A 115,343-nucleotide genomic window follows, 5' to 3' on the forward strand; every position below is an offset into this window, starting at 1 on the left:
CGTTTTGTGTGATAGTGAAACAAGCGAAGAAGTTAATATAACTAAAGTAGATTACTGAAGACATTTTATTATCAGAAATTCCAAATTTTAGTTAGTGCGTAGCGATACGGACTGACATCAAATTTGCTTGGTGACAATAGCGTTTTGGACCCACCTGACCCCATGCCGAACTCAGTAGTGAAACGAAACAGCGCCGATGATAGTGTAGCATTTGCTATGTGAAAGTAGGACATTACCAGGCTTCAAATAAGCGAAACCCGTTACAGAAATGTGACGGGTTTTTTGCTGTGTGGGTTTAGTAAATAGCCAAGAGGCCATGCCGAACTCAATAGCGAAACAAAACAGCTCGAAGGCGAGCCCCGCACAAGGCCGCCCAGCCCAACGATAGTATCCCATTTGCTATGTGAAAGTTAGGACATTCTAATGCGTAGCGCACCGACTTCAAATACAAGAAAGCCCGATTCGAAAGAGTCGGGCTTTTTACGTTTATAGAAAAGTAATATCCAGCATTTCTTCTCTAAAGCACAGCGTCTCCAAAGCGAAGCGCCTCTTTGTGAACAAAGCATGTTTAATCACACTAAAATCACTCAATATTTTAGCCGGCTAATACAGTAACATTCGTTTAAGTTAGATCAATTAGTCGAGAGATATGGTTTATCTATTATCAATTTTTTTTATAAAGTCTTTTAACTTTATTGCTAATTATCAAATGCTCTTTAAGCAATTAAACTAACTCCATCTTGTATTTAAATACTTACATTAAGACGGAGAAAAGCATGTCTCACCAAATCATTAAAGACTTACATAATAGATACACTGCAAAGCAATATGATGCATCAAAACGTATTTCTACAGAAGATCTGGAAGTAATTAAAGAAGCTATTCGTCTGTCGGCTTCTTCAATCAATTCTCAACCTTGGAAATTTGTTCTAGTAGAAAGTGAAGAAGGTAAGAACCGTTTACACGATACATTCGCTAACAAGCACCAGTTTAATCAACACCATGCTAAAGAGGCATCGCACACGCTTTTACTTGCTTATGACCCTAAGTTTACTAAAGAGAAGTTTTCGAAGCGTGTTGGCGTAGAGGTAAGCTCAGGCCACCTACCAGCAGATATGCGTGATAACTTTATGGGTGCATATGCATTTGCTGAAATGAACACAGATGAAAATGGCTACAACGGTAGTTGGACTAAAGCACAAGTTTATTTAGCACTAGGTAATATAATGCATACTCTAGCGCGTTTAAACATAGCTTCTACACCTATGGAGGGTGTAGACCCAGACTTAATTGGTGAAAAGTTTAGCGCTGAGCTTGATGGACACATTTGTGAAGTTGCGCTAGCTATGGGTTACCCTAATACCGATGAAGACTGGAACCATGGTTTACCAAAAGCGCGTCTAGCGTTAGAAGACATTATTACAACTGTTTAGCATAGTAAACCTTATTTAAAAGCCGAGGCTCTCTCGGCTTTTTTGTGTTTAAAATAAGCCATATGCTTCTGTTTTTTCGGTTTCTTCTTGCAGCGTAGCAGGTTTAAATATGACACTAGGATCGATAAGCACACTATGGTTTTCGGCCATTTTTATTAGGCCTCGCATCATACCTTTAGTTTGTGGGTCTATATCAAAGCCTATATCAGTTAGCTTATCTAAGGGTTTGATGTCTTCTTTTTTATAATCTAGGCTGTCTTCCACTTTATCGACGAGTAGCCCCACATGTGGGTTTATACCGTCTTTTGTTGTGAATACAATTATTGGTTTGTAATCTAAAGTAATTTGCTCTTTTGCAGATTCAAACAGTCTCTCTAGCTGAGCAATACTGCTACTTTTTATTTTACTAAGTAAGTTGTTTACCTGCTTATGTTCACCTTGCTTGTGAGCGGTGACGGCTTGCTTAGCTTGTGCGAGTAATGATTCGAAAGGTTCATTAAAGCGAGACATAGTAAGCTTTAAATCAGGGTTGTCGGTATTGAACTCTTGGTAAAAAATAATAAAGTCTTGAAGCTCAGTTTCATTAATAGTTAATGTTTCTGATTGAGTTAAGAGGTTTCTCTCTAGTGTATTGAACCAGCTAGTTTGTTTGTCTTGCCATGATCTTAGCTGTTTTAAAATATGCTTGTTGCTTTGCTCCGTTGATATATTATTTAAAATAATTCCTAAATCGAAAACTGGAGTAGGGATATCCATATAATCTTTAACACCAATAAAGCTTTTGTTGTTGTTTGGTAGTGTTGTGAGGTTATTATCAAAGCGCTCGGTTAATAAGATATCAAGTATTTTTAGTGAAATGGTTTTGCAGCCCACTTTAAAGTTTATTAATTCCATGCCTTTATCTTAATTTACCCATCAATGTATTAAGAATAGAACAAATCCACCAAATAGCTTAAGTAACTATGTTAATTAATCACTGTATTAAGGAGGCTGATTATTTAATAGCTTTAGTAAGTTTTAACACTGCTTGTTTAAAGTGTGTTTCAAGCTCTTTTTTACCTTGGATATTTAATTGCTCAATAAGGTTTTTATCGCTTTCATTTTGCAAAATTAACTTAATTAATAATTGCTTATCGCTTTGTGTTAAGTAATTAATGATTGAGGGCGTCTCAGTGATAACTTGCCAAATAGTGGCCGAAATACTAAATCGAGAAAAATGACTATTAAGTTGTCGTGCTATACGTTTTTGCGTATCTGTACTTATAGGCTTATTTGTAAACGGGGCAATAAGTACACTTACAAGCTGCCAGTCAAGGTGCTTAAAGTGTGTGAGTAAGGCATAAAATATATCGTTTTGAAAATCAGCTTTTAATTGTTTCAGCGTACTTGTATTGTTGTTTAAATACTTCACAACGAGTGCTGAGTGTTCGCCAGTGCTTTTATCTTTTTGATAACCAAGTTTTATGGTACTAAATCCTTGGCTTTGCCAAAATTTTAATAGTTCATAGGTGGCGCCAAAACTAGCTCCAAACCAATAACACTCATTACTTACTTTTGATTCGCAGTAACTCAGTAGCGCTTTACCTAGCCCTTGACTGTGAAGGTTAGGAGCAACAGCAATTCTTACTACGCGGGCAGAGAATTGAGTAAGGCACTGGGGATCATTGCTTAGCTGCGAGAGAGTCTGTGCCATTAAATGCCCTTGAGGGCGGCGTTCACCTTTTAGTACTTGCTCAGTAAGCTCTGTGGTTAATCCGCCCTCTATAGAGATTAAACACACTCCCACTAATTGGTTATTTATCTGGGTTATGAATAATCGTTGCGCAGGCGCATCAAGTAGCTGGCGTAAATCATTAACGCTACTTTGATAATGTGCTAAGGAAAGTAATGCGATAACCTGCTCAAGTAACGGCTCGTTGTTTGTGAGTTGGTGTTGAGTAATTTCACTGTGGACTAGGTTATTTAAGCCATTGCGTTGAGTTTCTTCGTACTGTGCTTCGAGTGCGAGCAAAGTGCGTATATGGCGTTCTAAAGGATCGGCTTTTGCAAACCTTAACGGTGCATCAAGTGTGACAATATTAGCGGCTTTGTACTTTGCTTTAACATACTGACTAAACCTAATTATATAACCCCTACCATTGCCCTCATAGCCTACTAAAGTGCTTGCAAATACAATACGCGGATAATGCTTAAGCATTTTGAACAACAGAGGAACAGGTATTGCAGCTGCCTCGTCAACAAGTAATAAATCACACTCTGGCAACGAGCTTAATAATGAATCTGGAGCAATATACTGTAAATTGGCAAGTTGCTTACTTTGACTTTCGAAGGGGATGTTTAACTCATTGCTTAAATGTTTAAAGCTACTATGAGTGGCTTTAAATTGTGTGCTGCAAAGTAGTATTTTTTTATCTATAAGTTTTGCAGCAGCAAGTCCAAGCGCTGCAGATTTACCACGGCCTCTATCGGCATTAATAAGTAAAGGGCGATTAGCGCGACCATGAGCCACTTTAATTATATTTTCTACACAATGCTGTTGCGGTTCAGAATCTATTTTATTGGTAGAGCTTTCGCTAGTGATATTACGTGTACAGCCATGTAATTCACTGAAATGAAAAGCGGGTAACGATTGTATAACGCGGGCAATGCGTTCATTAAAGAAGCTATAGCTTACTTTATACCCGTGAGACTGCACTGTGCTTAGCGCAGGATCTGGCCAAGTTGAAAGCTCGCTTAATTCTGGTAGCAGTAAATATAATATACCGCCTGCTTTTACCGTACCTGCAATGGCAGCCAATATATCAGGGTGTAAGCCACTAAAGCCATCGTATACGGCGTGTGAATATTCTTGCCCTAAAATTTGATGGGTACGATTAGGCCACTGCGCGTTATTTAATGAGGTATTTTTAGAAACGACGAGTGTATTTTCAGTTTGAAGTAATTCACCTAATAGCTTGTAGCACCAAGCGGTACTGCCAGTAATGAGCACAAGTTGGCGATGATAAGCGCCAACCAGTGTTTTTTCTAACGTGTTTACGTGAGCTTTATACAGCTTGTAATCGTGCATAAGCCGTTACTAACCATTTGCTGCCTAAGTCATCAAAGTTTACCTGTACACGCGATTGCGCGCCGCTGCCTTCATAGTTAAGAACCGTGCCAATACCAAACTTAGCATGCAGTACACGTTGGCCTAAATTAAAGCCGCTGTCTTCAAAGGCGGCATGGCTGACTGATGCACTAAAGCGTCCTGCTGCCGGTGGTCGCGAAACTTGCGTTTTGATACGAATTTCTTCAACGCAGTCCTCAGGAATTTCGCGTAAAAAACGTGAAGGGCTATGGTATTTCTCTTGTCCGTATAGGCGGCGGCTTTCGGCGTGGCTAATGTATAATTTATCCATAGCGCGGGTCATACCTACGTAACATAGGCGACGCTCTTCTTCCAAACGACCAGACTCTTCATTACTTTGTTGCGATGGAAACATACCTTCTTCCACGCCTACCATAAATACAAGCGGGAACTCTAGGCCCTTAGCTGAATGCAGAGTCATCATTTGCACGGCATCTTCGTGCTCGTCGGCTTGCCCTTCACCAGACTCAAGCGAGGTATAAGCTAAAAAGCCTTGTAGTGGTGAGCTAAACTCTTCTTCTTCAGGGAGTTCGTACTGATCGCACGCGCTTATAAGCTCTTCTAAGTTTTCTACACGAGCACGACCTTTTTCGCCCTTTTCTGCCTGATACATAGCCATAAGGCCAGACGTTTGAATTGCATACTTAGCTTGCTCTTGTAATGTAAGGTCGCTAATTTTGTCTTCAATGTGCTCAACCAGCTCAACAAATTTGCTAACAGCGCCGGCTGCTCTGCCCGATAAGTGCTGTTGTTCAACAATAGCTTTCGCTGCGTACCATAACGGAAGTGACTCAGCACGGGCGCAGTCGCGTATATGACTTAAAGTTTTGTCGCCAATACCACGTGCAGGGGTATTAATTACTCGTTCAAATGCGGCGTCGTCCTGGCGATTACCGACTAAGCGTAAGTACGATAGCGCATCTTTAATTTCTTGACGCTCGAAGAATCGCATACCACCGTAAATACGGTACTTTAATCCTTCTTGTAGCATGGCTTCTTCAAGTACACGAGATTGCGCATTACTACGGTATAAAATGGCGGCGTCTTGTAACGCGTTACCGGCATTTAACCAGCTACGTAATTTACTGCTTACAAAGCGTGCTTCATCTAGCTCGTTAAAGGCGGCGTAAATTGATATAGGCTCGCCCTCGTTGCCATCGGTCCACAAGCTTTTACCCATGCGCTCTGAGTTATTTTTTATAAGCGCATTAGATGCTTTAAGAATAGTTGCAGTTGAGCGGTAATTTTGTTCAAGGCGAATAGTTTCGGCGTCAAAGTCAGTTAAAAAACGTTTTATATTTTCTATTTTAGCGCCGCGCCAACCATAAATACTTTGGTCGTCATCGCCCACAATCATAATACTTTGCGTATCGCCTGCGAGCAGCTTTAACCATGCGTACTGAATGGTATTGGTATCTTGAAATTCGTCTACCAGCATATGCGCAAAGCGCTGTTGGTAGTGACGAAGTAACGTCGGGTTATTTTTTAATACTTCATAGCTGCGTAGCAGTATTTCAGCAAAATCGACCAAACCAGCGCGGTCACACGCTTCTTGATAGGCGGCATATACACGCAGCATCATTTGCTCGTTTATATCGTAGGCTTGAATATCTTTAGGACGAAGTGCTTCGTCTTTTTTAGCGCTTATGTACCAGCCAAACTGTTTAGCTGGCCACTTTTTATCATCAATATTCATTGATTTTAATAAGCGCTTGATCATACGGAGTTGGTCGTCAGAGTCTAAAATTTGAAAGGCTTCTGGTAAGTTAGCTTCACGGTGATGAGCGCGTAAAATTCGATGTGATAAACCGTGGAAAGTACCAATCCACATGCCACCGACCGGTGCTTTTAAGGTTTCTTCAACACGAGTGCGCATTTCTTTAGCTGCTTTATTGGTAAAGGTTACCGCAAAAATACTATAAGCAGAGGCTTGTTCAACCTGCATAAGCCACGCAATACGATGAACTAACACTCGTGTTTTACCAGACCCAGCACCCGCCAATACCAGCATGTTTTGTAATGGGGCTGCAACGGCATCGCGTTGTTTGTCATTTAAGCCATCGAGTAATTCTGAAACGTCCATCGTTACGCCTTTTTAATCAATATTGAGGGCAGTATAACAGGTGTTTTTGTTAGGCTAAATAAAATACTGTTTTTATGAACAGCTATTCTAAAAATAACCTCTAAAACCAATCAGCTGGCTAGTTTTAGTATCGATAAGTGACTAAAATTAATAATAAAAATAATCAAATTGACCTATATTTAGTAAAAAATACCAAAGCAATTAGAGGGTCGTAATTTAACTAACTGATTTTTAAGCTTTAATAAATTGGCATAAAGTGTGATAGTAAGTAAATAACTAAAATTTAAAATTAATTAACTACAGAGGTGAGTATGGCTGATCAAGGGTCTGGCGGTAATGTAATTGCTGCGTTGTGTAATATATTTTTTCCTGGTTTAGGGCAATTAGTACAAGGGCGTATTTTAGCTGCTATATTTTTTGCGCTAGCTATTGTCATAAGTTACGCACTTATATATGTACTCGTTGGTTTTGTATTAGTGCCTATTATTTACTTATGGTCAATTATTGACGCCGCGCGTTATAGATCGCGAAGTTAACGGCTTTAGAGCTGAATAAAATGGCGCCCGTGTGGCGCTATTTTGCTTTATATGTCCTGTGGTTTGCGGGCGTTTACGTATATAATTACGCAATTAAAGATTTACAGGCAAACCCTATGGAATATCAATTTATTCGCGACCCTATTAGTGGGCTGCGCATTAAAATAAGCAGCGAGCATGCAATCATTGGCCGTTGGTTAAACGAAGAAATTGGCAAAGACAAAGTGGCTATGGTGCAAGCACTTATTGCGTCGGTAAAAACGAGCTTTGAGCCTGTGACTTTAAAAGGCCAAGAAATAGATTTAATTTTATCTAAAGATGAAGCCTTATTTGAAGCGCATGCACTGCACCAAGACAGCGAAGACTTAATTGCCTATCAAGATGACGATTTAATGCTTGAAGAAAACGACTTAAGCAGTGGATGTGGTTTTGAAGACTTTATTGATTTAATCGAGTCGTGGTATGAGTTTACCAGTAATCGATAAAATAACTAAAACAGACATAGCAAATGCAAAAACAGCGTTTTCTCTGTATTATTAAAACAACTAAAAACGACAGGAATTGATATGTCTGCCAATTTAAATAAGCTAGTAGTCATGCTAGAAATGCAAAACGCCATGAATACAAAAGTGCATGAGCAATGGTTTACACAAGGGTTTGAATGGTATCGCGCTATTTGGGTTGAGTGTGCCGAAATGCTAGATCACCATGGCTGGAAGTGGTGGAAAAAACAAACACCCGATACCGAGCAAGTTATTTTAGAATTAGTTGATATTTTTCACTTTGGTTTGTCGCTACGTATTGACGGTAAAACAAGCTATCAAGACTTAGCAAAGCAATTAGAAAGTGAGTTGAGCCAAGTACAGCAAGCGGACGACTTCAAACAAACGTTAGAAATACTTGCGGCATCTGCAGTTGCAGATAAAGCGTTTAATGCAGCAGCCTTTGCCGGTTGTATGGCACAAATGGGCATGGGTATTGACGATTTATACCGTGGTTACGTCGGTAAAAACACCTTAAATTTTTTCCGCCAAGACCATGGTTATAAAGATGGTAGCTACATTAAAGTATGGAACGGCCAAGAAGATAACGAACACTTGGTTGAAGTGGTTAAAAGCCTTGATACCGAACATGCAGACTTTGCAAAGTTAGTTTACCAAGGCCTTGAGGCACGTTACCCAAAAAGCTAAATAATAGTACGATAGTCGGTTACATTTAAGTAATCGGCTATTTCGTTGTGTGGTTGCTGGCTGTCGGGGTTAGCAACCGCAAGTAAGTGTCCAATGCCGTATTCTTTTGCGGCATTTAATACAGCTACGCTGTCGTCAACAAACAAAGTACGTGTTTTGTTAAACCCTAAATCGTTTTGTACTTGGTGCCATAAACTTTGCTGCTCTTTGCTTACGCCATATTCATGCGTCGACACAACACCATCTAAATAATTATCGATTGCGGTGTGTTCAAATTTCATCATGACGTTTTCAGGATGCGCGTTGGTAAGCAATATAAGTTCTTTTCCTGCTTTTTTAAGCTCCGTCAAAAAATAGGGCACGTCATCACGTACTTTTATAAGGTGCTGTGTTTCTCGTTTTAGATCCATAATTGGTAATTTAAGCTGATCTTCCCAATAATCTAAGCAGTACCACTCAATTTGGCCACTTACAGCTTGGTAGCGTTTAAAAATATCTTCTTTTGCTTCGCTCAAGCTTATATTTTTGGCTAAGGCATGTTGTTGTGGAAGAACAGTTAACCAAAAATGGCTGTCATAATGTAAATCGAGAAGTGTTCCGTCCATATCAAGTAAAACGGTATCGATTTTTGACCAATTTAGCATGGGCTTTTCCCTGTGAAAAGTTTATGATTAAGCACAACTGCCATGATAGCAAATTAACGCCAATGACACAGAAAAAGCATCCAACACCTCCTCAAATCCTAAGTAATAATGTTGTCGCTAAAAGTCGCCTATTTACTGTGGAATCTTTAGAGCTAAAATTCTCGAATGACGAAGAGCGTCAGTATGAACGTATTCGAGGTGGTGGCAGGGGTGCTGTAATGATTGTGCCTATAACGGCCGATAACGAAATGCTGCTAGTGCGTGAGTATTGCGCTGGCACCAATGACTACCAGCTAGGTTTTCCCAAAGGACTTATCGACCCAGGCGAAACGCCAGAGCAAGCTGCTAATAGAGAACTAAAAGAAGAAGTAGGTTTTGGCGCAAACTTTTTTAAACCATTAAAAACAGTGACCATGGCACCCAGTTATTTTAATGCCACTATGCACATTTTATTTGCTAAGCAATTATATCCGCAAACGCTCCTTGGCGATGAGCCTGAGCCTTTAGTTGTTGTTAAGTGGCCATTAACGCAATGGCAGTCATTATTAGAGCAAGATGATTTTACCGAAGCACGAAGTGTTGCCGCTTTGCTATTATTAGATAAGTACTTAGCATCTGGAGCTGCCGATGAATAAATTATTAGAACCTTGTATTGAATTAGCCGAACGTGCAGGCGATGCCATTATGGCTATATACAAAAAAGATGATATTGGCCAACAAGAAAAATCAGACCACACACCAGTAACTAAGGCCGATTTAGCTGCAAATGATGTGCTTGTTGCAGGCTTAAAGGCGCTTGCGCCTGATATTCCAATCATGTCGGAAGAAACGCCTATCCCTGCATTAGCCGACAGGCAAGATTGGCAGCGTTATTGGTTACTTGACCCCATGGATGGCACTGGTGAGTTTATTTTAGAAAGTGGTGATTTTGCTGTAAACATTGCGCTTATTGAAAATAACCACCCTGTACTGGGTGTTATTCATTGGCCGTCAAAAGGTATTACGTATTTTGCGAGTGCAAAAAATGGTGCTTTTAAGCGTGAAGAAAAGAGCGACACACAAATATACGTAGCTCCGCCTGAAAGTTTAACGCTAGCGGTAAGTCGCCGTCAGAAAATTGAGTCGGTGAGCCAATACTTAAATAGCCAATTTACAACCATTGCGGTTGGTTCGTGCTCGTTAAAAGCATGTATTGTTGCTGAAGGTAAAGCGGACTGCTTTTTAAGAATAGGCCCAACGGGTGAGTGGGATACAGGGGCTTCACAAGTTATTGTAGAAGAAGCGGGCGGTTGCATTACCGATGCAGAGTTTAACCCTTTAACGTATAACCAACGCGAGAGCACTGAAAACCCAGATTTTATTGTAATGGGCCATCCTGATTGGGAGTTTCAAAAAATGATTACTCCTCACCAACGAGCGAGTATAGAATAGGTTTTGATTGCTTTTTGTTCACTTGAACAGTTTTAAGTAGTTAAAGCCTTGCATTATAAGTTTATTCCTATATAGTAGCGCTCTCTTCAAGGCAGGCTCGTAAATATTACGAAAATGTTTTAAAGAAATTACAGGCGCGGGATGGAGCAGCCTGGTAGCTCGTCGGGCTCATAACCCGAAGGTCGTCGGTTCAAATCCGGCTCCCGCAACCAATTTTTATAAAACTTGGTTACTGTAAACTCTAACTTAAGAGATAAAATTAAGTAGTCGATAGACTTTAAATATACAGGCGCGGGATGGAGCAGCCTGGTAGCTCGTCGGGCTCATAACCCGAAGGTCGTCGGTTCAAATCCGGCTCCCGCAACCAATTTCCTGTAGAGGATTGAGGTTACTGTAGAATGTTAGTTAAGGAAAAGCTTGTCGGTCTCAGCTCTTCATTAGCCAACAAAGGTCGTCGGTTCAAATCCGGCTCCCGCAACCAATTTTTAAATTGGACGCCACGTTGTAATGTAAGCAACGTTAAATAAGTATGCATATTTCAGGCGCGGGATGGAGCAGCCTGGTAGCTCGTCGGGCTCATAACCCGAAGGTCGTCGGTTCAAATCCGGCTCCCGCAACCACTGAAATAAAAAGTTATAGTAAAGCAACACGCCTAAAGCGTGTTTTTTTATGCCTGAAATTTAGTGAAATGGGTAGCTCGTCGGTCTCAACTCTTCATTAGCCAGCAAAGGTCGTCTTCACTGCGTGAGGCATTCACCCTCTATAAGCTCAGGCTCCCGCAACCACTGAAATAAATAGCTATAATAAAGCAACACGGCTAAAGCGTGTTTTTTTATGCCTGAAATTCAGTGAAATGGGTAGCTCGCGGGACTCAACTCTTCATTAGCCAGCAAAGGTCGTCTTCACTGCGTGAGGCATTCACCCTCTATCAGCTCAGGCTCCCGCAACCAATGAAATAAAAAGCACTATTAAAGCAACACGCCTAAAGCGTATTTTTTTATGCCTGAAATTCAGTGACTCCTAATAAGATGCCTAATAACAAAGCTGTGATTACATTTACCCCATTTACTTATACTAATCATTTTAAGTTTTTTATTACTTAACACCCCGTGCTGGGTATGTTAAAACGGCTGAAATATTTTTAAGCGCACTTTTACATGACAGAACTTTACCACTGGTTTGATTTAATCGGTATCGCCGTGTTTGCTATTTCAGGCACATTAGTGGCCTACGAGAAAAAAATGGATGGCTTTGGGGTTGTAGTATTAGCAACAGTAACCGCTATTGGTGGGGGAACGGTGCGTGATGTTATTTTAGATGTGCCGGTATTTTGGTTGCATGACCAGAGTTATTTTTTCGCTATTTTAGCTGCTGTGCTTATTACGTCTCGGCTTATTAATAAGCAAAAATCAATTCCGTACTACACATTGCAAATAGCAGATGCATTCGGTTTGGCGTTTTTTGCTGTAATGGGCACGCAAAAAGCATTGCTTGCAGGTATGCCAGAAATGACAGCAATTATTATGGGGGTAATAACCGCCTGCTTTGGAGGCTTAATACGCGATGTTCTTGCCCGAGAAATTCCTATGTTATTAAAAGGCGAGCTATATGCTATTACCTGTATTGCGGGTGGTATTGTATATACGCTCAGTGTGTATTTTTCATTTGTGACCGAGCTGGCGATGGTATTGGCGATGTTGATGACATTACTCCTGCGTTTTTCAGCAATAAAGTGGAAAATCACATTACACGTTTTTAAATATCCTGACTAAACTTATCTAATCATAGGACTGATTAGGATAAGGAATGTCATTAGCTCGTATATATTCTCGTGCACAGGTGGGTATTAATGCCCCTGAGGTTATTGTTGAGGTTCATTTAGGAACGGGTCTACCTGCATTTCATATTGTGGGCCTTCCTGAGGCCTCAGTAAAAGAGTCAAAAGACAGGGTGCGCAGTGCACTTGAAAACTCTCAATTTGGTTTCCCTGATCAACGCATTACTGTTAATTTAGCGCCCGCCGACTTACCCAAAGATGGTGGTCGGTTTGACCTTGCTATTGCCGTAGGTATTTTAGTGGCATCAGGGCAAATAGTGTGCCCTGATATTCATAAATATGAGTTTTACGGTGAACTTGCACTCAACGGTGAGGTACGTGGAGTAAATGCTATTTTACCTTCTGTGCTTGCTGCTAAGGAACAAAACCGCTGCTGCTTTTTACCCGTAGCTAATGATAGCTTGGCAAGTCTTGTAAATGGTGTAAAACGTAAAGCGGTAAGCTCTATCCAAGAGGTATGGGGGGATTTACTAAACCAGCAGCCGTTGCCGTTAAATATAGAATACCCAGATTGCACGCAGGCACCTGACTTTTTACTTGATTTGAGCGATGTAAAAGGCCAGCCCGGCGCTAAACGTGTATTAGAAATAGCCGCTGCAGGTGGGCACAACCTGCTAACATAGTCATTAGTTACACACAATAAAGATAAGAGAAAAACTAATATACTTATTAATTACATTTTACTTTAAATATAAAAACCTGATCACTAAAACGAAAATCAATCGCTCACTCTGGTTTTGTAATAATATAATTTTTGTAATGTATCCATATTCTACTAGTTAATGAAGTCTTGTACCTTGGTATAGCTCCCTGTTGGATCTTCTTTTACAAACCACCACAGCTTTAATTTTGCTCTTGTAAGGCCTACATATGCTAATCTCATAGCTTCTTCTTTTTGAGCATCATCATAAGATATATTAAAGCCTGCGAGTTGGTATAAATAGTTTCTCAAAACATTGTTGGAATCGTATGTACAATCTTCAACAAGAAAACAGTAGTCAGCTTCTAACCCCTTACTTCTATGAAAAGTTTCAAATTGAATCCAATCAGGTATTTTTTTTAGTTTGAGCTGAGCTTTGGTTTCATCAAGAATTTTATTTGTTTTAGCTAAAATTAATAACCCTTTCTTATTTTTATCCCACTCCTTCAAGGCCAGCTCAGGAATTATAGAATTTAGTTCATTTTTAACTTCAGTTATAAGTCTCGCATCAGGTAACTCTTTTAAAGCCAATCTATTTTCTTTATCGTTTTTGGTACATATTCCTGTCTTATAATTAATTCTGTTATATGAAAGTGCCGACTCTGCTGCTGAAACAATCTGTTGGTATGAACGATAGTTTTTAACCATTTCAATGGTTTTAATATTTTTAGACGGGAAATGTTCCTTATAATTATTAATAAATTCAGGAGAGCTTCCTCGCCATCCATAAATGGATTGATAATCATCACCAACACACATCAAAGAAGTATTAAACTGCTCTCCTTTAAGTCTACGTAGAGTTGCTTTTATCCAACGCGATACTTCAGGTGATATATCTTGAAATTCATCAATAAAGATATTGGATAGGCTCTTCTTTGTTTGATTTGTAAGTTTGTCAAAACAAGTATTATTAGGGTTAGAGAAGTTTATAAACATGTCATGAAATCTTATAACCTTATGGTGAGGCAAAAATTTTTCTGTGAAAAATGGCCAAAAAATAGATAGAGCTTCTGCAAATAATTTATCGCATCCATTTACAAAAGTTTGCTCTAAATGATTCGCTATTTCTTTTGTTGGAACACCTAAACTCTCGCTAAAAGAACCTAAATTATAGAAAGCATCCTGTAATTCTGAAAATCCCAAATCACCAGAAAGTTTCACTTCAAATCTAGGACAGTTTCTAGGTGTTTTATTATTTTTTATTTTATTGTCTATAAGATGCTTTAAAATCAGCAAATCAGTCTGATTACGAATAGCATAGACTGTTTCATTAGACTTATGCCTTAAAAGGTATGCTTTTCGTTTGATTAATGCATAAGTGTTATGCTTAAAACCACAACTGAGAGTGATATTTTTTTGAAGTGATGATTTAGTAAATTCTTTATAATGAGGGTAAAAAACTAGATGTAGGTTTAACTCAGGAATGTATGCATCACTCTTAAGTCGTAATGTTGGAAAATCAGTATTTTCAAATGTAATATCCTGTCCAGTATAATCTCCTATTGAAAAATAGTTCTCCATCATCGGGGAAAGAATATCATCAAAATCTTTTGTTTTTGATATAATCCCCCTCTTAGTGTTAGGGGGCGAGTCATAATCCATTGCCCCTTTTAGTTTTTCGATAAATAAGATATCTATTAACCGTCTAAACTCTTTATGCTTGGAATAGCAATAATCCATTGCTTTTAATAACAATTCGTTTTGGCCATCAGATAATTCAGAAATACTTACGAATTGTTCATTAGCAGTAGCAATTGCTCTATCTAAAGCTCCTTGATTATCATCATTTGAATCTTTAATGAACTCAAAAATTTTCTCATTGCCACTTAAAAAAGACGATTTAGCCATTTCTAAAGCTTTAGAGTGGAAAGTTCTTATTATTTTTTCACTTTTTTCTTTAGATATTTCAATACTATATTCACCAAAAACTTCAATCAATTTTTCCCTAAAATCATTGACTGAAGCTCTAGTAAATGAAAAAACGGTTATTTCATCAAGACTCACATGACATTGTGTATGAAGAAATAACAGTCTATATATGAGAGAAGTAGACTTTCCTGATCCTGCACCAGCAATAGCTAATGTGTTTCGAGAGTTTGAAAAAATTAGCTTTCTTTGTTCTTCATCTGGTGGATATTCAAGTCTATTGGATACTTTACTGTCAAAATCGTTAATTTGTTTGATATTAAAATTAAGATTTGAACTAGAGACAATATTTTCATTGAGCAATTCGAGTTCAGGAATTGGTTCATGAGTATGCACAATTTTGGAAGTAAGATCTAATTGTGCTCTGTTATAGCCTTGATCATAAGCTTTTTTGAGAAAGTTTCTATGTTTTCTTTGAAGCTTTGTTATAGACGTATAATAGTGTTTTCTTCTTGCTAGTTGGAGAGTTCTTAGAACTTTATTTATCCAGCTCATACATAAATCCGATTCTTTTAGCTTTTATAAAATCTTTATAGGTCATCCTTAAGTAAGCTAACTTCAGACTTGGCATGACAATGTAATAATACTAACAATAATATTAAAGCAATGATATCTTTTAACTTACTGAAAATTGGTGTTTTATAATGTTTTTAAAAATAGTTATTATTCCTATCATTTTATTAAATATCAATATGAGTTTTGGTAAAGAAATGACTTCATTCTCTAGCGCTAAGAAATTTTTAATACAAGAAATTAATATAGATAGTAAGTCAATTTACTGTGGATGTAGAATAAAAAAACAAGGGAAAAGTCTTATTCCTGATACTGAGACCTGTGGTTATAAACCTCGTTTGAAACTAACAAGAAAAGGTAAAGTTAACCAAAGAGCAAAACGGATCGAGTGGGAGCATATAGTACCAGCTTGGGAGTTTGGACACCAATTGCAGTGCTGGCAAAATGGTGGAAGGAAAAACTGTAAAAAAATAAGTGCCAAATATAGAAAGATGGAAGCTGATATCAATAATTTAGCACCTGCAATTGGTGAAATAAACGGTGATAGATCAAACTTTCGGTTTGGTATGATTGATGGCGAGCCTAGGAATTATGGTAGTTGTGATGTTGAAATTGATTTTAAACAAAGGGTGATTGAACCACCGCTTGAAGCTCGCAGGCGTATCGCAGAGGCATATTTTTACATGCACCGTGAATACGGACTAAAGATTTCTAAAAGGCAAAAGAACCTTTTTCAAACTTGGCTTAAATATTAATTTAAATTATCTATTCCTATTGGATTGTCAGAATACCGCTTCAGGTAACTATTTATACTTATGCATTATTATCTCTTAAAGTTTTTGAAGCTCATGGTGCTACTTTTTTGAGGCTTATAAGCATAAATAAGAATCCATATAGTTTTGCTGTTAATATTTTTTGTTCAAGTATTTTAGGAAAGCTTAAATTAACATCATATCTTTTCTATATATTTTTCTGTAAAATTAAAATACCTGCCTTAAATTTACTGTACAAAAAGACAGTGTTATTCTACAGTTTAAACATGAAAGGCATTCCGATAAATAATAATAGGTTGTAGTTACATGGAAAACTTGGAAGTCCTTGAATATTCGTTACATAGAGTTGATGTTAAAACAGATGCGCCAGTACCAATGGCATTAGATGGTACTGCTGAAGGTTTAAAAGTATATACTCAACTAGTGTTAACAGAGCTGTTAGAAAGCCCGCGTAGTCGTTATTTTCAGTTTAAGGATATGGACGAACTTGTACCATCATCGCTTGTTGCAATATCAAATGGTGAAGATTGGACTACTAAATCAACTCAAATAGCCCAGAAATTGTATGATGTTGAACTTGTAGTTCAGGATAAAATCAAACAGTTAACCGATGTTCGAATGGGTGGATTGTTACAATTAAAGATCAAACATGATGAATGTTTAAAGTTTGTTATTATCAAAATTGATAATAGTGAATATCTTGATGAAGATAATTTAGATTTAAAGTCTGGTTTACCTACATCAAAAAGTCGTTTACAAAAAGCGGCTGTAATTACTTTTACTCCAGAACACACTGTAGATGAAGTTATTGTATCTGATAGTAAATCAACAATTACTGAATATTGGTATTTATCCTTTCTGATCGCAGAGCAGTTGCAAGACTCAGAAACCAATACAAAGAATGCATTTAATGCAATCGACAATTTGCTTACAAAAGAAGTAAAAAAGGTTTCACCCGTTGATTATTGGTTTTTAAGAAATGATATTGTTAATCACTTCAGAAATGAAGATTCTCTAGCTTATGATGAACTTGTTGATAAAGTTAAGGCCCATAGGCCTGAAACCGCAGAATTCCAAGAAAAGTTTGATTCTTTTGTTGAAAAGTTTGAAGAGCTTCCTACAAAAGCACCTAAGCCATTTGATACCCAGTTTGATCTAGTATCTAGTTCAATCAAAGCCCGAATTGTTAGGAAAGTTATGTTGGATACAAACTTTGAATTACGTATAAATGGTGAAGTTGATGATTTAAAGTCGCGAATTTTTGCCAATCATGATGATAAAGGTAAATTCATTAAAATATATTCTGACAAAGGATATGATGAATTTAAAACTACTGAGGACAACTAATGTCAATTGCCAAGGAAATTTTAAAGCTTTTTGGTGAACTTAAGGAAATTAGTATCGTAGAAAACTTTAGTCTATACGAATCTAAGCATACCTTTAATTCATCAGCGGCTTTAAATGGGCTAAATGAAAAGTTAAATAAGTACCTATCAGCCTTAAATGTGCTTGGGGTTGATTTAACTTTGACTATTGAAGTACAAGAACCAGTAAGGTTTCTTACTGCTAACCTTGATACTGTAGCTGAAAAAGTTGAGTCCCTTACTGAACAGTTAATATATCTTGATGATGATATTAAGATTGAACTTAGGATTGATAAAGAACAATCCAAAAATTTTGACGTTTTTAACTTTTCAATTTTTTGCGAGCATATTGAATCATTAACATTACAACAAAGCTTTGAAGCTTGGAATAAGTTTAATTATTCGTCTCTACTCAAAATTAATGTGTGGGAAGATATAGCTCCCTTTTCAACAGAATCTATAGTTTTTCAATCGGTATACCCTGTTGATACATCCTCGGTAAATCAATCATTAATAGCCGTTTCTGAGGATGAAAGAGCTAGTCGTATTGAAAAACGTGATAAATGTGGTCACTTTGCGAATGCGGCTCAGTTTAACTTTATTCCTAGTGATTTTAAGCCAGGCATGACTAAGAATTTAGAGCTTGAGAGCTACTTTAATGGCCTGTTTAATACATTATTAATTGTTTTTCTTTCTGATTTTTCTTCTGTTGAATCAAATATTATTAAATACCGACTTAAAGGTTATAAGTTACTCTCTGAAAATATTAGTTTTGATAAATTAAAAGCTTATGATCCAAGTGAATTAAAAAACATTTATGAATGGACTTATCTAGAGGGAAACTATACCGACAAAATAGGTCTTGCAAGAAATATAATATCAATCCATTTAGAAAATGAAACTTTGCTCTCAATTGAAACAGGAACATCTGCTTCTGTTGAATCTGGCTATGACCTCTACCTTAAAGAAAATGTAAAACAGTACATTGAAATAAAAAATAAAATTTCTGAGTTTATTCAAGGTCAATCTGATAAAGCTTTAGAAATGACTAAAAGTATGTTTTCCATGTTTAAAACTGGATTGTGGACTTTTACTACGTTTTTTATAACAGTCTTTTTACTTAGAGTAGTAAATAAGGGGACTTTCTCGGGTGCATTTAGCTTTGAAGTCTTAATGATAAGTATATTGCTTATAGCTGTTTCGTTTATATATTTAGGTATATCAATTTTTGAAATAAACTCAGATAGAGATCGTTTACTAGGTAAATATTCTGAAATAAGAAGTCGCTACAAAGAACTTTTAAATAAAAAAGATCTCGATAAAATTTTGAATGAAAGCGAAATAACTCACAAAGAAAGAACTTATATTAATACAAAAAGAAATCGTTATATTTGGGTGTGGGTAATAACAAATATTTTGCTTCTGAGTGTAGTAAGCATTCTTTATTGCTCATCGGTTGAAGAAACTAAATCAGTCCCAGATGCAGAAGCAGAGAAGGCCATTGAAGTTGATAAGGCTATTGAAGAAGCTAAGGCTATTGAAGAAGCTAAGGGCATTGAAGAAGCTAAGGGTATTGAAGAAGCTAAGGGTATTGAAGAAGCTAAGGGTATTGAAGAAGCTAAGGGTATTGAAGAAGCTAAGGGTATTAAAGAAGCTAAGGGTATTGAAGAAGCTAAGGGTATTGAAGAAGCTAAGGGTATTGAAGAAGCTAAGGGTATTGAAGAAGCTAAGGGTATTGAAGAAGCTAAGACTATTGAAGAAGCTAAGACGATTGAAGAAGCTAAGACTATTGAAAAAAAGCTAAAACCTTAACAGGCTAATCTTTTTTCGGTTTTCTTCATAGAAAAACAAAACATCAAGGTTATTTTAATTCGTTAGCAAAGCTAATGGTACATCGAATACTTTATTTTTCAAATTCCCTTTTTGAAACCTGTTGATTAGAAGCTTGTTATAGATCATCAAGAATTTCTAAAGAATTATCGTTTCTTATTATTCTTCCTTATTAGTAATAAAAGTAAACTTGTAAAATAATAACTTCACTATAAAATTTTATTATTAACAGTGATAACTAAATTTATTTAAAAAAATGTTCTAGTTCAGCGTCCTTTGCTTCCTTTTCCTCTATTTTTTTAAATTCAGCTCTAGCTTCAGCCATAAAATTCGGGTTTCTAGCTATCATAATAACTGGTTCAAATGTATCTTTTGATTTATCAGGATAATATTTCTTTAAATAACCAACTCTTACTAATTCTTCTAATGATGCAGTTAATGCACGATTTTTCTCTCTATTGGTTTTTACATTCATTGCTATACGATTAATTAAGCTTACTTTTACATGTCTAACATATTCTTGTTCGCTGAATTTCTTAGTTTCAAGATATAAGAAAAGAGATTTAGCATACCCAGTATTAATTAAGTTATATACTCTTAAGTCAATGAATTCTCTATCAATATATACTGAATTTTTATTTTTAGGCAGAAAATTGTAATCCATTGTAAAGTGAATTATTTTATTTTCTTTTTTCCAATCATATTTTAACAGTAAGCTTGTTTTGATTTTTCTAATACACACTTGCTCATCATTAAATATTTTTATGCAAATCTCACTAGCCATAAACTTATCAAGTCTCTTTTCAAAAAGATCTATATTAGATTTTCTGATTTGAACTCCTAAAGTTTTAAAAACCTCAATTTCTGTCATTTTAAACTCCATTATTCTAGGAGCATCATCAGAAAGATTTTGATTTATTTTTTGAAGTTTACTAACAAGTAAAGAAAAGAGTGGGAAATCTTTTTTAGTATCTAGCAAACGACCTTTGTAATGAATAGTTTCAGTTTTAGTACGTCTAAGATTGAGTTCGACTTCCTTTTCTTCATCATATTTTGGGGGTCTAGCTAAAAAAATAGGTGCAAATAGCAGGCTTGTTAATTGAATTGAGTCAGTTAATTTATTAACGAATAGTTTTTTATTTTCTGTTATTACCATGAATATTCCTTTTAATATTTACTAAAAGTACATCTAATAAATTAAAGGTCAATAGCAATTTGGCAAAATAAATACTAGAGTTATTTGTTAAGTGGGGTTTGGACTACACGATTTAAGGTTTTTAACCACACTGTTCGGTGTTTAGTAATACACGTATTGATGTTTTTAACTACACGTTCGTGGTTTTTAACTACACTCACCTAGTTTGTAGGTATTATTAACTAAGGGATTAGCTGTCCTCTAACATTATTTTTATCTATATTAACAATTATAAACCTATAAACTTTAAACATATTTTTCTGTGATGATGCTTTGCAACAATATTGGTTGTATTAAATTTTTTAAATAAATGCTTAGTTTTATTATTTTAGTTTCTTATCTTTTAGTTTTTGTGTTGGTTCTTTTTTAAATAACTTTTTAATCTCTTCGTTATATTCAAAATCATCAATAGTGGACTGAATAACATTATTAGGCACTTTAACATTTTCTATTAGCTCATATAGTTCCCTAGCATTACAGTCCATAGTTTGTTTAGGCATAGGTTCATTGTAATGAACATTACAAGTTACCCCCTCAAAATTTGATTCTACTTCTAATATATCGCCTGTTTTTTTCTGGTTATTAGACATACGCCTAAACATATTAAAAAACGAAAAACCTAGTACCATCAGGAAAATCAATGTTTCCATTGTTCTAAACTCAGGGTGTGCTCTTACAAAATTAATAATTACCGCTTTGTTTAACTTCCTTTTGCTATTAATGTTTTTAAAGTATTTTTCAATCTTGTCTAATATTTGACTAATGCTCATTTCATCAATGTTAATCAAATCTTTTAAGACTGGATGTTTTTTCAACAACTTGAGTATTTCATCAATAAGCCAATCATTTTCAATGTACTTTAGCTTATCATTGGCTGGTAGTATTTCTGCCCTAAACTTCTCTTCAATTAATGTTGCTAACGTAATATCGTTCATTTCTTTACTCCTTTTTTATTATTATTTTTCATAATGCCGATGATTGAATTTTCATCAGATAATTTTTCACTATTGGATCTTTCAAATTCACTTTCTGTATTTGAGATGGTTTTAGTTATAGACCGTTTAATTTCTTTATCATTGATATCCATAACCATTTCAGCCGTTAAATTGGCATAAATATCAGCTTTGTCTTTATTAAATATCGCTGTTAACCATTTTTTGAAGTAATTCAAAAATTGAGATTTTTTATTCTCAATATCTTCGACCAGTTTTTGATACTGCTTATGCTTCATTTTTAGCTGTTTAAGCAGGTATTTATTTTTTGGGAGGTATTTATCCATCGTGATGAGTTTGGATACGCCACGCCTAAATTTGAGCCTTTTAAAGGCTTCTGCGGCAATATCTTGCATATCAACGAAATTTTTATTGAGTTCATGTGTTTTGCCTGAGGCAGGATCTATATCTTTTTTGAAAAGGTTTCTTAAATTTGATTTTTTGTTCTTAAAGTCATAATTAAAAAACATCACATGTGCATGAACATTTCGGATAAATTTATTATCATCATCAAAATATCCTTCATCAGCATAGTGAAGTGAAAAACCTAATTTAGTAAAACCATACTTTTCTGCGTAAGTGTTGGCATAATCCTCTAAACATTTAACAATTGCTTTTTTAGCACGCTCATTTCCAAGCTTTTTTTCTAAATTCAAGCAATGTGAATTTGAGAGCACTACAATATGCTCGAAGAGAGTGTTCATATCAGAGCGACATTTTTTACCTGTAGTTTTTTTATATCTATCTAGGCACTTATAATACGCATCTAGCGGGGATGCTGAACCTTTTGGACTTACAGTTACATTTTGATTTGAATATTGAGGAAATACATTAACGGAATTTGTCTTGCCTGTTCTAAGTACATGCTCAAACTCAGCTAGTGCTGATTTATAGCTTCTATCTCTGATTTCAGTTTTAACAACTGGCTTAGTTGTACCATCTTTGTTCTTTTCAAGAATATTATTATTATATTTAACCTGTTTACTGATTTTATGATGTTTATAGTAAGCTGATCTGACTGCTACAAAGTTTTTTTTCATTCTCTTCTTTTTTATTGGTTATTTACAATAGAACATAAATTTATTTTTTTTCAAGTAATGAGAGATATCCGATATTTGGTAAAAAGATTTAACTCACTAAAGCCTATGTGCCATAGGCGCGAGTTTTCTGGAGACAGAAAAGGGAATAAACGATAACTAATTAAAGACGAAGACAATAAAAATAACAGCCTCACTAAAATAAACTCATTTTTTTGTCATTAATTTAAAATAATTATTAAGTGTCAGATTTTATTGAAAATATTTTTCAGCTAAAAAATTTAAATATAAGATAGTACTAATATAGTACAACAAAACATATATTATCTTATATAAATCCCATATTATAATATAATTTTTTCCTTAGTTATCAATGGGGTACTTGATTTTTGTGCGGTTTCCGCTTATTATTTACTCATTAATTAATAGTCCTTTAAGGGAGGAACTATTACAAAAGAGGAATAAAACATGAGTACAGAATTATCACCAGTATTAACCGTAAACCAACATGAATTGTCAGATATCGAGTCAAAAATTTTTCATATATCAGAAAATCAAAAAAAGTGCTGGATTAAAATTGCACAATACCTGTGGTTAGTGGAAAAATTTCAATTATTTAAACAAGATGAAAAATATAGTAGCTATTCGAACTGGCTAAAATCACTTGCAAAAAGGCTTGAGTTAAAGCCATCCACACTTTGGAAATATCGAAAGATAATTACAATGATTAATGAACTTGAAGTTCCGCACAAAGATATCAATTCTAAAAATGTGACAGGATTGGAGCAGATATCCAGAATCTTTGATTATAATAAAAATCCTGAGCAGGCTATTGAGTTTATTGCATTATTGAATGATAAACAGATTAAAATATCTGAGCTTAAAGAATACTATAAAGAATGCACTGCTGTTAAACGTGTAGAGAGTAATATAACTTTAACCCAGAAAAACTTTATGACGAAAATTACGGGTAAGTTGTACAATTATTTAATATCCTCATTTATATTAAAAACAGCATGTGTAATAGTTGGGATTATGACTATTGCCCCAATAAATTAACAAAAACGGAGTAGATTTACTCCGTTTTATGGAGTAAACGGCTATTAATTACGCTTAACTTCTTTTTCAAAAACAACTTTGCCACTGGATAAAACTGCTAGTCTAGTTTCTCCAATAAAAATATCGTAGTACCAGCTTCTAGGGTTTGAATGAAAAGGTCTTAGTGATACCGATTTTACTTTATAGTAGTTATTTCTGTTTTTCTTTAAATAGGCAACCTCTGCTTTATGTAAAGCTTTTTCTAATGGCATTGAAATGTTATTTAGTGGATCAAAATCTGGTTGTGATTTTGCTAATGAATCTGGAATTACAAGGTTATACATAATTGATGTTTTTATACCTTGCTTAGTGGTTGTGATACTTCTGCCTCCCATTGTTTCAGCATTAGACTCAGTAGAAATTACAGTAAATAATATAATTAAAATCGCTATTCTCATTTATTAACTTCCTTATTTTTGATTAATTAACATTTCATTAAGTTTTTTCTGTAAATCAGCATCTTTTATAGCACTCTCTTTAATTTTTTCTTGGCTGTCTGGTGTTACTTTTGTGATGATTAATTCAGATAATTTACTAACGTATTTCATCTCTGGATTTTGTGGAAACCCTTTTTCAAACAATAACCCATTATTTGAAAATTTAGAGATATCTAATTGTTTTGGTACATCTATCAAATAATCCTCACCATCAATAACCGACTGTTTAATTTCAGATGCAACCTCGGTGATCACATCAAGAAAAGTAATGTAATCATTGCCTATTTTGCTATGCGAGTTTTCGTCTATTTTGCTTATTTGACTTGCAAATAGAAGTTTTTCTAAACGGTGTACTTTTAACTCTTCTCTCAATTCAGCTAATGAAGCATCATCAAGTTTTTCAATGTTATAAAAATATTCTTTATTGGTTGGTATGTAAAACGATAAGTCATAGCCTAATTTTTCAACATCAGCAGAAAACACTAGCCGATTCTTTTTTATTTGGAATAGTTGATAAAGGCTGTTTTTAACCTCTTCTTTATTAAAGAAGGCAATTGCAACTTTTCCAATTCCATCAAATACAATATTTGAAAAATGTTTTTTCAAAATATCATTGATAGCTATGCGCTTTCTTATATCGTTATTTTTGCTGATTTCAGCGTATAAATCAGCCATGTTTTTAATGAAAATTTCATTATCTGGCTTTCTAGAAATAAATATTTTCTTTTGTTTAATTTCTTCATTTAGTTGTTTTTTCTTATCACCAAGAGCATTTAACTGATCAATCAGCGATGATGGATCTTTGATCTTACCAATTATGTTAGATATTTTTTTTCGCTCTTTTTCAACATCATCTAACTTAATTTTAAGCCTATTAATATCTTTCGTTACCGCAATTTGTGATTTTGAAAATGTTTCAGAATTAAATACTTCCGAAAAATCAATTTTGTCAATTATGTAGAAAAATGATTTTATGAAAAATTCATAACGGATTGATTGATTACTACATTTATCTGAGCGAGAAGCAACACTACATATTAAGTATGATTCTCCCGCTGAATTGTTCTTAAAATGCATATTGGAGCCACAATAAGCACATTTTGATACATCTCTAAACAAATTAGAAAATGCTCCATTTCTACCACCAGTGGCTTTACCTGTTTTGGCTGAAACTCTTCTTTTTCTGGCTTCATCAATATCATTAAAAACTTTTTCATCAATCACAGGAGGATAGTAATCTGGAATCTCATCACCAATAGGAAGCCGTTCCTCTTGGCCTGATTTTTTTTGATATGGCTGATAATAACCTAGTAATCTTCGATCTCTTATTAATCTATTTATATATGAAGCGCCCCATAATTTACCTGTAAAACTAGGGACTTTAAGTTCTGTATTGAGGTATTTTATTAGTTTTCCAACACCGTAATTTTCATAGGCAGTTTTTTCAAAAATAATTCTGATAATTTCAGCTCTATCTTCAATAATTGCATAATATTTGTCGCAATTTTTGCTATTTTTACTTATTTTAAGTGCTCCTCCTTCTTTTACTTCTAGCCATTTAGGACAGTTACTCGTCATTACCATTTTTGTCGCAGCAGCATCTTCTCTTTTATATCCGTATGCTGTAGATAACCTAATAGATTTTTTCTCGCTTTCATCCCAAGCTTGTTGAAAATACACAAGTGCTTTCATAATATCTATTTGATCAGAATTAGGTTTATAAACAGCCTCATCAAATAACGTAACTATGCTGATGTTGAAATCTAGAATTTCAAGAAATAGGGCTAAAGCTTTGTTAATAGTTTGTCTTGATAACCTATCAAACGCTTCAATAACTAAATAATAATGATGCTTTTCCGTGTCATATTCTCCATTTTTAGCATTTTCAATAATCGTATGTAATTTACCGCCTTTTTCGTTGTTTTCGCCTGATTTTGCGCTTTTACCTATATCTATAAAGTCACCTGCTTTTTTTAGACTATGCTTGTCTAAAAATGATTTTAATAACTTTTCTTGGCGGTTCTTACTCGTACCCTCAAGCTGAATTTTTGTAGACATTCGCTTGTAGCTAATATAATAACCTTTTAATTTTTCAGACATAATTCCCCCTAGGCTCAATATTTTATAACACAATATTATTTGTGTGTAACTAATGGGTATATGCTATTTTTAGGTCCACCGGGAACCGGTAAATCAATGCTTGCTCAACGAATGGCCACAATAATGCCGGCTATGTCTGATGATGAAGCGCTTTCAACTGCCGCACTTTATTCAATTATTGGTCATTCAATCGATTTAACAAACTGGCGACAACGCCCTTTTCGTAATCCTCATCATACCTGCTCGGCGGTTGCATTAGTGGGAGGCTCATCAAATCCTAAGCCGGGTGAAATTTCGCTAGCGCATAATGGGGTATTATTTTTAGATGAACTTCCAGAGTTTGAGCGCAAAGTGCTCGACTCCCTGCGTGAGCCAATGGAAACCGGTACGGTAACTATTTCGCGTGCGGCGCGGCAAATGGAGTTCCCTGCACAGTTTCAGCTCATTACAGCGTTAAACCCAAGTCCTACGGGAAGCCACACCGATAAACGAGCAACACCCGATCAAGTTATACGTTATTTATCTCGTGTATCAGGCCCATTTGTTGACCGTATTGATTTGCAAATAGAACTACCACGGTTAACAAGCGTAGAACTGCAAAGCACTAAACAAGAAGAAACCAGTGCACAGGTGCGTGCGCGGGTAGAAGCAGCTTATTACATACAGTTAAAACGCCAAGGCAAAGTAAATGCGCGGCTTAACAATAAAGAAATGAGTATTCACTGTGAGCTTGCTTCAGCAGAGCTGCAGTTTTTGGCTAAGGCCAGTGAAAAGCTGTCTTTATCGCCGCGCTCTTACCATAGGGTCATTAAAGTAGCGCGTACGATTAGTGATTTAAAAGGGAATGAAAAAATTAGCTTAGACGACTTAAAAGAGGCATTAAATTACAGAGCCTTTGAACGCTTAATTGCTCAACTCACCAAGTAACCAGAGTTGAGTATAAATAGCTTAAACCGCTTTTTAACAACTATATAGAGAGCATGTAGCCTTTGCCACGCACTGTGACAATACGCTTTTGATCTTTTTCATCGTTTAGCTTTTTACGCAGTCGACCAATAAGAACATCGACTGTACGATCGTTAGGGCTCCAATCGGGCTGTCCTATTTCTTCAGATATTTTTTCACGTGAAGTGGCTTTACCTGCATTACTTATTAAACAAATAAGTACTTTGTGCTCTGCTTCAGTTAAACGTGATTCAACACCTGATGAGGTAATTAAGGTGCGATTATCGGGGTGTAATTTAAAGTCGGCGTATTCAATAAACTCTTCACTTTCGTCGTTATCTATATTAACAGCAACGCGTTTGTATAGAGCACGCATACGTAGTTCAAGCTCAAGTAAATCGACAGGTTTACAAATATAATCGTCTGCACCTTGGGCAAGGCCTGCTATGCGATCTGCTTGGGAATCACGGCTAGATAGCACAATAACACCAATGTCTGTTAGAGTATTGAGCTCTTTGGCAAGCTGTAGCCCATCAATTTTAGGCAAAACAATATCTATAATGGCAAGTGTAAAAGCATCGCGCAGGTTTGACCGCTGCTTTACGATGCTTAGTGCATCAGCGCCAGTTGAGTCTACTTCTATTGTAAATTCGGTTTCTGCAAAGTGATTTTGAATGCGTTTAACGAGTATTTCGTCGTCTTCAACCAATAAAACATTAATAGCCATAGTACTTTATTTTAAATGTTTGTAGCTCTGTATGGTAGCACCATTAGGTAAATGCTGAGAAGGGGTTACATGCTAGTTTTAAGTAACTTAATATTTCAAAAATATTAAAATAATTATAAAAAATTAAAAAGCGCCCTTATATTTGAGGGCGCTTTTCATAGCGTTATAAAATACCGGGTTAAATTATTTGCCTTCGTACATTGAATCCCACCACTGTGGCTCATCTTTTAGTTTTTTATCGAAATAAGCCAGCATAGTATTCCACCAGTTAAAGCGTTTATCGCGAGCAAAAATTTGATGGTCTGCGCCTTTATACTCAATAAGCTCTACGTCTTTGTTAAGCAGTTTAAGTGCGGTATACATTGTTAAACTCTCGCCTACCGGTACGTTAGTATCGCTATCACCATGAATAAGTAACAGTGGAGAGGTTACTTTATCAGCATGAAATACCGGACTATGCTGGCTATAAAGCTCAGCGTTATTCCATGGGAAGCTGTTTTTAGATGCCTCACCAGAATATAAGTAGCCCCACCATCCTTCGCCCCAATAAGAGGTTAAGTTTGAAATACCAGCATGGGAAATAGAAGCGCTAAATAAATCGGTTTTTGTAGCCAATAACATAGTCATAAAGCCACCATAAGAGGCCCCTAAATTACCAACTTTGGTATTATCTACATAGTCGTATTTTCTTAAAAATGCCTGTGTCCCTTCAATAATATCGTCGGCGGTGTAATCACCCCACGCATTTACATGTTGCGCTGAGAATTTTTGTCCAAAGCCCGTTGCGCCGGTAGGTTGTACTACATAAACCACATAGCCGTTTTCTGCCCATAAATTAAATGGGTAACGGCCGGTAAAGCCACGAGTAACAGGTGATGTACCACCGTAATAATAAACAAGAGCAGGGTACTTTTTAGTTTTATCTAGGTTACTTGGCACATAAACACGGCCGGTTATTTCAACACCACTTTTATTAGTAAAGTTAAATTCTTCAAGGGTGGGGATTGTTGTATTGGCATAAGCAATTGGTTTTGAATCCCAAATAAGATCGGTTTTGTTTTTACTAATATTAAGACGTTTTAGTTGTTGTGGCGCTAAAGCACTTGTGCCAGTGATTAATACTTGTGAATTACGCCCGTATGAAACGCTAAATTTTTCTACAATATCTACACTGGTATTTAACTTTTTGAAGCGCTGCTTACTTAGGTCAAATAAATACAGTGGTTGGGTGTCTTTTTCGGTCACTTTAAGTACCGCATCGCCGTTTTCTAATACGCTTAACTGACCAATCGATGGGTCGAATTGTTTACTAAGCGCAGTGACGTTTTTACCATTATTAGTTAACAAGTAAAGCTGTCCGTCGTAATTATTGGCAAGCATTGACTTTGGCAGCGCTCTGCCAGCGCCATTTTTAAAGTCGGGACCTGCAACAACATACACGTCTTTGTTTGCGTATTTTGCTTGGTTAAATGTTTTAAATTTACCAAGTGACAAAAGTTTGTTTGATTTTATATCCAGCTCAACGAGCTCTGTCTCAGGGTGAGTAGACGCTTGCATAGCCATAACCGAGCGGCTCATTAATACTTTTCCACGCGTACTATTTAAATCTTCAAAGCTATGAGAAAGCGGGCCTTGGCTAAGCGCTTTAGTTAAGCCACTTTTAGTATCAAGCATATAAAGTTGGCTGGTGGTGCGCGCATACGACCAACGATCTTGAAGGCCTTTATAATGCTTGGTTAAGTTGTGACTGTTTTCTGGTGATTTAGACCAGCTAAATACGATGCTAGTGTCGTTAAAAAAGGTGAAGCCACTCGCGCCGGCTAAGTCGCTTGCCAGTGTTTTAATGGCTAAGCTTTTACGATTAAGCTGTTTTAGCTCACCATTTAACAAATACACTAAGTACTGATTATCTGGGCTCCAAATAATGTTACTTGGTTGTCCATCTTCAAATCGATATACAGTCAAGTTGTCTGTATTTTTTAACTCGGTAACCAAGTTGGCTTTATTTTGATTCTTATCGTCATAAGTGCGTTTAGTAGTTATGTATTGCTCAGCGTTGGGCGCTAGAGATATATTACTTAGGGTCGGTGCATCAAATAATTGCTTTGCCGATAAGCGCTTTATGTTTGATGTATTTAGCGAAATTTTATCAGTGTCACTTTTAGGGATGAAATCGATAACCACATCATTCCAGTTTGCGACTTGTTGCGCCAAAATAATAACGCTGTGAGTGGAGTTAGTTAAGGCAAGCTTATAACTGTTTTTATCACCTTTTTGAAGCTCACTATTAATAAATAATTGCCCCTCTTCAATCCCCTTTAAAGTCAGAGTGCCTTGTGTAAAACGCGTTGTTTCTATATTAAACTTCAGCGCTTGAAGTCCGCCAAGGGTGAGTGCGCTTACTTTATTGAATGGTTGCCAGTTTTGTTTTTTACCGAAAATAGAAAAACTATCTGAGTTTGCTTGTAATTGTGGCAAAAGGTTGTTGATAATGGTTGAGCCATGAGGCGTTTGAAAAGGTTTTAATTGCATATCTTCGGCAATAGGGCCGATAAATTGAATCTTTGATTTGTCCAATGGTTCAGCAATTGTTGCAAAGCTTAAACTGCTAAACGCTAATAAGCCTAAGGCTCGTTTAAGTCGCTTGTTGCGATAACACCAAGGTGCATTAAATTTCATTATTGTGCCTGTTATTATTGGATGTTTGGTCAAATATAGCATGTATTGTTAACATGCTCATCCATCCAATATAAAGGAGAGAAAGTGACTTTACTGATTGTTTATATGGTTGTGGCCATTGTTATTTCGTTTTTGTGCTCTGTGATGGAGGCGGTGCTATTAAGTATTTCGCCAAGCTATGTTGCATCACTCAGAAAAGAGCAACCTGAGCTAGCTAAGCAACTTGAAAAACTAAAAAATAATATAGATCAGCCATTAGCAGCTATTTTAACCTTAAATACCATTGCACATACCGCAGGTGCGGCGGGTGTGGGGGCGCAAGCTGCTGTGGTTTTTTCTGATGCTGCAGTAGGAATTGCCTCAGCAATAATGACTTTACTGGTATTAGTTCTTTCTGAAATTATTCCAAAAACACTGGGTGCTAATTATTGGCGTGCCTTAACGCCAAGTGTTACCTACTCTTTACGGTTTTTGGTGATTTCGCTAAAGCCCTTTGTATGGTGTGCGCAAAAGTTAACAAACCTAATGGGGCCAAAACACGACGAGGCTTATTATATTCGCCAAGAAATAGAAGCCATGGCAGATATTGGCACTGAGTCGGGTGCTTTGCACGAAGATGAGTCTGAAATTATTCGTAATCTTTTACATTTTAGACACGCAAAATTGTCTGACTTAATGACGCCGCGCACGGTTATATTTAAAGTACATAAAGACTTAACAGTAAACCAATACTTAAATGAGCATGGTTCGTCATCGTTTTCCCGCGTATTAATTTTTGATAAAGATGCTGACGACATTGTCGGATTTGTGCATAAAAACGATATTATGTTGGCCTATCATCGCTTAGGGACCGATTATAAAATTAGTAAGCTGATCAAACCAATTTATACAGTACCCACATCTCAAAACGTATCGTCATTATTGCAAACATTATTAACGCAGCGTACGCACATATGTTTAGTCGTGGATGAATACGGAGAAGTGCGTGGCATTGTAACGCTTGAGGATATGATTGAAGCACTAATGGGCTTAGAAATAGTCGACGAGCGCGACCAATCAACCAATATGCGTGCAGTAGCAAAACAGCGCTGGCGTAAACGTTTAGCCAGCAGTGCGCATATTGTAAGTGCAGAAGATGAACACCCTAAAGAAGAAAAATAGCCCTTTACTTGCAGCGTTAGCTATTGTTAGGTACTTAAACTTAATACAATAGTTAACGCCTGCCCTCGTGTTTTTTTAGCCAAACGGTATACTAGCGCGATTATTTTAAATGGCTTTAATTATGATAAGAATAGATCTCACCTTGGCTGACCAGCCATTTTCATTAATGGTTTCTGGGCAGCAAATAGTACAAGTATTTCATAACCAGCAAGCAATTGCGTTTGATACTCCTCGAGAACATTACTATCAATTTAACTTTCAAGATAAATTAATAGGTATAGATACCAGCACAACTGCTGAGCAAAGTATTTCGTTATTTGTAGACGAGCAATTTGCTACTCAGCTCGCTTTACCAGCCCCAGTTAATGGCGAACCTAAAAGAGGTTTTTTAGGTTTTGCTGCGTTGGGTTTTAAATTATTTAAAAGTGCAAAAGTAGTAAAGGCTGCGCTGGCGGGTGCATCAGTTGCCGGGTATGCCTGGCTATTTAGCATTGAATTTGCGCTGATGCTTATAGCGTGTTTAGTAGTGCATGAGTATGGGCACGTAAGAGCAATGAAGTACTTTGGTATAAAAACCAAAGGTATTTACTTAATCCCATTTGTAGGTGGGTTAGCTGTCAGTGACGATAAAATAACAACCCGCTGGCAAGATGTGGTGATCTCGCTCATGGGCCCTGCATTTGGTTTGTTTACCTCAGTGCTAGGCGTGGTGTTTTTTTACGCCACAGAAATGGAAATATTTGCAGGCGTTGCGGTACTTAGTGCACTGCTTAACTTATTCAACTTACTGCCTATTTTACCACTTGATGGCGGACATGTTTTAAAGAGTATTAGCTTTTCAATGCGATCGTGGGTGGGGCTGAGTGTATGTTTATTGGGAGTGTTATTTGGCTTATGGCTAAGTTACACCTTTGGCTTAATGTTACTGGTGTTCTTTTTGTTTGTTGGGGCGCTGGAAATTGTATTTGAATGGCGCGGTCGACATTACTCCCATCTATTACCACTAGACAAATACGGACAAGGTTTTTCAGCGGTTATGTATGCACTGGCAGTTGCAGGCCATGTGGCAGTGATGATGCATTTTGCAGATTCTGACAATCCAATACTGAGTTTGCCGATGACAATTTTATCGAGCTAATAATTGTGCGCAGTTAACTTTTAACTGCACGCAAAGCTTCATTAATAAAAGCTCAATATCAGCGATATAAACACCCCTGTTACAAATAGCTGCACTACACAAAAACCCATAATATCTTTTGCTTTTAGGCCCGCTATAGCCAATACGGGTAGTGCCCAAAAAGGTTGAATTAAATTGGTCCACGCATCGCCCCACGCTACAGCCATAGCAACGCGTGATATATCGGCGCCCAGCTCTTGCGCTGCGGGTATAACAATAGGTGCTTGTACTGCCCATTGGCCGCCACCTGAGGGCACAAACATATTAACGAGTCCTGCACTTATAAAGCTGTAAAATGGCAAGCTATCGGCATCTGCAATGGCAATAAAGCCTTGTGATATTTGTTGTGCTAACCCTGTATCGACCATCACCGCCATAATGCCAGCATAAAACGGAAACTGAATAACAATACCCGCACCACTAGGAATTGCTTGTTGTAAGCTATTAAGCACATTGTGAGGAGTTTGATGTAGCGTAATAGCTAAAAATAAAAACAGGGCAATTACACTATTGAGGTTTAAGCCACCACCAAAAATAAAAAAGTAATAGCCTAAGTAGGCAAGCCCCATTAAGCCAATGCTCATACCTAGTAGTTTACTTTGCTCTAAATGTTGTGCAGGACGCGTTACATTACTTGCTGCAGGTGTACTGGTGTCCAATAGGTTTGGATCAATATAAATACTGTCGTTTTCACTGGGTAACATGTAGCGGTTTACTAATGGGACGATAATAAATAAACCAATCAGAATGGCAATATTAAAGCCTGCAAATAAGGTTTGATCTGTACTAACAATACCCATACTTGCCTGTGAAAAGTGTCCTGGTGTTGCAATGGTTAGCGGGATTGAGCCTGCAAGACCGCCATGCCATACAACAAAGCCAGTATATGCACTAGCTACTAATAATCGATAATCAACACGGGTATGTTTTGCAATAGCTTTGGCAAACAATGCACCAATAACAAGGCCAAATCCCCAGTTTAGCCAGCTCGCTAAAAGTGAGATCAAGGTAACCAATATAATTGCTTTAGGCGCGGTATTGGCTAAGGTTGCTAGTTTCTCTAATACTTTGCTAATGGGGGGGGTACTTGCCAGCATGTAGCCTGTAATAAGTACAAGCAGCATTTGCATGGCAAAGCTTAATAGGTTCCAAAATCCATTGCCCCATGCTTGCAGTACATTAATACTGGTGAAAGGTGTAAATATACTGGCAGCGCAAAATGTAATAAGTGTAAGCAAAATTACAAATATAAATGGGTCGGGTAGGTAACGCTCAACCAGTTTTGTAAATGGGGTGGCTATTCTATTAAGCATAAAAATACAGTTTAGTGTTTGTTTGTAGATTAATTAATCACGAAATGTGGTTATGTGCAAATCACAATTAGTATTACAGGGAACAGTTTTATACTGTCTATACCTTAAACGTTGATTAAAACTAAGGCATACAGTAACGTACTGTTTATAGATAATTTAATAACAAAGATTTTGTATTATGCCGGTGATATTTAAAAGGTTAGCGTTACTTGTGCGCGCTCATATTGATCAATTGAGCTGGCAAGCAGTGACCTTTGCAATTTTAACTCATATGCTCGTAACCTGGTCGCTACTGTATGTTGCTAATGAACAGGCGTTAACCTCTATAACCACTTTTTTTTACTATTACACAGTGACAACCTCAACAGTAGGATATGGTGATTTTAGCCCGACAACAGAGCTTGGTCGGTGGGTGGTTGCTTTAATACAAATTCCGTTTGGTTTAGCTTTATTTGGTGTTTTGCTTGGAAAAGCAGGACAAACTGTTACTTACTTAATTAGGCACGCTATGACTGGTGATAAAGATTTTGCTCACAGTAATAACCACATCATTATTTTTGGTTGGCACGATACCAGAACTAAAAAAATGATTGATTACATTTTGGCGGATACAAAACGCACTGAACGTCGTATTTTACTCGCAGTAACAGAGCAAATGGAACATCCTTTTTTAGCTAATGAGCAGGTTGATTTTGCGCGTCTTTCTAGTTTTACAGACTTAGCTGAGTTGGAGCGTGTAGCAATAAGTCACGCCGATAAAGTGATTATTGATGGACAAGACGATGACCAAACATTTACTACTGCGCTGCGTATTAGCCGCTTAGTAAAAGATGAGTGTCATATTAGTGCTCACTTTTTAGATGAAACCAAGGTCGATATGCTATTGGAGCATTGTCAAAATATAGAATGTAGCAGCGCTAAGTCGGCTGAAATATTAGTTCGTTCAATGCAAGATCCCGGTTCTAGTCGAGTACAAGAAGAGCTGCTTTCTACATTACATGGTGATACACAATTTAGCTTAAAAGTCCCCAGTGGTTGTAAGGAAATGGAATTTGGCACTTTATTTCATCATTTTAAAAAGCAGCACGACGCTATTTTATTAGGTGTAGCACATAACTTGAGTGCTCAAAATATGGACTTAAATCCACCTTTGGATTATAAAGTGAATGAAGGGGATATTCTTCACTATATTTCTGTTGAGCGCGTATTGAGCGGCGAAGTTGATTGGTCAAGCTTGGAAAAATAATGAATGAGGTTATATTTTTAATTGTTATTTTAAGTGCGTACATTTTACCTGTAGTCATTGTACTAAACAGTAAACGTACGCAAGGCCACGAAAAAAACGGTTGGCTCATCGGCATCATCTTTTTTTCGTGGTTAGGGCTCATTATGTATTTTGCAATTGTGCCCAAGCACGGGCACAAAAAGAAAAAAGCAGTAAAAAAATAAGCGCAACGCGACCCTTACTATTTGGCCATTTTTATAATTTCATTCCAATCATGCTCTGTTACGGGCATAACAGATAATCTTCCTGCTTTTTTTAGTGCTAGCTCAGTAATACTGTTGTTTGCTTTTATTGATTTTAAGCTCACAATTTTATTTAAATGTTGGTGGTAGGTTACGTCAACTACTACCCAGCGCGGGGTATCGCTGGTGGCTTTAGGGTCATAATAATCGCTATTTAGGTCAAATTGAGTAGGGTCTGGATAGGCTGAACTTGTTACCTTTGCCATACCCGCGACGCCTACGTTTTTACAGCTCGAGTGATAAATCATCACTAAATCGCCTTCTTTAACATCATCACGCAAAAAGTTTCGGGCTTGGTAATTTCTTACACCTTCCCACATTGTTGTTTGGTTAGTTGCGTGTTTTAGGTCGTCAATTGAAAAGGCATCGGGTTCCGTTTTAAACAGCCAGTAAGCCATAGTTGTATTCCTAACAAAGATTTACATAGTTGTAGTCTATAGTATCATTAAGTTATTAGGGAATTGAGGAACATATAATGAGCCAAGTTTTAGATGATTTATTATCGTTATTAACACTTGAAGAAATAGAGCAAGGGTTATACCGAGGGCAAAGCCAAGATTTGGGTTTTAGAGCTGTATTTGGTGGTCAGGTTATGGGGCAAGCGCTTTCAGCTGCAAAGGAAACCCTACCGGCTGGACGTATTGTTCACTCATTACATTCTTACTTTTTACGCCCGGGTGACGCAGCTAAACCTATCGTTTACGATGTTGAAACTATTCGCGATGGCAAAAGCTTTAGTACCCGCCGTGTAAGTGCTATTCAATACGGTAAGCCTATTTTTTACATGACGGCATCTTTTCAAGCGGTTGAAGACGGACTTTCACATCAGGCAACGATGCCAGATGTACCGCAACCGGAAGAGCTTCGTTCGTCACTTGAGTTTTATCAAGAAAATGCTGAGCATATACCCGAGGTGATTCGTAATAAATTTATTCGCGAAATGCCTATTGAAATGCGCCCTGTGACATTTCATAACCCCTTTAAACCAGAAGCAATTGAACCAGTTAAACATATTTGGTTTAGAGCGAATGGGGATATGCCCGATGATCAGCGCATTCATAATTACCTATTGGCTTATGCCTCTGATTTTGAGTTTTTACCAACTGCATTACAGCCCCATGGCGTGTCGTTTATGCAGCCAAATATGCAGGTTGCAACGATTGACCATGCAATGTGGTTTCATCGTTCGTTTCGATTAGATGACTGGATTTTATATACCATAGACAGCCCGAGTGCGAGCTCAGGCAGAGGGTTGGTAAGAGGGCAGTTTTTTGATCGCCAAGGCAACTTGGTTGCCTCAACAATTCAAGAAGGGGTTATGCGTCAGCGCTAACCCTATTTTTTATAGCGGCTAGTTACACTGGTCTTGAACAATGTCGCTAATTGATTGCCATATGCGGGCAGGTAGCAATGTTTTAAGTTGTGAATAGGTTTCGCATAATTGCGTACTGCCCACCAAGCCATTATCGCCCTCTGTAACCAGCCCTTCACCACGTAAGTTATCGATAAAACCAACAAGTACTTTTTTATCAAAAAATTCTGGTGTTTTAATGCCATGTAACGTGCCTAAACGCTGGGCTAATACTTGGCTTTCACGTTCAAGCTCTGCTTTTTCTATTCCATCACTCGTTTGTATAAAACCAATAACAATAGCATAACGTTGCAGGGTAAAGCTGAGTGCTCGTCCTAGCATTTCTAATTTTGCTAAACAATCGTTAGTGTTGGTGATATGTATATTGTCACCATCAAATTCAATTAAATTTTGGTCAGCAAAGTTCGCTAAAATACGAGTGATATAGTTTTCATCAAGGGGCTGTAAATACCACTCCTTGGCAAATAGCGGATAAAACGAATGTACTAATTGTTCGCATTGCTTAATCGTTGTTGTGTGCTGCTTGAATAAGTGCAATGCCAGTAAGCTAGGTACCGCAAATAGGTGCAAAATATTATTTCGGTAGTAGTTAAAAAGTGTTTTTTCTTTATCGCTAATGGCAATAATCTCGCCAAACTCATCGCTTATCACATCAAACTTATTAAGTTTTAAAGCGTGCGTAAGTAGTTGCTCAGGTGTTTCGTCTGGCGCGGTTACTTTGTCGCTATAACTAGCATCACGCTGCAAGCGTAAGTAAAAATCGAGCTGGGCTAATAGCTTTGGTTTACTTAATGCGTGCTTGTCGTTTACTAGCAATACCATCGCTAATAAGTTAACTGCATTTAATGCGGCTGCATTATTAATTTTAACCATAACTTGGTCTGCTAAAGCTGCGACTTGCGGCCCTAACCACTGAGGTTTTTGTACGTCAGTTGGGTGAATCGCGTCGCGCCAGTCGGGTTGGTTATCGTTTAAATATTGATTAACCGAAATAGGATCGCCGAAATTAAGGTAACCACGGCCATAGTTTTTAAGGTTTTTTATCGCTTTAAAAATACCAAATATTGACTCGCCTTTTTTATCTTTTCCAGCAAGCTCTTTAAGGTACGTATTTATTTCCATCACATGTTCGTAGCCAATATATACAGGGACTATTGATACCGGTCGATCAATACCACGTAGCATTGCTTGAAAGGTCATTGCAAGCATACCTGTTTTAGGAGGTAACAAACGCCCAGTTCGGCTACGTCCACCTTCTGTATAAAACTTAACTGAGTAACCTTTAATAAATAACTGGCTCAAATATTCTTTAAAAATAGCAGAGTACAGTTTATTACCTGCAAATGAGCGGCGAATGAAAAACGCACCAGAGCGGCGAAATATACCGCCTGCTGGGAAAAAGTTAAGGTTAACTCCTGCGGCAATATGTGGCGGCACTAAACCTAAATGGTAAATAGAGTAGGTAAGGAGCAAGTAGTCCATGTGGCTACGATGACAAGGCATGTAAATAATTTCATGTCCTTTATTTGTTAGCTCATGCAATTGCTCTGTGTGTTTTATGTGTATGCCGTTGTATAGCTTATTCCAAAGCCATGTTAAAAAGCGATCAGCAACGCGGATCATAGCTTCAGAATAGTTTGCGGCTATTTCATCAAGTAGCTTAAGCGCATTTTGACGTGCTTCGGTTTGGCTAATATTTTTAGCCTTTGCTTCATCCTGAATAGCTTTTTTAATGGTAGGAGAGGCCAATAGTGAATTAAAGAGCTGCTCGCGCGATGGCATTTTAGGGCCTGTGGCTGCCAGTTTTTGACGCTTAAAGTGAACGCGAGCAACACGTAGTAATTTTTGTGGTAGCTCATTTACATCGGCTTTTTCATTTACAATAAGTGATAAGTCGAGAGGTTGACTAAAGCGAATAAAGTTATCGCGACCAGAAAATAACACCACAAAAAATTTTCTAAACCAGCTTGGTGTAACCGAGTGCGTTATTAATGTACGTAATCCTGGTTTTTCTTTACCTGGGTCGCGCCCCCATAAAATAGTTGCCGGTATCACTTGTACATTTTTTTGGCCACTATTTATAAGGTGGTCAATTATTTGCTTACCTTGTGCCAGCGCGTTAGTAGGTTTTGCTGTATCACCAAATAAAGGTGGTGGATTTTTAATACCAATAAACCGATCTAAATGCTCATCACCTAATATTTGCTCTTCAGTTGGACTGGGCAACCCGTGTTTTTTACAAGCATGAGCAAGCGCTGCAAGATCAAAACGAGAGTTTAAACGCACTATATAAAATGTAGGGTAATCAGGATTTAAATCGTACTGTTTAATAGGGTTTACTGGGAGGACTTTGCTTTTTACAAATAAGCGACTAAATCCAGCAGATAAAACGTTTAAACAATAATTAAAAATACGCATCGACTCACCATATTGAGGGTGTTAAAAAGCAAAATTAGCGTGATAGGATATCATATTATCTAAAAAATCGCTTCTTTACGAAATGAGATTAGTTAATGCTGCTATTGACCTTCGTAGAAAAATTTAGTTCCAGTATAGTCATATAATAGAAGCAGGCACTTATTTAAACGAATTAATCACTCATAGATTGTTTTGAATTAGTTGTTGCATTTATCACCAATACCTCTATAATACGCAGGCTTTCAAAATTCCCCCGGGAACTAGGAAGGATAAATTAAGCTTGGATTTCAAGCTAATAAACAGGAGTTCCGATTTGGAACTCAACGTAGATATAATCAAACAGCCGGCATCTTAGTTATTGAGATTGTTTCGGTCGTTTTTTTATGCTCTTTTAAATGCTCTTTATATTGAGGTTAAGAATGTCAAATCAACGCATTCGTATTCGCCTAAAAGCTTTTGACCACCGTTTGATTGACCAATCAACGGCAGAAATCGTGGAAACTGCGAAACGCACTGGCGCACAAGTACGTGGTCCAATCCCACTACCTACACGCTTTGAACGTTTTACTGTACTTACATCACCGCACGTAAACAAAGATGCGCGTGATCAGTACGAAATCCGCACCCATAAACGTCTGATAGACATCGTAGAACCAACTGACAAGACTGTTGACGCTCTTATGCGTTTAGATCTTGCTGCTGGTGTTGATGTTCAAATCAGCCTGGGTTAATCGGAAGATTAGAGAGGTTTTAGGAAAATGGCATTAGGTCTAGTCGGTCGTAAAGTGGGTATGACACGAATCTTCACTGAAGATGGTGTATCTATCCCTGTGACAGTTATTGAAGCGACACCTAACCGCATTGCTCAGATCAAATCTGACGCAACAGACGGTTATAACGCGCTTCAAGTAACCGCAGGCACTAAAAAAGCAAGTCGTGTAAACAAAGCTTCAGCGGGTCACTTCGCTAAAGCTGGCGTTGAAGCGGGTCGCGGTCTGTGGGAATTCCGCCTTAACGGTGGTGAAGGCGATTTTGAAGTAGGCGCAGAGCTTACTGTTGAGTTATTCAACGAAATCAACAAGGTTGACGTAACCGGTACTTCTAAAGGTAAAGGTTTCCAAGGTGGTGTTAAGCGCTGGAATTTCAGCATGCAAGACGCTACACATGGTAACTCTCTATCTCACCGTGCTCCTGGTTCAATCGGTCAAAACCAATCACCTGGTAAGGTGTTTAAAGGTAAGAAAATGGCCGGTCATATGGGTGCTGAGCGTGTAACGACTCAAAACTTAGAACTAGTTCGCGTTGACGCTGAGCGTAACTTGCTTTTAGTGAAAGGTGCAGTACCTGGATCTATCGGCGGTGACGTTATCGTTAAACCAGCTGTTAAAGCATAAGTCCTGGAGATTTAGTGATGGAATTAGCAATCAAAGACGCTTCTGGCGCTCTTGAAGTTTCTGAAGCTACTTTTGGACGTGAGTTTAACGAAGCATTAGTACACCAAGTAGTTGTTGCTTACGCAGCAGGTGCTCGTCAAGGTACTCGTGCTCAGAAGACACGTTCTGAAGTAAGCGGTGGTGGTAAAAAACCATGGGCTCAAAAAGGTACTGGCCGTGCACGTGCTGGTACAATCCGTAGTCCAATTTGGCGTTCAGGTGGCGTTAGCTTCGCAGCTAAACCACAAGACCACAGCCAAAAAGTAAACCGTAAAATGTACCGTGGTGCGATCAAAAGCATCCTATCTGAACTAGTTCGTCAAGAGCGTTTAATCGTTGTTGAAAGTTTTGGTCTTGAAGCACCAAAAACTAAAGATCTAGTAGCTAAGCTAAAAGAGCTTGAGCTTAAAGATGTACTTATCGTGACTGAAGAAGTAGATGAAAATCTTTTCTTATCAGCACGTAACCTTTATAAGGTTGACACGCGTGATGTAGCTGGTATCGATCCTGTAAGCTTAATTGCTTTCGACAAGGTACTTATTACAGCCGCTGCTGTTAAGCAACTTGAGGAGGCGCTAGCATGATCCGTGAAGAACGTCTTTTAAAAGTGATCCTTGCTCCACACATCTCTGAAAAAAGCACAATTGCTGCTGAAGAAAACAACACGATTGTTTTCAAAGTAGTAAATGACGCAACTAAAGCTGAAATTAAAGCAGCAGTTGAGAAGCTTTTTGAAGTAGAAGTAACGGGTGTTCGCACACTTAACGTTAAGGGTAAAACAAAACGTACTGGCATGCGTTTCGGTCGTCGTAGCGACTGGAAGAAAGCTTACGTTACTCTTAAAGAAGGCAGCGAGCTAGACTTTGTCGGCGGCGCCGAGTAATAAGGGGATAGAATTATGGCACTTCAAAAGTGTAAGCCTACTTCTGCGGGTCGTCGTCACCTAGTTAAAGTGGTTAACTCTGATTTACATAAGGGTAAGCCATACGCACCACTTTTAGAGAAAAACTCTAAATCAGGTGGTCGTAATAACAATGGTCGTATTACGGTTCGTCATATCGGTGGTGGTCATAAACATCATTACCGTTTAATCGATTTTAAACGTACTAAAGATGGCATTCCAGCTACTGTTGAACGTTTAGAATACGATCCAAATCGTAGCGCAAACATCGCTCTTGTATTATATGCAGACGGTGAGCGTCGTTACATTATCGCACCTAAAGGCTTAAAAGCTGGTGATGCAATCCAGTCTGGTGTTGATGCACCAATCAAAGCTGGTAATGCACTACCAATGCGTAATATGCCTGTAGGTTCGACTGTTCACAACGTAGAATTAAAACCAGGTAAAGGTGCACAAATCGCACGTTCTGCTGGTGCTTACGTTCAAATTCTTGCACGTGATGGTCAGTATGTAACATTACGTCTTCGTTCAGGCGAAGTACGTAAAGTTGAAGCTGATTGTCGTGCTACACTTGGTGAAGTTGGCAATGCTGAGCATATGCTTCGTTCACTTGGTAAAGCAGGTGCAAACCGCTGGCGTGGTATTCGTCCGACAGTTCGTGGTGTTGCCATGAACCCGGTTGATCACCCACACGGTGGTGGTGAAGGTCGTACTTCTGGTGGTCGTCATCCTGTGTCTCCATGGGGTAAGCCGACTAAGGGTGCGAAGACGCGTAAGAACAAGCGTACGGATAAATTTATAGTACGTCGTCGTACTAAGTAATATTGAGGAATAGCCATGCCACGCTCTCTCAAGAAGGGTCCTTTTATAGACCTACACTTGCTGAAGAAGGTAGAGAAAGCTTTGGAAAGCGGTGAGAAAAAGCCAATTAAAACTTGGAGCCGTCGTTCAATGATCATACCTAACATGATCGGATTGACCATTGCTGTCCATAATGGTCGCCAGCACGTACCAGTTTTCGTTTCTGACGAAATGATCGGTCACAAACTAGGTGAATTTGCACCAACTCGCACTTACCGTGGCCATGCTGCGGATAAGAAAGCGAAGAAACGTTAAGAGGGGAAGATAAATGCAAGCATTAGCTAAACATAAATTCGCCTCTGGTTCGGCGCAAAAAGCACGTCTAGTTGCAGATCAGATCCGCGGGTTACCTGTCGATCGCGCACTAGAAATCCTGGCGTACAGCCCGAAAAAAGCGGCTGTATTAGTTAAGAAAGTACTTGAGTCTGCTATTGCTAACGCAGAGCATAACGAAGGTGCTGACATTGATGAGCTTCGTGTAACTACGATCTTTGTGGACGATGGTCCAACAATGAAACGTATTATGCCTCGTGCTAAAGGACGCGCAGACCGCATCCTTAAGCGTACAAGCCATATCACTGTTATGGTTTCAGATAGCTAGGAGTATAAGTAATGGGACAAAAAGTTCATCCTACTGGTATTCGCCTAGGTATATCTAAACCTTGGGTTTCTACCTGGTACGCGAGTTCTAAAGATTTCTCTGATCAGCTTTTTGGCGATCACAAAGTTCGTGCATTCCTTACAAAGGAATTAAAAACAGCTTCTGTGTCTAAAATCGTTATTGAGCGTCCAGCAAAATCAATCCGCGTAACAATCCACACGGCTCGTCCGGGTGTTGTTATCGGTAAAAAAGGCGAAGACGTAGAAAAGTTACGTCAAGCAGTAACTAAAATCGCTGGTGTACCTGCTCAGATTAATATCTCTGAAGTACGTAAGCCAGAACTTGATGCACAACTAGTAGCAGACGGCATTGCCTCTCAGCTAGAGCGTCGTGTTATGTTCCGTCGCGCTATGAAGCGTTCGGTACAAAATGCAATGCGCATCGGTTCAAAAGGGATTAAAGTTGAAGTTAGCGGTCGTCTTGGCGGCGCAGAAATCGCACGTTCAGAATGGTATCGTGAAGGTCGTGTACCTCTACATACTCTTCGTGCTGATATCGACTACGCAACTTCTGAAGCCTTAACCACTTATGGTATCATTGGTGTTAAAGTTTGGATCTTCAAAGGCGAAGTTATTGGTGGTTTACCACTAGTACAAGAGCAAGAGAAGCCAGCTAAACGCGCGCCAAAGAAAGCCAAGAAAAGTGCTAAGTAGAGGTAGCGAGTAATGTTACAGCCAAAACGTACAAAATTCCGTAAAATGCACAAAGGCCGCAACCGCGGTTTAGCGCAAAACGGTAACAAAGTAAGCTTCGGTACTTTCGGATTGAAAGCTACTGGCCGTGGCCGCATGACTGCTCGTCAAATCGAAGCAGCTCGTCGTGCTATGACGCGTCACGTGAAACGTCAAGGTAAAATCTGGATTCGTGTCTTCCCTGACAAACCGATTACAGAAAAACCTCTTGAAGTTCGTATGGGTAAAGGTAAAGGTTCTGTTGAATATTGGGTTGCTGAAATTCAGCCTGGTAAAGTACTTTACGAAATGGAAGGTGTTTCTGAAGAGCTTGCTCGTGAAGCATTCGACCTTGCAGCTCGTAAACTGCCATTCAAAACAACTTTCGTAACTCGGACGGTAATGTGATGAAAGCAAGCGAACTAAAAGACAAAAGCGTAGAAGAGCTTAATGCTGAACTTCTAGGACTTCTTCGTGAGCAGTTTAACCTGCGCATGCAAGCAAGCACTGGTCAGTTAGCTCAGACACACACGCTAAGAACAGTACGTCGCGATATCGCGCGTGTAAAAACAATTATTAACCAGAAGGCAGGTCAATAATGAGCGATAAAATTCGTACTCTTCAAGGCCGTGTAGTTAGCGACAAGATGGAAAAATCTTTCACTATCGCAATCGCACGTTACGTGAAGCACCCAATCTATGGGAAATTCATTAAACGTACAACTAAGCTACACGTACATGACGAAAACAACACAGCAAAAGCGGGTGACGTAGTTACTATCCGTGAATGTGCACCAATTTCTAAGAATAAATCTTGGACTTTAGTAGACGTTGTTTCTAGTCCAAAACAAGCTTAATTTTTAATTAAGTTAGTTTTGTAAAAAAGCCCCGGCATTAGCTGGGGCTTTTTGTATTTAGTACTGTAGTAAAGCAACGTATTGATGATTTTTAGACCGACAATGTATCTTTGTAAATGAACTAAACCTGCTCAGTTATACTCATAAAGTAAACTGTTTACAGGAAGTTGATGTGTTGAAAGGTAACTATAAAGCGTGGGGTATATCAATTGGTTTGCATATTGTTGTTATTTATTTGGTTTCGAGGCAAACGCTTGATATAGCACAACCATACGCAGGCAAAGTGATAAAAGCGTATGTAATGGTGGACCTTACAACATTACCTAGCCATACAAAAAGTAAACAGACGAATACTTCATTCCCTGAAAATGATACCGAGTTTGATGCAAGTGAGTTAACACTTAAGCCACTTAAAGAACGTGATTTTAAAAATGATCAGCAATTAAAATTGGCTTTGCCAGAGGATGCTATTGGGGCAAGTGAAATTATTGCCATCAATACTGGTAAAAAAAAACCTAATGTAAATAAGGCCAACGTTAATAATATAAAGGATGAGGTTGATTTAAAAACTCAGCAGCAGCCATTTAAAAAGATTGATCCATACGCACCAATAACTCAGCTTTCTACTTCCAGTAATGCTATTGTATCCTTTGATTTCCCGCAGATAGCAACGTTGCCAAAGATCAAAAATCACCAACAAATAACGGTTCCAATTGAGCATTCTAGTGATTTCAAATCCGTGGTATTGTGGCAAAGCGCAGATGGTAGTCAGCGGATGGAAATGCACAAAGGTATGTGCTACAAAATTGATTTTAAAGGTGTTATGGGTAAAGTAGGCTTACCAACGGGATCGCCAAGGCCATGCAAAGATAGCGATCGTATTTTATATAATAAAATAATGGATAAGTGGAACGCTAAAAAGCCCATTGGGTAATCTGCTTAAACTTTATTAAGATGCTTAATTAACAAATGCTTTTTAGAAAAAGCGGCAACGGCAACGACAACGGATAGCAAAATACAAAGCATAGAGCCTACAATTAAAAAGCGGTTTTCAATCCGGCTAACTTGTCTCTCACCTAAAATTTGGTAAATAACATCACCTTCAATAAATCGCTCGCCTTGGTAGTGCTGACTGACGTTGAATGCTACAAAATCGCCTAATTTGGCCTGATAAGTAAAGTAAGTCTCTGGGTAGAAAATTTCATAGGTTGCGCATAACCACATTACGAGACCAGTAATGAGCATAATTAAACTTACAAACAGCCTTTTTTTAAGCTGTGTGCTTTGTAATGTTTTTGATGGTAGATACTTATCTAAACACGTTTTGCCATAGCAAAGTTCGAGCTTTTCAATTACCTCAGCGGACGGAATAAATTGTCCATTTTCAAGCTTAGATAAGTAGGATTGTTGAATACCAATCTCGCGTGCAGCAAATGCTTGGGTCCATTTTTTATTTGCTCTTAACTGCTTTAGCTCAATTGCTAGCGACAAGTTGCTTCCTTACCTTGTTTAATACTCATCTATTTATTATCGCTAAAAATGGTGCGTTTAAATAGCCCAATAAGCAATATTCATCTCTATGAATTAAAAGAATATTATGAATATTAATAAGTTAAGTTTTAATAGGTGATAAATTGGTTATGCTAGGCTCCTTAAATGATAAAGGAGTATAACGAATGAAAATGTATTTTTATAAAGCCGTAATGGGGATTACTCTGGGGCTTTTATCTTCAGCCTGTATTGCAGAACCAGTATTTGCAATTAAAGCCACTATTTACAAGCTAGAAAGTAAAATAACCATAGATAGCAAAATAGATGAAACATTAAACAACCTACAACCTATCCATCAACCTCAGTTATTAGCTAACTTAAACAAAAGTGCATTAATAGAAATAGGCGACGGCGAACAGTTAACAGCACTTGAGGTAAAAACAAACGAGCAAGGAAGTTATTATAATGCGAGCATGAAGCTCAAAGAAAAAGTAGATAGCGATTGGCAGTCTATTACGTCTTTCATGCCTAATATTCCCAATGGGCAAACGGTGTATTTTAGCCGTACATTTACAGACAGCGTATGGGTGATTAAATTAACGGGAAAGCGTTATGAGTCTATTGCGCTTGGTCAGGCGAGTTTTAAATAGCCTCAGCCTTGGCTGAGGCTATATTTATTACCAAATCATTTCTACAAATTCAGGGTAGTCGATAAACGGATTACGGTTACCTTGGAATTCAAATGCTGCTTGGTTTCGGTCTATTTCCATTTGGCTAACAGGGTCTGCGTTATGCCAGTTGATTAACATAGCAACAACCCAGCTTTCAAATACCTGCGTACTGGTGCCGTTAAGAACGGCATTACTTGCAGTGGTATTATTTTGCCACGTCCCAATTACATTTTCGTAGCGTGTAGCCATGTAAAAATAGGCGCGTGCAAAGTCACCTTTAAATTCATCAATGGGTTCAAACACTGTGCCCGTGTAATTAATGGTACTACTTGCAGAGCCTAACTTACTGCCATTAGTTGATGTAAATGTGGCGCTTGCTACTTCACCAAACGGGAAGTTGCTGCGTTTAGAGTTTACATAGCCATCGGTTGCATAAATATGATGAACATCTGAGTTCATAGGCTCATTGGTACCGCCAAACCAACTTTTAGGGAACGAATGCTCGCGGTTGTAACAACCACCTTCACCACTATAATTGCCACATTGATCGCTAACAGCTGTGTATGTGTAGCTATCGCTGCCATTTGGCTTTTCGCTGTACATATCTAAAATACTATTATCGTTTTCAAAATATGTATCGCGAGCCGATGAATCATAAAAGTCCCATATCGCAGAGTACCCCTGCGAACTATGATTATTAATGATGTTATAAAGCTCTGTTTTTAGTGCATAACCGGTTAGGCCTTGTGCTGTAACATAATAACCCGTTGGTGTGGTCGGGGTGCCACCAGAGCCACCGCCAAGCGAAAATGAGGTGCTTTCAGTGCTGCTGAAACTTGCTCCACTTGCAATGGTTGAACTACCACTAGTGAGCGCATAATTACCACTACCAAAACTACAACAGATACCATCACCGTAGCTGTCGTTAATAGTAAAGGTATAGGCGCCATCAGCTAAACACAACGCTTCGTTGTATTGTGTATTAGACGCATAGCCACTACCACTGGCAACCGTACTACCTTGGTTATTATTAATAGCCCAGCTTGTTTCGCTACCATAATTATCTGTCGTCAAACTAAAAGAGAGACTATTGCTCGAACAACTTCCTGAACTGCTGTCGTTACTTGTAGGTAAAAAGTTATCTATATAAACAAGTTCACTGCCATCAAAGCCACTAACATCATAAAAGCGTAGACCAACATTAATGGTTTTATTACTACTTGCTGTATAGCTGTGGCTAATTGTTTTCCACTGGTTAGTTTGCGTATTATTGGAGTAGCCTTGGTAACCATCTACGAATAAACGGGCTTTAATTTTTCCTTCTGTGTGGTAGACATCAGTTGAAAACACATAGGTTTTCCCTGCTTCTACCGTTATTTGTTGTAATAAATCGGTGTTAGCCTGAGAGCCTGTGGTTACATTAACTGCTGCAGCGCTATTACCTGTTTTAACAATATTTGTTGAGCGCGATAGGCTAATGCCGCTATCTATCGTGCTCCATGCGTCAGGTGTATTGCCTGACCATTGCTCAAAACTACCGTTTTCTACATTTGCCATTACCGGAAGTGTGCCTAGTAATAAGGCTGTTCCGAATAGTTTATTTTTATATGTCCCGTGTGACATGATTGTTCCTATTTTTATAATGAGTGAATAATATACATTACTTTGTTTAGGTTACAAAATTGTTAATTTAAAATTTAACAAAAAGCAATAATTACTCTTTAATCTGTTTTTTTAGGTGTTTTTTAAAATTAATAACTAAATGGAATATCAAAGCAGATTCTATTCTTTTTTGATAAGCGGATTGCCCGTTATCCTGCACAGTAAGAAAACCTCAGCAAACTTTACATTGGTTGAGGAAAAACTCATTTTTAACAATACACGGTGTGTGTTGTGCTTAATTTTCAGGGTTATGGGGAATCGATTCATGTTGTTAGGTCAACTAAATGCTGCGGCAAGCCCGCTATCGCAAGATCAAGTTCAAAAGCTGCAAGGTTTAGTGGCTGAACTTAATCCAATTCAACAAGCGTGGGTAAGTGGTTACTTAGCAGCTAATGCCAATGCCTCAGCGCTTGGTATGCCTACAGCTGGGGCGCCAGTTTCTGGTGATGCAGCAGTACTAACTATTTTATACGGCTCACAAACGGGAAATGCAAAAGGTGTTGCAACCCAAATGAAAGAGCAAGCTGAATCGCGTGGTTTATCAGCCAAGTTAGTAAGTATGTCTGATTACAAGCCAACAGCCCTGAAAAAAGAAAAGTTTTTAACCGTTGTTGTATCTACTTATGGTGAAGGTGAGCCGCCTGAAGATGGCGAGACTTTGCATGCATTTTTAGCGACCAAAAAAGCCCCTAAACTCGACGGTGTTAAAATAGCGGTTATTGGCTTAGGCGATTCTAGCTATGAGTTTTTCTGCCAAACCGCAAAAGATTTTGAAGAACGTTTAAATAAGTTAGGCGCTGAGTCGGTTTATCAACGTGCTGATTTAGACGTTGACTACGAAGAAGAAGCTGCAACATGGATTCAAGGCGCATTGGATGCATTTGAACCAGATTTAAAAGCGCAACAGGGTAGCGCAGGGGGCCAAGCCGCCGTTATGCCATTTGGCGCGCCAACGCCTGTAGCTAGCCAGTACACAAAGCAAAATCCATTTGAAGCCGAATTATTAGCAGTTCAAAAAATTACTGGGCGTGATTCAACAAAAGATGTACGCCATGTAGAAATTTCACTTGAAGGCTCTGATATCACTTATACACCGGGTGACTCGCTGGGTGTATATTTTTTAAATGATGAAGCGTTAGTTAATGAAGTACTAGCACTTACCCAAATTGATGGCTCTAGTCGCGTTAAAGTAGCGAATGAAGAACTAAGCGTTCGTGATGCACTTATTGAAAAATTAGAACTAACTCAGTCATACCCGGGCTTTGTTGAGAAATACGCAACAGCAACAGGTACACCTGAACTATTAAAGCTAGTAGAAGATAAAGCGGCGATGCGTGCATACATTGAACCACGCCAAATATTTGATGTTATTCGTCAAAATCCAGCAAAACTAGATGCACAAACATTAGTTGATTGCTTACGTAAGCTTCAGGCTCGTTTATATTCTATAGCGTCTAGCCAAAGCGAAGTTGAAGACGAAGTGCATTTAACAGTAGGACTCGTTGAGTTTGACACCTTTGATAGCGAGCACTTAGGTGGTTGTTCTGGTTATTTAGCGCGCCGTGCAGAAGAAGGCTGTAAGGTAAAAGTATTCAGCGAGCATAATGATAACTTCCGTTTACCGGCTAACGATGAAACACCTATCATCATGGTGGGTCCGGGTACCGGTATTGCGCCATTCCGTGCTTTTTTACAAGAGCGTGACTCGCGTGAAGCACAAGGTAAAAACTGGCTGTTTTTTGGTAACCCTCATTTTACACAAGACTTTTTATACCAAGTTGAGATTCAGGGGTATTTAAAATCGGGCTTATTGAGCAAAGTAGACGTGGCATTTAGTCGCGACCAAGCCGAAAAAATCTATGTACAAGACAAGCTTCGCAAAAACTCAAAAGATGTTTTTGAATGGTTAGAAGCTGGCGCTCACTTTTATGTGTGTGGTGATGCAAACCGCATGGCAAAAGATGTACATCAAGCATTGGTTGATATTATTAAAGAAAATACCGGCAAAAACGATGAAGACGCAGAGCAATATTTAAAAGACCTGCGTAGCGCAAACCGCTATCAGAAAGACGTGTATTAATCACGTTTCTTATTTTATTAACAGCTAACAGCCGTCACTGTAACAAATTTAGGATTTAAAATGAGCGAACAAGATAAAAACGTAAAGCTTTCTGATAACGAGCGTTTGAAAAGAGAAAGTAACTTTTTACGTGGCACTATAGAGCAAGACTTAAAAGATGAGATAACCGGTGGTTTCACTGCTGATAACTTCCAGTTAATTCGTTTTCATGGCATGTATCAGCAAGACGACCGCGATATTCGTCCAGAGCGCGCTAAACAAAAGCTTGAGCCATTGCATAACGTAATGCTACGTGCGCGTATGCCTGGCGGTATTATTAAGCCAGAGCAATGGTTAGCAATCGATAAATTTGCTGATGAGAAAACTAGCTACGGCAGCATTCGTTTAACTACGCGTCAAACGTTTCAGTTTCATGGTGTATTAAAGCCAAATATTAAAGGCATGCACCAAATGTTAAACAGTGTGGGTATTGATTCAATTGCAACTGCGGGCGATGTAAACCGTAATGTGTTGTGTACTACCAACCCGGTTGAGTCTGAGCTACATCAAGAAGCGTATGAGTGGGCTGCTAAAATTTCAGAGCACTTGTTACCAAAAACAAAAGCGTATGCTGAAATTTGGTTAAACGGCGAAAAAGCAGAAACAACAGAAGAGCCTATTTTAGGGTCTAATTATTTACCACGTAAGTTTAAAACAACCGTCACTATTCCGCCTAATAACGAGGTTGATGTTCATGCTAACGATTTAAACTTTGTCGCTATTGCAGAAGCCGGCAAGCTTGTTGGCTTTAACGTACTTGTAGGTGGTGGCCTTGCGATGACCCACGGCGATACGGCTACGTATCCACGTAAGGCTGACGACTTTGGCTTTATTAGCCTAGAAGACACGCTAAAAATTGCAGAGCACGTTGTATCTGTACAGCGCGATTGGGGTAACCGTTCAAACCGTAAAAATGCAAAAACCAAATACACACTAGACCGTGTTGGGTCAGACGTATTTAAAGCCGAAGTAGAAAAACGCGCAGGCGTTAACTTTGCACCGAGCCGCCCGTATGAGTTTACTCATCGAGGCGATCGTATTGGTTGGGTAGAAGGCATTGATGGTAAGCACCACTTAACGCTATTTATTCAAAGCGGCCGTATTTTAGACTACCCAGGTAAGCCACTTAAAACAGGTTGTCGTAAAATTGCAGAAGTTCACCAAGGTGATATGCGTATGACGGCAAACCAAAACTTAATAATTGCTGGTGTACCTGCCGATCAAAAAGCAGTGATTGAAGAAATTGCTCGCAATCATGGGTTGATTGACGACGGTGATACAGAGCAACGTAAAAATTCAATGGCCTGTGTGGCATTACCCACATGCCCGCTAGCAATGGCTGAAGCTGAACGTTACTTACCAAGCTTAATTGAAAAAACTGAAGCACTACTTGCTAAACACGGCATTCCAGACGACAGCATTATTATGCGTGTTGTAGGCTGCCCTAATGGGTGTGGCCGCGCAATGCTTGCAGAGGCCGGTTTAGTAGGTAAAGGCCCTGGTAAATATAACGTTTACTTAGGCGGTAACCTTGAAGGTACACGCATTCCTAAATTGTACCTAGAAAACGTAGGCGAAGATGTTTACCTAGAGGCGTTTGACAAGTTAATAGGCCAGTGGGCAAGTGAGCGAAACGACGGTGAATGTTTTGGTGACTTTGTAATTCGCAAAGGCATTGTTGCTGAAGTAAAAGTATCAGTAACCGATTTTCACGCATAATTAGATACCAGCGCCTGGCGCTGGTGAGGCTTGGAATTTTCCATGAGTGAATTTAAAAATATATTACAGCTAGATAAACAAAGCCAAGCAGCTATGTTGGCTGATGCTAATGGTTTACTAGCAGATATGAACGCAGAGGAACGCGTTGCGTGGGCACTTGAAAATTTACCCGACACTGCGTTTTTATCCTCAAGCTTTGGGATTCAAGCTGCGGTAATGCTGCATTTAGTAACGACCCAGCGTCCAGATATTCCTGTAGTATTAACAGACACAGGTTATTTGTTTCCTGAAACGTACCAGTTTATTGAGCAAATGAGCGAGCGTTTATCACTTAATTTAAAAGTGTACAAAGCGCAGCTGAGCCCAGCATGGCAAGAAGCTAAGTTTGGAAAACTTTGGGAGCAAGGTGAAGACGGTATTAAGCAATATAACCAGCTCAATAAAGTTGAGCCAATGACCCGTGCGTTAAAAGAAATTGAAGCGGGCACCTGGTTTAGTGGTTTGCGTCGCGACCAGTCATCAACACGAGCAGATAAGCAGTTTGTAGAAATTAGCAGAGGGACGGTTAAGGTATACCCCATTATTGAATGGTCAAACCGTGATGTCTATCAATACCTGACCAAGCATGATTTGCCTTACCACCCGTTATGGGAGCAAGGGTATGTGTCAATGGGAGATGTACACACTACGCGTAAATTAGAGCCGGGTATGACCGAAGAAGAAACACGCTTTTTTGGTTTAAATCGCGAATGTGGTCTTCATATGGACGGCGATGGGATTTAACACGATTAAGACGTTGTTTAACCACACTATAACGCAGCATAAGCTGCGTTTTTTATTGCTTAGATTTTGATAAAAAATTGCTTGATTGCACTTTATTTACTACTATCAACTTAATGGAATAACAAAAGCAGGAACGCTATGAAATACTTTACCTATTTAGCAATATCAGTCATGGTTATTGCTGTAATATCATTGTTTTATTTAAAAAAGCCCGATGGCCAAACTTGGCTTTCTGGTTCAGTAGTTAGCAAAGAAACCCAGCAAATTAAAGAACAAATGGTGGCGCTATCAACCAATACGCTTGATCAAGCTGTAAAAGGCATCCAGCAGGCTGGGGATAAAATTACCAGTGGCATTTCAAGCAATACATCAACAGTGACATCTTCAAGTACAATTTATAAGTGGCAAGATGAAACAGGCCAATGGCATTATTCAGATAGCCCTAATCCGAATGGAAAAAGTATAGAATTAACCCTTAACCCTGAAGACATAACCGTGATTGGTGCAGAAGATACCTCTATTTTAAATTTAGAATCTAGCACTAATGAGATGTCAGCTAATACACAGGCTCCTTCAATATTAAACCCTGAATCGATTAAAAAGCTGTTTGAAGACGCAGAAAACATCGAAAAAAAATTAGAAAAACGTAATAAAGAAATTAATAATTTAAGTGTGCTTTAAGCGCTATTCATGAGTACGAGAGCGGGTATAACGTTTTTCAACTTCCATTAGTAATATGGTTAGATATATTTTGGTGGGAAGTGATAATAATATGCCCACTGCAATGCAAGCTGCGGATGCAATAATGCCGTTAATACCAAATTGCTCATTAAACCCATTAGATATGATAAGTGCATGGCCCGTAATTATAAGGCATAAGCCAAGCACGATGGATGCTTTAAGTACTCTAATAATAGTTACATGCGACATAACGCCCCCACTGGTTATGGTACCAGTGTATTAAGCTATGTGTTTTGCATATTGATGCAGCGCAATAATAAGACAGTTATAAAAAAGGCCTCATGGTTTTAACCATAAGGCCTTTGAATCATTCACTACGCAGCTTAGTTAAGCATATTACGCAGTACATACTGTAAAATACCGCCATGCTTGTAGTAATCCCACTCTTTAGGTGTATCAATACGTACATCGGCTTTTACGCTTGTTTTTTTGCCCTCGGCATTTGTAGCCACCAGTGTAACTTCGTCGGTTTTATCGTACAGGCCTTGAATATCAAACTCTTCTTGTCCTGTTAAACCATGTGACTCATAACTTTCACCCTCTTTAAATTGTAATGGCAGTACACCCATCCCGATTAAGTTAGAGCGGTGAATACGTTCATAACTTTGTGCAAAAACGGCTTTTACACCCAACAGTAATGAGCCTTTCGCAGCCCAATCGCGAGACGAGCCTGTTCCATATTCTTTTCCGGCCAAAATAATAAGTGGTGTATCATTTTTTTGATATGCCATAGCTGCATCGTAGATACTTTCTAAGCTATTGTCTGGTTGCGTGCGTGTTACACCGCCTTCTGTGCCCGGTGCTAACAAGTTTTTTAGTCGCACGTTAGCAAAGGTGCCACGCATCATTACTTCATGGTTACCACGACGAGAGCCGTAAGAATTAAATTGTGCTTTTTCTACATTGTGTTCTTGCAGGTAAAGCCCAGCAGGTGCTTCGGCTTTAATTGCGCCAGCAGGCGAAATATGATCGGTTGTAACCGAGTCTCCTAGCTTAGCTAAGCAGCGCGCTCCTTCAATAGTAGGAATGCCAGGTGGCTCTACGGTCATGCCATCAAAAAATGGTGCTTTTTTAATATAGGTAGATGCGTCGTTCCAATCATATAATTTACCATCAGGTATTTGAATTTGTTGCCAACGGCTGTCGCCTTCATAAACATTGGCGTAGCTTTTGGCAAACATTTCTTTGGTAACCGTCTCTTTTACTAAATCGCTAACCTCTTTTACGCTTGGCCAAATGTTTTTAAGGTAAATATCGTTACCGTTTTCATCTTGTGCAAGAGGCTCGTTATAAACATCTATGTCTGTTCTACCTGCAATTGCGTAAGCAACAACTAAAGGAGGTGACGCTAAAAAGTTCATTTTAACATCTTGGTGTATACGCCCTTCAAAATTACGATTACCTGATAAGATAGAGCTGACTACCAGCTTGTGTTTTTGAATAGCTTGTGAGATTTCATCAGCTAGCGGTCCAGAGTTACCAATACAGGTGGTGCAACCGTAACCCACTAAATTAAAACCTAAGCTTTCTAAGTCGTCCATCAAACCTGCTTTGTCTAAGTAGTCAGTGACCACTTTAGAGCCTGGTGCAAGTGAGGTTTTAACCCAAGGTTTAACATTAATACCGAGTTGTTTTGCTTTTTTAGCCACAAGGCCCGCGGCTAAAATAACACTTGGATTAGAGGTATTAGTACAGCTTGTAATAGCTGCAATAACGCAGGCACCGTCGTTAAGTTCAAACTCTTGGCCTTTGTAATTAACTTTTGCCGCCCCCATAAATTGTGCTTCGTTTACAGGTTCATCAGGGTTGGTTGTGGGGCCTTCGCTTTCGATACGCGATTGCTCATCATCACTTTTATCGCGATGTGCGATACGCTCTTCTTGAAAGCCTTTTAAATGTTGAGAAATTTCCTCGCCGGCTTTGTTGAGCGCTATTCTGTCTTGTGGACGTTTAGGGCCCGCAAGGCTTGGTACAACATCATCGAGCTTTAGTTCTAGTGTGTCGGTATAGCGAGCTTCGTCGCCATCGTTACGCCACAGGCCCTGGTGTTTTGCGTAATCTTCAATAAGTTTTAGTTGGTCTTCATCGCGGTTGGTGAGGCGTAAATAATTAATGGTTTCATCATCAATTGGAAAAATACCACATGTAGCGCCATATTCGGGTGCCATGTTTGCAATGGTTGCTCTATCAGCAAGGGGGAGATCTGCAAGGCCATCGCCATAAAATTCCACAAACTTGCCGACCACACCGTGGTTACGCAAAATTTCAGTTACTGTAAGCACTAAATCGGTTGCTGTTGTGCCTTCAGGTAATCGGCCACTAAGCTTCATACCAACTACTTGTGGAATGAGCAAGCTAATAGGCTGGCCAAGCATAGCAGCTTCAGCCTCAATGCCACCTACACCCCAACCAAGTACACCTAAGCCATTAATCATGGTGGTGTGCGAGTCAGTACCAACCAGTGTGTCGGGGTAGGCAAACTTTTTACCATTGCTATCTTCATTGAAAATAACACGGGCTAGGTATTCTAAATTAACTTGGTGAACAATTCCGGTTGCGGGGGGCACCACTTTTAAGTTATCAAATGCCGTTTGGCCCCAGCGTAAAAATTCGTAGCGTTCTTTATTGCGGTCGTATTCAAGTTTGGCGTTTAAATCGAAGGCACCGTCATTACCATAGTTGTCTACTTGAACTGAATGGTCTATCACTAACTCAGCAGGCGAAAGCGGATTAATTTTTGCAGGATCCCCACCTAATTTTTCCATTGCATCTCGCATTGCAGCTAAATCAACAATGGCAGGTACGCCAGTAAAGTCTTGCATTACTACCCGTGCAGGGGTAAATGCAACTTCAGATGATGGTTTTGCCTTTGGATCCCAATTTAGTAGCGCATTAATATCTTGCTCTTTAATGTTTTCGCCGTCTTCGTTGCGCAGTAAATTTTCGAGTAAGACTTTTAAGGAGAAGGGGAGTCGTTTTGCTTTGTCGCCAAGTCCTTTTAGAGAATGTATATTATATTGCTCACCATTAATTGTGAGCTCATGTTGGGTATCGAAACTATTTTTCATTATTTTGCCCCTTCTTAACTAATTAAATTTTTTAAAAAGTAACCTCTGTAATTAGGTTATTGCAAAGTGCATACCATGATAAACGAACCTTAAATAGCTGCATTTATGAACAGCTAGAGTCGGGAGTAAGGTTTTAAATTATGATTTTAATAAACCATCTATGACAACTAAAAAACGTTGTTCAGCTGGCCCCATCAAGCTAGTTTAGCCAGCCTTGTTGTTTGCCTTTTATACTTAAATAAATAAGCGCTAAGGCAATGACAACTACCAATGATGGCATGATAATCGAGCTTACTCCGAGTAGAGCAATGCTATCAATTACAAAAAAGTTGTAGTATTGCTGAATTACTATCGCGCCGAGCGATAAAGCAAAAGTAGGTGTTGCAAGCGATTTTTTAGCAAGTAAAAATACGCAGCCTAAGGCACCGCCAAAAACGGCAACAGCAAAGGCAATGGTGGCCCATATTGGGGTGTTTGAATATGCAGCTTGTTGATCTAATGGTAGTTTACTGATCATATCTGGGCTTGTCATTATGTGCATAATGAATGCTATAACGCCCAATAAATTCCATATAAGAGCAGCCCAAGCTACAGGTTTAAACCAGTTTTTAGGTGTGTGAGATGACATGTTGTGACCTTGTTTTTATTATTATTAACAAGGTTATTAAAGAGTAAAAAAGCCAACTATACAAGTTGACCTTTTTTGTAGTGCAGATTATGGGCTTACCCAAATGAAATAGGGCGTCGTCCTGTTTTTTCATCGACCTTTGGCTTTTTAGTACGTTTACGCTTACTTTTTGCTGGTTGGTTTTCCGCAGCTGAAGTATTTTGCTTGGGTTCAACAGGTGCTTGTTCAATCGGTTTTTGTACTGGGGTTGCATCTTCACTCAGAGAGAGTTGAAAAAGTTCGCCATCAAATTCAAGCACATCACCACTGTATAATTTTTTCCGTTTTATTGTACAAATTTCATGGTTAACACCCACATAGCCTTCGGTGATTAGGTTTTTAGCTTGGCCGCCACCTTCAACTAAATTGAGTACTTTTAATAATTTACAGAGCTCTATAGGCTCTTCTTCTAGTTCTATTTCTATGTATTCTTCGTTCATTTTTACTCTCGGTGGAGGCTTGCATAGGCTGTAGTATAAAGGCATACAGCCAATTATGCACCAAACCAAATCACTCAAATTTACGTATTAATTATTTTTTAAAAAATGACTCCCTTAAAAAAACTGAAGTATTTATTAGTTAAGCTGCGGCGAATCACTTTTGTAGGTGGCTTACTAATTGCTATAGCTGTGTCGAATTTAGAATACATAGAATCATGGAGTAAAAAATGGGCGTAAGATTAGCAATGAGAAAAGAGCTAATGGGCTTAAATCATTCAGACATGTTAACTGCCGATGATGTTAGGGAACACCTTAGTAAATCAATAAAAAAACACGACCAAAAACCTGAGCGAGGGTTTTCGGTTATTTCAAAATTTAACGATACACACAGCCAGTTACTAAGTGGCAATACTAACAAAAAAAGCGTTTTGGAATTTGAACGTCACCGCTTATTTAAAGAGGTGTTATATACGCGCAAAAGTGTAGATGCTTGGTTGAATAACCAAATAAATTAGGTTGCTATAAGTCATTACCTCTAATAGACTACATTTGTAATCAATTGAGGTGACTATGAAAAAAGGATTTTTAATTTGTGTACTGGCATGTATGTTAGCCGCATGCCAGCAACCCACCGTTTATGTTTTTAGTGAAAATTTGCAAGTTGAACAGCGCAACCAGCTCGATGCTGCGCTAAAAGCACAGAACCTTCCTTATGAATATGTAGAACTAGAAATCCCATCTGATTTTGGTGAGGCTACATTGCTTTTATCAAGCGATAAGATTTATCAAAAAGAGACTGAGCAGTTAGCTATTATTATGCAAGAGCTAGGTTATCAACCCGAAATTAACTACACCACACGATCAAATCATTTTTATGGCGATGGCAATATAGGCTTTTATTTAAAAAGTACTGATGGAGAAGGCGCTTTTACTATGCCGTCTCGGCTAAGGACAACCCAATGCAGCGAAGATAAGTACAATGATTTAATCGTTTCCTTTACCAAAAAGCATGCTGATTTTACCTTACCCAGTGGCGCTATTGTGAGGTTAGGTTGGGAGTTTTTATACGGTTACGTTGTCATTTATTACAAAAATTATTCGCAAACATATAGCCACTCACAGCCGCTTGTAAATACGCCCTTTGGCGCCAAGCCATCCGATACTTACACATTTACAGCCCATGTCAATAACCCAAGCTGGCTTGATTGCTCATTACAGGTTGTTTATATGGATTGAACTAACCGTGGTTTTCTATATAGTCACTGAGCTTGGTTATTCGCTCGCTCATGCCTTCAATAATACGGTCTTTAATTTTTTCTCGAATGACATTGGGTAATTGAGTGAGTGCTTCGGGAGTGATGGCAAGGACAATGGTGTCGGTTTTGGCGCGGGCACTTGTACTGCGCTCTCGGTTATTTATAAATGCGCCTTCACCTATAAATTCGCCAGGCTCTATTGTGCCCAGTTCAAGTAAGTGATTATGCTTAAATACTAAAAGTGCGCCGCTAAGTACAATATACAATCGTTTATCGTTATCAAACTGCTTAAACAAAAATTGATGTTGGCCAACTAAATATAACAGGCCATATGATTCTAATAAAATTTGACGCTCGTTAAGCGTAAACTCTTTAAAAAAGTGCAGCCTGTTAATTATTTCCATTTGTTTGAACAAAGGAATATGTTCGATTAATTTCATTCGATATCAAAATTTAATGCACATTGTTAACTAATATTGCGCTCTTTTAATTTACGGGTCAATGTATTGCGACCCCAGCCTATTTTTATGGCCGCATCTTGTTTGTGACCAGAACAATTAGCGAGTGCAGTTTTAATCAAGCGTGTTTCTAATTGTGCTTGTATATCAGGCCAAATATTTTCTTTGCCTTGTTTTAGTTCATTATTAAGCCATTGCTGAAAAGCATCCAGCCAATCACCTTCTACTTGTATTGGTGTTACTTCAATAATTTCAGGGGGCAAATCTTGCTCTGTAACAAGCTCGCCTGGTGCCATAACCGTTAACCAACGACAGGTGTTTTCAAGCTGGCGAACATTGCCTGGCCAGTTAAATAAACGAAGTTGCTCAGTGGCTTTAGGGCTCAACACTTTACTTTCTACTTGCAGATCTTTAGCGCTTTTATGTAAAAAGTGTTGCGCTAAGCGTTCAATATCTTCGGTGCGTTCACGTAAAGCAGGTAAACGAAGGCGAACTACATTTAATCGATGAAATAAATCGTCTCTAAACTTACCTTGTTTAACGAGATCTTCTAAGTTTTGATGTGTCGCTGCAATGATACGTACATCGACTTTGATACTTTGATGCCCACCTACACGGTAAAATTCACCATCGGCAAGTACGCGTAAAAGACGGGTTTGCACATCAAGCGGCATATCACCAATTTCATCTAAAAATAAAGTGCCGCCATTGGCTTGCTCAAAGCGACCTTTTCGTACGCTATCGGCACCAGTAAATGCTCCTTTTTCATGGCCAAACAGTTCAGACTCAACTAATTCTTTTGGAATAGCGGCCATATTAAGGGCAATAAACTGGTTTTCTTTACGGGGACTATGGTTGTGCAGTGCACTTGCAACGAGCTCTTTACCTGTACCCGACTCACCATTAATCAAAACACTCATGCTTGATGCTGACAGTTTACCTATCGCTCTAAATACTTCTTGCATAGCCGGTGCTTCACCAATGATGTGGGCACTTTTAGGTGGCGCTTGTTTGCGTTTGGTTTTTTTTGTGGAGTTTGCTCTAAATGCGCTTTCAACAAGTGCAACGGCTTCATTTAAATCAAATGGTTTAGCTAAGTACTCAAATGCCCCTTTTTGAAAGGCATTCACTGCTGAATCTAGGTCTGAGTGTGCAGTCATTATGATCACTGGTAAGCCAGAGTTTTGTTCTGCGATGAGTTCAAGCAGCGCCATGCCGTCCATACCGGGCATTTTTACGTCCGACACCAAAACAGCTGGCTGGCTAAATTTTAATGCATTAAGTACATCTTGCGCATTAGCAAAACTTTCCACATTAAAACCAGAACGTTCTAGTGCTTTTTCAAGTACAAAACGAATTGATGCGTCATCATCTACAAGCCAAACTGTTTTCATGCAAACTCCAAACATTAATCTGCAAAGGGCAGATAGATATTAAATTCAGTATGTCCAGGCCAGCTATCACATTCAATGTAGCCATCGTGTTGATCAATAAGCGTTTGCGCAATCGAGAGTCCAAGTCCAGAGCCACCTTCTTTATTGGTGATCATAGGGTAGAACAATGTTTCACGTATGCTGTGATCAATGCCTGGTCCGTTATCAGATATTTGGATCAACAAGGCTTTTTTAGGAGCCTTACCCGGGCGGCGATGCTGATGATTTATTCGTGTTTTTATTTTTATCTCACCACCATCAATAAGCGCCTGCTGAGCATTACGAACAATATTCAAAACAACTTGTTGTATTTTGCTCTGATCAATAAACACATCAGGGATACTAGGATCGTAGTCTTTTTTCAATTCGATATTTGTACAATTATCGAGTGTGCTTAACTTCACAACCGACTCTAACGCTTGGTGTATATTAACGTAAGATTTTTGCGGAAGCTGATTAGGCCCTAAAAGTCTATCTACTAATTCACGTAACCTGTCTGCTTGCTCTATAATGAGCTCAGCGCATTGATTTCTTTCTTGCTGATCAACCTCATATTGCAATAACTGCGCCGCTCCGCGGATTCCACCCAAAGGATTTTTAATTTCGTGTGCTAAGCCTCTTATTAAATTGCGTGCAGCTTGGTATTGGTGCATTTGATTTGAGGCCTGATCGTGTTTTATTTCGTCGTCTGTTTGGCGACACTCTAATAAAATATAAGCAATCCCTTTAAAGTTAATTCGTCTTGAATTAACGCTTACTTTGGCATGGCGAGAATCGCTAAACACCACGTCAGCTCTGTGTTGTTGGCAATCAACACCATCAATTAATGAAAACTGCGCTATTCGTTTTAAGTCAATTGAATGGTAATTAAAAAGGGTATCAAAGGGCTGTTTCAATAAGCGTTTAGTAGCCAGCCCAAGTAACTCACTGGTACTGGTATTTGCATAAACAACCGTAAAGTTTTTATCGAGAAGCATGACCGACGTTGTTTGATTTTGCCATATGGCATCAAGTAATTCAGGGCTAAAATTTTCGTTATTAATCATGTATGCACCATTTTAGTGCGCAGGTGTTTGCAGGCCAGGTTTTATCTAAAATGAGCTGCTGCGCCTAAGTATTAAGTTTTGCTTTAATTGCCATGGGTTTTGCCTTTTCTGCGCATATTAAATATACGAGGCTCGCTCACAGCGATAATTTGGTTTTTCTCGTTAAACAGCCTCAGTTGAAGCATGTGTTCACCGGCTTCAACATCAGCAATTGCAAATACGGAGTTGTTTATTGCAGGGCCGTTTGCTTCTCCATTAACAAGCAATTGAATGGTATACCCTGTTTTAAAGCTCGGGATTACCCGGCTGGTGACGTATATTGTTCCGGTATTTTCATGAATGGTTTGATTGTGCTCAGGTGACGTAATGGCAATACCAAACCCTGTTTTTTTAGTATGGGATTGGCTGCTGAGAGTCGCTATATCTTTAGCGGGTATAGTTAAACTTTGGCTAGAGAGTTTGACCTCTGTAGCACCTTTACGCGGTGTATCTGAAAACACTAAAACGCCATTTTGATCCTTCCAAGCGTAAATTCTTTTTTCACCCGCATAACCATAATTACTTAATCCTAAAGTAATCATTAGCAATAAAATCTTACTATTCACACTGCTACCCTGCAATTTTTATGATGGCTTAACTTTAGTGGAGTTTGATTTAATTTACCATTAAAAAAGCCCGCTTAGCGGGCTTGAGAACACACATTCTTTTACAGTGTTAAATTAACAGCTGTAGTACATTTCAAACTCAACTGGGTGAGTTGTCATGTTAAGCTTTTCAACTTCTTGACCCTTAAGTGCAATGTAAGCATCAATTAGGTCATCAGTGAATACACCGCCTTGAGTTAAGAACTCACGGTCAGCACTTAGTGCATCGAGTGCTTCACCAAGTGAAGATGCAACTTGTGGAATTTCTGCTGCTTCTTCTGCTGGTAAGTCATATAAATCTTTATCCATTGCATCGCCAGGGTGGATCTTGTTTTTGATACCATCAAGGCCAGCCATAAGCATTGCTGAGAAAGCAAGGTATGGGTTAGCTGTTGGATCTGGGAAACGTACTTCAATACGACGACCTTTCGCAGATGGTACCACTGGGATACGAATTGAAGCAGAACGGTTACGTGCAGAGTATGCAAGCATTACTGGCGCTTCAAAGCCCGGTACTAAACGTTTGTACGAGTTAGTTGATGCGTTAGCAAATGCGTTAATAGCTTTAGCATGCTTGATAATGCCGCCAATGTAGTAAAGCGCCTCTTCAGATAGGCCGCCGTACTTATCGCCTGCAAACAAGTTTACACCGTCTTTAGCTAAAGACTGGTGACAGTGCATACCAGAACCGTTATCACCAACAATTGGCTTAGGCATAAATGTAGCTGTTTTTCCGTATAAATGAGCCATGTTATGAATAACATATTTCATCTCTTGGATTTCATCCGCTTTTAAAACCATGCTGTTAAAACGCGTTGCAATTTCGTTTTGGCCAGCTGTTGCTACTTCGTGGTGATGTGCCTCTACCACTTGACCTAGTTCTTCAAGCACTAAACACGTGGCTGAACGCCAATCTTGTGAAGAATCAACAGGTGAACAAGGGAAGTAACCGCCTTTAACACCTGGACGGTGACCAGTGTTACCGCCTTCGTAATCTTTATCTGAGTTCCATGCCGCTTCAACAGCATCAACTTTGTACATTGAACCAGACATATCTGATTTGTATTTAACATCGTCGAAAAGGAAAAACTCTGGCTCTGGCCCAAATAACACAGTATCTGCGATACCTGTAGATTTCATGTACTCTTCAGCACGTTTTGCAACAGAGCGTGGGTCACGCTCGTAACCTTGAAGTGTAGAAGGCTCTACAACGTCACAACGTACAATTAATGTCGTTTCTTCAGTGAATGGGTCAAGTTTTACTGATTCAGCAACAGGCATTAATACCATGTCTGATTCGTTAATGCCTTTCCAGCCAGCAATTGAAGAACCGTCAAACATTTTACCGTCTTCGAAAAAATCTTCATCAACTTGGTGATGAGGAATAGATACATGTTGCTCTTTACCTTTTGTATCAGTAAAGCGTAAATCAATGAACTTAACGTCATTTTCTTTAATAAAATCTAAAACCGATTGTGACATGTGTCCTCCAACTATTGGGTTTTATTATTGCTGCATAATTGCTTTGGGATTTATTAAGCTGATTTTGTGCCATTTTTATAACTCTATGTTTATAGGTTAAAAAAACTTAGTTGCTACAATGTGGGGCATAAAATGGCACCAACATGGTGCGGTTAAGTTCCACTTTGGTGCAAGCTGTGCACGCTCTATTTTGTTGTTAATTTAATCGCTCGAAATCAGCATAACCTAAATGTAAAAGAGTGCCAAAAATATCGTATAAATAGTGTAAACTGCATTTTTGAAAAAATAATGACAATTTATTTCATATAATTGTCATATATAAAACAGATACTTAGTAAAAGTATTGAGAAAGTTTTGAAAATTGTATTGGATAAACTTTCATCCATGTCATTAATGAGGGATAATATGCGCCCTTTTAAATCCTATGCTTGGACATCTCGTGAAAACGCAGATGAGTGCGTAGATCTTGCAGGATCATTGAGAATTTAATTTCTCTGAGTAAATATATGAGCATCGAACAGTTAAGAAATATAGCGATTATCGCGCACGTTGACCACGGTAAAACAACTCTGGTTGACAAACTACTTGAGCAATCAGGTACATTAGAAACACGCGGCGGTAACGAAGAGCGCGTGATGGACTCAAACGACATTGAGAAAGAGCGTGGTATTACCATTTTAGCTAAAAACACAGCTATCTCTTGGAATGATTACCACATCAATATCGTAGATACCCCGGGACACGCCGATTTCGGTGGTGAAGTTGAACGCGTACTTTCGATGGCTGACTCAGTATTATTACTTGTTGATGCTCAAGAAGGTCCAATGCCACAAACGCGTTTCGTAACGCAAAAGGCATTCGCGCAAGGCTTAAAGCCAATCGTCGTTATCAATAAAATTGATAAGCCAGGTGCACGCCCTGATTGGGTTATGGATCAAATCTTTGATTTATTCGATAACCTTGGCGCAACTGACGAACAGTTAGACTTTAAAGTAATCTACGCATCAGCTATCAACGGTTGGGCAACATTAGATTTAGACGAGCCATCAGACAACATGGAACCTATGTTCAAGATGATCGTTGATGAAGTATCACCACCGGATGCAGATCCTGAAGGTGACTTCCAAATGCAAATCTCTCAGCTTGATTACAACTCGTACAAAGGTGTAATTGGTATTGGCCGTATTAAGCGCGGTTCTGTTGCGACTAACCAACAAGTGACGGTTATCAGCGCTGACGGCACGACTCGTAACGGTAAAATTGGTTCAGTACAAAGCTACTTAGGCCTTGAGCGTATCGATACTGATAAAGCTTATGCTGGTAACATCGTTACTGTAACAGGTTTAGGCGAGCTTAAGATTTCAGATACGCTTTGTTGTCCTAACAACGTTGAAGCATTACCACCACTAAGTGTTGATGAGCCAACAGTAACAATGACGTTCTCTGTAAATAACTCTCCGTTCTGTGGTAAAGAAGGTAAGTTTGTAACATCACGTAATATTCGTGAGCGTTTAGACAAAGAATTAGTACACAACGTAGCACTTCGTGTTGCAGATACAGATAACCCAGATAGCTTCCGCGTATCGGGTCGTGGTGAATTACACCTAGGTATCTTAATTGAGAACATGCGTCGTGAAGGTTACGAGCTAGCTGTTTCTCGTCCAGAAGTAATCTTACGTACTGTTGATGGTGTGTTAGAAGAACCGTATGAAACACTAACGATTGACTGTGAAGAAGAGCACCAAGGTTCTATCATGGAGCAAATTGGTCTTCGTAAAGGTGAGTTAACTGACATGGCACCAGATGGTAAAGGTCGTATGCGTATGGACTTTATGATCCCAAGCCGTGGCTTAATTGGTTTCCAAACTGAGTTCATGACATTAACGTCAGGTTCTGGCTTACTTTACCATACGTTCGATCACTACGGTCCGCACAAAGGTGGCGAGCTAGGTGTTCGTAAGAACGGCGTAATGATTGCTAACGCAACAGGTAAAGCACTTACTAACGCATTATTTAACTTACAAGAGCGCGGCCGTTTATTCATCGGTCACGGTGTTGAAGTTTATGAAGGTATGGTTATCGGTATTCATAGCCGTGATAACGACCTTACAGTTAACGCGCTTAAAGGTAAGCAACTTACTAACGTTCGTGCATCTGGTACAGATGAAGCACAAACATTGACACCAGCACTTAACTATTCACTTGAGCAAGCGCTTGAGTTTATTGCTGATGATGAGTTAGTAGAAGTTACACCTGAGAACATTCGTATTCGTAAACGTCATTTAACTGAAAATGAGCGTAAACGTGCGGGTCGTGCTCCTAAAGCTTAATTGCTTTTAGAATAAAAATTTAAAAGCCGCTGTATTGAAAAATACAGCGGCTTTTTTATTTTTAAAGCAAGAGAAGCTTTCAGTTTTTAGTTATCAGTATTGAGCTCTAAAAGCGCAGCGCCTCTTAACCTCTTTGTGAATATTTTACTTAAATATTTTTTGCACAAGGAGAAGAGCATGAGAAGTGAAAGAGTGAAAGCTAAAAGAGCCTACAATGCGAAGTATCTATAATTGTTGGTAGGGTATTTTTTCGTTGGGTTTCGCTTTGCTCAACCCAACCTACGTCTCAACTATTTATTAGTCGTTACTTCATGGCAGTAGAGTGGTTTTGCCAAATGTGTCAACGACTCTGGTTCGTTCTATGACAAAACTGCCACAATGTATTTATCTCTATAAGCGCAGCGCCTCTTATCCTCTTTGTGAATAATTCACTTAAAGATCTTTTGCACAAGGAGAAGGGAGTGAGCAGTAAAAGAGTTAGAGCAGAAACAATCGATAATGCAAAGTATCAGTGTTCGCTGGTAGGATGTTTTTTGTTGGGTTTCGCTGTGCTGCGCTCAAACCCAACCGTTTTCAGTTGTTAGTGGTTACTTATTTTTTGGCTGCAGGGTGATTTTGCCAAATACATCTGCGTCTATAAATCCACGGTTTCTACTGCGGTCTACAGGTTGTACTTCGTGTGAACCCATAAAGTGTTCACGTACATCACTGCCATCGTTATCGCAATAGGCGAGCATAAAACCAATAACTTGTTTTTCGCTAAGTTTAATGGGTGTATTTACAGCGCCTTCTTTGTAGTCATTCGGGTAGAGCTTTATGGCTACTTCCCATGTGATGTTATAAGGCGCTTTTGTGTTGCGTTTCCAGTTGCTTATTAGGTGGTCGGTATACAAGTGCGCTTTTTTATCAGGGCCGTAATCGGCGGCTTGGTTATCAAGGCCAATATGGTACGCAAAAGCAGAGTGGTTAAATTGGTGAATCCCGCCCGATGCATCGCTATCTATAAATATTTCAAGGGCATCGTCATCCCAATATTTATAGGTTGGGTCTGGGTGTGTATCTATTAAAACATCATCTACAATATCGGCTTGTAGGTATAAGAATTTTTCATCCCACAATAAGCGATATCGGCCTTTAAAATCGGCATCGTTTGAAGGTAGTGTACCATCCATTAAATGTGGCATATCGTGCCAAGCAGCCTTATCCCATGCGCTTTCAGATACGCCGTCAATATTAATAGGGGTTGATGTGTATTTTACGTCTGCCGCCATTATTTGGGTGCTGATTAATAAGCTTGTTGCTAAGAGTATTTTTTTCATTAATAGCCTTACTAATTGAAGATGACTTAGCTTGGCCTAAGTGACTATTAAAAACAAATATATATGTGTATTTTAACTAATAGCACCTGTAATGCTGTCTTTTAACGCGAGCATTAATAAGTGGGCACTTTCGCCAGACATTTTAAATGGATTAAAATCAACAGAGCCTGAAAATTTCAGATTCAGTGATTCGGTTACTCTAGATTGTGGAACATAACCCATAGACCACTTTTCAAATTCTCTTTCTGGAATTTGGGTATAGTTAAGCATAATTACATTGTGGTGACGCTTGTCATTTAATATTTGTTGATAGGTATTATTTACTGCGGTTCTGGAGCCTTCAAGGCACTGTAAAAAGTACTCGTTACTAAAGCAAAGCATGCCGGTAACATGTGTTTTTACATTATAGGTACGAGCACTTTGTAAAATATTTTCTATATCTTTAGGCCCAAAGCCGTCTGTAATTTTGCTTGCGTAAATGAGTCGTACAAGAAACATATTATTCCCTCCTGCTTAGTTAATTAAAGATAGTTCAGCAAGGAGTTTATTACTAATTATGTTAGTGACTGATTAAAGTTTAATAGTCTCACCTTCGTTTAAAATATAAAGCGGCACTGATGATTTCATTGTTTTATGCATGTGTAATAAACGCAGTAAGGCTGAATGACTCGTCCGATCGCCCATTTTCCATGATGAGTTACCATATCCCCAAGGTATCATTACCTTGCAGTTAAGCTCTTGTGCGGCTGTAAGAGCATCTTCTGGTGTAGTATGAACATAACGATACCATTTAGGGTTATCTTCGCTGTAGTACGATGCTATGGGCATTAAACATATGTCTATGCCGCCATAGTTGTGTTGAATATCTTTAAAATGCTTTGAGTAGCCTGTGTCGCCTGCAAAAAATAAGGTTTTGCCATTTTGCTCAAGTAACCAGCCATTCCATAAGTCTTTATCGTTATCTTCATAAATAAAGGGCACTAATATTCGACTGCTGAAATGATGCGCAGGTAGTGCATGAATAGTTAAATCATCAATTTTAGTTTTTGCAAACCACGCCATTTCGCTAATATTAAGCCCTGCATTTGGAAAGTTATCTGCCATGCCTAATGGTGCTAAGTAACGTGGTTTGCTTCCTATTTCTTCTATATCAGATTTATTAAAGTGATCGTAATGAATATGTGAATACATAATGGCGTCTACGTTTTCGAGTTCAGTTTTGCTTAGCCAGTCACCTGGTTTTCGATAAAAGCCAGAGGCAAGCTTAAATGCTAAATCAACCGGGGAATCAAACTGCTCTTTTACAGGGTCAAATACGACATGTTGGCCGCTAGGTGTTCGGATCAAAAAACCAGCATGCCCTAACCAACGTATATTAAAGCCAAGGTTTAGATGCGGGTTTAATTGCTCAGCGTTATATGTGCAATTCTCAGCAGTGGTTTCGCATATTACGTTGGGGTGCTTTGGGTAGCAGTCGGTTTCACACGTAACTGGGTAGGTTTTTTCGCCCATATAGAGATTGTGATAGCGATCTTTACGCTCACCTGATTCATGAATTGGCGTTACGCTGTCTTGCCCTGCAATAACATTGATATTGTTGTTTGTGCTACAGGCAGCTAAAAAACTTGAGGAAACAAATAAGCACAGTGTGTGTAATTTCATTTTTATTATTTTTATTGCTTCAATTAGGTAAAAGTTTAACAAACGCTATTTATTAAACAATGTGTTAATCGTAACAAAAAATAATTTTAAAAAAGCCTGTTAGGGTAGCAGGCTTTTAGGGGAGCTATATTAAGTAGCATTATTAGGCTTTGTTCATTTGCTCAATAAATTTGTTTGAATCGGCAATTGACTTGTTCATGTCGTTCATCAGTATCTGAATATCGCGTTTAAGGTTAGTAAATTCACCTTTTATAGCAGCAACGGCCTGTGCATTTAAATTATGCTTTAAGTACAAAACGTTATCTTTTAGTGATGAGAGAACTGGTTCCATTTTACTTTCAGCACTTCGCATAGAGCGAAGAAGCTGATCAAACTGGCGCTTAGTGGCGTTAAGTTTTTTACTGCTTTCGCGTTTTAACGAAGCGCTTTTGTATTGTTCTAACTCATCGCTCCACTCATCAAACAATGCTTCAGCAACGTCTTCTACTTTATTAATATTGGTAGTAACATCATCTGCGGCTTTAAGGCTTGATTCGTAATCGTCATTGAGTTGGTTGTAAGCATCTTGTAGCTCACCGCCGTCGAAATTAATAAGTGTAGTTAAACGTTCAAGCGCTGACTGAAACTCTTCTTGAGACTCTTCTTGCGACTCTTTTGTTTCTTCTACGCGATCAATAAGAATGTCACGTTTGTGAACGCCTACTTTTTCCATTGCAGAATAATAAGCTGATTGACAGCCAGATAATGCTAACGTTAGGGCAAGTATTGATGCGCTTAACAGTGTTTGTTTTTTCATTTGATTCCCTATTTACGTGTAAGTGCTGTAAATTCCGGTGCTGATTGTTATGATAATCAAAACTCGATAAGCACAAGTCAATTGTATGAATGATAAGCTCTCCCATTACAAACAGCAAGTTAAGTCCTTTATACGCCAGCAACCCGGCTGGTGGATGCAATATATTAACCGTTGTATAGATGATCAAATTACAGTTAATGCCGGTTACCTTGCTTACGTAACGCTACTTTCATTAATACCACTTATTGCGGTGGGTGTTGCTATATTTTCAGCGTTTCCGGGGTTTGAATCGACACGCATGGAAATAGAAAGCTTTTTGTTTACTAACTTTGTACCGACTTCTACGGATGTGATAAGAGAGCATATTAGCTCCTTTGCAGGAAATGCCAATCAAATGACTGCAGTGGGTATTGGTTTTTTAGCCGCCGTTGCCTTACTTTTAATACGTAATGTAGATGCAACACTTAATCGTATTTGGCGTATTAAGAAAAAGCGCCCGATGATGATTTCATTTGCAGTGTATTGGATGGTACTGAGTTTAGGCCCAGTGTTACTGGGGGCAAGTATTGGTGTAACTTCGTACATTGTGTCGTTAGTCTCGTTTGCTGACCAAGGTATTCCAGGGTTTAGTGGTTTTTTATTAAAATTGCTCCCTTATGGAATTTCGATGATGGGGTTCATCATGCTTTATACCCTAGTGCCTAATACACGCGTATCGTTTAAAGCCGCAGTGCCAGGGGCATTATTTGCTGCGCTTTTATTTGAGCTAACAAAAAAAGGGTTTGCACTTTATATTAGCCACTTTCCTTCGTATGAAGTGATTTATGGTGCAGTAGCCACTATTCCAATTTTATTTGTGTGGGTGTATTTAGCGTGGGTAGTTGTACTTTTGGGCGCCGAATTTACGGCATGTATTAGCCCAAATGATATTGAGGATACCCCAGAAATAGAACTGGAAGAAGAACCTAAATCAAAGGATATAAGTTAAATGCAAGGGTTAATACAGCGGGTAAAACACGCAAAGGTAGAAGTTAACAACCAAGTAATTGGGCAAGTAGCGCAAGGTATTTTACTTTTGTTAGGTGTTGAAAAAGCAGACGATAAACACGCTGCCGATAAGCTTTTACATAAAGTCAGTAATTACCGAATTTTTACCGACGAAAACAACAAAATGAACTTAAGCCTAAAAGATATAGGCGGAGAGTTACTAGTGGTTTCGCAATTTACATTAGCGGCTGATACCAAAAAAGGAATGCGTCCGAGCTTTTCATCGGCGGCAACCCCAAGCCAAGCTAATGAGTTATATGAGTATTTTGTTGACCAAGCCAAAGCGTTAGGAATTAAAGTAGCAACTGGGGAGTTCGGTGCCGATATGCAAGTGAGCTTATGTAACGATGGGCCGGTTACGTTTAACTTATCTGTTTAAGGTGTTTGCTTGTGAATCACAACAATATGGTTAACGTACCCCTTAATTTTTTGAGGGTGAATATCACAGCCAAATACATTGCGTAATTGTTGCTGAAGTTGCTTTAACTGTGAGCTGTGTTGCGATAAAAAATTAATAAAGAGTGTCCCGTTGTTGTTCAGCGCTGAGTAGATTTTTTCATAAAATGCGCGTTCAAATAAAAAACGGGGTGCATCTATGTGGCTAAACAAATCTAAAATAATCCAATCAATATTTCGGGCAGTATTTAATACCAGCTGCGCGTCAGCGCAAAGTAAATTCTCATCACTTTTGATTGCAAAAAACTGTGAATAACACGCCAATATTTCTGCGTTTTTTTCAACTGACGTTATATTTACTTGGGGGTATTGGTTAAGTAAATAGTTGCGAATAGCCCCACCACCTAGCCCAAGTTCAAGCACGTTATTAGGGGGTGAAAGTGTTTGCCATTGTTTAGCCAAATATTGTAAGTGAGGAAACAACAGAGCTTCAGGGTTTTTGACATCGATAATGGATTGCAACGTATTATTAATTAGCAGCCACCGTAAATTACCATGCTCGCGCACTTGAATGTGCTCGCCATTTACGTTGTGCCAATAAAGTAGGACTCCTTCATTTTGGCTGCCTTCAATAAAATGGCTATTAATTAGGCCTGTTGAGGCATCAATATATGTAGTCATGATCTTTAGCATAAACCAGCTTGGTTAAAGCGCAATGTGATTTGTCATTAATTTTTTACGCATTTATAAAGTCTCACCAAAGTCGTATTTGCAGTTTTTTTAAGATGGAGTATGGTATTTGCCATCAACAGGTTGAGGCCTTTTTAAATTTCTACATGCGGCTTTTACAACAACAGGAGTAAGTATGTTTCAAGTAAGTACCCCACAAAGTAGCGAAGATTGGCAAGCTTATTATCAATTACGTTGGGAAGTATTACGTGCTCCTTGGGGCGAGCCCAGGGGGTCTGAACAAGATGATTTAGAGCAGGACGCTGAACACCGGTTTATAAAAAATAAAGAGGGTGAAGTATTAGGGGTGGCTCGATTACATTTTAATAACCATGAGCAAGCTCAGGTTCGTTATATGGCGGTGGCTGAAGGTAACCGAAATCAGCATATTGGTAGTCGTCTGTTACACGATTTAGAAAAAATAGCATGGACACAAAATGCCGATGAACTAGTGTTATTTGCACGCGAACGCGCACTTGAATTTTATAAGCGCCACGGCTACGAATTAAAAGAAAAAGCGCACTTAGCTTACGGTGATGTTCAGCATTTTAAAATGGTTAAGCAAAAGCCGAGTGAGCCAGGTTGGTTCCGTCATCCTAATTGGACTCAAGTACTACAAAATATCTGGCGGGAATCAATTCCTATTAGTGATGCAATGGGCATTAAAGTAGAAAGTTACACCGATTGGCAATTTACAACCAGCGCTGATTTAGACGCTAATTTAAATTTACATAACACCATGTTTGCTGGTTCTATTTATAGCTTAGCCACATTAACTGGCTGGGGAGCAACGTATTTGGCGCTCAAAGAAGCGGGGCTTGAAGGTAATATTGTACTGGCTGATGCCAATATTAAGTACTTAAAGCCACTCAATACAGATCCGCGCGGTTGTGTCGATTTACAAGCGTGTAAAGGTAAATTAAGCGATTTAGAAGCCGATGGTAAATCAAGTTATGTGGTACCGGTAACCATTTATGATGGTGACAATGTAGTTGCTGAGTTTGAAGGTGTGTTTGCCATAAAAAAATAACGAGTAATTTTTAATTAAAAAAGCCAAGCACTTAATAATTAATGCTTGGCTTTTTTATGCGCTGATTTTATAACAAATCGGTTAATAAGATACCCACGCCAATCCGCTCAACATCGGCGTTGTAATCAATTAGGCTTTCACCGTAGCCGTTAAAGTATTGCGCGTAGCCACGAACGCGGCCCCACAAAGGAAATGACCAATCAAGCTGAAGTGCACCGCGATTGTCTGAATTTAAATTGTTGCGAGTCATAAAGCTAAATTCATGATCGTGATAACGATACGCACCACTAAATTCAAAATACCCCATGTATTTGTAAATATCGGGGTTATCGTCACCTTTAGCGTCTAGCAGATCTTCTTTTTCGTCTTCAGCTATGCGGTACCAAGGTTTAAAACTAAAAACAAAGCCTCGGTTTTCCCAAATGAAATCGGCGTAAATACGGTTCCACGAGCGCGAGTTTGGTTGGCTACGGCCATTTGACTGGTGCGATATACCGAGCACAATAGCCATTTCATCGCCCCAGAGTACGTTTTCTGGATCAAGGTAATTTATCCAAAAAATTTCTGGCTCGTAGTTAGTTTCACGAAATGGCGATGAAATTTCCGAGTTATAAATTTGCCAATACGATTGCAGGGTAAAGCCAAAATACAATGCTTGGTCTTCGTCAGAGAATTCGTCAAACAAGGGGACCTTGATTGAAAGCTGATATTTAGCTTCTAAGTTATCGAGTGTATCACCATCTTGTTCGTCTGTGAGCTCGTCAAAACGATCGAACGGGCGATCGTTTGGATGCGATACATATGATAATGGCAATATGTAATTACGTTTATGGGGTGTGATTACATTACGATTTTTTTTGCCTACCTCTTCACGTGCTTGGCGTTTATCAAGTGCGGTCAGTTGTTTGTTTTCTTCCAGTGCAGAGCATTTTTTACGAAGCTCATCGAGTGTTTGCTTGCCATCGCCCCCAATCACTTCATTCAAAATACATTGCTTGACGAGTTCTATGCTGCTGTCTTGCTCGTTTGTTGGTACTTCGTCTTGCGCAAATGCTGCGGTACTTAGTAAAGCTGAAAGGGTGATCCAGTGGCGCCAGCTCATTGTAATTCCTTGTGAGTATTGGGTAGGTTGTGATTTATTTTATTATAACGCTTTTTACATTAGGTACAGTGAACTTTTACTGAACTGTTTACATTACGTTAAAAGCGGTACTGATAGATCAAAAGAAAAGCGGCCTAAGCCGCTTTGTCTAATGTACATTAACTTAGGAGATTAATGTACTCTCACGCAATGAGAAGGGTGAGTGATAGCGCAGTGCGCTATAACTCAAATATGTTGGTAAAAAATTTATACAACTCAGTGCCTTGGTTTACGCTTGCCGAGGCAAAGTGCAAAATAGCGATGGCATCGAAATCGAGGCTGAGCGTTTGTAGTGGCTGCTCACTCAAGTAGCGCTCCATGCGTAAAACATGTGCAATGGGCTCGCCTGCTTTAATATGCCCACCTAGTGGGGCTACATATTCAACCATGCCGCCAATAGGGGCGTAGTAAGCAAAGTAGTCATCTAAATGGCATGCGTAGCGGGTTATATTGCTCGGTTTGTGTGGTGCGTCTACCAATACGTTTTTATGATTTAGGTAACTTAAAATGCTATTTGCATCGTTGAGTGCTTCTTTTAGGTCTATTTTTTCTTGGCTACCTAGCTCAACCGTAAAGGCTTCTACCTGTACGTTGAATGATCGCCCTTGCGCGCTAAGTGCATCACTTAGGTGCCACCATGGGCAAAAGCTTGCTTCGTCCATGGCGCCATCAAAGTCGCTTGGGATGAGCAGTATATGTTCAATATTAAAATAACGAGCGCTGTCGGTTGCATACGCTGGGCAATATAAGTGCTTGCTTGAGATAGGCCCTGTGTGTAAATCGAGTACTATGTCGGCTTGGTGCGCAAGCTTTTGCAAATTAAGCGCAATGCGTTTACCTGTATTGAGTAAATAAGCGGGGCCGTTAAGTTTGGCATCTATTTCATCAAGCAGGGCTTTTTTAAAGTTACTTTTTAAAGCTGCATCGCCGTACTGGCTATGATCTTTGGCAAACTGGGTGACTAAATCACTATTGTAGTGATACATGCGGTTCCAGTTAGTGCCAGTAATCGGGTCGAATCGGCCAAGGGTAAATTCCCCTGATTTTTGGTTACACCCAATAGGGTTAGCATAAGGTACTAAGGTAATGTCGCCTTTTAAATTGAGCTGTTTTAATTGCTCTAACAGCTGAAAAATAACCGCGTTACCTTGTACTTCAGCGCCGTGCATATTTGCTTGAATATAAACACTTGGCCCGCTGCCATCGCCTTTTAAGCGATACACAGGAATAGTGAGAGGCAAGCCGTTTGCCACTTCCCCTACTACAATGTTTTCTTGGCTGATTGGTGTTGTTATGCTCATGTTTATTACCTTAAATAGTGGCTGGCATCTTCTGCTTGGCGTACACAGGTGAGCTCACCATTGTGTAACACATATTCTGCTGCCAGCTCATGGCATAAAAAATACGGCATGCTTTCGGTAAAACCATAGGCGCCACATTGGCTAAATACCAGCCAGTCTTGCTCGTTTAAATCGCTTGGTAAGTTATGCTCGCCTAAGCAATCAAGGGCCGTACATAACGGCCCATATAAGCTCATTGCTTGTTCTGGCGCTGTTGATTCGCGCAGTAACGCCGCAGGAAAATCTTGGCTTGTAACAGCAGGGCGCAATAAGTGGTTAATACCACCGGTTAAAATAACTTGCTGTTGGCCGTAGTTTTGTTTGCACTCAACGACGGGGTTAGCGTAATGACCGCATTCGCCTACAGCGTAACGGCCAAGCTCCATCCATAGCTCGTCTACACCCGCATCTTTTTTAATTTTTGCCAGCGCGGTGATTAATCCATCCCACTCAAGTGTTGCATCGTTTGGTGTGTAAGGAATACCTAAACCGCCGCCTAAGTCTAAAACTTTAAGGTTTATATTTAAGTTATTAGCCAAGGTGGTAAGCGGTGCAATCATTTGCGACCACAGCTCGCTTAGCTTTTGCGTGCTAAGCATGTTACCCCACTGAAATATATGTAGGCCATCAAAGCTAAGGGCTGGGTAATCGGCGGTATTTAGTGCTTGCCATTCATCGCAGCCAAGCCCAAACGGAGTTAGGCTGTCGCCGCCTAGAGGATTTTTTTCACCTTCAGGCCAGCGTAGTTGCACACGTAATAAAACTTGCAGCTGCGTATTTTGCAGCTGCGCTTGTTGGTTTAACCAACGCACTTGATTGAGGCTTTCGGCAACAAATATGCGCACACCGCGCTCAATAAAGTGTTTAATTTGTTTAGGGCTCTTTGCAGGCCCTGTGTTGAGCACGCGCTGCGAACTAATACCTTGTGCAAGGACTTGTTCAAGTTCACCTTTACTTGCAACGTCAAAGTTAAAGCCTGCGCTATCTAAGCTTTGAATAATCTTAGAAAGCGGGTTCGCTTTTACTGCATACCAAAGTTTTACATCGGTTTGCGCAACTAAACGCGCAAGGTGTGCGTTTAGTTTATCTAAGTCGTAAACAAAAAAAGGGGTATCAAGTTGCTGTGTAAGCGTATTAACAGAGGTTTTGATTGGCGTGCTCAAAAAGCTCATTATCGTAAAACCTCTTCTAGCAATAATGATGCATCGCTTTGTTCGTCGCGGTATTTAACAATTAACGCACACGACATGCTTAAGCCTTGCTCACGTGCCCATTCGTTAGACGCCGGGCGAGAGCCAGGTATTACAATTGCGTATTCTGGGATTGGTTCGCCTTTATCAAGCTGACGCTCATTAACGCAGTCGTATACCGGAATGGTTGCAGATAAGCGTACGCCTGGCGCTAGTACTGCCCCTTTTTTAACAACTACGCCTTCAACAATGACACAACCTGCGCCAATAAAGGCATCGTCTTCAACTACTACAGGGCTTGCACCAATTGGCTCAAGTACACCGCCAAGTTGCACAGCTGCGCTCAAATGTACATTTTTACCTACTTGTGCACACGAGCCTACTAATGCGTGGCTATCAACCATCGTGCCTTCGTCGATGTATGCGCCAATGTTTACGTACGCTGGTGGCATAATAATAGTGCCTTTAGCTACGTATGCACCACGGCGAACGCTTGAACCACCAGGTACCATACGCACGCCGTCGTCAGTACTAAACTCTTGCGGTGCAAGGTTGTGTTTATCTACAAAACCACCTGCAAACTCAGTGTTAGTGCCATTTTTAAAGGCTTCTAAAATGCCTTGTTTTACTTCTACGTTAGCTTCCCATTGCCCGCTTTCGTTTTGTGATGCTGCGCGTACTGCGCCCGATTCTAAATTATTTAGTAGTTCTAACCAGCTCATTATAAAAACCTGTATTTAATGCCAAGATAAAATGGTGTCGTTTGCAGTAGTAATGCAATCGGTTTGCGTTAACTCAAGATGCGTTAAAGGTGGGCGTAGCAACGGGCTACTTAAGCGGCCTTGTTGGTGCATTAACACTTTAACGGGAATAGGGTTTGCTACAGCAAAAAGGCTATTAATAGCGCGAGTCCACTGAGCAAATAAATTGGGGTGTTGGCCACTTAGGCTGCGTTTTACAAACTCATGCGTTTGTGTTGGCCACGCGTTTGCTGCAACCGATACTAAGCCTTTTGCGCCAGCTTGCGCGAAATAGGGCATAAGTGCATCGTCGCCACTGTATAGCGCTAAATTAGGTGCGGCTTGTCGGTATGCTTCAAATTGGCTGATGTTGCCACTGGCTTCTTTTAACGCCCAGAGCTTTGGATGCGTCTGTAAATTTTCGATGGTTTGCACCGGAATACTTACACCGCTTCTACCTGGTACGTTGTACAACATACACGGGTGCGCGCTTTCGTTTAATAAGCTTTCGTACCAATGAGTTTGACCTACAGCCCCTGGTTTTGCATAAAGGGGCGAGCCTAGTAAGTAACTGTGAATAGGTAACTGATTGCAATAGTTAACCCACTCTTTCTGTTGGGCTAAATTGCTACCGCCTACAGCAACCATAAGCGGTACACTGGGCTTTAGTTGGCACACGTGCTCAACAATGGCTTGTTGCTCTTTAAGTGTCAGCGCTAAGCCTTCACCTGTACTACCAAGGAGTAAAATACCGTTGTGTGCCGCTTCTTGTTCACTAACGAGAGTTGTGAGTGTGTCGTAGTCAACATTACCTTGTTGATCAAACGGCGTTACAAGCGCTGTCCACAGTGCGTAGTCGTCTAAATTGAAGTTGTTGATCATCTCTTACGAACCTATAAGGTGTTCGAGATATTAAAGGGGCTTTATGATGTGAGCCGCATTAACGTCGTTCGAACAGTATTCGAAGAGCGAATGGGCTTAAAATAATAGGGCGCACGGCCTTATTATTTAAGACCAGAAGCTCTCCACCAAACTAATAAGCTGCTAAAAAACAGCTCTTGGTGACAGTCGCTAGGATTCAACCTAGTCGCCCGAAGTAATTGCTTCGCAAAAGCGTTTACCTCTCGGCGGTATTCCCCTGGCGTATGCTCACTGGAGTTTGCGCTCCTAACATACGCTACCTGAATAACGCACCTCTTCTAGCCCTTTGTATTTTGTTTAACCGCAAAAGAGTTAGCAAAATACAATTTAAATAGGGTAATTGCGGCGATTAAAACATTTTAGCCGTCTAGGTGTCAAGCTGCTAAATATAGATTAGCTCATCGAAAATAGCGGTGGTTACGTATTGGCTGCTTTTCTCGTACACTAACCCTATGAGCAGCGAGGTATTTAATAAGTATGGAAAAATTTAGTGATATTTATAAGCGAGCGGTAGAGCGAAAGGGCTCTGAAAAAATGCTTAAGTTATTACTCGCAAAACCTTTATCTAAAAAAGCGTTAAGTACGTTAAGTGACGACGATTGGCTTGAAGAATTTACCCGAAAAGTTTTTCAAAGTGGCTTTTATTGGTCGGTAATAAATAGTAAATGGCCGGGCTTTAGAGAGGTTTTTTGGGAGTTCAGCGTTGATAAGTTATTAATGATGCCGCCCGATATGCTAGAGCAAAAAGCAACGGATGAACGCATTATTCGTAATTATAAAAAAGTGAAAACGATTCCTGAAAATGCTTACATGATCCACGAAATAGCACAGGAACATGGCAGCTTTAGTAAGTTTATTGCCCAGTGGCCAACAGATAATATTATTGGTTTATGGGCGCATTTAAAAAAACACGGTGCTCGGTTGGGCGGCAATACAGGCCCCTATGCTTTAAGAGCGCTTGGTAAAGATACATTTTTACTTTCGCGCGATGTAGAAAGTTACTTAAGAGCGCATAAAATAATTGATGGCGGGCTGCAAACTAAAAAATCACTCACTGCTGCGCAGGCATTTTTTAATGAAATGCAAAAGCAAAGTGGTTTAAGCATGCAAGAGCTAAGTTTAATTGTGGCCTACGGTGTGGGTGACAATCGCGTAGGTATAAGCCAACAAGCTGAGGATTAATGATGAAACTAGTGCCGAGATACACAGACATAGCAGATAACTTCGCGATAGAGGATCAACCCTCAAGCGTTGCTGCACCGCAATTGCTGCTGTGGAACGCATCGTTAGCTAAGCAGTTTAATATAGAAATTGAGCCGCAGCTGCGTGCAAGTACCTTTGCAGGCAATGAGCCACAGCAAATAAAGACGGTAGCGCTTGGCTATTCTGGGCATCAATTTGGACACTTTTCGCCTCGCTTAGGTGACGGGCGCGCGCATTTGCTTGGCGCTATAAATGACGATAAAAACCAGCTATGGGATATTCAATTAAAAGGCTCAGGCGCTACCCCGTATTCTAGAGGTGGCGATGGAAAATGTGCACTAGGCCCTGCTATTCGTGAATACGTAATGAGTGAAGCTATGCACGCATTAGGTATTCCAACCACTCGCTGTTTAGCTGTTGTAGGCACAGGCGAAAGCGTTTACCGCAACCCGCCTCAGCCTGGTGCTGTTGTTACTCGCTTAGCAAGTAGCCATATTCGGGTAGGCTCGTTTCAATATTTGGCAACACAAGGTGATATTGAAGGTTTAAAAAAGCTAGCGGATTTAGCTATTGGACGTCATTACCCTGAAATAAAGAGTGAAGGCCCAGAACGGTATCTAGCTTTTTTAGAATCAGTGACTAATAATCAGGTAAGCTTAATAATTAATTGGATGCGCGTAGGATTTATCCATGGTGTTATGAACACCGACAACACGCTAGTCAGCGGTGAAACCATAGATTATGGCCCGTGTGCGATGATGGATAATTTTGACTTTGACACCGTATTTAGCTCTATAGATAAACAAGGGCGTTATGCTTTTGGTAACCAGCCAAATATGGCGAGTTGGAATTGTGCACGTTTAGCTGAAAGCCTTATCCCATTAATTAGCGATGATGAAGAAAAAGCCGTGTCATTACTGACTCCCGTCATACATCGTTTTTCAGAACAATTTAATACTCAATTTACAGTAATGTGGGGCGAAAAATTAGGCCTGGCTGGCGTGAAAGAGGGCGATAAGGAGCTTGTTTCTGAGCTGTTAACATTATTGCAAGAGTACCATCTTGATTACACCAATACTTTTGATGCATTGACGGAGTTTGTGAATGGCAACGCAACTTTTCCTGAAGAACTAACTGAGTGGGCGAATAAGTGGCAAAGCCGAATAAGTAACGATAGCTACAAAATCATGCGAGCAGCCAACCCACGTATCATTCCGCGAAATCATATAATTGAAACAATATTAGCTGAATATAATGAGCTTGGTTCAAGTAAGCTGATGAGTCGTTTTATCAAAGTGGCTAATAATCCGTACTTATTCAGCGATGATATGACCGAATTTCAAAAGGTGCCTTTAAATGATACTAACTACAAAACCTTTTGTGGTACTTAAGTGTTGTAAAAATAGATAAGTTAATGATTATAAATAACGATATTTTAGAACAGAGATGTTCATTGATTGAGCAAAGCAAATTCTGGTGTTACTATCTAAATGTATAAAGATAAGTTAGTTTCATTGTGAGCAAGAACAATTAATTGAGTTGTCTTTGTGTCTTCTGCAGATTATCGATTTATATAATCAACTAGTTGGTTTCTAGCTAGGTAAAGTTTTAAATTTCACCTAAACTGATTTGTTGGATATCGTTATATCGCATTGAAAAAAATTATAAACTTTATTTTTCGTTAAGTATTGATTAACAAAAGTTGAGTTAGTCTGTATAAAACTTAGTGAGCTAGTACTTAATTAGCCACAATTTATTAGTTGTTAAAATGGGAAGAAAACAATGAAATTAAAATCACTAACTATTGCAATTGCGTTAGCTGCAACTAGCGTATCTTCATTTGCTGCTGACAAGCAAGAAGGTTTCTATATTGGCGCATTTGGCGACTACTACGATGCGTCTTGGGAAAATATGAGCGCACAGGCTGGTCTTGACGTAAATGAGTCGACTGGTTTTGGTCTTGAAGCGGGTTACCGTTTCAGTGATTTTTGGAGTGCTCGTCTAGAGTATGCAGATCTTGATTTTAATGCATTCGACAAAGCTGCTGGTAACCGTAACAATATCGATGGAAGCCGTTTTGGTATTGATGCGCTTTACCATTTAGATGGCGGTCCTTTCTACGGTTTAGTTGGTATTAAATCAATGGACGTGGTTGAAGACAACATGTTCTTAAACGCAGGTGTTGGTTACAGACATTTCATCACTGACAACTTATTCGCTAACGTTGAAACTGCTGTATACCAAGGTATTGATAAAGGTTACACAGATGTTGGTGCTAAACTAGGTATAAACTACTTCTTTGGACAAAATACCATGCCTGCTGAGCCGGTACAGCCTGCGCCAGAGGTTGTTGAAGTTATAGTTGAGCCAGTAGACAGCGACAATGACAATATTTTAGATGTTGATGACAAGTGTCCTAACACACCAATGACAGATGCTGTCGATGGTACTGGTTGTACTTTATACGAAGATAGAGAAGTAACTGTAAGTTTATTAGTAACGTTCCCTAACGACAAAGCTGCTGTATCACAGCGTTACTTAGATGACATCGACCAAGTTGCATCTTTCTTAAAAGATTACCCAGATACAACAGTGCTTTTAGAAGGTCACACTTCAGCAGTAGGTAAAGCGACTTACAACAAAATGCTATCTAAAAAGCGTGCTGACGCTGTAGCTAAGCAATTGATAGCTGATGGTATTGCATCTGACCGCATTACTACGGTAGGTTTAGGTGAAGAGCGCCTTAAAAATGAAGCTAACACAGCAGCTGCACACGCAGAAAACCGCCGTGTTGAGGCACACATCAAAACAATCAAAACGGTAAAAGTTTTACGTTAATAGATTATTTTGATGATAGAAACCCAGCTTATGCTGGGTTTTTTTATGGTTGCCATTTAAATCGTAATGATTATTACTTAATAAGCATTCATGGAAATAGAATTTACCGCAACCACTATTCATGTTATTTATAGCCGGTATAATCAGTTGTGTAACTGGATGGATTTTCATCTATCTATAAAAGCTTTATAATTACGCGTTAGAATACTATAAGTATTGGGTAACAAGTGCGCATGAAGCGCTACCGAATACTTTCACGTCACCAAGAGGGCAATATTGTGCTACAAGAATATCGTAAACACGTAGAAGAACGTGCCGCGTTAGGTATCGTACCAGCGCCATTAGATGCTCAGCAAACTGCTGATCTTATTGAATTAATAAAAAATCCACCGGCAGGTGAAGAAGAATTCATTTTAGATTTATTAATTAATCGTGTACCACCAGGTGTGGATGATGCTGCATATATCAAAGCAGGCTTTTTAGCCGCTGTTGCTAAAGGTGAAGCGAGTACTTCTCTTATTTCTAAAGAAAAAGCAGCTGAACTATTAGGAACAATGTTAGGCGGATACAACATCGCGCCAATGATTGACCTACTTGATGACGAGTCATTAGCGCCAATCGTAGTAAAAGGCCTTTCAAATACACTACTTATGTTTGATGCTTTCTACGACGTAGAAGAAAAAGCTAAAGCGGGTAATGCGTTTGCTAAGCAAATTATCGAATCTTGGGCTGCAGCTGAATGGTTTACAAATAAGCCTGCAGTCGCTGAAAAAATCTCTGTTACTGTATTTAAAGTAACGGGTGAAACTAACACCGATGACTTATCACCAGCGCCAGATGCATGGTCACGCCCTGATATCCCACTTCATGCTTTAGCAATGCTTAAAAATGAGCGTGATGGAATAAACCCAGACAAAGCGGGTGAAGTAGGTCCGATCGTTCAGCTTGAAGAATTAAAAACTAAAGGTTTACCACTTGCTTACGTAGGTGATGTTGTAGGTACGGGTTCTTCTCGTAAGTCTGCGACTAACTCTGTGCTTTGGTTTATGGGTGATGATATCCCATTTGTACCAAACAAACGTGTTGGTGGTGTATGTTTAGGTAACAAAATTGCACCTATCTTCTTTAACACAATGGAAGATTCTGGCGCGTTACCAATCGAATTAAATGTTGACGAGTTCAACATGGGTGACCAAATCGACATCTACCCATACGAAGGTGTTGTTAAGCGCCACGGTACTGATGACGTTATCTCTACTTTTGAACTTAAATCAGACGTAATTCTTGATGAAGTTCGTGCTGGTGGTCGTATTCCACTTATCATTGGTCGTGGTTTAACAGATAAAGCACGTACATCTTTAGGTTTAGGTGCTACTGACGTATTTAAAGTACCAGCAGTGACTGAAGAGTCAGATAAGGGCTTTACACTAGCTCAAAAAATGGTTGGTAAAGCATGTAACGTTGCCGGTATTCGCCCAGGCCAATACTGTGAGCCTAAAATGACCACTGTAGGTTCGCAAGATACTACAGGTCCTATGACACGTGATGAACTTAAAGATTTAGCATGTTTAGGTTTCTCTGCAGATTTAACAATGCAGTCATTCTGTCATACTTCTGCTTACCCTAAACCAATTGACGTAAACACTCACCATACGCTTCCTGATTTCATCATGAACCGTGGCGGTGTTTCACTTCGCCCAGGTGATGGTGTAATTCACTCTTGGTTAAACCGTATGTTATTACCAGATACTGTAGGTACTGGTGGTGACTCACATACGCGTTTCCCATTAGGTATTTCGTTCCCAGCGGGTTCAGGTGCAGTTGCATTCGCAGCAGCAACCGGTGTTATGCCACTTGATATGCCTGAGTCTATTTTGGTTCGCTTTAAAGGTGAAATGCAGCCAGGTATCACATTACGTGACCTTGTACATGCAATTCCTTACTACGGTATCAAGGAAGGGCTATTAACGGTTGAGAAGAAAGGTAAAATCAACGAATTCTCTGGCCGTGTACTAGAAATTGAAGGTGTTGAGCATTTAACTGTTGAGCAAGCGTTTGAGTTATCAGATGCATCAGCAGAACGTTCAGCCGCGGGTTGTACCGTTAAGCTTTCTAAAGAGTCTATCAGCGAATACCTTGAGTCTAACATTGTTATGCTTAAGTGGATGATTTCTGAAGGTTACGGTGATGTTCGTACAATCGAGCGTCGTATTACTGCAATGCAAGATTGGTTGGCTAACCCAGAGCTTATGGAAGCTGATGCGGATGCTGAATACAAGCACGTACTTGAAATTGACCTAGCAGAGATTAAAGAGCCAGTACTTTGTGCGCCAAATGACCCAGATGATGCGCGTTTACTATCTGACGTTACAGGCGAGAAAATCGATGAAGTATTTATCGGTTCTTGTATGACTAATATTGGTCACTTCCGTGCCGCAGGTAAATTATTAGATGGCTTTACTGGTCGTATTCCAACACAGCTTTGGGTTGCTCCACCAACGAAGATGGATAAAGACCAACTAACAGACGAAGGTTACTACGGTATCTTTGGTCGTGTTGGTGCACGTATCGAAACGCCAGGTTGTTCGCTATGTATGGGTAACCAAGCACGCGTTGCAGATAAAGCAACGGTTGTTTCTACCTCAACACGTAACTTCCCTAACCGTTTAGGTACGGGCGCAAACGTATTCTTAGCATCAGCAGAGCTTGCTGCAGTGGCGGCAATTTTAGGTAAATTACCTACCCCAGCTGAGTACCAAGAATATGCAGCGAAAATCAATGCAACGGCAGCAGATACTTACCGTTACTTGAACTTCCACCGTATGCCTCAGTACACTAAAAAAGCAGACAACGTAATTATTCAGCAAGCTGTTTAATTTATAGAGTTTGAATAAAAAAACCCGCTTCGGCGGGTTTTTTATTGTTTAAATGTAATTTAGATTATTCATGCTTTAATAATAATATATTGAATTAAATTTAAGTATTATTCGCTTTTAAGTTAGATAATAAAGCAATAATTCCTCGCTACATGCATTAAAATCCCTCCTAATATTCTCATTATTTTAGGCGAGATTTCATGACTGCATTAAACAACCAGAATTTACTGCAACTTCGTTTTATTAACCAAGCAAATATTGATTTGGTTAAGCCTTCTTTTGACAACCTACCTGCAAATCCCTATGCAGATGGTGAATTTCGTAAGCGTCGTTATTCAGTAATTAAATTTCAAAATGGTGAGCTAAAATTACAAGCTGCCAAAGCATTTGTTCAAGACGATTCAATTAATACGTTTCAAGGTAACGTTGAGCGTACTTACGAAAATTTAGAGCAAAGCTTACTTGAATCAGATGGCATGAAAAGTATTGTTAGCGAATTTTGCGCTATTACAGGTATTGATGAAGAGCGTGATATTGAAATACATCAATTTAGAATGCTTGCCATTGATAGCGATACACCAGCAGCGCCAGAAGGTGTTCACCAAGATGGCTTTGACCACGTCTGCGTATGCGGTGTTTCGCACGAAAACCTCGAAGGTGGCGAGTTACTTGTATATGAAAACAAACAAGCTGAACCATGTTTTAAAATGGAAATTAAAGACGGTATGTTTGCACTAATAAACGATCGTCAAGTGTGGCACAACGCGACGCCAATGAATAAAGTCGATGCCAGCAAGCCAGGTTATCTGGATTGTTTTGTACTTACCTCTTAAGGAATGGGCATGAACATAGCGCAATTACGTGAGCAGTTTCCGGCATTAATACAAACCGTTGATGGTAAATCGCCGATATTTTTAGACGGACCAGGTGGATCTCAAGTGCCACAGCCTGTACTAAATGCAATGTCTGCTTATTTAGGGCACTACAACTCAAACCTAGGTGGTGCGTTTTTTTCAAGTGATAAAACCGTTGAGTTAATGGCAAATGCTCGCCAAGCTGCAGCAGATTTACTCAATGCGCCAAGTGCTCAAAATATAGTGTTTGGCCCTAACATGACCAGCCTGACCTTTAGTTTTAGCCGTGCTATTTCGCGAAATTGGCAGGCAAGTGATGAGATTATCGTGACTAACGCCGATCACTTTTCAAATGTATCGTCATGGCAGCAAGCCGCAGAAGATAAAGGCGTTAAGGTTAATACTGCCTTGATTAATGAAGCCGATTGCAGCCTAGATATGACGCAGTTTGAAAGCTTATTAAACAGCAAGACTAAGTTGGTGGCTGTTACCTATGCCTCAAATACCACAGGCTCAATTAACGATATTAAACGTATTATAGAGCTTGCTCATGCTGTAGGCGCTCTTGTGTATGTTGATGCTGTGCATTATGCGCCGCATGAGCTTATTGACGTACAGGCACTTGATTGTGACTTTTTAGCGTGCTCGGCATATAAGTTTTTTGGCCCGCACTTAGGTATGGTTTTTGGTAAAACTGAGTACTTAGAAGGTTTTACACCTTATAAAGTCGAACCCGCTAAAGATGTAGCGCCGGGACGCTGGGAAACCGGTACCCAAAGCTTTGAAGCAATGGCAGGGTTTGTTGCTGCTGTTGATTACATTGCTGCAATAAGCGAGCTTGATGATGGCCATACGCGCCGCGAAAAGCTAAGCGTGGCGTTTGCTAAAACCAAACAGCATGAGATGGCGCTTAGTGAGCATTTTTTAACGCGTTTGGTTAATTACCCTCGTATAAAATTGTACGGTATTGATGACTTTGATCGCTTAAACGAACGTACACCTACGTTTGCTTTAACGTTTGAAGGGCTTGAGCCTCGCGCCGTTTCAGAGTTTTTAGGCAAACAGCATATATGTGTGTGGGATGGACATTTTTACGCGCAAGGTTTGTGTAAGCAATTAAACGTGCTTGATAAAGGCGGCGTAGTACGTATTGGTTGTATGCATTACAACACAGTCGAAGAGCTTGATAAGCTGTTTGATATGTTTGACGAGCTACTTGGTTAAAGAGTTCGTCTATTAAATATATAAAAAGCCATAAGTGTTACTTATGGCTTTTTTATTGGTTTAGCTTTTAGGTGCACCATATATTTGCTCTGCACGGTTAAATAGCACCCACGAGGTTAAAATATACTTATCGTTTGATACTGGCTTATTGCCTCTATGTGTATGCGTAAAGTAACCAGGCGCTATCACCATGGTGCCTTTTTTAGGGGCTATTTTACGGTTTTGATAGTAAAACTCTGTTTCCCCGCCTTCTTCTACATCGTTTAAGTAAAACATAAATAAAAGTACACGATGCAGTGCTTCATTGTGTTGTAACTGCGGGTAAACCTCACTATGCCAATACGGGTACCCCCCTTTATTGACCTCGTATTTCTGCGCTTGAATGTTGCCTAATCTAAATATTTGCTGCACAAGGACAGGGAGCTGTGGTTTGCCTACTTCTTCAAAGTTCTCTTGAGTTAAATCAATGACCTCCCCCGTTTTTGGATGATAAACCTTTAAGCCAAAGGCGCCAATCATCATAAAAATATGTTCTTCAATATACTTAAAAACATGCTGTGCAGTCGTTTGTTGTATGTGTTTTAATTGCTCTGCATATTCGGGGTGACTATTTAGGTGCAGGTCGTGGCTGTCTTTTTTCTTTAAATCAACACCGCCTGATGTAACCCCTTGTTTTACATGCGGGCTTTGCGTGAACGTATTAATAAAATTTTCACAAAAATCATCGCTCAATGCGTTTTCATAAACGCGAATAAAGTCCGTCATGGTTTACCTTTGTATAATTATTTTTGGATTAATATGTTTACTGAAAAAGTGATACCGCGCTTTAGCGAAACAGATGCACTCGGACACATCAACAATACCGTACTACCCGTGTGGTTTGAAGCCGCACGCGTACCTATTTTTAAATTTTTTACGCCAGACTTAAACCCACATGATTGGAAGCTAATTATTGCCAAAATAGAGGTGTCGTTTGTAGGGGAGTTATTTTATGGCCACGAGATCACGATTAAAACCTCTGTAGAACACATAGGCACTAGCTCTTTTGTACTTAAGCAAGAGGCATTTCAGCATGATAAATGTTGCGCGATTGGCAAGGTCGTTATGGTCAGGTATGACTTTGCTAAAAAAGCTAAGCACGCATTGAGCACTGAAGAAAAAGCAGCACTTGAGCAGCATATGGCTTAATTTACAAACCGATATTGCGGGGTTACGCACATTTCAATTTAGCTCATTATAAATAATTGAGTGCCAATGACTAAAAGGTAGTCAGTATTAACGTTAAATAAATAACGCAATTGTAAATTTTATTAAAAATTTAACGTTTTTTAATTGAGTTACCGATTTGAGTTATATATTATTTATAGTATATATAGCTGCCTTATCTAACTAATATAGTTATTTAGGTAACTTTTGGGGAATGTGCGTGACGATGACAACCATTGATGAACCAATGCAGGTTATACAGCTTAGTGACGCTAAGCATTTAACTGCCGAAATATTGCCATTTGGCGCAATAATCAAAAGCATTAAATTTAAAAACCAAGAAATGACGCTCAGCGTCGACGATCCGCACTATTATCTTCAAAACCCGTTTTATTTAGGTGCAACAGTGGGCCGGTATGCAAACCGCATTGCAGAAGGGCGTTTTACTTTAGCCGGAACAGATTACCAACTCGATAAAAATAATGGTCCAAATAGTCTGCATGGTGGTGTGAAGGGCTTTAATAAAGTGCAGTGGCAAGTGATTCAGCAAACTGATAGTGAAGTTGAACTTTATTATTGCTCAGAGGATGGCGAGCAGGGATTTCCGGGCCAATTAAAAGTATGGCAAACCATCACTGCAGAAAATGGGCAACTTTCACTTAAGTTTAAAGCAACTTGTAACAAAGAAACTCTCGTTAACTTTACCAACCATTGTTATTTTAATCTTGAGGGCAGCGACACCATTGCCAATCATTTACTGCAGGTAAATGCAACCCACTACTTACCCATTAACGAGCACAGCATTCCATTAGGTGAACCTGCTCCCGTTGCAAATAGCTGCTTTGATTTTATTAAGCCAAAATTAGTAAAAGATGCATTGTCGCAAAGTGATACACAATTAGGTGCGGCCAATGGGTTAGATCACTGCTATGTATTCGAAAATGATAACCGTCTTCATATAATGGCTACATTAATGTCACAGCAAAGCGGCGTTAGTTTAACGCTCTTAAGTACTCAGCCGGGTATGCAATTATACACAGCTAATTTTGTTAGTGACCCTTTCAAGCCACGCCAAGCACTGTGTCTTGAAGCGCAAAATTGGCCTGATGCGCCAAATCGCGAAAATTATCCAAAAGCTAATTTATTTCCTGATGAAGAATACAGTCAGGTTATAATTTATGCATTTTCGTAATTAAACTCAACACTTTAATGTTGGGTTTGATGTTAAAAAAAAGAAAACAGAAAGAAAATCCATAGTAACAAAATGATGCCTAATATTAAGGAAAAGGTTGCACTTTTTCTTGTTTTAAAGTATTTATAATATAAATAGTATTTGAGATAGTTTTGAAACTATTCAACCAACACAACGACAAAATAACTACACACAATCAGGAGTTTTTAAAAAATGATAATTAACAATAATTTATCGTTCAACAAGAAAACCGCGCTCAGTTTAGCCATCGCTGGTGTACTGGCAAGCGGGCATGTTGCAGCTCAAGGGCCTGAAGAGACTACAGCAGAAAAAGATATCGAAGTCATTGAAGTTCGTGGCTTAATAAGTAGCCTTAAGCGTTCTTTTTCTGATAAGAAAGAAGCGCTCATCGTTTCTGATGGTATTTCGGCGGAAGATCTTGGTAAATTTCCTGATCAAAACGTAGCAGAGTCACTACAACGTATTACGGGTGTTGCTATTGACCGTAGCGGTGGTGAAGGTCAGCTTATATCAGTGCGTGGTTTTGGCCCTCAGTTTAACTTGGTTACTGTTAATGGCCGTCAAATGGCGTCGGAAAGAGCTGGCCGTGAGTTTAGCTTCGACACACTTGCTTCAGAGCTAATTTCAGGTGCAGATATCTACAAAACATCAAATGCTGCTAATCAAGAAGGTGGTATTGGTTCATACATTAATTTAAATACAGCTAAACCTTTTGACTTGGACGGTTTCAAAGCTGTGGGTAATGTAAAAGCAACTTACGACAGCTTATCTGAAAGCACAACCCCTGCATTTTCAGGTCTCATAAGTGACACTTTTATGGAAGATAAATTAGGCGTACTAGCCTCTTTATCAGTACAAAAGCGTGATGCACAAATTAACCAAGCTGATACACGTGGCTTTTACCGTGTCGATCGTATCCAAACAAATGACTTTGATGCTGCTGCAGGTACAGGTAAAGAAGCATTTAATGTATGGGTACCACGTAATTTAGATTTAACTTCAAACGTTGAAGACCGCACGCGCACAAGTGGTACACTGGTATTTCAATACGCTGCTAGCGATGATCTAACTTTAACGTTTGACGGTATTTATTCAAAATTTGAAGTTGAGTCTCAAGTAAGTAACTATGCAAACTGGTTTACTCCAGGTAACTTCCGTGATTTTCAGGTAGATCCATCAACAGAAACAGTGACTTATTGGTCACACAATGCGTTTGACGATCCAAATGGTGGGGGCTCAGGTGCAACTGACTTTGTTCAACAAGGTTTAGACCGCAACGTTAAAATTCAATCTTTTGGCTTTAATGCTGATTGGAAACTAACAGATCAATTAAAAGTAGATATCGATATTTCTACGTCTAAAGCTGAAGATTTAAGTGGCGATCAAAGCCGAGTTTTCACCGTAATGGGTTACGCAAACGGTTATACATATGACTTCACTGGTGGTGGTGATTTACCGGGTTTATCTTCTGATGGAATTAACGGCCCATTCACTCAAGCAGACTCAAGTAAACTTCGTGCGCACTACGTAGAGCGTGGAGGTGATGAGCGTACTGATGAAATCACAGAAATGCGTGCAGATTTCACTTACACACCAAATAGCGAAACGTTTACTCAGTTACGCTACGGTGTATACACACAAGATAGAACAAAAGAAGCTAAAGTATTTCAATCGCCAAGTTTACCAAATTGTTTCTACTGTGGTTATGGTCTAGATGTTCCAGATGACTTAGCATATCTAGTTACACCAAATGGTTGGTTTAATGGTATTCCATCTTCATTCTTTGGTTACAATGTAGATGATTACTTATCGTACTTAGAATCTGATGCAGCTATTTCTGGTCAGTCAGCCAACCGCGGTGATGATGCAGATGCAAATATTGCAGCGTTTGCAGCGTTAAATGGTTATACCCCGGTTGAGTTAGGTACAAGTTTTGAAATAGAAGAAGAAATATTTTCGGCTTACGCTGACTTTGTATTCCAAGGTGATTTAGGTGATATACCATGGACTGTAAATGTTGGTGTTCGCTACAGTGAAACTACAACTACAGCATCGGGTAATCAGGCTACATTAGTTGATATTGCTCAAAATCCACTAGACGGTACAATCCTTGACCAGGTTTACATTGAAGATGCAAACGGTCAACGAGCTTCTGTTCCAATTACGCTTAAAAACTCTTACACAAATTTACTTCCTAGCTTAAACGCTAAGTTTGAAGTTGAAGATGACATGTTGTTACGTTTTGCTTACTCAGAAACGATTACTCGACCAACATTAGAAGCAATGCGTCCAGTGACAAATATAGGTACAACTCGCCCAGATATTTTACTAGCAAGCGGTGGTAACCCTAACTTGACTCCATTCCTATCAACAAACTGGGATATGTCATACGAGTGGTACTACGATGATGCAAGCGCCGTATCTTTTGGTATTTTCAGCAAAGACGTTGAAGGCTTTATTACAGTAACACCGGCTACAGAGTCTTTCTCTTTAGCAAGTGGAAGCTATGATTTTGAAGTAAGTCGTCCACGTAATGGTGCTACTGCACAAGTTGAAGGTCTAGAAATGGCTTGGACTCATACGTTTGAAAATGGTTTTGGTTTCCAAGCAAATGCAACTATTGTTAATAGTGACAGTGAAGATGGCTTTCAGTTAGAAGGATTAGGTGATTCACAAAACTTAATTGGTTTCTATGAAAAAGACGGCTTCCAAGCCCGTATTGCTTACAATAATCGTGAATCATTTTTACAAACTCTTCGTAACGGTGACACTGGTGAGCCTGAGTATGTAGATACTTATGGACAGTGGGATATCAGCGCCAGCTATGACATAAACGACAATCTTACAGTTATACTTGAGGGTATTAATATTACTGATGAGTACACGTCTAAACACGGTAGCTTAGCAAGTCACTTTACTGAACAAGTTCGTTCAGGTTCTCGCTATGCACTAGGTATTCGAGGCTCGTTCTAGTCAGGTTATGATGAAAGTTTAAAGGGGGGTTACCCCCCTTTTTTCTTGATGTTTAACATGCAATGAAAAGGTAAACGTTTTGTCTGGTGTTATTAATCGAATTATTGTCTTGGGTGGTGGTACAGCAGGGTGGATAACTGCAGGCATTCTTGCAAAGAAACACGCTCGCAATCTTTCCAACCAAGGTATTAAAGTTACCCTAATTGAATCGCCTGAAATTTCAGTAGTTGGCGTTGGCGAGGGTACATGGCCAACAATGCGTAAAACATTAGCACAGTTGGGAGTTTCAGAAACGCAATTTATGCGTGAATGTGGGGCTACTTTCAAACAAGCTAGTAAATTTGTAAACTGGGTAAATGCAAAAGGTGATGTCTATTATCACCCGTTTACAGAGCCACAAGGGTTTAATAAAGTTGATCCAGCACCTTACTGGCAGTCTGTAGTTGAACCTACTTGTTCATTTTCTGAAGCCGTCAGCTTTCAGCAATATTTATGTGAACAGGGTTTAGCCCCGAAAACTATTGCGAACAAAGAGTACGAAGTGATAGCTAACTATGGCTACCATTTAGATGCGGCAAAGTTTATCACTTTATTACGAAAGCACTGTATTAGTGAACTTGGTGTTGAGCACATTAGCGATACCGTTGAGCGTATTGAGCAAGCTTCATGTGGTGATATCACTTGTTTACAGACCAAAGAACATGGCGCACAACTAGCTGATTTATTTGTAGATTGCTCAGGCATGCGAAGCTTGTTGCTTGGTGAAACTCTAAAAGTTCCGTTTGTTCTTTGCGATGATGTTTTTTTAGCTGATACGGCCATAGCCACCCAAGTTCCTTATATCAATGAACATGATCCTATTGCTTGTCATACTATTTCAACAGCTCAAGAGGCAGGTTGGATATGGGATATTGGCTTACAAGAACGCCGTGGTGTTGGTTATGTGTATTCGAGTAAACATTGTTCAGAAGAACAAGCTCGCAAAACACTTGCGAATTACGTTGGTTTGGAAGAGGTAAAAACAGCGAAAAAAATAAATTTCAAACCAGGGCACCGAAAAATTTTCTGGAAGAATAATTGTGTTGCTGTTGGCTTAGCTTCAGGGTTTTTAGAACCACTAGAGGCATCAGCGCTTATGCTTATTGAAGCGTCTGCAAATTATATCGCGGATCAACTGCCTGCAAATAAAGAGTTAATGCCTATTACTGCAAAACGTTTTAATGCGATCATGTTGAAAAAGTGGCGCGGTGTAATTGATTTTCTTAAGTTGCATTATGCTTTGAGTGAGCGTACTGAGCCGTTTTGGCTTGAGCATCGCGATACACAGAGTATTCCTAACTCTTTGCAAGAGTTATTGTCTATTTGGCGTTATAGCTCCCCAAGCGAGTATGACTTTACTGATAATGTAGAAGCATTTAGTGCTGCTAGCTATCAGTACATCTTATATGGTGTCGGGTTTAAGTCTGACTTTAGTCAAATGGAACATATTTATAATCAAGGTGAGTTAGCAAAAAAACAGCTACAGATGACAAAAATACGTATAGATCAGCTGAAATATAATTTGCCCACTCACAGAGATCTTATTAATAAAGTAAATTCATTGGGTTTTGCAAAACTGTAATTCCCTTTGATGAGAGATAAACATGTCTAACTATGTACTACTTGATCCTGTAAAACATCAGGATATAAAAATAAAACCACATAGCAATTTCGGCTTTTCAAAAAATCAGCACCACGCATCATTAGTTGTTCATGAGTTTGGCGCAGCTGCGAGTAGCTTTCCTGTTGTTTATATGAAAGAGCCAACTCAAGGGCAATTTCGCGCTGTCGGATTGCTTGGTTTAGTCGCTGGCCATAATGTGTTCTTCACAGAACAAGAGTGGCTAGCAGTTCATGTTCCTTCAGCGTTTTTAAGAGCCCCTTTTGAGTTAGGGCCAGATCCAGAAAAAGATAAAACACTCACTATTTACATAAATGAACAAAGCGATTATGTGAATAATTCACAGGGCGAAGCTTTATTTCAAAATGGCGAACCGAGCCAATTTTTGCATCAAGTGCAAGATAAAATGAGTGAGTACTATCAGCAGGAACAGGTTTCACATGAATTTACCCAAAAGTTACTCTCTTTGAGCTTACTTAAAGAAATAGAATTGGTTATTAATTTTAGTGATGGAAAGAAAACACGAGTAAAAGGCATCTACACAATCGACGAAGAAGCCCTAAGAAAACTGCCAGACACTGATATTGTTGAGCTTAATAAACAAAATTACTTATTACCTATCCATGCAATGTTATCGTCGCTAGTTCAAGTTAACCGCTTAATTAAACACCATAACCATTGCTCAGAAAATACGATATTAGGTGTGCAAATGCGCGCTAATGCAGGAGAGTAAAAATGTCTGATAGTATGATCCAAGTGTTAGTTTTTGCTATTGTAACGGGCCTAATTGGTTTATTTACATACTTAAAATGCCGCAATCAGGGGCGTAGTGAGCAAACTCAAAATAAAGAATATTTTTTAGCAGGAGGCGGTTTAACTTGGATATTTGTTGCAGGCTCAATCACGCTTACTAATTTAAGTACAGACCAGTTAGTTGGCATGAATGGGAACCAAATGGCTTTGTTAGTTTGGTGGGAGCTTGCGGCGATTATAGGTCTAATATTATTGGCTAAAGTGTTTATTCCTGTTTATTACAAATATAACTGTACAACAACGACTGAGTTATTAGAAAAGCGCTATAATAACAAGCATATCCGTGCCGTTATTGGTAGTTTGTTTTTTACAGGAAATGCACTCATTTACATGCCTGCGGTTATTTACTCGGGTTCGCTATTTATGCAAACCATGTTTAAAGTTGATATTCCACTCATGTACATCGCGACCGCATTCGCTATTGTAGGTGCCATTTATGCCTTTTTTGGTGGTCTGCGCGCTGTTGCGGTGTCGGATACTTACAACGGGTTACTGGTGCTCGGTATGGCAATACTTGTAGTGTTCTTAGCGCTTAACGCCATCGATTATGACTTTAGCGGTATCCCACAAGAGCGCTTAACTTTAATTGGCGGGCCTGATTCGCCTATCCCTTGGCCAACGCTGCTGACTGGTATGATATTCATTCAGATGTTTTACTGGGGAACTAATCAAACGATTACCCAGCGCGCTATGGCAGCACCCAATGTCAAAGAAGCGCAAAAAGGGATATTTGCGGCAGCAGGCATTCGCCTTTTGATTGTTCCGGCAATTGTAGTATTACCTGGTATTATTTCCTACAAGTTGTATGGCGACATTGGTGATGCCGCATACGGCCGTATTGTAGGTGATGTTATGCCTACATGGTTAACGGGTGTGTTTGCGGCAGCAATGGCCGCCGCAGTGCTTTCAACTTATAACAGTTTACTAAACTCATCTACGGCATTATATGTGTGTGATATTCACGAAGCATATTTTAATAAAGAACCAAGTGTAGTAAAGCTAAGTGGTTATGTAACATTATTATTAACTAGTTTGACGCTGGTGCTTGTGCCTATTTACCAGCAAGCAGACAGTATTATTAACTTACTACAGCAGCTAAACGGCTTACTAAGTATGCCTATATTTTCAATTTTTGTGGTTGGCTTGTTGTTTAAAAATGTGGATGCGCGAGCAGGTATTGCCGCAGTAATTTTAGGTGTTGTGATGTACGGAATGCTGACATTTGAAAGCTCACCGCTTCACACTACTATTCACTACATTCACTTAATGCCGGTAACGTTGTTTGTGTGTGTCGCATTTGCATTAACTGTGAATAAAGTTGTGTTTGGATTAAACGCTCAATGGGCTGGTAAATCTTCAGCAATTGACAACACAGTAAAACAATAAACAACTCAGCAATAAGTAACTAACGTAGACATAATCGGCCAAAGTTAAGCTTTGGCCGGTTTTTATTTTAAAATATTTAATTACCGCATAGAAAACCTAAACTCTTGTCCAAAGGTTTATTATTTCAAATTCAGATAAGTGAATCAGTATGAGTTATAAATTTTATAGCTCGTGGTTTCATCTTTATTTTCGAGATTAAAACTGTTAAAACTTAATTTATATGATATATACTACTATATGAGACTACTGTCTGATAGCTTATGCCTAAAAACTCTGAGGCCTAGCTACGCATATCACAAACATTACCTCGGTATATTAATAACTCACACAATGAAGAAGAGGATAGGAAAATCATGGCCAACACTAAATCATTTTATCGATTAGACAGTGTAAACAGCACCGTTATTTTCAACTGCCAAAGCAAAACACCTGCGTTACTGTATTTTGGTAAACGTCTATCTGCGCAAACAACTGAGTTAATGCTTACTCAACTTGCTACCCGTCAAGAAGTAAAATGTGCCGTAGTTGAAGAAGCGCCTATTTCTCTTTCTCCTCTGTTAGGTGAGGGCTTTACTGGTGCACCGGGTCTTGAGCTTATAAACGATTCTATTGCTTGGTCTGTAGGGCCAAAGCTAAAAGAGGTTCGTCAGCCATCATCAGCAACGCTTGAGTTTGTAAGCGTAGATGAGCTTCGTGGTATTGAAGTCGTTCATAGTATTACGCTTGATAACAACACTAATGTTTTAAGTGCACATACCGTGTTAACTAATTTAGGTGACTCACCACTAAGCGTAAGTTTTTGTGCAGCGCCAACGTTTCAATTACCAGATAGCGTCAGCAAAATAGTCAGTTTTGAAGGGCGCTGGTCAAACGAATTTCAACGTCAATCTGTTGATTTAGTATTAGGCAGCTTTGTTCGTGAAAACCGCAAAGGCAAAACATCACATGATGTATTCCCAGGTTTGATAGTACATAACGAAAATGCCGGTGAGCAGCATGGCGAATGTTACGGTTTTCATTTAGGGTGGAGTGGTAACAATAAACTACGAGCAGAGCTCCTACCTGAAGGGCGACGTTATGTGCAAATGGGCGAGTTATTATTACCTGGCGAGCTTACCCTTGCTAAAGGTCAAACGTATCAAAGCCCGAGTATTTATGGATCGTTTTCAAGCGATGGCTTTAGTGCGCTTTCACGCAATTTCCACCGCTTTGTTAAAGCTAATTTACTTAGCCAAGCACAACGCGAAAAAACACGCCCAGTACACTACAACACATGGGAAGGCATTTACTTTGATCACGATGTAGACACACTTTGTCAGCTAGCCGACAAAGTAGCTCCTTTAGGTATCGAACGCTTTGTACTGGATGATGGTTGGTTTAAAGGCCGCCGTGGTGATTATGCCGGCTTAGGTGATTGGACGGTAGATTACGAAATTTATCCAGATGGCTTATCGCCAGTTATCGATCATGTAAACAGCTTAGGTATGGAGTTTGGTATTTGGTTTGAACCAGAAATGGTAAACCCAGATAGTGATTTATATCGTGCTCATCCTGATTGGGTATTAGGCTCAGAAAATAACGAGCAACTAAGCTTCAGAAACCAGCTTGTGCTTGATTTAACGCGCAAAGAGGTAGTTGAATACTTATACAAAGCTATTGACGATATTTTGGTTGAATACCCAACTATTAAATACATTAAGTGGGATATGAACCGCGATATTAACCATGCGGGTAACTTTGATGGAAAACCAGCAGTGCATCAACAAACACTGGCACTGTATCGTTTAATTGATCGTATTAAAGCAGCGCACCCAGGCCTTGAAATAGAAAGCTGTTCATCAGGTGGTGCACGTGTAGATTACGGTGTGCTAGCACATACAGACCGTGTATGGACGTCGGATTCTAACGATGCGCTTGACCGCCTTGAAATTCAACGCGGTTGCTCATTCTTCTTCCCATCGTCGGTTATGGGGGCACACGTAGGCCCGCGTGATTGTCATATCACTGGTCGTAATGTAAGTATTGAAATGCGTGCTGCGGTATCCATGTTTGGCCACATGGGAATCGAAATGGATCCACGTGAACTCACCGAACACGAATACAGTGCACTTAAAGCGGCTATTGCACTGCACAAAGAGCACCGTGACTTTATTCATGGCGCCGATTTATACCGCCTAGATAGCGACGATTTATCAATTAACTTTGGTTTAATCAACGAGCAAAAATCAAAAGCGTTATTTGCGTATAACAGTGTACGCGAAACACCACGTACCGCGCCTAATAAGCTTCGTTTTGTTGGTTTAGATGCAGATACACAGTACACACTTAATTTAGTGTGGCCTGTTCAATTTGAAGAATACCGTCCTTCGTCTATTGCAGCCGTTAACGGGCAAACCTTCACGGGTGAAGCGTTGATGGAATTTGGCCTACAAATGCCAATTTCATTCCCGCAAACATCACTTATTTTTGAGCTAACTAATACCAATCCGCAATAATACTTAATCATTTTTAGGGGCTAAAAGTGTTGCTATTTGCGTTAAAAAATTCTCATTTAGAACAACTAAACAGCGAATTTTTTGCCTAGCTATCAACACGTTTATCTATCCTCAAAATAGATCACTTAATTAAGCGGATTGGTATAAAAATATACTAAGCAGTAAAAAGGGAGCTCATTAGCTCCCTTTTTTAATGGTGTTTTCTGGTCATCAATCGAGTTTCGATTCAATGAGTTCTAGCGCTTCTTCTAAAATTGTTTCGACCGCTTTTTTAGCGCGCTCGGGGTTACCCGATTTAATTGTGTCTAAAATATCAGCATGTTTATTCACGTCTGCACCCGGTACACCTTTAATATGATTAGTGTAACGAATACTTACTCTAAGAGCGGTGCTAATAAATTCAGTCAGCTGCACAAAAAAGCGGTTGTTACTTGCTACTAAAATACTGGTGTGGAAAGCTATGTCGGCTTCTAACGGATCGTCTAATCCTTCATCGGCATCGGCCATGCGCGCAAGTGCGTTATCAATTTCTGCAAGTTGCTCTGGTGTGGCACTTACTGCAGCTAATGCAGCTGCTTGTGGTTCGAGCGCAACACGTACTTGGGTAAATTCTTTTAATAACGACAGTGACGGCTTACTGCTTAAAATCCAACGTAGTACATCGGTATCAAACATATTCCAACTGCTTTCTGGTAAAACACGAATACCTTGTTTAGGGCGCGATGAAATGAGCCCCTTCGCCGACAACATTTTAACTGCTTCGCGCGTTGCACTGCGGCTTACGTTGTATTTAATACATAGGTCGGCTTCTGAAGGCAGCCCTTCGCTTACTGGGTAAACGCCCCGCACTATTGCAAACCCTAAATCATGGGTTAATTGGTGAGTTAAATTTTGGCGAGGTTGAGTTTTCATCGTGCGAATTTCCGAGTTCATTATTGCTTAATTATATATCATATATCATATTAATGTACGTAAGGATATGGTATAAACTTTTAAATCGCTAGTTATTTTAACGCAGCAATAACAACTTGGTTTGGCTCTTTTTCTCTAAGTAACCGTATTTTAAAAGGTTTAAGTTGAACTGAAAACATGTTGTAAGGAAATTTAATTTGAACACTCAAGCTCAATATCACAGCCTTTCTGGCAAGGTTATTTTTATCACTGGGGGTGCGTCAGGCATTGGCAGAGCAATGGTTGAGTCGTTTGTTAAACAGCAGGCCAAAGTGGCATTCATTGATATAGATGATGAAGCAGCGCAAGCGCTTATTAGCGATTTACCCGATGCTAATTTATGGTACAGACAAGTAGATGTCACTGATTCGAATTCTTTGCAACGATCATTGGTCGATGCATGTGCCGCCCTTGGTAGCGTAAATGTACTTATCAATAACGTTGCAAACGATCGTCGTCAAGCCAGTGAAGATGTGACCGTTAAAGATTGGGATCAATGCTTACAGATTAATTTAAATCCTGCTTTTTTTGCTTCTCAAGTTGCTATGTCGTTTATGCAACAAGAAGGTGCTGGCAGTATTATTAATTTTAGTTCTATTAATGCCATTATGGGTCAGCCGCAAATGGCAGGCTATGTAACCGCTAAAGCGGGTTTAATAGGTATGACCAAAGCACTTGCTCGCGACTATGGTGAGTTTGGTATTCGCGTTAATGCCATACTACCGGGCTGGGTTGCAACTGAACGTCAATTAGCAAGCTGGTTCACCGAGGAAGAGCAAGTCAAATGGATGGAAGCCATGGCGCTTAAAAAATTAGTAACGCCAGACGATGTGGCTAATTTAGCGTTATTTTTAGCCGCCGATGAAAGCAGTATGATCACCGGGCAAGGCATAAAAATTGACGGTGGGAGGCTTTAAAGTTTGACTACTTCATCTTTGTTTATAGCCGTTGACTGGGGCACAAGCCATTTACGCGCTTACTTATGTAAAGTAGGTGAGGGCGATGAATTAACTTTAATTGATCAATGTGATGGCCCTGGTGTTGTAAAAGTTAACCAAGACTTTCAACAAACACTCATTAACGCCATTATACCTTGGACAGTGCAACATGGTGTATTACCTATTTATATTGCAGGCCAAATTACATCAACGATTGGTTGGCATGAAACCCCTTATCTAGAGTGCCCAATCAACCCTGAGGGCTTGCTTGATGCAGCTGTCAGTTTTGATTGCGAAGGCCACACGATTAACGCCCTACCTGGTACAAAATGTACGTTGCAAAACTCGCTAATAGACGTAATGCGCGGTGAAGAACTACAAATACTGGGTTTTTTAAAACAAAATGAGCAGTATCAAACAGGTAAAATTTTACTGTGTTTGCCGGGCACACATACCAAGTGGGTGCTAATTAACAATGGTAAAATAATCTGTTTTAAAACCGCCATGACCGGCGAGTTATACGACTTACTTTGCCATCAAAGTGTATTAATTCCTGACGATTGCGCTGAGGGTGAATTTGATTGGCAAGCGTTTGAACAAGGCTGCGATTTAACATTGGGTAGTGATAGCGGAAATTTAGCCCATGGTATTTTTAGTGTGCGAACACGCCAACTGTCTAAAGAACTAACCCCAGTTCAAGCAAAAGCGTACCTATCGGGTGTACTAATTGGCAGTGATGTAAGAGCAGCGCGTTATGCAAGTGAATGGCAGCTACTCAGTAATACGCAGGTTGTTGTTATTGGTACATCACAACTCAATAAATGCTTTACTATGGCATTGACAAAAATAGGCGTGCAATGCAGCGAGTTTGATATTAAATCGGCAACGCTTAGTGGGTTTAACTACCTATACCAGTCGGCTGAATAGTTAAGAATAAAAGCCCCTTTATAGCTTGTTAACCATAAAGGGGAAAACGGGAAATAGTGATAATGAAACGGCTTATTAATTGAGTGTTTCAATATAATTATTTAAAACTGTAATCTGCTCATCGCTAAAACGTAACCCCAGTTTACTGCGACGCCATAAAATGTTGTAAGCATTACCAGCCCACTCTTGCTTTAATAAGTAATCAACTTCAGCTGCAAATAAGCCATGGCCAAAGTCATGCCCTAAATCACTGAGTTGTGTCGCATTGCCTAAAATAATTTTTGTGCGTGTGCCATAAGTGCGTACAAATCGTTTTAACGTCACTTCGGGTAGCCAATGGTACAAAGATTTAAGTTCTTGAGTCAGCGCTTCAACGTTATTAAAGTCGCCCCCAGGTAATGCGCTGTGTTTAGTCCATGCTTTACCCATTTGCGGATAAAAGTCTTCTAACTTATCAACAGCGGCTTCAGCCAGTTTACGATAAGTGGTAATTTTTCCACCAAATACGCTCAACAGTGGAGTATGTTTGCCTTCACTTGAAAGCTCTAGCTTGTAGTCACGCGTTACTGCTTGTGCATTTATAGACTCATCATCAAGCAGTGGGCGCACACCTGAAAAAGTATGGACTATGTCTTCGCGTTTAATGTGGTTTTTAAAGTAGCTGTTAGTGATATCAATTAAGTAGTCGATTTCTTCATCGCTAATTTTTACATCTTGCGCTGCGCCGTTATGCTCTACATCAGTTGTTCCAACTAACGAATAATCATCTTCAAATGGAATAACAAATACAATTCGTTGGTCTTTATTTTGTAAAATGTAGGCTTCTTTTTCATTGTGAATGCGTGGCACGACAATATGGCTGCCTTTTACAAGACGAATATTTTGCGGTGATTTTTCAATTAGTGCTTCATCAAATAACTTTGCAACCCATGGACCTGCGGCATTAACAATACCTTTAGCTGATACGGTGTATTTATTCTTTGTGCTTTGTTGCTCTAGCGTAATTTGCCACTTATTTTGCTCGCGCTTAGCGTTTACACACTTAGTTTGTGTCGCAATGGTAGCGCCTTTTTCTTGTGCAGCAAGGGCATTTAAAATAACTAAACGAGAATCATCAACCCAGCCATCTGAGTATTCAAAACCTTTTACAATAGACGGCTCTAGCACGCTATTTTCGCCAAACTTAATACCACGGGAACCGGCCAGTGTTTCGCGCTTAGCTAGGTTGTCGTACATAAATAGGCCAATGCGGATCATCCAAGCAGGGCGTAAATGCGATTGGTGCGGTAATCTAAAGGTAAGTGGCCACATAATATGAGGGGCATTTTTAAGTAGAACTTCTCGTTCAGCTAAGGCCTCTTTTACTAATCTAAATTCGTAATGCTCAAGGTAACGTAAACCACCGTGGATTAACTTAGAACTATTTGACGATGTTGCACAAGCAAGGTCCGATTGTTCACACAATAATACCTTTAAACCCCTGCCAGCTGCATCAGCTGCTATTCCAGTGCCGTTTACACCACCACCGACGACAAGTAAGTCATATTCGTTATCTGCTAATTCCACTGTGAGCTAACCTTTTTATTTGTAATATAAATAAGACATAAGCATCATAAAGCGACAGTTAGTGTTTGACAATAGCTAACCGCGCTTTTTGATTTTAAATTTTTTAGCCTGATCTTTTTAAAAGCACACTTCGTAAAACGCGCTCTTTAACGAGCATAAAAGTGGCTTAATACGCCGCTAAATGTCTTTAACGGCGTATAAAAAGTACTATTGCTAGCAGTCGTCGCTAGATAGGCGAACTTGGGCGACACAATGCTGCCATTTTGCGTATAAATCGTTTCGTTCATCAGCACTCATAGTTGGCTCAAAACGACGGTCACAGGTCCACATTTTAGCGAGTTGCTCAGTTGACTCGTAAATGCCCGTTTGTAAGCCAGCTAAATAAGCAACGCCTAACGAGGTGGTTTCGGTGACTGTTGGGCGCTCTACGGTTGCACCTAAAATGTTAGATAAAAAGGTCAGTACCCAGTTATTTTTAACCATACCGCCATCTACACGTAAAACACTTGGGCGAAGACCATCACGTTCCATTGCTTTTTGTAAATCTTTGGTTTGATATCCCACCGATTGCAAAGCAGCTGCAACAATAGTGCTAATGCCAGAGTCGCGTGTTAGACCTAAAATGGCGCCTCGTGCGTTAGGGTCCCAGTACGGTGCGCCTAGGCCTGTGAATGAGGGCACTAAAAATACCCCATGATCAAGCGGTACATCTTTTACTAATGATTCACTTTCGCCGGCATGGCTCAATAGTTTTAAGCCTTCAACAATCCACTGCATAGTGGCGCCTGCCATAAAAATGCTTCCCTCAATGGCGTAAGTAGGTTTGCCATTTAGCCTATAAGCGACCGTAGTTAGTAAGCGGTTTTCAGATGTGAGTGCTTTTTCACCGGTATTAAGCATTAAAAAACACCCTGTACCGTAGGTGCTTTTGGCCATACCTTGTTCAAAACACGCATGGCCAACAAGGGCAGCTTGCTGGTCTCCAGCAATCCCACAAACACGAATAGGCGCACCAAAAATATCGTCGCTGGTTGAGCCAAACTCGTCTGCTGAATCCATGACTTGTGGCAGCATAGATTTAGGAATGTCGAATAGGTCGAGTAATTCTTGATCCCATTGCTGGGTATGAATATTAAATAACATAGTGCGAGATGCGTTAGTGGCATCGGTGCGGTGCTCTTTGCCACCCGTTAGGTGCCACAATAAGTAAGTATCAACAGTACCAAAGGCTAGTTCGCCAGCGTCTGCTTGTGCGCGGGCGCCTTCTACGTTGTCTAAAATCCAGCGTACTTTAGTGGCTGAAAAGTAAGGGTCGAGTAGTAAGCCTGTTTTGTCGCTAATCGTTTGGCAAAGCTCTTCTGTACTTAGGCTTTCGCAGTAAGCACTGGTGCGGCGGTCTTGCCAAACAATGGCGTTATACACTGGCTTACCGGTTTTCTTGTTCCATACCAGCGTGGTTTCACGTTGGTTGGTGATACCAATAGCAATAATTTCTTCAGGCTTTACATCTTTTTTAGCCATCACTTCACGGCTGGTGCTGAGCACTGTTTGCCAAATATCGTTAGGGTCATGTTCTACCCAACCATTTTTTGGAAAATGTTGTGAAAATTCTTGCTGTGCTGACCCAAAAACGTTTGCATCTTTTGTAAACAAGATGGCCCTAGAGCTTGTGGTCCCTTGATCAATTGAGAGTATGTATTTTGACATGATATTTGTGTTATTTATCTTATCTTATATATGACTAGATTGCCTTTAACTAAGGTTAATGGCAATGGTTTTTTTCTTAAAATAGCCGATTAAAAAACAAACATTCTCATTTTTTAGTTAACTCATTTATGTAAAAGGTATTTTATTTGGCATTATTTTAAGGGGAAGGCGGCTATCAAGTTTTATAGCCGCTTAAATTAAGCATTACTTACTGCGTGGTTTACTTTGTTGCCAATCCATACCTGAAGAAAAGCGGTTATCAAAGCCGTACCATTGCGGTAACGGTTTACCATCAACAATGGCTTGATCGCCATTTTGAGGTAAATCTAGGTATTTACATTGGCTGCTTACGCCTTTTACGTGGCAATCCATCATCGCAAGTACAAAGTGCTTATTTATTTCGTTAATGGTGCGCAACGACCACGATGGCTCGTAGTAATGACCTAAGTCTAATTCACTGCTGCTTTGGGCAATTGCAGGGGCTGGGTGTGGCGCAATATTGTGGCGGGCGTTTTTATAAGTAAGCATGTATTTGTCGGCGCTGCCAGTTTGGTTGTAAAGGTTTTTAATACCTTCAAAACCAGAAATATCATCTAAGTCACCTGCAATATAGAGTGAAGGTACTTTGATATTTTTCATTGCTTTGGCATCAAATAAGTTATGTTGCCCACCCCAAGGTGCGATAGCAACCATTGTTTTTATACGAGGGTCTACCTGTGGGTTTTGATATTGTCCACCTGCACAGCTATTAAGTAATTGCTGCACTTGTTTAATTTGGGCAGGGTCAGTCATCCCCGTAAACATTGCGGTTGTTTGTTCGTTAAAGGCATAGCAACCACCAATCGTATTAACTGCGCCAAATCCGCCCATAGAGTAGCCAATAACACCTGCGCTAGCTGTATCTACTTGCTCGCTTGCAAAGTTGCTTTGTTCGTTAAAATAATTAATCACAAACTGCTGATCGCGTGAGCGATTAATCAAGGTGCTAAAAAAGCCCGCAAATGGCGCGTTTTTAAAATCTACATGGGCGTTTGTTGAGTCTGTATGATCAAGCGCAGCAACAATGTACCCATGCGAAGCTAAGTGCTCACCAAGGTAGTACATAATTGTACGGTAGCCGGTATAACCATGCGAAAGTACAATAACAGGGTAGTTTTCTGCGTTACTTACACCTACATCGCGCATAGCATCGGCTTGTAAAGTAAACTGTTTACCCGAGCGTGTTATATCTGTGTAGCTGGTTAGTGCTTTGTTTGCTTTACTATCCGCCGGATACCAAACCTCAACTTTTAAAGGGCGATCTTTTTGGCTTTGCGTTGCAGGATCAAATTGCGCTGGATTAACTAAATCGAGGGTTTTTACGCCTACTTTATAGGCGCCTTTAGTGGCTAATTCTGGAAGCACTTCGCTGGTTATTGGTGGGTAAAGTTGCTCAGGTTTATTCGATTCAGCAAGTACTGCACCGGTAGTTAAACTAGCCGTGGCTAACAGCATTGCTTTTGAAAGCGTTTTTAATCGGTGTGTTGTTGTCATTGTGGATCCTTGTTGCGTGTATTTTTATAAATTTATGTTATGAGATTCGACTGTCGCGCTATATTCAAGCTGCCATTGGGCTCTCAGGTTATCCATCATCGTCATAACCCGTAAGCTAGTGCTTAGTGGTAATACAGAGCTTTGTATTTGTTTATTTAGTATGCACTCAGTGACGTGATCAATTTCAAATTTAAAGTTTTCATCATCATTAAATGAGTAGTCAAAATGTTGGGTAGCTTGCCCATTAATATGAATCTCAATACTTTTCGCACCTACAAACCAAGGTATGCGTATAAAGCCATGATCACCTGTAATATAGGCTTCAGTTGGACCGTTTTGCTCAAGTGCACTACTAAGTTGTGCAAACTGCCCATTACCATAATCAAGCATGGCAATATTTCGAGCATCCACGCCTGTATCTGCTTTATGCACAAATGAGCTGATTTTTTCTGGGGCTTTATTAAAAACCACATCAGCAATAGATAAAGGGTAAATCCCTAAATCAAGTAATGCACCACCGGCTGTATTTGGGTTCATTAAGCGATGTGATGAATCAAATTCACCCGCTAAGCTAAAGTTGGCATTAACACTGTGTACTTTGCCAATAACCGCTTCGTTCAATAATTCTTCTAATTTTACAATGGCGGGTAAAAAGCGCATCCACACTCCTTCCATTAAAAAGCGATTTTGCTGCTGCGCTAGCTCTTTTAATGTAATGAGTTGCTGTGCATTAACGGTAATGGGTTTTTCGCTTAGTACGTGCTTATTATGCATTAAGCATTGGGCTATACTTTGAAAGTGTTGGTCGTGGGTGTTTGCAATATAAATTGCGTCAATGTTTGGGCATTGCATAAGGGCTTGGTAGCTCTCATAGCCTTTAATTGAATAGTGTGTGGCAAACTCGCTTGCGCGCTGCTTGCTAGTTGATGCTGCGCCAATAAGCTTAGCATCAGCGGAATGCGCAATGCTTTTAGCAAAGGTGTGAGCAATATTGCCACACCCAATAATACCCCAGTTAACCTTTGCCATATTGATACCTATTTTTTAAAAAGACGTTATTTGTAACCCTGAACCCGCTGAGCACACATAAATATCTGCGTATAAGTTAAAGCGTTCAAAGTAATGTTTTTCAACGGCTGCTTTAATTAACGGTACTTCTGCATCGCGACATAAACACACAATTGCCCCCCCAAAACCACCACCAGTCATGCGCACTGCGCCGCGCTCACCCATGGCTTCTTTACAAATTTCAACTAAGCCATCTGTTGCAGGTACGGTTACTTCAAAGTCGTGTTTAAGTGATTGGTGTGATGCAGCCATCAATTGCCGAAGTTGCTGCATATCATTGGCTTGCAATGCTTTAGTTGCTGCAATAACGCGGTCGTTTTCGCTAATTACATGGTGTGCACGTTTGTATTCGTTATCGCTAAGCTGTGCTTTAACAGCATCTAGTTTAGCCATTGTTGCTTGGCGAAGTGTTTTAACTCCCATTTTTTCAGCGGCTTGTTCGCAATCAATACGGCGTTGATTGTATTCGCTGTCTACTAATTTACGTGGGTAGTTAGAGTTCACTATAACAATATTTAAGTCATCAGGTACTTTCACTGACTTCGTTGCTAGGTTTTCACAGTCAATTAAAAGAGCATGACCGTTTTCGCCTTTTGCCGAAATAAGCTGATCCATAATGCCACATTGACAATGCATAAAGTCGTTTTCAGCTTCTTGGCCCAGTAGTGCAATTTTTTCTTCGGTTAAACCAAGTTGCGCAATATGGTTAAACATTCCCCCTACGGCAACTTCCAATGCAGCCGACGATGACAAGCCACTGCCTTGCGGTAAGTTACTATCAATAAGTAAATCGGCACCACGTAAAGTGTGACCTGCGCGTTTTAATACAAATGCAACCGCGCGAATATAATTCCCCCATTGCGATTGACCTTCGCTAATCGGTTCGTCAACGTTAAAACGATCTTGCTCGCCTGGGTAATTTAATGACTGCACGGTAATCGTGCTATCGTCGCGCTCTTTAAACATCACTTGAGTACGAAACTCTAATGAGCACGGAAATACAAAACCATCGTTGTAGTCAGTAAACTCACCTATTAGGTTTACACGTCCTGGTGCAGCCGCAATACCTTGAGCAGGGGCACCGTACAGTGATAAAAAGTGGTGTTGAAATTCATTAAGCGTCATCTGTGTGTCCTGCTGTGTTTTTATAGTATGTTGTGCTTGCTGCTTTTAAAATAGAAGCGGCTGTTTCTGCGCTTAAGTCACGCTGACTTTCGCCTAACATTTCGTAGCCTACCATATGTTTTTTCACGGTGGCAGAACGAAGAAGTGGCGGGTAAAAGTGTGCATGCAAGCGCCAATGTTGCTCATCTGAACCACGATTTGCGGGTGCATTGTGCCAACCCATAGAGTACGGGAAGCTACAGTTAAATACATTATCGTATTTAGTCGTTAATACTTTTAATGCCTGAGCGAGTGAATCGGTTTGTGCATCAGTTAACTGACTAAAGTTTTGAATGTTGTCTTTAGTTACTAGTAAGGTTTCAAATGGCCATGCGGCCCAAAAAGGCACCAGAACAAGCCAGTGTTCATTCTCAAATACGACACGAGTTTGGTCGGCTTGTTCTTTTTGTACATAGTCGGCAAGCATGGCTGTGCCGTGTTTATCAAAATAAGCGCGTTGTTGTGTATCTTCGGCTTCTATTTCGGTAGATAGGTGCGAATGCGCCCATACTTGGCCATGCGGGTGGGGCTGCGAGCACCCCATGATCTCACCTTTATTCTCAAATACCTGAACACACTCGTATTGCTGTGCAAGTTCTGTGTAGTTGTCTTTCCAGGTTTTTACTACTTCATGCAGAGCATCGTGCTCCAGCTCAGGCAGTGTTTTGTTATGCTCTGGCGAAAAACAAATGACACGGCATTCGCCGCTTGCTTCGTCAGCAATAAATAAATCGCTGTCTGACTCTAAGTTTTGTGGTTGCTCGCTGGCATTAGGCGTCAGCGCACCAAAATCATTTCTAAATACATGTGTGTATTTGTAATCTGGGTTGCTATCGCCATTTGCACGGGTGTTACCTGGGCAAAGTGGGCAGCTTTCGTCATGCTTTGGCAAAACCGTTTCGTTAACGGCTTCGGTTGCGCCTAACCATGGGCGGTTATTCCGATGCGGTGATACTAATACCCAACGCCCCGTTAGCGGGTTTTTACGTCTGTGAGTGCTTTCTAATAAAGCCATATTAACTCTCCAACCCACTTGGGTAATTAGTTTGCCAGCGCCATGTATCGTTGGTCATGTCGCTAAGTGTTAGTTCTGCGTGCCAGTTAAGGGTGGTTTGCGCTTTTGTGGCATCGGCGTAATTACATGCAATATCGCCTGCACGACGCGGTGCAATTTTATAGGGAATTGTTTTACCCGCTGATGCGCTAAACGCATTGATCATATCAAGCACTGAATAACCTTGGCCCGTGCCTAAGTTATATGCGTGAAAGGCGGTATCTGTTTTGTGTTGCATAAATGCGGCAACATGGCCTTTTGCTAAATCTAAAACGTGAATATAGTCGCGCACGCCTGTGCCATCTTCAGTGTCGTAGTCGTCACCAAAAATATTAACGACCTCACGTTTACCTACTGCAGTTTGGGCAATAAAGGGCATTAAATTATTTGGAATACCATTTGGGCTTTCGCCTAATAAGCCACTAGGGTGTGCGCCTACAGGGTTAAAGTAACGAAGTGCTATGCCCATAAAGTTGCTGTTGGCATTACATACGTCTTGCATGGCTTGTTCAACCATGACTTTAGTCCAACCATAAGGGTTGGTCGCGCGAATTGGGTGTTTTTCGTCTATTGGTAAGTAGTCGGGCTCACCATACACAGTGGCCGATGAGCTAAATATAATATGGTTAACACCTTCATCTTGCATATTTTCAAGCATGCTAAGCGTGCCCGATACATTATTTTGATAATAACGCAGCGGTTGCTCGGTTGATTCACCTACCGCTTTTAGTGCTGCAAAGTGAAATACAGCCTCAGCTTGGGTGTGTTTAAGCGCAAGTTTAAACTGCTGCTCGTCTTGAATGTCACCTAAAATGAATTCAAAGCGAGTGCCTGTAATCTTTTCGAGTTGATCAAGCACACGAGGGCTCGCATTAGACAAATTATCGTAAATAATAGGTGTAATCCCCGCCTCATGTAATGCAATACATGTATGGCTACCTATGTAACCCATGCCGCCAGTCACTAAAACTTTCATGTGTTTTCTCGAAAATATATTTATATGATAAATACTACTATTAAGGAAGTTTAAAAACAATAGTTATGAATTGTTCAAAATTCAAATAAATGGCTAAAAAACACACATTTGTTTTGAATCGCTTTATTAATATTTTCTATATACAGATTCAATGACTGCCTAATTATCACTCACAAGTGGCAATGCTATTATAACCCCATCATTAAGCGTTGAATGTGTAGGCTATGTTCTACACAACATGGAGACAGGTATGAATAAAACAATTTTAGTAACAGGTGCAACAGATGGTATTGGGTTTGAAACAGCTAAAATGCTGTTAGCGCAAGGCCATACTGTGCTTCTTCATGGGCGTAACGCGCAAAAGCTTAAAAACGTACACACTTTGCTTGATAACGACTACCCGCAAGCGCGTACACAAACCTACGTAGCTGATTTAAGCGAAATGGCGCAGGTGCAAAACTTGGCTAAACAAATTACAGCTGATCATAAACGCTTAGATGTACTGATTAATAATGCCGGTGTGTTTAAACTTGAGAACCCAGAAACTGCAGACGGTCTTGATGCACGATTTGCAGTAAACACATTTGCTCCTTATTTATTAACAACTTTATTATTGCCGCTTTTTAATACCCAAGGGCGAATAGTGAATGTGTCGTCAGCGGCGCAAGCAACGGTCAACTTAGATGCGCTGATTGGACAAAGCGCTTTGTCTGACAACGCAGCATACGCACAAAGCAAATTGGCAATTACAATGTGGTCGCGTCATATGGGCTTAAAGCTTAAGGAGAGCGGTCCATTAGTGGTATCGGTTAATCCTAAGTCATTACTGGGTAGTCAAATGGTTAAAGACGCATACGGCCTCAATGGCGGCGATTTAAAGTTAGGTGCCGATATATTTTGCCGTGCTGCGCTAAGCGATGAATTTAGCAATTCAACAGGGCTGTATTTTGATAATGACGCTGAGTGTTTTGCAGCCCCTCATGCTGATGCATTAAATGACACTAAAAATCAGCAATTAATAGATGCGCTCGATTTAAAGTTATTGCAGCTTGCAATATAGCTAACGCAATATGAGCGTGAGTTAAAGGGTGTATCACTAAGCTATACAACCTATAGAGTTTCATTGAAGACAAACAAAGAGTTCACTACTTTAAAAGGGCGAACTCTTTTTTGTTTTGGAGTTTTAGATTTACTATGCGCTTATTAAGCGCTGATATAACCAATCTTTTAATTCAGAGCGGTCGTGTTTTAGCTGGTGCATTTGCTCGTCGCTAATAGGCGCACCGTCCAATTCTAATACTCTTATTTCTTTATCTAGCTTATTGTACTGTTTAGCTTTATCAGCAAAGTCAGCATCACTTTTATTTAACGTGTTAATCGTGCTTGTGTGCTCAGGAAAGTCGTTTGTTAATGAATGGTCTTCGCCTAACATAGTCGCTCCTTAATAAAAATAAATACGCTTACAGAAAATAAGCCATTTCATAGTATAACCTTGGGCTAGGTCGATCGTAATTCAACCCTATAAATATAAATTTAACGGGACAAAAAAAGAGCCGTTACTTCATCCTAAAGAGGGAATTACGGTTTATATAGCCGCAAACCACTGACACCTAACGCGGCTTAGGTTAGAATGCAAAGGCTTAAATACTCCCAATAACTCCTTTTTTGAGTACTCTATTACATGCTTTTAATGATCGATAACTACGATTCGTTTACTTATAACTTAGTGCAGTACTTTCAGCGATTAGATCAAGACGTATTAGTCAAGCGCAATGACGAGCTGAGCATTGCACAAATTAAGCAACTTAATCCAGAACATATAGTTATCTCGCCGGGTCCTTGCTCACCGAATGAAGCTGGTATATCGTTAAGTGTTGTTGAGCAGTTAAAAGGCCAATACCCTATTTTAGGAATTTGTTTGGGGCATCAAACTATTGCGCAAGCGCTAGGGGGGGATGTAGTACGCGCCAAAAAAGTAATGCACGGAAAAACATCTGCCATAATGCATACCAACAAAGGTGTTTTTAAAGGGTTAGCTAATCCGTTAACGGTTTGTCGTTATCACTCGCTGGTGGTTAAAGCGCAGTCGTTACCCAACGAGCTTGAAATAACAGCGTGGACACAAACACCGCAAGGTGAGTTTGACGAAATAATGGGAATGCAACACAAAGAATTAGCAATTGAAGGGGTGCAGTTTCATCCTGAGGCTATTTTAACAGAGCAGGGATTAGAACTGCTTGATAACTTTTTAACTCGCTTCTAGTCTAATAATACTAAACGTATTCAATACTTACTATTTAATGAGCATTATGACCGAACTTGCATTACAACAGCGTACAGCAAAAATACTTGACCAACGAGCACACGATTTGCTGTTGGGTCATAGCTTTGCGCACCAGCAAATTGGGTTTATTCATACATTAGATATTGATTACGGCGAGCCTATGAAGCAGCGTACCTTGTTGCAGGTTGAAGTATCAGCGCAACAAAAGCGTAAGCAAACTAGCACCGCGCATCATAAGTATCGTGCACAAGCCAGCGAACAGCTTCATAAAGTAATAGAAACAGCCATATTTAAACAGCTCGAAGATATAGACGCAGTAATTCAAACCACGATAGGGATTGAAGACAGTGTCGCCACTATTTTAGATATATTAGCGGTAAAGTCTGCCTCAGTTGGCCGCTTGGAGCCGTTAGTAAACGATTTAAGTTGGCTTGGACGAGAGCTGGTTACGCTCGTTAACTTACCTTATTACCGAAACCAGCGTAGTAAAAAAAATACCGCGGTAAAAGTAGATAGCCCAGCACTTGCTCTGCGTTACATAGGGCTTGATAACTTACAGTTAGTTATTCCCACGTTTGCAGTTCGCCACTGGATGCCACACAGCACCGAGCCTTTTTCGTTACTAAAACGCCGGCTACGTGACAGCGCTATGGCCAACGCTATTGCAGCCCAAAAAATTGCAGAGCTAAACGACGTAAACGACATTCATGCTTTTACTCTGGGTATGTTATTAGATGTAGGGCGTATTACGCTGGTACGTTTATATTTAAAAACCTTTGAGCAGGTATGGCAACGAAAAGTACAAATAGCGCGCCAAGAAAACCAAAAAGACCTACACACAGCGTTATTGGAGCTAAAGCCCGATCCTTTGTTTTTAACTACGTTGCTATGTAATAAGTCAATTCAGGTCAGTGCGCGAGTCATCGACAAAATGGCCTTTAAATATTTGCCATTTAAAGGTGTGATGGAGCAACTGCAAAATGGCGTAAATAAGGGCGATACTGCCTTACCGTTAACGCAGGTCATGTTAAAAGCGCGTTGTTACTCTCAGTACTTAATTTTAAAAGAGCACCAACTCATTGAGCCTGACGAAACCGCATCGTGGTTTTCGTATTTTCAGTTCACTAAAACGGAACTAAAAGCACTCCAAACAAGCAATTTTACT

Annotated in this window: 103 protein-coding genes, 3 tRNA genes, 1 rRNA gene, 2 pseudogenes and 1 riboswitch (1 of these 110 running past the window's edge); of the genes and pseudogenes, 63 read left to right on the top strand and 46 right to left on the bottom strand. The window is 39.5% G+C overall.

The features are described 5' to 3' along the window. Window positions 1-126: 126 nt before the first annotated feature. Window positions 127-241: ribosomal RNA gene (gene rrf, locus AC27I2_RS04800) — 5S ribosomal RNA — on the top strand. A gap of 535 nt (window positions 242-776) precedes the next feature. After that, entirely contained in the window at window positions 777-1,433 is a 657-nt protein-coding gene (locus tag AC27I2_RS04805) for an NAD(P)H-dependent oxidoreductase (RefSeq protein WP_487203611.1), read from the top strand. 48 nt (window positions 1,434-1,481) lie between these two features. Here the strand turns inward: AC27I2_RS04805 and AC27I2_RS04810 are convergent, their stop codons facing one another. The 3 genes from AC27I2_RS04810 to uvrD all read right to left on the bottom strand — a co-directional run bounded on the left by AC27I2_RS04810 (window position 1,482) and on the right by uvrD (window position 6,643). Continuing rightward, window positions 1,482-2,327 (bottom strand): chemotaxis protein, encoded by an 846-nt coding sequence (locus AC27I2_RS04810; RefSeq protein WP_487203612.1) that lies wholly within the window; start codon window positions 2,325-2,327, stop codon window positions 1,482-1,484. 100 nt (window positions 2,328-2,427) lie between these two features. Continuing rightward, complete coding sequence (locus AC27I2_RS04815) at window positions 2,428-4,500, bottom strand: GNAT family N-acetyltransferase (RefSeq protein WP_487203613.1); 2,073 nt, start codon at window positions 4,498-4,500, stop codon at window positions 2,428-2,430. Then, a complete protein-coding gene (gene uvrD, locus AC27I2_RS04820; protein WP_058405900.1) occupies window positions 4,478-6,643 on the bottom strand; it encodes a DNA helicase II in 2,166 nt (721 codons plus the stop codon). Before uvrD ends, AC27I2_RS04815 begins: the two co-directional genes overlap by 23 nt. A 311-nt stretch (window positions 6,644-6,954) precedes the next feature. Here uvrD and AC27I2_RS04825 point away from each other — a divergent pair, with 311 nt between their 5' ends. The 3 genes from AC27I2_RS04825 to AC27I2_RS04835 all read left to right on the top strand — a co-directional run bounded on the left by AC27I2_RS04825 (window position 6,955) and on the right by AC27I2_RS04835 (window position 8,369). Next, complete coding sequence (locus AC27I2_RS04825; protein WP_006791382.1) at window positions 6,955-7,179, top strand: hypothetical protein; 225 nt, start codon at window positions 6,955-6,957, stop codon at window positions 7,177-7,179. A 116-nt stretch (window positions 7,180-7,295) separates the two neighbouring features. Next, entirely contained in the window at window positions 7,296-7,664 is a 369-nt protein-coding gene (locus AC27I2_RS04830; RefSeq protein WP_058405901.1) for a YacL family protein, read from the top strand. Window positions 7,665-7,745: 81 nt separating this feature from the next. Then, window positions 7,746-8,369 (top strand): dUTP diphosphatase, encoded by a 624-nt coding sequence (locus AC27I2_RS04835; RefSeq protein ID WP_487203614.1) that lies wholly within the window; start codon window positions 7,746-7,748, stop codon window positions 8,367-8,369. On the opposite strand, the gene yrfG is transcribed toward AC27I2_RS04835, so the two are convergent. Then, window positions 8,366-9,013 carry a GMP/IMP nucleotidase gene (yrfG, locus tag AC27I2_RS04840; protein WP_010557632.1) on the bottom strand — a complete coding sequence of 216 codons (648 nt, stop codon included), beginning with the start codon at window positions 9,011-9,013 and terminating at the stop codon, window positions 8,366-8,368. The two genes, AC27I2_RS04835 and yrfG, sit on opposite strands and share 4 nt — an antisense overlap. 62 nt (window positions 9,014-9,075) lie before the next feature. Here yrfG and nudE point away from each other — a divergent pair, with 62 nt between their 5' ends. The 7 genes and pseudogenes from nudE to AC27I2_RS04875 all read left to right on the top strand — a co-directional run. Continuing rightward, entirely contained in the window at window positions 9,076-9,648 is a 573-nt protein-coding gene (gene nudE, locus AC27I2_RS04845) for an ADP compounds hydrolase NudE (RefSeq protein ID WP_487203908.1), read from the top strand. Next, window positions 9,641-10,444, top strand: a complete 804-nt coding sequence (gene cysQ / locus AC27I2_RS04850; protein ID WP_058405903.1) for a 3'(2'),5'-bisphosphate nucleotidase CysQ — start codon at window positions 9,641-9,643, stop codon at window positions 10,442-10,444. Before nudE ends, cysQ begins: the two co-directional genes overlap by 8 nt. A 135-nt stretch (window positions 10,445-10,579) precedes the next feature. After that, a tRNA-Met gene (locus AC27I2_RS04855) sits at window positions 10,580-10,656 on the top strand. 78 nt (window positions 10,657-10,734) lie between these two features. After that, a tRNA-Met gene (locus AC27I2_RS04860) sits at window positions 10,735-10,811 on the top strand. Window positions 10,812-10,987: 176 nt separating this feature from the next. Continuing rightward, window positions 10,988-11,064 (top strand) — tRNA-Met (locus AC27I2_RS04865). A 537-nt stretch (window positions 11,065-11,601) separates the two neighbouring features. Continuing rightward, complete coding sequence (locus AC27I2_RS04870) at window positions 11,602-12,216, top strand: trimeric intracellular cation channel family protein (RefSeq protein WP_058405904.1); 615 nt, start codon at window positions 11,602-11,604, stop codon at window positions 12,214-12,216. A 34-nt stretch (window positions 12,217-12,250) separates the two neighbouring features. Then, window positions 12,251-12,898, top strand: a pseudogene (locus AC27I2_RS04875) (magnesium chelatase domain-containing protein); the annotation flags it as partial. A 158-nt stretch (window positions 12,899-13,056) separates the two neighbouring features. On the opposite strand, the gene AC27I2_RS04880 reads toward AC27I2_RS04875, so the two are convergent. Continuing rightward, window positions 13,057-15,402: a UvrD-helicase domain-containing protein gene (locus AC27I2_RS04880; protein ID WP_487203615.1), complete on the bottom strand. Its 2,346-nt coding sequence runs from the start codon at window positions 15,400-15,402 to the stop codon at window positions 13,057-13,059. A 149-nt stretch (window positions 15,403-15,551) separates the two neighbouring features. Between AC27I2_RS04880 and AC27I2_RS04885 the strand changes: the two genes are divergently transcribed. The 3 genes from AC27I2_RS04885 (at window position 15,552) to AC27I2_RS04895 (ending at window position 19,369) form a co-directional block, all read left to right on the top strand. Continuing rightward, window positions 15,552-16,175 (top strand): endonuclease, encoded by a 624-nt coding sequence (locus AC27I2_RS04885; protein WP_487203616.1) that lies wholly within the window; start codon window positions 15,552-15,554, stop codon window positions 16,173-16,175. A 324-nt stretch (window positions 16,176-16,499) separates the two neighbouring features. Next, window positions 16,500-17,540: a nucleoid-associated protein gene (locus AC27I2_RS04890; RefSeq protein ID WP_487203617.1), complete on the top strand. Its 1,041-nt coding sequence runs from the start codon at window positions 16,500-16,502 to the stop codon at window positions 17,538-17,540. Then, window positions 17,540-19,369: a hypothetical protein gene (locus AC27I2_RS04895; protein WP_487203618.1), complete on the top strand. Its 1,830-nt coding sequence runs from the start codon at window positions 17,540-17,542 to the stop codon at window positions 19,367-19,369. Before AC27I2_RS04890 ends, AC27I2_RS04895 begins: the two co-directional genes overlap by 1 nt. 262 nt (window positions 19,370-19,631) lie before the next feature. On the opposite strand, the gene AC27I2_RS04900 is transcribed toward AC27I2_RS04895, so the two are convergent. The 3 genes from AC27I2_RS04900 to AC27I2_RS04910 all read right to left on the bottom strand — a co-directional run bounded on the left by AC27I2_RS04900 (window position 19,632) and on the right by AC27I2_RS04910 (window position 22,614). Continuing rightward, window positions 19,632-20,543, bottom strand: coding sequence for a hypothetical protein (locus AC27I2_RS04900; protein WP_487203619.1), 912 nt, complete (start codon window positions 20,541-20,543; stop codon window positions 19,632-19,634). A gap of 362 nt (window positions 20,544-20,905) precedes the next feature. Beyond that, window positions 20,906-21,517, bottom strand: coding sequence for a hypothetical protein (locus AC27I2_RS04905; protein ID WP_487203620.1), 612 nt, complete (start codon window positions 21,515-21,517; stop codon window positions 20,906-20,908). Next, window positions 21,514-22,614, bottom strand: a complete 1,101-nt coding sequence (locus AC27I2_RS04910) for a hypothetical protein (RefSeq protein WP_487203621.1) — start codon at window positions 22,612-22,614, stop codon at window positions 21,514-21,516. Before AC27I2_RS04910 ends, AC27I2_RS04905 begins: the two co-directional genes overlap by 4 nt. A 465-nt stretch (window positions 22,615-23,079) precedes the next feature. On the opposite strand from AC27I2_RS04910, the gene AC27I2_RS04915 reads away from it, so the two are divergent. Continuing rightward, window positions 23,080-23,670, top strand: a complete 591-nt coding sequence (locus AC27I2_RS04915; RefSeq protein ID WP_487203622.1) for a hypothetical protein — start codon at window positions 23,080-23,082, stop codon at window positions 23,668-23,670. A gap of 44 nt (window positions 23,671-23,714) precedes the next feature. Here the strand turns inward: AC27I2_RS04915 and AC27I2_RS04920 are convergent, their stop codons facing one another. Together AC27I2_RS04920 and AC27I2_RS04925 are read right to left on the bottom strand one after the other, a co-directional pair. Next, window positions 23,715-24,107: a hypothetical protein gene (locus AC27I2_RS04920; RefSeq protein ID WP_487203623.1), complete on the bottom strand. Its 393-nt coding sequence runs from the start codon at window positions 24,105-24,107 to the stop codon at window positions 23,715-23,717. Between the two features lie 12 nt (window positions 24,108-24,119). After that, on the bottom strand, window positions 24,120-26,246 hold the full coding sequence (locus AC27I2_RS04925; RefSeq protein ID WP_487203624.1) for a recombinase family protein: 2,127 nt from the start codon (window positions 26,244-26,246) through the stop codon (window positions 24,120-24,122). Window positions 26,247-26,306: 60 nt separating this feature from the next. On the opposite strand from AC27I2_RS04925, the pseudogene AC27I2_RS04930 reads away from it, so the two are divergent. Next, window positions 26,307-27,173, top strand: a pseudogene (locus tag AC27I2_RS04930) (YifB family Mg chelatase-like AAA ATPase); the annotation flags it as partial. Between the two features lie 40 nt (window positions 27,174-27,213). Here the strand turns inward: AC27I2_RS04930 and AC27I2_RS04935 are convergent. After that, window positions 27,214-27,918, bottom strand: coding sequence for a response regulator transcription factor (locus AC27I2_RS04935; protein ID WP_219422897.1), 705 nt, complete (start codon window positions 27,916-27,918; stop codon window positions 27,214-27,216). Window positions 27,919-28,101: 183 nt separating this feature from the next. After that, window positions 28,102-30,597, bottom strand: coding sequence for an alpha/beta hydrolase family protein (locus tag AC27I2_RS04940; RefSeq protein ID WP_487203625.1), 2,496 nt, complete (start codon window positions 30,595-30,597; stop codon window positions 28,102-28,104). A gap of 84 nt (window positions 30,598-30,681) precedes the next feature. Between AC27I2_RS04940 and AC27I2_RS04945 the strand changes: the two genes are divergently transcribed. Further along, a complete protein-coding gene (locus tag AC27I2_RS04945; protein ID WP_219422899.1) occupies window positions 30,682-31,758 on the top strand; it encodes a hemolysin family protein in 1,077 nt (358 codons plus the stop codon). 121 nt (window positions 31,759-31,879) lie between these two features. Further along, window positions 31,880-32,896 carry a metalloprotease gene (locus AC27I2_RS04950; RefSeq protein ID WP_487203626.1) on the top strand — a complete coding sequence of 339 codons (1,017 nt, stop codon included), beginning with the start codon at window positions 31,880-31,882 and terminating at the stop codon, window positions 32,894-32,896. Window positions 32,897-32,937: 41 nt separating this feature from the next. On the opposite strand, the gene AC27I2_RS04955 is transcribed toward AC27I2_RS04950, so the two are convergent. Next, entirely contained in the window at window positions 32,938-34,248 is a 1,311-nt protein-coding gene (locus AC27I2_RS04955; protein WP_487203627.1) for a short-chain fatty acid transporter, read from the bottom strand. 178 nt (window positions 34,249-34,426) lie between these two features. Here AC27I2_RS04955 and AC27I2_RS04960 point away from each other — a divergent pair, with 178 nt between their 5' ends. Both AC27I2_RS04960 and AC27I2_RS04965 read left to right on the top strand, forming a co-directional pair. Further along, complete coding sequence (locus AC27I2_RS04960) at window positions 34,427-35,494, top strand: potassium channel family protein (protein WP_487203628.1); 1,068 nt, start codon at window positions 34,427-34,429, stop codon at window positions 35,492-35,494. Beyond that, window positions 35,494-35,697: a PLDc N-terminal domain-containing protein gene (locus tag AC27I2_RS04965; RefSeq protein ID WP_006791365.1), complete on the top strand. Its 204-nt coding sequence runs from the start codon at window positions 35,494-35,496 to the stop codon at window positions 35,695-35,697. The genes AC27I2_RS04960 and AC27I2_RS04965 overlap by 1 nt, the downstream gene beginning before the upstream one ends. Window positions 35,698-35,714: 17 nt before the next feature. Here the strand turns inward: AC27I2_RS04965 and AC27I2_RS04970 are convergent, their stop codons facing one another. Beyond that, the gene (locus AC27I2_RS04970) at window positions 35,715-36,173 is read right to left on the bottom strand and encodes an EVE domain-containing protein (protein ID WP_487203629.1); all 459 of its coding nucleotides are present in this window, start codon (window positions 36,171-36,173) and stop codon (window positions 35,715-35,717) included. 77 nt (window positions 36,174-36,250) lie between these two features. Here AC27I2_RS04970 and tesB point away from each other — a divergent pair, with 77 nt between their 5' ends. Further along, window positions 36,251-37,108 carry an acyl-CoA thioesterase II gene (tesB, locus tag AC27I2_RS04975; RefSeq protein ID WP_006791363.1) on the top strand — a complete coding sequence of 286 codons (858 nt, stop codon included), beginning with the start codon at window positions 36,251-36,253 and terminating at the stop codon, window positions 37,106-37,108. Between the two features lie 18 nt (window positions 37,109-37,126). On the opposite strand, the gene plsB is transcribed toward tesB, so the two are convergent. Next, the gene (plsB, locus tag AC27I2_RS04980) at window positions 37,127-39,565 is read right to left on the bottom strand and encodes a glycerol-3-phosphate 1-O-acyltransferase PlsB (RefSeq protein WP_487203630.1); all 2,439 of its coding nucleotides are present in this window, start codon (window positions 39,563-39,565) and stop codon (window positions 37,127-37,129) included. Between the two features lie 419 nt (window positions 39,566-39,984). On the opposite strand from plsB, the gene rpsJ reads away from it, so the two are divergent. The 12 genes from rpsJ to AC27I2_RS05040 all read left to right on the top strand — a co-directional run bounded on the left by rpsJ (window position 39,985) and on the right by AC27I2_RS05040 (window position 45,882). Then, window positions 39,985-40,296, top strand: coding sequence for a 30S ribosomal protein S10 (rpsJ, locus tag AC27I2_RS04985; RefSeq protein WP_002957900.1), 312 nt, complete (start codon window positions 39,985-39,987; stop codon window positions 40,294-40,296). Window positions 40,297-40,323: 27 nt separating this feature from the next. After that, a complete protein-coding gene (gene rplC, locus AC27I2_RS04990; RefSeq protein WP_006791361.1) occupies window positions 40,324-40,959 on the top strand; it encodes a 50S ribosomal protein L3 in 636 nt (211 codons plus the stop codon). 17 nt (window positions 40,960-40,976) lie between these two features. Continuing rightward, entirely contained in the window at window positions 40,977-41,582 is a 606-nt protein-coding gene (rplD, locus tag AC27I2_RS04995) for a 50S ribosomal protein L4 (RefSeq protein WP_006791360.1), read from the top strand. Next, window positions 41,579-41,881 (top strand): 50S ribosomal protein L23, encoded by a 303-nt coding sequence (rplW, locus tag AC27I2_RS05000; protein WP_006791359.1) that lies wholly within the window; start codon window positions 41,579-41,581, stop codon window positions 41,879-41,881. Before rplD ends, rplW begins: the two co-directional genes overlap by 4 nt. A gap of 15 nt (window positions 41,882-41,896) precedes the next feature. Next, window positions 41,897-42,721: a 50S ribosomal protein L2 gene (gene rplB, locus AC27I2_RS05005; protein WP_006791358.1), complete on the top strand. Its 825-nt coding sequence runs from the start codon at window positions 41,897-41,899 to the stop codon at window positions 42,719-42,721. A 15-nt stretch (window positions 42,722-42,736) separates the two neighbouring features. After that, complete coding sequence (gene rpsS, locus AC27I2_RS05010; protein ID WP_004588689.1) at window positions 42,737-43,015, top strand: 30S ribosomal protein S19; 279 nt, start codon at window positions 42,737-42,739, stop codon at window positions 43,013-43,015. Window positions 43,016-43,028: 13 nt separating this feature from the next. Next, on the top strand, window positions 43,029-43,361 hold the full coding sequence (gene rplV / locus AC27I2_RS05015) for a 50S ribosomal protein L22 (RefSeq protein WP_006791357.1): 333 nt from the start codon (window positions 43,029-43,031) through the stop codon (window positions 43,359-43,361). A gap of 11 nt (window positions 43,362-43,372) precedes the next feature. Further along, window positions 43,373-44,074 (top strand): 30S ribosomal protein S3, encoded by a 702-nt coding sequence (gene rpsC, locus AC27I2_RS05020; RefSeq protein ID WP_006791356.1) that lies wholly within the window; start codon window positions 43,373-43,375, stop codon window positions 44,072-44,074. Between the two features lie 12 nt (window positions 44,075-44,086). Beyond that, window positions 44,087-44,500 carry a 50S ribosomal protein L16 gene (gene rplP, locus AC27I2_RS05025; RefSeq protein ID WP_002957890.1) on the top strand — a complete coding sequence of 138 codons (414 nt, stop codon included), beginning with the start codon at window positions 44,087-44,089 and terminating at the stop codon, window positions 44,498-44,500. After that, the gene (rpmC, locus tag AC27I2_RS05030; protein WP_004588692.1) at window positions 44,500-44,691 is read left to right on the top strand and encodes a 50S ribosomal protein L29; all 192 of its coding nucleotides are present in this window, start codon (window positions 44,500-44,502) and stop codon (window positions 44,689-44,691) included. Before rplP ends, rpmC begins: the two co-directional genes overlap by 1 nt. Beyond that, window positions 44,691-44,948 (top strand): 30S ribosomal protein S17, encoded by a 258-nt coding sequence (rpsQ, locus tag AC27I2_RS05035; RefSeq protein WP_006791355.1) that lies wholly within the window; start codon window positions 44,691-44,693, stop codon window positions 44,946-44,948. The genes rpmC and rpsQ overlap by 1 nt, the downstream gene beginning before the upstream one ends. Before the next feature lie 172 nt (window positions 44,949-45,120). Next, entirely contained in the window at window positions 45,121-45,882 is a 762-nt protein-coding gene (locus AC27I2_RS05040; RefSeq protein WP_487203631.1) for a hypothetical protein, read from the top strand. Window positions 45,883-45,887: 5 nt separating this feature from the next. Here the strand turns inward: AC27I2_RS05040 and AC27I2_RS05045 are convergent, their stop codons facing one another. Next, window positions 45,888-46,439, bottom strand: coding sequence for a helix-turn-helix domain-containing protein (locus tag AC27I2_RS05045; protein WP_487203632.1), 552 nt, complete (start codon window positions 46,437-46,439; stop codon window positions 45,888-45,890). A gap of 185 nt (window positions 46,440-46,624) precedes the next feature. On the opposite strand from AC27I2_RS05045, the gene AC27I2_RS05050 reads away from it, so the two are divergent. Further along, window positions 46,625-47,089 (top strand): hypothetical protein, encoded by a 465-nt coding sequence (locus tag AC27I2_RS05050; RefSeq protein WP_487203633.1) that lies wholly within the window; start codon window positions 46,625-46,627, stop codon window positions 47,087-47,089. 27 nt (window positions 47,090-47,116) lie between these two features. Here AC27I2_RS05050 and AC27I2_RS05055 read toward each other — a convergent pair whose 3' ends face one another. Next, window positions 47,117-48,733: an endonuclease gene (locus AC27I2_RS05055; protein ID WP_487203634.1), complete on the bottom strand. Its 1,617-nt coding sequence runs from the start codon at window positions 48,731-48,733 to the stop codon at window positions 47,117-47,119. 304 nt (window positions 48,734-49,037) lie between these two features. Between AC27I2_RS05055 and AC27I2_RS05060 the strand changes: the two genes are divergently transcribed. The 4 genes from AC27I2_RS05060 (at window position 49,038) to AC27I2_RS05075 (ending at window position 54,074) form a co-directional block, all read left to right on the top strand. Next, a complete protein-coding gene (locus AC27I2_RS05060; protein WP_487203635.1) occupies window positions 49,038-50,852 on the top strand; it encodes an assimilatory sulfite reductase (NADPH) flavoprotein subunit in 1,815 nt (604 codons plus the stop codon). Between the two features lie 60 nt (window positions 50,853-50,912). After that, the gene (cysI, locus tag AC27I2_RS05065) at window positions 50,913-52,610 is read left to right on the top strand and encodes an assimilatory sulfite reductase (NADPH) hemoprotein subunit (protein WP_138527358.1); all 1,698 of its coding nucleotides are present in this window, start codon (window positions 50,913-50,915) and stop codon (window positions 52,608-52,610) included. 42 nt (window positions 52,611-52,652) lie between these two features. Then, window positions 52,653-53,393: a phosphoadenylyl-sulfate reductase gene (locus tag AC27I2_RS05070; protein ID WP_058405919.1), complete on the top strand. Its 741-nt coding sequence runs from the start codon at window positions 52,653-52,655 to the stop codon at window positions 53,391-53,393. Between the two features lie 138 nt (window positions 53,394-53,531). Next, a complete protein-coding gene (locus tag AC27I2_RS05075; protein WP_487203636.1) occupies window positions 53,532-54,074 on the top strand; it encodes a DUF4124 domain-containing protein in 543 nt (180 codons plus the stop codon). 3 nt (window positions 54,075-54,077) lie between these two features. Here AC27I2_RS05075 and AC27I2_RS05080 read toward each other — a convergent pair whose 3' ends face one another. The 4 genes from AC27I2_RS05080 to AC27I2_RS05095 form a co-directional block, all read right to left on the bottom strand. Next, window positions 54,078-54,323, bottom strand: coding sequence for a hypothetical protein (locus AC27I2_RS05080; protein ID WP_487203637.1), 246 nt, complete (start codon window positions 54,321-54,323; stop codon window positions 54,078-54,080). Window positions 54,324-54,457: 134 nt separating this feature from the next. After that, window positions 54,458-57,202: an aconitate hydratase AcnA gene (gene acnA / locus AC27I2_RS05085; protein WP_487203638.1), complete on the bottom strand. Its 2,745-nt coding sequence runs from the start codon at window positions 57,200-57,202 to the stop codon at window positions 54,458-54,460. Between the two features lie 199 nt (window positions 57,203-57,401). Further along, complete coding sequence (locus AC27I2_RS05090; RefSeq protein WP_058405923.1) at window positions 57,402-57,830, bottom strand: hypothetical protein; 429 nt, start codon at window positions 57,828-57,830, stop codon at window positions 57,402-57,404. 95 nt (window positions 57,831-57,925) lie between these two features. Then, entirely contained in the window at window positions 57,926-58,309 is a 384-nt protein-coding gene (locus AC27I2_RS05095; protein WP_058405924.1) for an RNA-binding S4 domain-containing protein, read from the bottom strand. Window positions 58,310-58,536: 227 nt separating this feature from the next. Here AC27I2_RS05095 and AC27I2_RS05100 point away from each other — a divergent pair, with 227 nt between their 5' ends. Next, window positions 58,537-58,824: a hypothetical protein gene (locus AC27I2_RS05100; protein ID WP_058405925.1), complete on the top strand. Its 288-nt coding sequence runs from the start codon at window positions 58,537-58,539 to the stop codon at window positions 58,822-58,824. Window positions 58,825-58,879: 55 nt separating this feature from the next. Next, entirely contained in the window at window positions 58,880-59,545 is a 666-nt protein-coding gene (locus tag AC27I2_RS05105; RefSeq protein WP_138527353.1) for a hypothetical protein, read from the top strand. Between the two features lies 1 nt (window position 59,546). Here AC27I2_RS05105 and AC27I2_RS05110 read toward each other — a convergent pair whose 3' ends face one another. The 5 genes from AC27I2_RS05110 to glnA all read right to left on the bottom strand — a co-directional run bounded on the left by AC27I2_RS05110 (window position 59,547) and on the right by glnA (window position 64,628). After that, window positions 59,547-60,005 carry a cyclic nucleotide-binding domain-containing protein gene (locus AC27I2_RS05110; protein WP_006791339.1) on the bottom strand — a complete coding sequence of 153 codons (459 nt, stop codon included), beginning with the start codon at window positions 60,003-60,005 and terminating at the stop codon, window positions 59,547-59,549. A gap of 26 nt (window positions 60,006-60,031) precedes the next feature. Continuing rightward, complete coding sequence (ntrC, locus tag AC27I2_RS05115; protein WP_487203639.1) at window positions 60,032-61,417, bottom strand: nitrogen regulation protein NR(I); 1,386 nt, start codon at window positions 61,415-61,417, stop codon at window positions 60,032-60,034. Between the two features lie 14 nt (window positions 61,418-61,431). Next, the gene (gene glnL / locus AC27I2_RS05120; RefSeq protein ID WP_058405929.1) at window positions 61,432-62,502 is read right to left on the bottom strand and encodes a nitrogen regulation protein NR(II); all 1,071 of its coding nucleotides are present in this window, start codon (window positions 62,500-62,502) and stop codon (window positions 61,432-61,434) included. 83 nt (window positions 62,503-62,585) lie between these two features. Continuing rightward, complete coding sequence (locus AC27I2_RS05125) at window positions 62,586-63,107, bottom strand: DUF4124 domain-containing protein (protein WP_283235009.1); 522 nt, start codon at window positions 63,105-63,107, stop codon at window positions 62,586-62,588. Between the two features lie 114 nt (window positions 63,108-63,221). Next, a complete protein-coding gene (glnA, locus tag AC27I2_RS05130; protein WP_058405931.1) occupies window positions 63,222-64,628 on the bottom strand; it encodes a glutamate--ammonia ligase in 1,407 nt (468 codons plus the stop codon). A gap of 506 nt (window positions 64,629-65,134) precedes the next feature. Here glnA and typA point away from each other — a divergent pair. Next, window positions 65,135-66,958 carry a translational GTPase TypA gene (typA, locus tag AC27I2_RS05135; RefSeq protein ID WP_487203640.1) on the top strand — a complete coding sequence of 608 codons (1,824 nt, stop codon included), beginning with the start codon at window positions 65,135-65,137 and terminating at the stop codon, window positions 66,956-66,958. A 587-nt stretch (window positions 66,959-67,545) separates the two neighbouring features. Here typA and AC27I2_RS05140 read toward each other — a convergent pair. From AC27I2_RS05140 to AC27I2_RS05155, 4 genes are all read right to left on the bottom strand, one after another. Then, window positions 67,546-68,277 carry a CBM9 family sugar-binding protein gene (locus AC27I2_RS05140; protein ID WP_487203641.1) on the bottom strand — a complete coding sequence of 244 codons (732 nt, stop codon included), beginning with the start codon at window positions 68,275-68,277 and terminating at the stop codon, window positions 67,546-67,548. 72 nt (window positions 68,278-68,349) lie between these two features. Beyond that, window positions 68,350-68,775: a BLUF domain-containing protein gene (locus AC27I2_RS05145; RefSeq protein WP_487203642.1), complete on the bottom strand. Its 426-nt coding sequence runs from the start codon at window positions 68,773-68,775 to the stop codon at window positions 68,350-68,352. A gap of 72 nt (window positions 68,776-68,847) precedes the next feature. Next, window positions 68,848-69,939, bottom strand: a complete 1,092-nt coding sequence (locus AC27I2_RS05150) for an MBL fold metallo-hydrolase (protein WP_487203643.1) — start codon at window positions 69,937-69,939, stop codon at window positions 68,848-68,850. Window positions 69,940-70,081: 142 nt separating this feature from the next. Next, window positions 70,082-70,735, bottom strand: coding sequence for a DUF2959 domain-containing protein (locus tag AC27I2_RS05155; protein ID WP_006791329.1), 654 nt, complete (start codon window positions 70,733-70,735; stop codon window positions 70,082-70,084). A gap of 85 nt (window positions 70,736-70,820) precedes the next feature. Here AC27I2_RS05155 and AC27I2_RS05160 point away from each other — a divergent pair, with 85 nt between their 5' ends. Together AC27I2_RS05160 and dtd are read left to right on the top strand one after the other, a co-directional pair. Continuing rightward, window positions 70,821-71,723 (top strand): virulence factor BrkB family protein, encoded by a 903-nt coding sequence (locus AC27I2_RS05160; protein ID WP_487203644.1) that lies wholly within the window; start codon window positions 70,821-70,823, stop codon window positions 71,721-71,723. Beyond that, the gene (dtd, locus tag AC27I2_RS05165) at window positions 71,724-72,161 is read left to right on the top strand and encodes a D-aminoacyl-tRNA deacylase (RefSeq protein ID WP_058405937.1); all 438 of its coding nucleotides are present in this window, start codon (window positions 71,724-71,726) and stop codon (window positions 72,159-72,161) included. Here the strand turns inward: dtd and AC27I2_RS05170 are convergent. Continuing rightward, window positions 72,158-72,871, bottom strand: a complete 714-nt coding sequence (locus AC27I2_RS05170) for a spermidine synthase (protein WP_487203645.1) — start codon at window positions 72,869-72,871, stop codon at window positions 72,158-72,160. The genes dtd and AC27I2_RS05170 overlap by 4 nt on opposite strands. 172 nt (window positions 72,872-73,043) lie before the next feature. Between AC27I2_RS05170 and AC27I2_RS05175 the strand changes: the two genes are divergently transcribed. After that, entirely contained in the window at window positions 73,044-73,937 is an 894-nt protein-coding gene (locus AC27I2_RS05175; RefSeq protein WP_487203646.1) for a bifunctional GNAT family N-acetyltransferase/hotdog fold thioesterase, read from the top strand. Window positions 73,938-74,004: 67 nt separating this feature from the next. Here the strand turns inward: AC27I2_RS05175 and AC27I2_RS05180 are convergent, their stop codons facing one another. The 5 genes from AC27I2_RS05180 to dapA form a co-directional block, all read right to left on the bottom strand. After that, window positions 74,005-75,039 (bottom strand): phospholipase A, encoded by a 1,035-nt coding sequence (locus AC27I2_RS05180; RefSeq protein ID WP_487203647.1) that lies wholly within the window; start codon window positions 75,037-75,039, stop codon window positions 74,005-74,007. A 218-nt stretch (window positions 75,040-75,257) separates the two neighbouring features. Beyond that, window positions 75,258-76,379, bottom strand: coding sequence for a succinylglutamate desuccinylase/aspartoacylase family protein (locus AC27I2_RS05185; RefSeq protein WP_487203648.1), 1,122 nt, complete (start codon window positions 76,377-76,379; stop codon window positions 75,258-75,260). Between the two features lie 5 nt (window positions 76,380-76,384). Continuing rightward, window positions 76,385-77,590 (bottom strand): PLP-dependent decarboxylase, encoded by a 1,206-nt coding sequence (locus tag AC27I2_RS05190; protein WP_487203649.1) that lies wholly within the window; start codon window positions 77,588-77,590, stop codon window positions 76,385-76,387. After that, complete coding sequence (locus AC27I2_RS05195; RefSeq protein ID WP_006791320.1) at window positions 77,590-78,330, bottom strand: 2,3,4,5-tetrahydropyridine-2,6-dicarboxylate N-succinyltransferase; 741 nt, start codon at window positions 78,328-78,330, stop codon at window positions 77,590-77,592. Before AC27I2_RS05195 ends, AC27I2_RS05190 begins: the two co-directional genes overlap by 1 nt. Before the next feature lie 15 nt (window positions 78,331-78,345). Then, window positions 78,346-79,230, bottom strand: coding sequence for a 4-hydroxy-tetrahydrodipicolinate synthase (gene dapA / locus AC27I2_RS05200; protein WP_487203650.1), 885 nt, complete (start codon window positions 79,228-79,230; stop codon window positions 78,346-78,348). A gap of 128 nt (window positions 79,231-79,358) precedes the next feature. Continuing rightward, window positions 79,359-79,555, bottom strand: a riboswitch (Lysine riboswitch). A gap of 191 nt (window positions 79,556-79,746) precedes the next feature. Between dapA and AC27I2_RS05205 the strand changes: the two genes are divergently transcribed. The 6 genes from AC27I2_RS05205 to AC27I2_RS05230 all read left to right on the top strand — a co-directional run bounded on the left by AC27I2_RS05205 (window position 79,747) and on the right by AC27I2_RS05230 (window position 88,264). Beyond that, window positions 79,747-80,451, top strand: coding sequence for a DNA-3-methyladenine glycosylase I (locus AC27I2_RS05205; RefSeq protein WP_138527350.1), 705 nt, complete (start codon window positions 79,747-79,749; stop codon window positions 80,449-80,451). Between the two features lie 2 nt (window positions 80,452-80,453). After that, a complete protein-coding gene (locus tag AC27I2_RS05210; RefSeq protein ID WP_487203909.1) occupies window positions 80,454-81,863 on the top strand; it encodes a protein adenylyltransferase SelO in 1,410 nt (469 codons plus the stop codon). A 391-nt stretch (window positions 81,864-82,254) separates the two neighbouring features. Continuing rightward, a complete protein-coding gene (locus tag AC27I2_RS05215) occupies window positions 82,255-83,310 on the top strand; it encodes an OmpA family protein (protein ID WP_487203651.1) in 1,056 nt (351 codons plus the stop codon). A gap of 278 nt (window positions 83,311-83,588) precedes the next feature. Next, on the top strand, window positions 83,589-86,186 hold the full coding sequence (gene acnB / locus AC27I2_RS05220) for a bifunctional aconitate hydratase 2/2-methylisocitrate dehydratase (RefSeq protein ID WP_219422937.1): 2,598 nt from the start codon (window positions 83,589-83,591) through the stop codon (window positions 86,184-86,186). A 200-nt stretch (window positions 86,187-86,386) separates the two neighbouring features. Beyond that, complete coding sequence (locus AC27I2_RS05225; protein ID WP_058405948.1) at window positions 86,387-87,019, top strand: 2OG-Fe dioxygenase family protein; 633 nt, start codon at window positions 86,387-86,389, stop codon at window positions 87,017-87,019. Between the two features lie 9 nt (window positions 87,020-87,028). Continuing rightward, window positions 87,029-88,264, top strand: a complete 1,236-nt coding sequence (locus AC27I2_RS05230) for a cysteine desulfurase-like protein (RefSeq protein ID WP_487203652.1) — start codon at window positions 87,029-87,031, stop codon at window positions 88,262-88,264. A 60-nt stretch (window positions 88,265-88,324) separates the two neighbouring features. On the opposite strand, the gene AC27I2_RS05235 is transcribed toward AC27I2_RS05230, so the two are convergent. Beyond that, entirely contained in the window at window positions 88,325-89,029 is a 705-nt protein-coding gene (locus tag AC27I2_RS05235) for a 2OG-Fe(II) oxygenase (protein WP_058405950.1), read from the bottom strand. 33 nt (window positions 89,030-89,062) lie between these two features. On the opposite strand from AC27I2_RS05235, the gene AC27I2_RS05240 reads away from it, so the two are divergent. The 7 genes from AC27I2_RS05240 to AC27I2_RS05270 all read left to right on the top strand — a co-directional run bounded on the left by AC27I2_RS05240 (window position 89,063) and on the right by AC27I2_RS05270 (window position 100,010). After that, window positions 89,063-89,452: an acyl-CoA thioesterase gene (locus tag AC27I2_RS05240; RefSeq protein WP_138527345.1), complete on the top strand. Its 390-nt coding sequence runs from the start codon at window positions 89,063-89,065 to the stop codon at window positions 89,450-89,452. Between the two features lie 244 nt (window positions 89,453-89,696). Then, entirely contained in the window at window positions 89,697-90,662 is a 966-nt protein-coding gene (locus tag AC27I2_RS05245) for an aldose epimerase family protein (protein WP_487203910.1), read from the top strand. A 213-nt stretch (window positions 90,663-90,875) separates the two neighbouring features. Next, the gene (locus AC27I2_RS05250; RefSeq protein ID WP_152995693.1) at window positions 90,876-93,656 is read left to right on the top strand and encodes a TonB-dependent receptor; all 2,781 of its coding nucleotides are present in this window, start codon (window positions 90,876-90,878) and stop codon (window positions 93,654-93,656) included. A 79-nt stretch (window positions 93,657-93,735) separates the two neighbouring features. Then, on the top strand, window positions 93,736-95,277 hold the full coding sequence (locus AC27I2_RS05255) for a tryptophan halogenase family protein (RefSeq protein WP_487203653.1): 1,542 nt from the start codon (window positions 93,736-93,738) through the stop codon (window positions 95,275-95,277). 22 nt (window positions 95,278-95,299) lie between these two features. Next, window positions 95,300-96,049: a SapC family protein gene (locus AC27I2_RS05260; RefSeq protein ID WP_058405954.1), complete on the top strand. Its 750-nt coding sequence runs from the start codon at window positions 95,300-95,302 to the stop codon at window positions 96,047-96,049. 2 nt (window positions 96,050-96,051) lie between these two features. After that, a complete protein-coding gene (locus AC27I2_RS05265; RefSeq protein ID WP_058405955.1) occupies window positions 96,052-97,515 on the top strand; it encodes an SLC5 family protein in 1,464 nt (487 codons plus the stop codon). Between the two features lie 353 nt (window positions 97,516-97,868). Further along, window positions 97,869-100,010, top strand: coding sequence for an alpha-galactosidase (locus AC27I2_RS05270; protein WP_487203654.1), 2,142 nt, complete (start codon window positions 97,869-97,871; stop codon window positions 100,008-100,010). A 210-nt stretch (window positions 100,011-100,220) separates the two neighbouring features. Here the strand turns inward: AC27I2_RS05270 and AC27I2_RS05275 are convergent, their stop codons facing one another. Then, window positions 100,221-100,922, bottom strand: a complete 702-nt coding sequence (locus AC27I2_RS05275; protein ID WP_058405957.1) for a FadR/GntR family transcriptional regulator — start codon at window positions 100,920-100,922, stop codon at window positions 100,221-100,223. A 197-nt stretch (window positions 100,923-101,119) separates the two neighbouring features. On the opposite strand from AC27I2_RS05275, the gene AC27I2_RS05280 reads away from it, so the two are divergent. Next, window positions 101,120-101,878 carry an SDR family NAD(P)-dependent oxidoreductase gene (locus AC27I2_RS05280; RefSeq protein WP_138527339.1) on the top strand — a complete coding sequence of 253 codons (759 nt, stop codon included), beginning with the start codon at window positions 101,120-101,122 and terminating at the stop codon, window positions 101,876-101,878. Window positions 101,879-101,881: 3 nt separating this feature from the next. Then, a complete protein-coding gene (locus tag AC27I2_RS05285) occupies window positions 101,882-102,826 on the top strand; it encodes a 2-dehydro-3-deoxygalactonokinase (RefSeq protein WP_487203655.1) in 945 nt (314 codons plus the stop codon). A gap of 75 nt (window positions 102,827-102,901) precedes the next feature. On the opposite strand, the gene glpD is transcribed toward AC27I2_RS05285, so the two are convergent. The 7 genes from glpD to galE all read right to left on the bottom strand — a co-directional run bounded on the left by glpD (window position 102,902) and on the right by galE (window position 111,894). Beyond that, window positions 102,902-104,392: a glycerol-3-phosphate dehydrogenase gene (gene glpD / locus AC27I2_RS05290; protein WP_058405960.1), complete on the bottom strand. Its 1,491-nt coding sequence runs from the start codon at window positions 104,390-104,392 to the stop codon at window positions 102,902-102,904. A 213-nt stretch (window positions 104,393-104,605) separates the two neighbouring features. Then, on the bottom strand, window positions 104,606-106,099 hold the full coding sequence (glpK, locus tag AC27I2_RS05295) for a glycerol kinase GlpK (RefSeq protein WP_487203656.1): 1,494 nt from the start codon (window positions 106,097-106,099) through the stop codon (window positions 104,606-104,608). A 204-nt stretch (window positions 106,100-106,303) separates the two neighbouring features. Beyond that, on the bottom strand, window positions 106,304-107,632 hold the full coding sequence (locus AC27I2_RS05300; RefSeq protein WP_487203657.1) for an alpha/beta hydrolase family protein: 1,329 nt from the start codon (window positions 107,630-107,632) through the stop codon (window positions 106,304-106,306). 24 nt (window positions 107,633-107,656) lie between these two features. After that, window positions 107,657-108,661, bottom strand: coding sequence for a Gfo/Idh/MocA family protein (locus tag AC27I2_RS05305; RefSeq protein WP_487203658.1), 1,005 nt, complete (start codon window positions 108,659-108,661; stop codon window positions 107,657-107,659). 15 nt (window positions 108,662-108,676) lie between these two features. After that, window positions 108,677-109,825 (bottom strand): galactokinase, encoded by a 1,149-nt coding sequence (gene galK / locus AC27I2_RS05310; RefSeq protein ID WP_487203659.1) that lies wholly within the window; start codon window positions 109,823-109,825, stop codon window positions 108,677-108,679. After that, window positions 109,815-110,879, bottom strand: a complete 1,065-nt coding sequence (locus tag AC27I2_RS05315) for a UDP-glucose--hexose-1-phosphate uridylyltransferase (RefSeq protein ID WP_487203660.1) — start codon at window positions 110,877-110,879, stop codon at window positions 109,815-109,817. Before AC27I2_RS05315 ends, galK begins: the two co-directional genes overlap by 11 nt. A gap of 1 nt (window position 110,880) precedes the next feature. Continuing rightward, a complete protein-coding gene (gene galE, locus AC27I2_RS05320) occupies window positions 110,881-111,894 on the bottom strand; it encodes a UDP-glucose 4-epimerase GalE (RefSeq protein ID WP_487203661.1) in 1,014 nt (337 codons plus the stop codon). 250 nt (window positions 111,895-112,144) lie between these two features. On the opposite strand from galE, the gene AC27I2_RS05325 reads away from it, so the two are divergent. Then, the gene (locus AC27I2_RS05325; protein WP_487203662.1) at window positions 112,145-112,954 is read left to right on the top strand and encodes an SDR family NAD(P)-dependent oxidoreductase; all 810 of its coding nucleotides are present in this window, start codon (window positions 112,145-112,147) and stop codon (window positions 112,952-112,954) included. Window positions 112,955-113,086: 132 nt separating this feature from the next. On the opposite strand, the gene AC27I2_RS05330 is transcribed toward AC27I2_RS05325, so the two are convergent. Continuing rightward, window positions 113,087-113,326, bottom strand: a complete 240-nt coding sequence (locus tag AC27I2_RS05330; RefSeq protein WP_058405968.1) for an HP1242/YdcH family protein — start codon at window positions 113,324-113,326, stop codon at window positions 113,087-113,089. 249 nt (window positions 113,327-113,575) lie between these two features. On the opposite strand from AC27I2_RS05330, the gene AC27I2_RS05335 reads away from it, so the two are divergent. Continuing rightward, on the top strand, window positions 113,576-114,157 hold the full coding sequence (locus tag AC27I2_RS05335) for an anthranilate synthase component II (protein ID WP_058405969.1): 582 nt from the start codon (window positions 113,576-113,578) through the stop codon (window positions 114,155-114,157). A gap of 46 nt (window positions 114,158-114,203) precedes the next feature. Further along, window positions 114,204-115,343, top strand: the 5' portion of a protein-coding gene (locus tag AC27I2_RS05340) for an HDOD domain-containing protein (RefSeq protein WP_487203663.1). It continues 24 nt past the right edge of the window; 1,140 of the gene's 1,164 nt are visible here — the first part of the coding sequence; it begins with the start codon at window positions 114,204-114,206; its stop codon lies off the right edge, out of view.

The organism is Pseudoalteromonas sp. NH0006-46, assembly GCF_057547735.1.

What these genes read in the sequence shown, in the direction of transcription:
- AC27I2_RS05300 (WP_487203657.1), bottom strand. Translation starts at nt 107,632, where the DNA reads ATGACAACAACACACCGATTAAAAACGCTTTCAAAAGCAATGCTGTTA.
- AC27I2_RS04925 (WP_487203624.1), bottom strand. Translation starts at nt 26,246, where the DNA reads ATGTCTGAAAAATTAAAAGGTTATTATATTAGCTACAAGCGAATGTCT.
- rpmC (WP_004588692.1), top strand. Translation starts at nt 44,500, where the DNA reads ATGAAAGCAAGCGAACTAAAAGACAAAAGCGTAGAAGAGCTTAATGCT.
- AC27I2_RS05170 (WP_487203645.1), bottom strand. Translation starts at nt 72,871, where the DNA reads ATGCTAAAGATCATGACTACATATATTGATGCCTCAACAGGCCTAATT.
- AC27I2_RS04885 (WP_487203616.1), top strand. Translation starts at nt 15,552, where the DNA reads ATGTTTTTAAAAATAGTTATTATTCCTATCATTTTATTAAATATCAAT.
- AC27I2_RS05235 (WP_058405950.1), bottom strand. Translation starts at nt 89,029, where the DNA reads ATGACGGACTTTATTCGCGTTTATGAAAACGCATTGAGCGATGATTTT.
- rpsQ (WP_006791355.1), top strand. Translation starts at nt 44,691, where the DNA reads ATGAGCGATAAAATTCGTACTCTTCAAGGCCGTGTAGTTAGCGACAAG.
- AC27I2_RS05080 (WP_487203637.1), bottom strand. Translation starts at nt 54,323, where the DNA reads ATGTCGCATGTAACTATTATTAGAGTACTTAAAGCATCCATCGTGCTT.
- AC27I2_RS04835 (WP_487203614.1), top strand. Translation starts at nt 7,746, where the DNA reads ATGTCTGCCAATTTAAATAAGCTAGTAGTCATGCTAGAAATGCAAAAC.
- rplC (WP_006791361.1), top strand. Translation starts at nt 40,324, where the DNA reads ATGGCATTAGGTCTAGTCGGTCGTAAAGTGGGTATGACACGAATCTTC.
- AC27I2_RS04905 (WP_487203620.1), bottom strand. Translation starts at nt 21,517, where the DNA reads ATGAACGATATTACGTTAGCAACATTAATTGAAGAGAAGTTTAGGGCA.
- AC27I2_RS04955 (WP_487203627.1), bottom strand. Translation starts at nt 34,248, where the DNA reads ATGCTTAATAGAATAGCCACCCCATTTACAAAACTGGTTGAGCGTTAC.
- rplW (WP_006791359.1), top strand. Translation starts at nt 41,579, where the DNA reads ATGATCCGTGAAGAACGTCTTTTAAAAGTGATCCTTGCTCCACACATC.
- AC27I2_RS04915 (WP_487203622.1), top strand. Translation starts at nt 23,080, where the DNA reads ATGAGTACAGAATTATCACCAGTATTAACCGTAAACCAACATGAATTG.
- AC27I2_RS05240 (WP_138527345.1), top strand. Translation starts at nt 89,063, where the DNA reads ATGTTTACTGAAAAAGTGATACCGCGCTTTAGCGAAACAGATGCACTC.
- AC27I2_RS05175 (WP_487203646.1), top strand. Translation starts at nt 73,044, where the DNA reads ATGTTTCAAGTAAGTACCCCACAAAGTAGCGAAGATTGGCAAGCTTAT.
- AC27I2_RS04810 (WP_487203612.1), bottom strand. Translation starts at nt 2,327, where the DNA reads ATGGAATTAATAAACTTTAAAGTGGGCTGCAAAACCATTTCACTAAAA.
- rpsJ (WP_002957900.1), top strand. Translation starts at nt 39,985, where the DNA reads ATGTCAAATCAACGCATTCGTATTCGCCTAAAAGCTTTTGACCACCGT.
- AC27I2_RS04950 (WP_487203626.1), top strand. Translation starts at nt 31,880, where the DNA reads ATGATAAGAATAGATCTCACCTTGGCTGACCAGCCATTTTCATTAATG.
- AC27I2_RS05210 (WP_487203909.1), top strand. Translation starts at nt 80,454, where the DNA reads ATGAAACTAGTGCCGAGATACACAGACATAGCAGATAACTTCGCGATA.
- AC27I2_RS05250 (WP_152995693.1), top strand. Translation starts at nt 90,876, where the DNA reads ATGATAATTAACAATAATTTATCGTTCAACAAGAAAACCGCGCTCAGT.
- AC27I2_RS05075 (WP_487203636.1), top strand. Translation starts at nt 53,532, where the DNA reads ATGAAATACTTTACCTATTTAGCAATATCAGTCATGGTTATTGCTGTA.
- AC27I2_RS05275 (WP_058405957.1), bottom strand. Translation starts at nt 100,922, where the DNA reads ATGAAAACTCAACCTCGCCAAAATTTAACTCACCAATTAACCCATGAT.
- AC27I2_RS04900 (WP_487203619.1), bottom strand. Translation starts at nt 20,543, where the DNA reads ATGGTAATAACAGAAAATAAAAAACTATTCGTTAATAAATTAACTGAC.
- AC27I2_RS05230 (WP_487203652.1), top strand. Translation starts at nt 87,029, where the DNA reads ATGAACATAGCGCAATTACGTGAGCAGTTTCCGGCATTAATACAAACC.
- rpsS (WP_004588689.1), top strand. Translation starts at nt 42,737, where the DNA reads ATGCCACGCTCTCTCAAGAAGGGTCCTTTTATAGACCTACACTTGCTG.
- AC27I2_RS05215 (WP_487203651.1), top strand. Translation starts at nt 82,255, where the DNA reads ATGAAATTAAAATCACTAACTATTGCAATTGCGTTAGCTGCAACTAGC.
- AC27I2_RS05110 (WP_006791339.1), bottom strand. Translation starts at nt 60,005, where the DNA reads ATGAAATTAATCGAACATATTCCTTTGTTCAAACAAATGGAAATAATT.
- AC27I2_RS05190 (WP_487203649.1), bottom strand. Translation starts at nt 77,590, where the DNA reads ATGAGCTTTTTGAGCACGCCAATCAAAACCTCTGTTAATACGCTTACA.
- AC27I2_RS05205 (WP_138527350.1), top strand. Translation starts at nt 79,747, where the DNA reads ATGGAAAAATTTAGTGATATTTATAAGCGAGCGGTAGAGCGAAAGGGC.
- AC27I2_RS04910 (WP_487203621.1), bottom strand. Translation starts at nt 22,614, where the DNA reads ATGAAAAAAAACTTTGTAGCAGTCAGATCAGCTTACTATAAACATCAT.
- AC27I2_RS05185 (WP_487203648.1), bottom strand. Translation starts at nt 76,379, where the DNA reads ATGAGCATAACAACACCAATCAGCCAAGAAAACATTGTAGTAGGGGAA.
- AC27I2_RS05050 (WP_487203633.1), top strand. Translation starts at nt 46,625, where the DNA reads ATGAAAATGTATTTTTATAAAGCCGTAATGGGGATTACTCTGGGGCTT.
- ntrC (WP_487203639.1), bottom strand. Translation starts at nt 61,417, where the DNA reads ATGAAAACAGTTTGGCTTGTAGATGATGACGCATCAATTCGTTTTGTA.
- AC27I2_RS04970 (WP_487203629.1), bottom strand. Translation starts at nt 36,173, where the DNA reads ATGGCTTACTGGCTGTTTAAAACGGAACCCGATGCCTTTTCAATTGAC.
- AC27I2_RS05140 (WP_487203641.1), bottom strand. Translation starts at nt 68,277, where the DNA reads ATGAAAAAAATACTCTTAGCAACAAGCTTATTAATCAGCACCCAAATA.
- galE (WP_487203661.1), bottom strand. Translation starts at nt 111,894, where the DNA reads ATGAAAGTTTTAGTGACTGGCGGCATGGGTTACATAGGTAGCCATACA.
- AC27I2_RS05095 (WP_058405924.1), bottom strand. Translation starts at nt 58,309, where the DNA reads ATGAACGAAGAATACATAGAAATAGAACTAGAAGAAGAGCCTATAGAG.
- AC27I2_RS05330 (WP_058405968.1), bottom strand. Translation starts at nt 113,326, where the DNA reads ATGTTAGGCGAAGACCATTCATTAACAAACGACTTTCCTGAGCACACA.
- dapA (WP_487203650.1), bottom strand. Translation starts at nt 79,230, where the DNA reads ATGATCAACAACTTCAATTTAGACGACTACGCACTGTGGACAGCGCTT.
- AC27I2_RS05325 (WP_487203662.1), top strand. Translation starts at nt 112,145, where the DNA reads ATGAATAAAACAATTTTAGTAACAGGTGCAACAGATGGTATTGGGTTT.
- AC27I2_RS05245 (WP_487203910.1), top strand. Translation starts at nt 89,697, where the DNA reads ATGACAACCATTGATGAACCAATGCAGGTTATACAGCTTAGTGACGCT.
- AC27I2_RS05105 (WP_138527353.1), top strand. Translation starts at nt 58,880, where the DNA reads ATGAAAAAAGGATTTTTAATTTGTGTACTGGCATGTATGTTAGCCGCA.
- glnA (WP_058405931.1), bottom strand. Translation starts at nt 64,628, where the DNA reads ATGTCACAATCGGTTTTAGATTTTATTAAAGAAAATGACGTTAAGTTC.
- rplB (WP_006791358.1), top strand. Translation starts at nt 41,897, where the DNA reads ATGGCACTTCAAAAGTGTAAGCCTACTTCTGCGGGTCGTCGTCACCTA.
- cysI (WP_138527358.1), top strand. Translation starts at nt 50,913, where the DNA reads ATGAGCGAACAAGATAAAAACGTAAAGCTTTCTGATAACGAGCGTTTG.
- cysQ (WP_058405903.1), top strand. Translation starts at nt 9,641, where the DNA reads ATGAATAAATTATTAGAACCTTGTATTGAATTAGCCGAACGTGCAGGC.
- AC27I2_RS05195 (WP_006791320.1), bottom strand. Translation starts at nt 78,330, where the DNA reads ATGAGCTGGTTAGAACTACTAAATAATTTAGAATCGGGCGCAGTACGC.
- AC27I2_RS04960 (WP_487203628.1), top strand. Translation starts at nt 34,427, where the DNA reads ATGCCGGTGATATTTAAAAGGTTAGCGTTACTTGTGCGCGCTCATATT.
- AC27I2_RS05070 (WP_058405919.1), top strand. Translation starts at nt 52,653, where the DNA reads ATGAGTGAATTTAAAAATATATTACAGCTAGATAAACAAAGCCAAGCA.
- galK (WP_487203659.1), bottom strand. Translation starts at nt 109,825, where the DNA reads ATGACGCTTAATGAATTTCAACACCACTTTTTATCACTGTACGGTGCC.
- AC27I2_RS04825 (WP_006791382.1), top strand. Translation starts at nt 6,955, where the DNA reads ATGGCTGATCAAGGGTCTGGCGGTAATGTAATTGCTGCGTTGTGTAAT.
- AC27I2_RS04805 (WP_487203611.1), top strand. Translation starts at nt 777, where the DNA reads ATGTCTCACCAAATCATTAAAGACTTACATAATAGATACACTGCAAAG.
- rplD (WP_006791360.1), top strand. Translation starts at nt 40,977, where the DNA reads ATGGAATTAGCAATCAAAGACGCTTCTGGCGCTCTTGAAGTTTCTGAA.
- AC27I2_RS05225 (WP_058405948.1), top strand. Translation starts at nt 86,387, where the DNA reads ATGACTGCATTAAACAACCAGAATTTACTGCAACTTCGTTTTATTAAC.
- AC27I2_RS05160 (WP_487203644.1), top strand. Translation starts at nt 70,821, where the DNA reads ATGAATGATAAGCTCTCCCATTACAAACAGCAAGTTAAGTCCTTTATA.
- AC27I2_RS05090 (WP_058405923.1), bottom strand. Translation starts at nt 57,830, where the DNA reads ATGTCATCTCACACACCTAAAAACTGGTTTAAACCTGTAGCTTGGGCT.
- AC27I2_RS04935 (WP_219422897.1), bottom strand. Translation starts at nt 27,918, where the DNA reads ATGGCTATTAATGTTTTATTGGTTGAAGACGACGAAATACTCGTTAAA.
- AC27I2_RS04870 (WP_058405904.1), top strand. Translation starts at nt 11,602, where the DNA reads ATGACAGAACTTTACCACTGGTTTGATTTAATCGGTATCGCCGTGTTT.
- AC27I2_RS05270 (WP_487203654.1), top strand. Translation starts at nt 97,869, where the DNA reads ATGGCCAACACTAAATCATTTTATCGATTAGACAGTGTAAACAGCACC.
- AC27I2_RS04920 (WP_487203623.1), bottom strand. Translation starts at nt 24,107, where the DNA reads ATGAGAATAGCGATTTTAATTATATTATTTACTGTAATTTCTACTGAG.
- AC27I2_RS04940 (WP_487203625.1), bottom strand. Translation starts at nt 30,597, where the DNA reads ATGAAATTTAATGCACCTTGGTGTTATCGCAACAAGCGACTTAAACGA.
- AC27I2_RS05265 (WP_058405955.1), top strand. Translation starts at nt 96,052, where the DNA reads ATGTCTGATAGTATGATCCAAGTGTTAGTTTTTGCTATTGTAACGGGC.
- rplP (WP_002957890.1), top strand. Translation starts at nt 44,087, where the DNA reads ATGTTACAGCCAAAACGTACAAAATTCCGTAAAATGCACAAAGGCCGC.
- AC27I2_RS05150 (WP_487203643.1), bottom strand. Translation starts at nt 69,939, where the DNA reads ATGAAATTACACACACTGTGCTTATTTGTTTCCTCAAGTTTTTTAGCT.
- rplV (WP_006791357.1), top strand. Translation starts at nt 43,029, where the DNA reads ATGCAAGCATTAGCTAAACATAAATTCGCCTCTGGTTCGGCGCAAAAA.
- yrfG (WP_010557632.1), bottom strand. Translation starts at nt 9,013, where the DNA reads ATGCTAAATTGGTCAAAAATCGATACCGTTTTACTTGATATGGACGGA.
- tesB (WP_006791363.1), top strand. Translation starts at nt 36,251, where the DNA reads ATGAGCCAAGTTTTAGATGATTTATTATCGTTATTAACACTTGAAGAA.
- acnA (WP_487203638.1), bottom strand. Translation starts at nt 57,202, where the DNA reads ATGAAAAATAGTTTCGATACCCAACATGAGCTCACAATTAATGGTGAG.
- rpsC (WP_006791356.1), top strand. Translation starts at nt 43,373, where the DNA reads ATGGGACAAAAAGTTCATCCTACTGGTATTCGCCTAGGTATATCTAAA.
- AC27I2_RS05305 (WP_487203658.1), bottom strand. Translation starts at nt 108,661, where the DNA reads ATGGCAAAGGTTAACTGGGGTATTATTGGGTGTGGCAATATTGCTCAC.
- AC27I2_RS04830 (WP_058405901.1), top strand. Translation starts at nt 7,296, where the DNA reads ATGGAATATCAATTTATTCGCGACCCTATTAGTGGGCTGCGCATTAAA.
- AC27I2_RS05180 (WP_487203647.1), bottom strand. Translation starts at nt 75,039, where the DNA reads ATGAGCTGGCGCCACTGGATCACCCTTTCAGCTTTACTAAGTACCGCA.
- AC27I2_RS05315 (WP_487203660.1), bottom strand. Translation starts at nt 110,879, where the DNA reads ATGGCTTTATTAGAAAGCACTCACAGACGTAAAAACCCGCTAACGGGG.
- AC27I2_RS04880 (WP_487203615.1), bottom strand. Translation starts at nt 15,402, where the DNA reads ATGAGCTGGATAAATAAAGTTCTAAGAACTCTCCAACTAGCAAGAAGA.
- AC27I2_RS05100 (WP_058405925.1), top strand. Translation starts at nt 58,537, where the DNA reads ATGGGCGTAAGATTAGCAATGAGAAAAGAGCTAATGGGCTTAAATCAT.
- glnL (WP_058405929.1), bottom strand. Translation starts at nt 62,502, where the DNA reads ATGATTAATAACGAAAATTTTAGCCCTGAATTACTTGATGCCATATGG.
- AC27I2_RS04890 (WP_487203617.1), top strand. Translation starts at nt 16,500, where the DNA reads ATGGAAAACTTGGAAGTCCTTGAATATTCGTTACATAGAGTTGATGTT.
- typA (WP_487203640.1), top strand. Translation starts at nt 65,135, where the DNA reads ATGAGCATCGAACAGTTAAGAAATATAGCGATTATCGCGCACGTTGAC.
- glpK (WP_487203656.1), bottom strand. Translation starts at nt 106,099, where the DNA reads ATGTCAAAATACATACTCTCAATTGATCAAGGGACCACAAGCTCTAGG.
- uvrD (WP_058405900.1), bottom strand. Translation starts at nt 6,643, where the DNA reads ATGGACGTTTCAGAATTACTCGATGGCTTAAATGACAAACAACGCGAT.
- AC27I2_RS05335 (WP_058405969.1), top strand. Translation starts at nt 113,576, where the DNA reads ATGCTTTTAATGATCGATAACTACGATTCGTTTACTTATAACTTAGTG.
- AC27I2_RS05055 (WP_487203634.1), bottom strand. Translation starts at nt 48,733, where the DNA reads ATGTCACACGGGACATATAAAAATAAACTATTCGGAACAGCCTTATTA.
- AC27I2_RS05155 (WP_006791329.1), bottom strand. Translation starts at nt 70,735, where the DNA reads ATGAAAAAACAAACACTGTTAAGCGCATCAATACTTGCCCTAACGTTA.
- plsB (WP_487203630.1), bottom strand. Translation starts at nt 39,565, where the DNA reads ATGCGTATTTTTAATTATTGTTTAAACGTTTTATCTGCTGGATTTAGT.
- AC27I2_RS04815 (WP_487203613.1), bottom strand. Translation starts at nt 4,500, where the DNA reads ATGCACGATTACAAGCTGTATAAAGCTCACGTAAACACGTTAGAAAAA.
- AC27I2_RS05260 (WP_058405954.1), top strand. Translation starts at nt 95,300, where the DNA reads ATGTCTAACTATGTACTACTTGATCCTGTAAAACATCAGGATATAAAA.
- AC27I2_RS04965 (WP_006791365.1), top strand. Translation starts at nt 35,494, where the DNA reads ATGAATGAGGTTATATTTTTAATTGTTATTTTAAGTGCGTACATTTTA.
- nudE (WP_487203908.1), top strand. Translation starts at nt 9,076, where the DNA reads ATGACACAGAAAAAGCATCCAACACCTCCTCAAATCCTAAGTAATAAT.
- AC27I2_RS05060 (WP_487203635.1), top strand. Translation starts at nt 49,038, where the DNA reads ATGTTGTTAGGTCAACTAAATGCTGCGGCAAGCCCGCTATCGCAAGAT.
- AC27I2_RS04895 (WP_487203618.1), top strand. Translation starts at nt 17,540, where the DNA reads ATGTCAATTGCCAAGGAAATTTTAAAGCTTTTTGGTGAACTTAAGGAA.
- dtd (WP_058405937.1), top strand. Translation starts at nt 71,724, where the DNA reads ATGCAAGGGTTAATACAGCGGGTAAAACACGCAAAGGTAGAAGTTAAC.
- AC27I2_RS05145 (WP_487203642.1), bottom strand. Translation starts at nt 68,775, where the DNA reads ATGTTTCTTGTACGACTCATTTACGCAAGCAAAATTACAGACGGCTTT.